Source organism: Mesorhizobium sp. M2D.F.Ca.ET.226.01.1.1, from assembly GCF_004022705.2.
GTDB lineage: Bacteria > Pseudomonadota > Alphaproteobacteria > Rhizobiales > Rhizobiaceae > Mesorhizobium.
Genome location: NZ_RZOY02000002.1, coordinates 54,497 through 148,659, shown reverse-complemented (window position 1 = coordinate 148,659; position 94,163 = coordinate 54,497). Strand labels below are relative to the sequence as shown.

The window sequence follows — 94,163 nt, the reverse complement described above, 5'->3', positions numbered from 1 at the left end:
TGACGCGGGGTGGAGCAGCCCGGTAGCTCGTCAGGCTCATAACCTGAAGGTCACAGGTTCAAATCCTGTCCCCGCAACCAAACAAAACAGCCCGCCTCGCGCGGGCTCTTTTGTTTTTTGCTCCAAGCGCCGGCGATCTTAACCGCCATCAGCATACCCAAGCAGGCGAAACCGACGCCGCCGGACACAAAACAGCCCGCTCAACGCAGGCCGTTCCGCTCATCGCAGGCCGTTTTGCGTTTATGACGACTCTCCTGGGAAACCAATCGCGGAAACCAACCCGCTGCCGGCTTGCGTTTCGGTCCACCTGCTCCCAGAAAGCCAACGCAGCAGATGATGGAGAGAAAAATGCGGCAAGCGCTGATCGTATGGGGCGGCTGGGAAGGGCACGAGCCCGAAGCCGGGTCGCGCGCCGTCAAGGCGATGCTCGAGGAGGAGGGCTTCGCCGTGCGCGTCGAAAACACGACCGCGGCGTTCGCCGATCCGGCTATCGACGATCTCAGCCTGATCGTGCCGATCTACACCATGTCCAAGATTGGCAAGGAAGAGGTGGCCAACCTGACCAGGGCGGTCGAGAACGGCGTCGGCCTCGGCGGCTACCATGGCGGCATGGGCGACGCGTTTCGCGAATCGCCCGAATACCAGTTCATGTGCGGCGGGCAATGGGTCGCGCATCCGGGCAACATCATCGACTACCGTGTAAACGTGACGCGGCGAGACGACCCGATCATGCAGGGCATCGAGGATTTCCCCTACCGCTCCGAGCAGTATTACATGCATGTCGACCCTTCGAACGAAGTGCTGGCGACGACAACATTCTCCGGCGAACATGCGCCATGGATCGACGGCGTCGTCATGCCGGTGGTGTGGAAGCGACGGCACGGCAAAGGGCGGGTGTTCTATTCGTCGCTCGGGCACGTGGCGTCGGAATTCCAGGTGCCGCAGATGCGAACCATCCTGCGCCGTGGCCTGGCGTGGGCGGCGCGTTGAGCGATCGGCTTGAAGCTGGTTGAACGCTCCGGTATTCGACCCCAGACGCTCAGCCCGCGCCTCGCCTTTGTATCTGCGCTCGCCCGTCTGATCAGGCTTGTTACACCTCGTCGAAGCGGCTTCCCTCCTTGGAAGAATCGCGCGACAGCGCGCGTTCTTCCTCGTCGTCGGGCAGGGCTTCATCACTCTCCTGATAGGCATTGTCATCGTCTTCCTCCGGCAAGACGCCTTCGGTCTCGCCGGGTCCGGCTTGTCGTTCTCAGTCGTCACACTGTCGGGAAGCACCTTGCTGCCCTCGAAGGAATCCCAATCCTGCTGTTCGAGCTCCGGGGCTTCTGTCTCTTCCTTGATTCGTTGTTTGTTGCGCGGGGCCATTAACGGTCTCCTGTTTACAGCTTCCTCCATCGAGCAACCGACCGCAGGATCAATTGTTCCCGATGCTGCGGTCTTCGATCGCCGCGGATAGCCCGCCCATGGGTCCCGACAGGGAACGGCGAGGCGTGCTGCGATTTATTGTGCGGAACCGGGAATCCCCATGCCTCGCAAGCTCGATCTCAGAAGCGGCACCCCTGTCTGGTCGGTCTATCGTTCGCCGTCAGTCCCCGTGGAACGGCTTACCCGGGATGTTAAGGCCGACATCCTGATCGTCGGCATGGGCATCAGCGGGGCGATGATGGCTAAAGCACTGACCCGCGACGGCCATTCGGTTGTCTGCATCGACAGGCGCGGACCGCTGAAGGGGTCGACCGCGGCGACCACGGCGCTGGTTCAGTTCGAAATCGACCAGCCTCTGACGAGATTGTCCAGGATCATCGGCGCTGATGCCGCGCAGCAGGCCTGGCGCCGGTCGCGCCTGGCGCTGTTCAATTTGCGCTGGCGCGCCGCGGCCATTCTCAGCCATGACAATCTGGCGCTCGACCCGCGCAAACTCACCTCCGGGCTGCTGCACGCGGCGTTGAAACGCAAGGCGCGTTTCTATGCGCCGGCGGAGGCGACGGCGATAGAGGCCAACCGCCAGAGCGTGACGGTTGCGACCCGGAACGGGCCGACGATCATGGCAAAGCACCCTGCTTCTGGCGACTGGATACGAACTGCTCGATGCCGTTCCCGCGGTCAGCCACCGCGTCATCTCGACATGGGCGATCGCGACGCGCCCGCAGCCACACAAGATCTGGCCGCGTGCGGCGATGATCTGGGAGGCGTCCAATCCTTACCTTTATATGCGCGCGACCGCGGATGCACGCGTGATCTGCGGCGGCGAGGATGAGGACTTCATCGACGAGGAGCGTCGCGATGCGTTGATGGCGAAAAAGACCAGGCGCCTGGAGGAGAAGCTGGGGCGCGTTTTCCCGCAGCTCCACACGGAGGCCGCATTTGCCTGGAGCGGCTCGTTCGGGGCAACCAGTACCGGGCTGCCGACCATCGGTAGTGTGCCCGGTCATGCCCGCATCCATGCTGTGGTGGGCTACGGCGGCAACGGCATAACTTACTCTCAAATTGCGTCCGAGATCGTCTCGGCTGCGATAACCGGGCAAAGGACGCGGACGCGGAGCTCTTCTCCTTAAAGGCGTGACGGCCAACGGGCGTTTCCCAACCAAAAAGCTCAGGGCTACCCGATCTGCTCGAAGGTGCATTGTCTGGGCGCCTTGTCCGGCCGCCAACGCAGGAGCTTGGTGCCGTGCCGGAAGCGGTCGCCGGTGACATGGTCGAAGCGGACTTCGACGACCAGTTCCGGGCGCAACGGCTCCCATTCCCCGCTGCGTTCTGTGCTCCATCGGCTTGGACCGCCCGGCGCCTTGCCGGTGAAGCCCGGCACACCGCGCAACGCCTCGAGCTTTTTGGTGAGCACGGCGCGCTCGTCGTTGGCGATGGTCGAGGTGAAGCCGACATGATCGAGCAGGCCTTGGCCATCATAGAGGCCGAGCAGCAGCGAACCGACTTGCCGTTTGCCGTTGAGATAACGAAAACCGCCGACGACGCAATCGGCCGTGCGCAGGCGTTTAACCTTCACCATCACCCGCTCGCCTCGCTGGTAGGGCTCGTCGAGCCGCTTTGCGACAACACCGTCGGTCGAACCATGGCCGGCGCCTTGCAGCCATTTGTTGGCACTGGCGAAACTCGTGGTGCGCGGCGAAAGCCGCAGCGAGGCGTTGCCGGACCGGGCAACGAACTCTTCCAACAAAGGGCGCCGCTCAGACAGGGGAAGCTCAAGCATGAGCCTGCCGCCTGGCGCCACCAGCATATCAAAGAGAATCAGCTGCCCCGGCGTCTCCATGCTCAGCTTTCGGATGCGGCTCTCGGCCGGATGAAGCCGCATCTGCAGCGCATCGAAGGAAGCGCGGCCGGCGATCTCGATCACGATCTCGCCGTCGACGACGAAATCCCGGGCTTTCAGACCCTGCAGCAAAGCGGTCAATTCCGGGAAGTAGCGGCCGAGCGGCTTGCTCGATTTGGCGCGCAGGTCGACAGCCTGTTTGCCTTTGAAGGCGAGGCAGCGAAAGCCATCCCATTTCGGTTCGTACTGCCAAGCCCCATCGTTGCGCGGCAACGCCTCTGCGGTGCGCGCTTCCATCGGCGGCGTGTCCAAAGGCAGCGGGAAGCCATGTTCGTCGCGAGCGTAAATGCCGGGATATTCCATCTGCACTGAACGCCGAAGTGCGCATTCAGTTTCGGGTGGCGATGAAATGCGTGGGGCCCAACGGCGGAGAGTTCGGGAGCCTAAACGCTCTCGAGATAGGTCTCGATCTCGAAGTCGCTGACATTGAGCGCGAAAGTGTTCAGCTCCTGGCGCTTACAGGCGACGAAGGCGTCGCGCAGCATGTTCGGGAAGATCTCGGCGACACGCGGGCCGGCCTCGAAGGCGGCGATCGCCGAGGCCCAGTCCGGCGGCAGCTTGGCGAGCGCCAGCCCCTGGCCTTCGCCGCCGGTCGGCTCGCCTGGCGAGAGCTGGCGCTCGATGCCGATCAGCGCCGCGCCGAGAATCGCCGCCAGCACGAGATAGGGATTGGCGTCGGCGCCGGAGACGCGATGCTCGATGCGGCGCGCGGAGGACGGACCGCCCGGAATCCGAATCGCCACCATGCGATTTTCGTAGCCCCAGGCGACGGCGGTCGGCGCATAGGATCTCGGCCGCAGCCGGCGGTAGGAATTGAAATGCGGCGCGAACACCAGCGTGCTTTGCGCCATCGCGGCAAGCAGGCCGCCGACGGCATGGCGCATGGTGTCGGAACCCTGGTCCGAGTTGTCGTCGAAGATGTTGCGGCTGTCCTTGTCGAGAACGGAGAAATGCACGTGGAAACCGTTGCCTGCGCGCTCGCCATAGGGCTTGGCCATGAAGCAGGCGGCGAAGCCATGCTTGCGGGCTATGCCCTTTACGGTGCGCTTGAACAGCACCGCGTCATCCGCGGCGCGCAAGGCGTCCGGCACATGGTTGAGGTTGATCTCGAACTGGCCGACGCCGTTCTCGGCAATCGCGGTGTCGACCGGAATGTCCTGCATGCGGCAGGCTTCATAGATATCGTGGATGAAGGCCTCGAAATCGTCGACCTCGTCGATCGAGAGCGCCGCGTCGGAATCGAGGCGCCTGCCGGTGACCGGCGAGACGGGGCCAACGGGCCGCTGCGAGGTCGGGTCGACGAGGTAGAATTCGAGCTCGGTCGCGGTGACGGGCGTCAGGCCAAGCGCCGCGTAGCGATCGAGGATGCGGGCCAGCGCGCGGCGCGGGTCGCCGAGATAGGGCGCGCCGCTGTCGTCCGCCAGCCAGAGCGGCAGAAGCGCCGTGGGATGCGCCGTCCAGTTGACGGGCAGTATGCCGCGCCCGGTCCAGTGGCAAAGCCCGTCGGCGTCACCAGTCGAGAACACCTGGGCGTTGCCTTCGATGTCCTCGCCCCAGATGTCGAGGCCGATAGCCGAATAGGGCATACGCAGCTTGCCTTCGAGCGCCTTGCGCGCCTGTTCGACCGGAATGCGCTTGCCGCGCATGATGCCGTTCAGGTCGCACACCGCGGCCCTGAGGCTCTGGATATCCTTCCTGCTTTCAAGCCAATTCAAAACGTCCGCAATTGCATCGCTCAATTTCCAGCCCCTGTTTTTGAGGTGCTGTAGCCTTTGTCGGCTACGATATCCAATTTTCAGCTTATGAGTTCATGAAGGCTGCTCCGGCTCGCGCCGAATGGCTTTCCTTCATTTTTTCAAGTCACTAGCTGGGATATCGGGCGGCATTTCTGGTCCGTTTTCTGCGATCTGCGATCGCAACATAGCGGCCCGACCGACGAAAGCCAAGCTGGAATCGGCACGCTTCGCTCCAGCCCGTCAGGGGCGCAATTCCGGAAACTTCACCTGGCCGAGGATGTGCTTGGCGCCCTCGTCTATGTCGCGCACGATCGCCGCCCGCGCCCGCTCGCCATCGCCAGCCTCGATCGCCGCGACGACCTCCTCGTGGTAATCGATGCCGAGAATGCCGGCGAGATCGTCCTCGAACCCGATGCGCAGGTTGCGCAGGAACGGACCGACCTGCATCCACACCGTCTCGATCAGGAAGATCATCTGCTCGTTGCCGCAATGACGGTAGACCCCGAACTTGAAGTCGTGGTTCTTGCGCAGATAGTTTTCGATATCGCCGCTGCGCGCAGCCTGGGTGAGCTCGGCGCAATGGCGGCGGATGGCGCGCAAATTGTTGCCGTTGATCAGTTTGGTCGCAAGCTCGGTCGCCGTGCCTTCCAGGACCGTGCGCAGCGCGGTCAATTGCGCAAAGCGCTCGGCGGAGATCAGCGGCACCTCGACGCTGCCATTCGGCATCGGGCTCAGCGCCCTCAGCGCCTGCAGCCGCGTGAAGGCGCTGCGTACCGGCATGTCGCTGGTGCCGAGCTCCTTGGCGAGCTTGCGCGAGGTCAGCTTCTGGCCGGGCTGCAACTGACCCGACATCAGGGCCCGCACAAGCTCCAGATAGACTTTCTCATGCAGTGGAACGGTAGCGACAGAGGTCAGTCCGATTCGCGATTTGTCGGCCATTGGCTTTGCGTTACTTCGTCATTCTGAACGCTGATTCGTCGCTCTATCCGCCGGGGATAGTTTCCGATGGCGTTGGTGCGCACGATAGACGGTTAGCGCGCGCCGCCGCAAGGAGCGTCCGTCCCCAGAGGCGTCATTGGGACTGCGGCTTATCGAACCCCGATGCCCGCCAAAAGGCCGCCGTCTATTCGGTAGTCCGAACCGGTGCAGAAGCTTGCCTTGGACGAGCACAGGAACGCGATCAGTTCCGCCACTTCCTCCGGCTCGCCGATGCGGCCGAGCGGATGCGCTTCGCCAAAGCGTTTGAAGGCGGCTTCGACATCCGCATTGGGATCGTCGGCGCGGGCGGCGCGTTCGAGAATCGGGGTGCGGACGGATCCCGGGCTGACGGAGTTCACGCGAATGCCCTTTCGGGCATAGTCGAGCGCCAGCGAGCGTGTCAGCGTATGGATTGCGCCCTTGGTGGTGGCGTAGGCGGCGACATTCTCCTGGCAGGCGATCCCCTGCACGGAGGCAACGTTGACGATGGCGCCGCCGCCGCGCTTGATCATTTCGGGTATGCCGAAACGGGCGGTGAGATAGATCGACCCGACATTGACGGACATCGTTCGGTTCCAGGTCTCGAAATCCGTCGTCGTGGCCGTGCCGTAGGGATGTACGGCGGCCGAATTGACGATGATGTCGAGCCCCCCGAATTTCGCGACGCCGGCGGCGATCGCCTTCTCCACCTGGTCGGGCACGGCAACATCCGTGGCGAGCACGAGCGCGGCCGCACCCGCGCGAGTGAGCTCGGCCTGCAGCATCGCATTGGCGGCCTGATCGATGCCGAGCGCGATGATCGCGGCGCCGCCCTCGGCAAGACGACGCGCGGTTGCCTCGGCGATGCCGGTCGTCCCCGTCACCAGGGCGACCTTGCCGTCGAAATCGTTCATGGACAAAACTCCTGCAATGATGGACGAAAGCGCGTGTCGGTGGTTCGCTGCAAGGCGCCGAAATCACCTGATTTGACGTTTATTGTCATCCGACAATAGGGTCGATCGCAACCACGCTGAAGCGCTCGCGCTTTACGTCTTTGTTTCGATGCATGGCGGCCATTTCAGAACCGAGATGTATTGAAATGCAAGCTTTGAGAGGCAGTCATGGAACAATGCTGGCGCTGGTACGGCCCGAACGACCCGGTCACGCTCGACCACATCAAACAGGCCGGCGCGACAGGCATCGTGACGGCGCTACACAACATCTATGACGGCAGCGCCTGGCCGCTCGACGCCATTCTTGAACGAAAGCGCATCATCGAGGCGGCGGACCTGACATGGTCGGTGGTGGAAAGCATTCCCGTCCACAATTCGATCAAGACCGGAACGCCCGAGCGGGAACGTTACGCCGGCTGGTACAGGGACACGATCCGGGCGCTGGCCAAGGCCGGCATCTCGACCATCTGCTACAATTTCATGCCGGTGGTTGACTGGACCCGCACCGATCTGAAGTACCGGCTGCCGACCACCGGCTACGCATTGCGCTTCGATGCTCTCGATTTCGCCGCCTATGACGTCTTCGTACTGAAGCGGCCGAATGCCGAGGCGAGCTACAGTCCGGTGCGGTTGCAGGAAGCGGAAGCGCGGCTCAGGACCTTGAGTGGCGAAGACATCGATAGGATCGAGCGCAACCTGATCGCCGGCCTGCCAGCCACCGAGCGCACCTATAATCGCGAGACGATGCGCGATGCGCTCGCGGACTATGCCGCGATCGGCCCGGCCGAGCTGCGCGCCAACCTCGCCTGGTTCCTGAAGGAGATCGTCCCGGCAGCCGAGGAAGTCGGCTCGCGCATGTGCATCCATCCCGACGATCCGCCCTTCTCGCTGTACGGTTTGCCGCGTGTGGTTTCCACGGCGGACGACGCGCGTTTCATCCTGGAGACGGTCGACAGCCCGTCCAACGGGCTGACCTTCTGCACCGGCTCCTATGGCGTGCGCGCCGACAACGACCTGGTCGCGATGATCGAGGAGTTCGGTTCCCGAATTCATTTCGCGCATCTGCGCAACGTGACGCGCGAGGCGGATGGCTCGTTCTACGAGGCCGAGCATCTGGAAGGCTCTACCGACATGGCCGAAGTCATCCTGGCGCTGATGAAGGAAGAGGCGCGGCGGCGCAAGCAAGGGCGCTCCGACTGGCGCATCCCGATGCGGCCTGACCATGGCCATCTGCTTGCCGACGATATCGGCAAGACCAAGATCAATCCCGGCTATTCGCTGATCGGCCGGCTCAAGGGTCTTGCCGAGTTGCGCGGCATCATGCGCGCCGTGGAGCGGTTCGAGCTGGCCTGAGGCGGACGCGTTTGGCATGTTGGGCCGACCCGGCGAGGTCGGCGCTTGACTGGGCCGCCGCTCAGTTGGAGGGAGCGCTCTCCAATTGTCGTTGAACCCCGCTCGCTCGGGTAACATAGCTGCGCCAGCCGCCATAGGCCGAGATGTCCGTCGCCGCCGCCAGGCCGGCGGTCTCGGCCAGGAAACCCTTCGCCGAGGTGCCGTCGTCGAGCTCGATGGTGCCGATCCCGAGCGGCGGCGGGATCGCCGCGACGAAACGGCCAAAGGCGTCCGCGCAAAGGCGCCAGACCTCGATCTCGATGGCGGAGCCGCCGGGGCCGACCCGCACGAGCCCGGGCTTGGGCGGGGTCTGGCCGGCGAGCTCATAGAGCTTGTAGGAAGGGGCCGTTCGCGCCGACCTGCTGAAGCTTGCGCCGGCTTCCTTCAATTGGCCGTTGAGCGGCATTCCCGAAAGATGCGCGCCGACCACCACCAGCTCGATCGTGCCATCCTCGGCCGACGCGCCGACAGGCCGCGCGCTCGACTGCCGCCATCCGGTCGAGCCGAGAGTAAGGCCGCTGGCGGCATGGAGATCGCGTGCCACCGCCGCGACGAGGGCGTCCCGCCCGGCGGCCGCCAGCAGGGTGACGCTCATCGGCAGGCCATCGTCGCGCGTGCCTGTCGGCACGGCGATGCCGCACATATCGAGCAGATTGACGAAATTGGTGTAGGTGCCGAGGCGGCTGTTGGTGACGATCGGATCGGCAAGCACGGCATCGACCGTGTAGTGAGTCGGCGCGGTCGGCACGCAGAAGAGGTCGACGGAAGCGATGACCGGGGCAAGCCGCGCCTTGTAGGCCTGCAAGGCATAGAACCCGCGGAAGGCGTCGGCGGCCGACAGGTTTCTGGCGCCGCCGATGATCTTGCGCGTCACCGGATGAAGGGAAGCTTCATTCGCCTCGAAGAAATCGCGGATTGCCGCGTAGCGCTCCGCCACCCAGGCGCCTTCGTAGAGCAGATCGGCTGTGGCATAGAAATCGCCGAACGGTATCTCGACAAGCCTGGCGCCGAGCGCCTCCAACGCGGCGAGGGCAGCCTCGAAGCCGGCCTGCATCGAGGCGTCGCCGAAGAATTTCAGATCGGCCTTTGACGGGATGCCGACTTTCAGCACCGGCGGTCGGGCAGCGAGATGCTGGACGGCGATGTCGCGCGAATAGGGATCGGCGGTATCGTGCGCGGCTGCGACCGAGAACACGGCATAGGCGTCGTCGACGGTCAGCGCGAAGACCGAGACGCAGTCCAGCGTCCGGCAGGCCGGAACGACGCCCGTCGTGGACAGGGCGCCGACCGTCGGCTTCAGCCCGACGATGTTGTTGAGGCCGGCCGGGATGCGCCCCGAACCGGCGGTGTCGGTGCCAAGCGCGAAGGAGACGATGCCCAGCGCCGTCGCCACCGCGGAGCCGGAAGAGGAACCGCCGGGCACGAGTTTTGGATCGATCGCATTTCTTGGGATCGGCCAGGGCGTGCGCACGCCGACCAGGCCGGTGGCGAACTGGTCGAGATTGGTCTTGCCGACGACAAAAGCACCCGCGGCCTTGAGCCTCGCCACGACCGTCGCGTCCTTGTCCGGCGTATAGGCATATTCCGCGCAGGCCGCCGTGGTCGGCATGCCGACGACATCAATATTGTCCTTGACGGCGAAGGGGATGCCCCAGAGCGGCTTAGCCACGGGATCGAACGACCCGAGTGCCTCGGCCTCGCCCAGCAACTCCGCACTCGTCGCAAGGTGGATGAAGATCCCCGGATCGTCCGCTGCCTCGATGCGGGCAAGGATCGCATCAATCACCTCGGCGATACCAAGCCCGCTTTGGTAGGCCGCGTGCAGGCTGGCGATGTCGAAGCGGATGTCGTTCATTTCGTCTCCCCCAGTATGATCACCGGCAGGTCCCATTGGATCAGCACGACGCAACCCTCCTTCGTCCACACCGAATGCTCGGTGCCGACCGGGTTGAGGATCACGCTGCCCGCCGGATAGTCGCCGTTCTCGTCGCTCTGCGTGCCTTCCAGCACGACGATGGTCTCCAGCCCGGCATGGCGGTGGCGCGGCACGCCGGCACCCGGCTGATATTTGAGCAGCGCGACCGATGGTTCGACCGGACCGCCCTTGAGCAGCCAGTGCACGGTGACCCCGTCGCGGAAAGGCTCGAACACCAGATCGCGCCAGCCGCCGTCGACGAGGCCGGCAAAGGCAAGATTAGGCATTCGCAATCCCTTCGAGCACCTGGTCGGTGGTCGCCGTCCAGCCGACGATCGCGCCTTGCGCCCTGATCATGGCGAGCGCGGCCGCCTTAAACTCGGGAAAGTAGCTTTCCGTCGCGTCCTCGGCGACGAGGCATTCGTAGCCGCGGTCGTTGGCCTCGCGCATCGTCGTCTGCACGCACACCTCGGTCGTCACGCCGGCAAAGACGAGCTGCCGGGCGCCGAGCCGCTTGAGGTCGTCGCCGAGGCCGGTCGCGTAAAAGGCGCCCTTGCCGGGCTTCTCGATGACGATCTCGCCGGGCAAGGGAGCCAGTTCCTCGACGATCGCGGTGCCGGGCTCGCCGGCGATCAGGACGCGGCCCATGGGGCCGACATCACCGATGCGGATCGACGGGTTGCCGCGATCGCGTTTGGCGGGGGGCAGGTCCGAAAGGTCGGGCCTGTGGCACTCCATGGTATGGATCACCGGCAGGCCGGCGGCGCGAAAGCCCTCGATGAGCCGCTTCACCGTCGGCACGATCGCCGTGACCCGGCTGACGTCATTGCCAAGGCTGGCGCCGAAGCCGCCGGTTTCTGCAAAGTCGCGCTGCATGTCGATGACGATGAGCGCTGTCGTTTGGGGCTTGAACGCAAAGGCGAAAGGCTGCGCTGCAATTTCAGCCATCAGTGATGCCCCGCCATATGCTCGCCGATGGTCTGCACGCTGGCCTGCGCGATCGGCGTCTCGTAGACGAGCGCGCCATCGGACATGACGAGAATGCGATCGGATAGCTCCAGCAGCTCGTCGAGGTCTTCGGACATCAGGAGCACCGCGGCGCCGGCGTTGCGCGCCTTCATGATGCGAGCCCGGATTTCGGCGACCGCGGAGAAGTCGAGGCCGAAGCAGGGGTTGGAGACGATCAGCAGGTCAACCTCGCCGGTGAGCTCGCGGGCGAGCACGGCGCGCTGCACATTGCCGCCCGACAGCGAGGCGATCGGCGACGACAGCGATGCCGTCTTGACCTTGAACTGCTCGACCAGGCGGGCGCTGAAAGCCTTGATGGCGCCGGCGCTGATCCAACTCACCGGCTTGCCGTTGCCGTCCACGTCGAAGGTGCGGAAGGCGATGTTCTCGGCGACCGTCATCCTTGGCGCGCAGGCATTCTTCAGCGGCTCCTCCGGGATCAGGCGGACATTCAACGCGCGCGCCTCGGCGCGCGTCGCCGCATAGGTGGCGCCGCGAACCATGACCTCGCCACCGTTGCGCGGGCGCTGTCCGGCCAGAACTTCCAGGAACTCCTTCTGGCCGTTGCCGGAGATGCCGGCGATGCCGACGATCTCGCCGGAGCGCACGCCGAGATCGGCAATGTCGATCGACTTCAGCCCGGTGCGGTCTGGCGCCTTCAGCGCCTTCACCTTGAGCACGATCTCGGCGTCCGGCTTCGGTTCGGCGCGGCTGTCGAGCGCCGCGATCGGCTGGTCACCGATCATCATCGCCGCCATCTCCCTGCGGGAAAGGTCGGAGACTTTGCCGGTTCCGGTGAGCCTGCCCTTGCGCAGCACGGTAATGTCGTCGGCGAATGCCGTGACCTCGTGGAACTTGTGCGAGATCATCAGCACGGTGAGGTCGCCGGCCTTGGTCATGCCACGCACCAGGCCAAGCACTTCCTGCGCCTCGCCCGGGGTGAGCACGGATGTCGGTTCGTCCAGCACCAGGAAATTGCGACCGAGATAAAGCTGCTTGATGATCTCCAGCTTCTGTTTCTCGCCGGCGGCGAGTTCCGCCACTTTGACGTCGAGCGGCACTTTGAACGGCATGCCGCTCATGAAGGCGGCAAGCTCGCCGCGTTCCTTGCGCCAGTCGATGACGCCGGGCACTCTCTCGCGCGAGATGACGAGGTTCTCGGCGCCCGTCAGCGAAGGCACGAGCGTGAAATGCTGATAGACCATGCCGAGGCCGAGCGCCGAGGCATCCCTGGGGCTGGCGATCGTCACCTGGCGTCCATCGACCAATATGTCGCCGGATGTCGGGTGGTAGAAACCCATCATGCATTTGACCAGCGTCGACTTGCCGGCGCCGTTCTCGCCGAGCAAGGCATGGAAGGAGCCTGCCGGCACCTTGATGGAGACATCGTCCAGCGCCGTGAAGGCGCCGAAGCGCATGGTCATGCCGATGGTCTCGACGCCGATCGCCTTGCTATGCGTACCACTCATCGCCGCTTCCTCACGGCAACTGCGCGACGAGCGCGGCCGAATTCGAGACCGCGCCAAACACGCCGCCCTGCATCTTGATCATCTTGATCGCCGCCAGATGGTTGCCGTAGTCGGTCGCCCCGCAGCAATCCTCCAGCGTCACGCATTCGAAGCCGCGGTCGTTGGCCTCGCGCATGGTGGTGTGCACGCAGACATCGGTGGTGATGCCGGTCAGCACGATGTTTTCGATGCCGCGCTGGTTGAGGATCAGCTCCAGATCGGTGGCGCAGAACGAACCCTTGCCGGGCTTGTCGATGATTGGCTCACCCTCGGCCGGATAAAGATCGGGGATGATGTCCCAGCCCGGCTCGCCGCGCACCAGGATGCGCCCGCACGGACCTGGATCGCCGATGCCGGCATTGATGCGGCGCGAGCGCCAGCGCTTGTTGGCGGGCAGGTCGGCGAGGTCGGGGCGATGGCCCTCGCGGGTGTGGATGATGGTGTAGCCCTTGGCTCGCATGGCCGAGAGGACCGACTTGATCGGCTCGATCGGCGCGCGGACCAGCGACAGGTCGTAGCCCATATGGTCGACATAGCCGCCCGGCCCGCAGAAGTCGGTCTGCATGTCGATGATGATCAGCGCCGTGTTGTCCGGTCGCAGATCGCCATTGTAGGGCCAGGGATACGGATCGGCGTCTATGTAGCGCTGGGTGATCTCGGCTCTTGCGTTCATGGCGAAAACTCCGGTCTCGCGAGCGGTTCGTGGTGCGCGGTCATTTGGTGATCGACAGTTCGCCGGGCGCGCCGGCAAGCGTGCGGCTCGGCGACGAGGTGGCGATCATGATGACGAGGGTGAGAATGTAAGGCGCGGCGTAGAACAGGTAGTAGCCTTGCGTGACGCCCACCGACTGCAGCGCCGGGCCGAGAGCGCCGGCGCCGCCGAACAGGAGCGCTGCGGCAAAGCAGCCGAGCGGATTCCAGCGCGCGAAGATGACCAGCGCCACCGCCATCAGCCCCTGGCCGGACGAGATGCGTTCGGTCCAACTGCCGGGATAGTAAAGCGACAGGTAGGCGCCGCCGATGCCGGCCAGCGCTCCGCCGACGCCGGTGGCCAGCAGCCGCACGGTGTTGGGGTTGAGGCCCATGGCGCGCGCCGCATCGGCGCTGTCACCGACCACGCGCACGATGAGACCGATGCGGGTGTTGCGGAAGGCCCACCAGAGGAAGACGGCAAGCGCGGCACCGATCAGGAACAGCACGTTGACGTTGAGCGCCGCCTGCACCTGCGGGATGTCGGACCAGGCGCCGAAGGGGATCGCCGGCAGGTCGGGCGCCGAAGGCTGGATGAAGGGCTTGCCGAAGAAGAAGGCGAGGCCGGTGCCGAACAGCATCAGGGCAATGCCGATGGCGATGTCGTTGACCTTCGGGAACTTGCAGATCCAGCCGTGGAAGAGGCCGAAGCAGAGACCGGCGAGCGCCGCGGCCAGAAGGCCGAGCCATGGCGAGCCGGTCATGACAGCCACCGCGTAGGCGCTCATGGCGCCGAACACCAGCGTGCCTTCGAGGCCGAGATTGATGCGGCCGGAACGCTCGGTGATAGCTTCGCCGAGCGAGACGAAGATGAAGGGTGTGGAGACGCGGATGGCGCCGCCGAGCATGGCGAGCGGCACGCCCCACAGGCCGATGTCGGTCGTTTCCATCAGGTGCTCCGTTGCCACAGGTCCGGGTTGAAGAGCTTGAAGCGGCCGTAGAAGGTCTCGCTGAACAGGATGACGATGAAGAGCATGCCTTGCAGCACCAGCACGGTTGCGTCGGGCAGGTCCATGCGGCGCTGGATCAGGCCGCCGGACGCGTCGATGCCGCCAAGCAGGATGGCAACGGGAATGATGGCGAGCGGGTTGTGGCGGGCGAGGAAGGCGACGAGGATGCCGGTATAGCCATAGCCCGCGGCAAGCGAGCCGTTGGCGCTGCCCTGCACGGCCGCGACCTCCAGCATGCCGGCAAGGCCGGCGAAGCCACCCGCCAGCGCGGTGAAGCCGACGATCAACGGACCGACGGCAAGGCCCTGCACCTGTGCGGCCCTGACATTGCCGCCAGCGATGCGCGCAGCAAAACCCCAGCGGGTCTTCTCTATCAGCAGCCAGGAGAACACGCAGGCGAGGATGCCGACGACCAGGCCCCAATGCACTTCCATGCCCGGTATGTTGCCGATGCGGTAGATGTCGGCCAGCGGCTGGGTCGAGGGTTTGTTCAGCGAGGCCGGGTCACGCAGCGGCCCTTCCACCAGATGGTTCATCAGGGCGATGGCGATGTAGGCCATCAGCAGGCTGGAGATGGTCTCGTTGACAGCTCGGTAATGGCGGAGCGCGCCGACGACACCTATCCAGATGCCGCCGGCGGCTGCGCCCCCCACGCCCATGAGAAGGATAACGAGAAAAGACGGCGCGCCGTTCAGCGCCACGCCGATGGCTGCCGCGGCGACGCCGCCGAGCACAATGGCCCCTTCGCCGCCGATCACGACCAGGCCAAGGCGCGCGGGCAGCGCCACGCAGAGCGCCGCAAGCAGGAGCGGCGCGCCGCGCGACAGGGAGTTCTGGATCGAGAACCAGGAGCCGAAGCCGCCCCGCCACATCGTCTCATAGAGCTGCACCGGCGACTTGCCGACAGCCAGGATGAACAGGCTGAACAGCACCATGCCGACGACCAGCGCCGCGAGCGGAATGACGAAGGCCTCCGCCCGCCTGGCGATCCATTCGAGCGCCGCCCGGTATCCCCTGGCATCGAGGATGGACCGCAGGTCCGGGCTGCTCACAGTGTCCGCCATATCCCCGTCTCCCCTCGGCTCGCGCCTGACTTAGGCCGTTGAGCCGACGACGCCCTCGACGAGATAGTCCATGCTTTCGAGTTCGATGGCGGTCTCGACGAAGGCCTGGCCTTCGGTCGCGACGACGGCGCCCTTGTTGCTCTTCAATGGTCCCTTGATGACGGAGAAGCCGCCCTTCATCATTTCGGCCAGCGTGGCGTCGAACTGCTTGCGCGCGGCTTCGCCCACGGCGGGGCCGAGCGGGCTCATCTTGACGAAGCCGTCGGCCAGTCCGCCGCGCGTGAAATTGGGCAGCGGCTTGCCGGCGACGAGGTCGTCGACGAACATCTTGTAGACCTTGGCCCAGTTCCACTCCGCGCCGGTCAGGTATTTTTCCGGCGCCAGCGGGCTCTGGTTGGCGTGGTAGCCGCAGATGAAGGCGCCGCGTCCGGCTGCGGTCTCGACCACCACCTTGGGACTGTCGACATGGCAGGTGACGACGTCGGCACCCTGGTCGATCAGCGCATTGGTGGCCTCGGCCTCCTTCACCGCCAGCGACCACTCGCCGGTGAAGATCACCTGGCAGGTGATCGCCGGATCGACCGAGCGCGCGCCGAGCAGGAAGGAATTGATATTGAGCAGAACCTGCGGGATCGGCTTGGCGGCAACGAAGCCGAGCTTCTTCGACTTGGTGGTGTGGCCGGCGACGACGCCGTTGAGGTACTGGCCCATGCCGATATAGCCGAAATAGGAGCCGGCATTCATCGGGTGCTTGTCCTTGTTCCACATGCCGCCGCAATGGCGGAACTGCACGTCGGGGAACTTGGCGCACATGGCGAGCATATGCGGATCGAAATAACCGAAGGAGGTCGGGAAGATCAGCGAGGCGCCGTCGAGATTGATCATCGATTCCATCGTCTTCTGGACGTCGACCGTCTCGGGGACGTTCTCTTCCTCGACGATGGAGATGCCTTCGATGCCCTTCAGCGAGGCCGCGCCTTCGGCATGCGCCTGGTTGTAACCATAATCGTCCTTCGGTCCGACATAGATGAAGCCGACGGTCGCGGCGGCGGCGCGCGCGGCGCGGATCGGAAAGGCCGCCGGGGCCAGACCGAGCGCCGCCCCGGCGGCGGAGGTCTTGAGCAGATCGCGGCGGCTAAGCATGAATTTCCCGGTCATATCGAATGCTCCCCTTTCTTGGACCCTGGCGGGCCGGTTAACATGATGTCAAGAAAGTGCATGCAATCACTGTGCCAGTTCCAAGGCGATGTTTTCCGTAATAAAATCAATAGACGGTCTTAGAAGGCTTGCATAAAGGCAAGGCAAGTGCATGCACTTTATGCCTGAAAAATGATCAGTTTGACAGAGAGGTCAAAATCTAGGCATACAGGGGTGCAGCCTGAGTCGAAATCGGCCTGTGAGCCGTCCAGGCCGCAGGTCCGGATACAAGAAACTGGACGGAGGAGACGTGTCGGGAAGGCGCTTGGTCAGGTCGGGCACGACCGTGGATCAGATGGTGAGGGCGATCGCGGACCGCATCGTCACCGGCTATCTGCGTCCCGGCGAAAAGCTCGACGAGGGCTCGCTCGCCGCCCGCTTCGACGTCTCGCGCACGCCGGTACGGGAGGCGCTCGGCCAGTTGAGCGCCATGGGGCTGGTCGAAAGGCGGCCCAATAGGGGGGCTATCGTCGCCGTGATCACGCAGGAACATCTCGCCTCGATGTTCGAGAGCATGGCCGAGCTGGAGGCGATCTGCGCGCGCTTCTCGGCCGAGCGCATGACCGGCGCAGAGCGCCGTTCGCTGGAGCTGGAACATCAGGCGTCGGCGCGCCTGGTGCAGCTCGGCGCCGAGGAGGACTACGAGTATTTCAACACCGACTTTCACAGCAGGCTTTATCGCGGAGCCCACAACGCGCATATCCATGATCTGACCGTGACGACCCGCAGCCGGCTGGCGCCGTTCCGGCGCGCGCAGTTCATGCTGCCAGGCCGGCTGGCCAAATCCTGGCAGGAGCATGACGTGATCGTCACCGCTATCATGCGCGGCGACGGCGCGGCCGCGGGCAAGGCGGCCCGGGACCACGTGTCGATCGTCAGCGAGGCGAGCGCGGTGTTTGCGGCCGCGGACCCGATGGAGTCGAGGCTCAGCCGATCCGTGCGTCGATGATCTCGACGAAGCGGGCGAAGAGGCCGGCCTGCGATTTGATCTTGAGCTTGCGGTAGATGTTGCGGCGGTGGACCTTGACGGTTCCAGGCACGATCCTGAGCGCCCGGGCGATCGATTCCGTTGAATGGCCCTGAAGCACGAGGTCGACCACCTGCTTTTCACGCGAGGTCAGCGACAGGCTCTTCCAGATATGCGCGCGGTCGAGCTCGTTGGGCATGGCGACTGTTTCGTCCGATGGCCGGACAGCGGCTTCGTCGGCAGGCAAAGCAGGCCAGCGCTGCTTGCAGAAACCGATCACCGCCGGCGCCATGTCGCGCAGCAGCCGGGCATCCGCCGTTCCGAAGGGACCGGTGGCGCGCAGCCGCATCAGCGACAGCACCAGCGCGTCGTTGCCGGCTAAAGGCACAAAGAAGCCGACCTCTTCGGCCAGCCGGGTCTGGCTGTAGTAGGAGCGGTAGTATTCGCTGGCATAGAAGCGGTCGGGCGCCAGCTCGCGCATGCGCCAGAAGCCTTCCTTGCGCTCGACCGCGGCATGGTGGAACGGGTCGAGCAGATAGGGCCCTTCCTGATAGAGCGCGACGAAGATGTGGCTCTCCGCCGGCGAGAAGGTTTCGAACAGCAAGGGCGGCCGCGTGGCACCGCGATAGCCGAAGATCACGCAGTGATCGAAACGGACATGCCCGCGCAGCCAGCTGACGATCGCCTTGCCGAAATGGTCGCCTGCCGCTTCTCGCGACGCGGCGATCACGGCGGCCAAGGCGTTGTAGTCGTCACTGCGGGAGGCGGCCAATCCCATACCCCTCTAAACGATAAAATCAGCTAAATATACCACCCGCGAGGTATATACTAGCCGGTATTGGCTCTGCTAGCGTCACGATATTGCCTCATGCTGTCGCTGGAGCCCGTGGCTTGACTGCTGTGCCCGATATCGAATTTCGCGCGGTCACCAAGCGCTATGGCGCGGTCACCGCGGTGAGCGGCATCGACCTTGCCATCCCGCCTTCGGCCTTCGTCGCTTTGCTTGGCCCCTCCGGCTGCGGCAAGACGACGTGCCTGCGCATGATCGGCGGCTTCGAGCAGCCGAGCGAGGGCCAGGTGCTGATCCGCGGCCGGGACATGGCCGGGACGCCGCCTTACCGGCGCCCGGTCAACATGGTGTTCCAGCAATATGCGCTGTTCCCACATCTCAATGTCGAGGAGAACATCTCCTACGGCCTGCGTCAGGCAAGGCCGCGGCTGTCGTCGCGCGAGATCAGCCAGAGGGCAGGCGAGGCGCTTTCCATGGTGCAGCTCGCAGGCTATGGCCGCCGCAAGATCCACGAGCTTTCCGGCGGCCAGCAGCAGCGCGTGGCGCTCGCCCGCGCTCTGGTCAACAAGCCGGCGGTGCTCTTGCTCGACGAGCCGCTGGCGGCGCTCGACAAGAAGCTGCGCACCGACATGCAGATCGAGCTGCAGAATTTGCAGCGCGAAATCGGCATCACCTTCGTGCTGGTCACCCACGATCAGGAGGAGGCGCTGTCGATGAGCGACTTCGTCTGCGTCATGAATGGCGGCCGCGTCGTCCAGCTCGGGCAGCCAAGCGAAATCTATGACGAGCCGGCCGACCTGTTCGTCGCGGATTTCGTCGGCAAGACCAATCTCGTCAGCGGCAAGGTGGCAGGTCTCTCCGGCGATCTCGTCGACATCGCGCTCGCCGACGGCACCGTCATTTCGGCGCGCAAGCGGGTGCCGCTCAGCCGCGGCGAGGCGGTATCCGTCAGCCTGCGGCCGGAATCGCTCAGCCTCTCCGCATCCGGAGGCGGCAGCCTGAAAGGCACCGTGCGCAACCGGATCTTCCTGGGCTCGACGGCGGAATATGCGATCGAGGTCCAGGGCATCGGGTCACTGCTCGCCAAGGCCGACCATGTGATTGGCCAGGGCAATCTCTTCAAGCCGGGCGAACCCGTCGCCATCGGCTTTGCCGCCGGAGCGCCGCTGGCGTTTCCGCACGCCAAGAACAACGGGACCAACCAGAGGGAAAATCAAAATGCCGAAATCCTATCGTGACGGACTGCCGATAAGCCCAGATAAATTCGTCGACCAGTTGATGCGCCTGAAGCGCGGCTCGATCAGCCGGCGTGACTTCCTCGGCCTCACCGGTCTCGGCGTCGCCACCGCGGTGATGGCGCGCGAGCTGGGCATCATGCCGACGCCGGCCTTCGCCGCCGAGAATCTCGGCGACCGCATGTCGATCGCCACCTGGCCGAACTATCACGACCCGCAGACCTTCGAGAACTTCAAGGCCGACACGGGTGTGGCCGTCGAGGTCAATGTCTTCGGCTCGAACGAGGAGATGCTGGCCAAGCTGCAGGCCGGTGGTTCGGGCTGGAGCCTGTTCGTGCCGACCAACTACACCATCTCGACCTACAAGAAGCTCGGCATCATCGAAGCGCTCGACATGGCCAAGCTCGGCAATTTCGACGGCACCAAGGAAGACGCCCGCTTCACCGCCGAAGGCACGATCGATGGCACGATCTACGCCGTGCCGAAGAACTGGGGCACGACCGGCTTTGCCGTCAACACCAAGAAGCTCTCCAAGCCGATGACGAGCTGGAAGGAGTTCTGGGATACGGCGATGGCCGAGGGCGACGGCCGCACCATGGTGCATGACTACCAGCTGACGACGATCGGCAATGCGCTGAAATATTACGGCTATTCGTTCAACTCGCTGAAGCAGGACGAACTCGCCAAGGCCGAGGAACTGCTGCTCAAGGTCAAGCCGCATCTGTTCGCGGTGTCGAGCGACTATCAGCCCGGAATGCGCGCCGGAGATGCCTGGATGACGATGTGCTGGACCAATGACGGCGCGCAACTCCATCGCGACATTCCCGAGATCGCATATGTGCTCGGCAAGGAAGGGGGCGAGATCTGGACCGACTTCTACGCCATTCCGAAGGATGCGCCAAACAAGCCGGCCGGCTATGCGCTGCTCAACTATCTGATGAACCCGAAAGTGGCGGTGAAGGAGCATCTGGCCAATGGCGCGCCCTCGACTGACGCGCGCGTCAACGCGCTGCTGCCGAAAGAGGTGCTCGACAACCCGATCCTCTATCCGGCCGCCGACCTGTTGAAGCCGCTCGAGTTCGGCGCTGCCGCGACGCTGACCGATCCGGGTCGCGCAGAGCTGATGGCGCGCTTTAAGTCGGCTTGAGCAAGACCGGCCACAAAACCTCTCAAGACAATGCGACCGGCGGACGAAAGTCCGCCGGCTCCCAACCGGCTTTCCCGATGCGCGGCAGTCTCCTTCGCAAAAACCTCATGACGGCGCTGCTGCTGGCTCCGGCGACGCTGTGGCTGGTCGTGTTCCTGGTGCTGCCCTTCATCGCCATCGCCATTTTCAGCGTCGGCGAGCGGGCGCCGGAGGGCGGCTATCAGGCCGCGCTGACTTTCGCGCAATACGCCAACCTGCCGGCCCGTGCGACCGCCTTCTGGAACACGATGGTGCTGGCGCCGATCGGCGCGCTCGCCTGCCTACTCGTCGCCTATCCGGTCGCCTACTACCTGGCGCTGCGCGCGCCGCAGCGTTGGCGGCTGATCCTGCTCGCGCTGATAGTCATTCCGTTCTGGACCAGCCTTCTGATGCGCACCTATGCCTGGATGTACATCCTCGGCGGGCGCGGCATCCCGGCCCTGCTCGTCTATGTCGGCATCGAGGATCTGAGGCTGATCAACACGCCGGGCGCGGTGCTGCTCGGCATTGTCTACGGCTACCTGCCGCTGATGATCCTGCCGATCTATGTCAGCCTGGAACGGCTCGACCGGCGCCTGCTGGAAGCCTCCGCCGATCTCGGCGCGACGCCCGTGTCCACCTTCCTCGGCGTGACGCTCAGGCTGTCGCTGCCAGGCGTCATGACCGGCTTCTCGCTGGTGATGATACTTTTGCTCGGCGAATACCTGATCCCGACGCTGCTCGGCGGCGGCAAGGTGTTCTTCATCGGCAACGCGCTGGTCGACCTTTTCCTGCAATCGCGCAACTGGCCGTTCGGATCGGCCATCGCCATCACGCTGGTTCTGGTGTCGGTGGTGGTGCTGATCGTCGCCAACCGCATCTCGACCCGGCTTTCGGGTGCGCGCCGGGTGGACCTGATCTGATGCGCGCCTTCGTCGTTGCCGTCTTTGCCTTCCTCTACCTGCCGATCGCGCTGGTCGTGCTGTTCTCGTTCAATGCCGGCCACCATGCCAGCGAGTTCACCGGCTTCTCGGTGCAATGGTATGGCAAGGCGCTGTCCAATCCGTTCCTGGTCGAGGCGCTGAAGAACAGCCTGTTCATCGCCACGACGAGCGCGCTGCTCGCGGCTTTCTGCGGCACGGCCGCGGCGCTCGGGCTGCAGCGTGTCGGCGCGCGCACACGGGCGCTCTTCGACGCGCTTCTGGGCGCCGCGATTGTGGTGCCGGGCGTCGTCATCGGCATCTCGACGCTGGTGGCGCTGGTGCAGCTCTTCGCCGTCGTCAATCCGTTTCTCGCCTCGCTGTGGCCGACCGACCAGCCGCCGAAGCTTTCGCTGGGCTACGGCTCGATCATCGCCGCACACGGCCTGTTTTCCATGGCGCTGGTGACGATGATCGTCGGCACGCGGCTCGCGAGCCTCGATCGCAACCTGGTCGAGGCTTCGAGCGATCTCTACGCCACGCCGCTGACGACTTTCCGCTCGATCGTGCTGCCGCAGATCATGCCGGCGGTGATCGCCGGCTTCCTGCTCGCCTTCACCTTCTCCTTCGACGATTTCATCATCGCCTTCTTCGTCGCCGGCGCGCAGACGACGCTGCCGATCTATGTGTTCGCCTCGATCCGGCGCGGCGTGACGCCGGAGATCAATGCCGTCGCGACGATCGTGCTCTGCGCCTCGGTCCTGCTCGTGCTGCTCGCGCAATGGCAGCTTGGCCGGCGAAAGCCATCGCCTTGAAAGACCCAAACATGATCTTGAAAGACCGTATCGCCGTTGTCACGGGCGCCGGATCGGGCATCGGCCGCGCCGGCGCCATGATCATGGCCAGGGAAGGCGCGGTCGTGGTCATCGCCGACCGCGATCCGGCGGCCGGTGAGGCGACCGCCTCCGACATTCGTGAGGCCGGCGGCCGCGCCGAGGCGATCGCCACCGATGTCAGCGACGATACGGCCGTGGAAGGCCTGATCGGGGGAACGCTCGGCAGACATGGCCGGATTGACATCCTGCACAGCCATGCCGGCATCCAGGTCGGCGGCACGCTGACGGAAGTCGGCACCGACGGCATGGACGCCTCATGGCGGATCAACGTGCGGGCGCAGTTCCTGGCGGCGAAGACCGTCATGCCGGCGATGATCGCCCAAGGCGGCGGGGTCATCCTCAACACGGCGTCGAATTCCGGCGTCTTCTACGATCGCGAGATGATCGCTTATGCCACCTCCAAGCACGCCGTGGTGGCGATGACCCGGCAGATGTCGCTCGACTATGCAAAGCACAATGTGCGGATCAACGCGCTTTGCCCGGGCTGGGTCGACACGCCGTTCAACGAACCCTTCATCGCGCAGATGGGCGGGCGCGATGCGATCGAGAATTATGTCCGCACCAAGATCCCGATGGGGCGCTGGGCAAGCGCGGAGGAGATCGCGGAGGCCATCCTGTTCCTGGTCTCAGACCGCTCGTCCTTCATGACGGGACAGGCGCTGGTGGTGGATGGCGGTGAAAGCATCGGCTGATCTGGTCCAGCGAAGCGGACTTGCGTCGGCGCCTATCATCGGTCAAATCATAGTCTCACTTTGACAGGATCAGTCATGCAAGCCGCAAAACAGCAATACCGCGCCAGGCTTTTTGTTGCCTGCGGTATTTCTTTTGCGCGTGCGGGGCATCACTGATCATGCGCTGCTGCCGCCACGAGAACCTGCAGCGCGCGGAGGAGACCAAGGTGGGCTCGCATGTTGTTCGCGACGGCTGGACCGAAGGGGTGCACGGCGTTCCGCATCCGGCCTTGCGGCCGGCCATCAGGCGGGCGTCCGTCCTCGGATAACGCAGCTTAGATAACGCCCCACCCGGAACGGACATGCCCGCCGAAGCGATTTCTCCTTCGTACGGACATGACCAATGCCTGACAATCTGAACACCCTATTCCCCGGCGCGGACACGCAAAGCTGGCTGGAGACGCACGCGATCAAGGAAGTCGAATGCTTCGTGCCCGACGTCAACGGCGTGCTACGCGGCAAGACCTTGCCGAGGGCGAAATTCCTCAAGTCGCTCGACGACCGCGCGCTCTATCTGCCGAGCAGCGCCTTCCTGGTCGCAATCGACGGCCGCTATTCCGGCTCCATCGACGAGGGTTTTGCCTATTCCGACCCGGACATGCGCATGGTGCCGGACGTTTCCAGCCTTTGCCTTGCGCCCGGCAGCACCGGCAGAGCCTATGTTGTCGCCGACACGTTCCACATGGATGACCGGCCGTGGATGGCTTCGCCGCGGCATGTGCTGAAAGCCGTGCTCGACCTTTATGCGCAGCGCGGCTGGCGCGCGGTGATGGCGCCGGAGCTCGAATTCTATCTCACGGCCCCCAACCCCGACCCGGACCGGCCACTGACCGCGCCGGTGGGTCGCAACGGCCGGCCGGAAAGCGTGCAGCATCCTTACGACATGCAGGCGCTGGAGGAATTTGAACCGGTCATCCAGCGCATCTATGCGCATGCGGCGGCAGCAGGCCTGCCGCTCGAGACGCTGATCCATGAATCCGGCACGGCGCAGCTCGAAATCAACTTCCTGCATGGCGATCCGCTGGCGCTCGCCGACAAGGTGCTGCTGTTCAAGCGCCTGGCGCGGCAGGCGGCGCAAGCGAACGGCATGCACGCCACCTTCATGGCCAAGCCGATCGCCGCGCAGGCCGGCAGCTCGATGCATCTGCACATGTCTATCGTCGACCGGAAGGGCGAGCCCTTGTTTGCAGGCGAGGACGGCGAGGACAGCGCGATGTTCACGCATTTCATCGGCGGCCTGCAGAAATACGTCCCCGAAATCATGCCGCTGTTTGCGCCCAACGTGAATTCGTACCGGCGCATCCGGCCGAACCACAGCGCGCCGGCCAACATCGAATGGTCGCACGACAACCGTTCCTGCGGCCTGCGCGTGCCGATGGGCGGACGCGCCGCGCGGCGCATCGAGAACCGGTTGCCGGGGGCGGACGCCAATCCCTATCTCGCCATGGCCGGCTCGTTGATCGCCGGCTATCTCGGCATCGAGGAGAAACTCGCGCGCTCGGCCGAAGCCACCGGCAATGCCTATAAGAGCAAGAGCACGCTGCCGAAAACCATGGAGGAGGCGCTCGACCGCTTTGCCGTTTGCGAGCCCGTGAAGGCGCTGCTTGGCGAGGATTTCTTCCAGACTTATCTGCGCGTGAAGAGCGTCGAGCTAGACTTGTTCCAGAGCGTCGTGACGTCCTGGGAACGCGACCATCTGCTGCTCAAGGTGTGACCATGGCTTCGCGTTCAACAGGTTTCAATTCCGGTCTCGATATCGGCAAGTCCTACTATGTGGCCACGGCCGCTCCTGCGCCGGACCATCCCGCACTTGCCGGCGATGTCGAGGCAGATCTGGTGGTGGTGGGCGGCGGCTGTACAGGCCTGTCGGCGGCGCTGCATGCAGCCGAGCGCGGTCTTAAAGTGGTGCTGCTCGAAGGTGGCAAGATCGGCTGGGGCGCCTCCGGACGCAACGGCGGCCAGATGATCCCGGGCCTGCGCAAAGGCGCCAGGGGCCTGGTCAAAAGCTTCGGACCGGAACGGGCGAAGGCTCTCTTCGACCTGGCCTTCGAGGCGCGCGGGCTGGTGCTCGACATTATCGAGCGCCACGGCATCGAATGCGACTTGCGCCTGACCGGCCATCTGGTCGGCGCCGTCAACAACTCCGACATGCGCGACTTCGAGGACGAAGCCGAATGCCTGGCCAAGGTGATGAAGTTCAGCGATGTCGAGATCCTCTCGGCGGCTGAGGCCCGGCAGAAGGTGGACACGCCCTATCAGGGCGCGGTGTTCGAGCCGCTCGGCGGTCACATGCATCCGCTGAACTATACGCTGGGGCTGGCGCGCGCGGCAGCCGGCGCAGGCGTCGTCATCCATGAGAATTCGGTCGCCGTCCGGCTGGAGCGCGAGCCTTCCATTCGGGTATTCACCGACAAGGGCTCGGTCCGCGCCAGGCATGTGGTGCTGGCCGGCGATGCGCTGCTCAAGGGTCTCGAGCCGCGCGTCAACAGCCGCATCATGCCGGTCGGCAATTATATCGTCGCCACCGAGCCGTTGGGCGAGCGCAATGTCATCCCGGCGAATGTCGCCGTCTCGGATACGTTGTTCGTCGTCAACTACTACCGCATGTCGGCGGACGGCCGCCTGTTGTTCGGCGGTGGCGAGCGCTACACGCCGTCGCCGCCGGCCGACATTGCCGGCTTCGTGCGGCCGCATATGGAAAAAACCTTTCCGCAACTCAAGGGCTGCCGCATCGACCACGCCTGGGGCGGGCTGGTGTCGGTGACGACGTCGCGCCTGCCGCATGTCGGGCACTATGGCGAGGTCTATTTCGCGCATGGCTATTCCGGCAAGGGCGTCATCCTGTCGACGCTGTCGGGCAAGCTCTTGGCGGAAGCGATCACAGGCGACGCCTCGCGGCTCGACCTGTTCTCGACGCTGACGCCGCTGCCGTTCCCGGGCGGCACGGCACTGCGCGGCCCGCTCTATGTGCTCGGCATGCTGTGGTATGCGATGCGCGACCGGCTGCGGCACTAGGGGTCTGCTGATATTCAGGTGAGGCTGGCCTGCAAATGGCGATCTCCTGCGCTTCCGGTTCTCACCTGAATCCCAACAGACCCCGGGCTGGCTTTCCTGCCCCCGGCGTGGCTAATGTTTGGCGGCGCCGGGGCCGAGTCTTCGGTGTTGCAGCTAGGGAAGGGCGATGAACATCGAGCCGGGCCGACTGACGAAGAAGGAGCGACATGAGCTGATCCTGTCGGAGGTGCGGCGCTCGGCATCGATCCGCATCTCGAAGCTGGCGCGCCGCATCGGCGTCGCCGGCGAGACCATCCGCCGCGATCTGATCGAGCTCGGCGAGGCGGGGCTCATCAACCGCACCTATGGCGGCGCCACCATTTCGCTGGTGACGTCGGAACCGGTGATTGCCGAACGCGGCCTCACCATGGTCGAGGAGCGGGCCCGCGTCGGGCGTGGCGCGGCCGGGCTGATCGAGAAAGGCTCGATCGTGATGATCGATGGCGGGTCGACCACCTATGAGGTGGCGCGCAGCCTCTCGCAGCACGGCCGGGATCTGACGATCATTACCAACTCCATCGGCGTCGCCTCGGTGGCCGGCGCCAATCCCGGCTTCCGCGTCATCCTTTGTCCCGGCACCTATGACAGCCGCGAGGCGGCAGTGCTCGGCGAGGACACGGTGGAGTTCGTACGCCGCTACAATGCCGACGTCGCCATCATCGGCGCCTCGGCGCTGAACGCCGAAGGGCCGAGCGACATGATCTCGGGCGCGGCGGCGGTGAAGCGGGCAATGATGAGGCGGTCATTGTCGACGATGCTGGTCGTTACCAACGACAAATTCGGCCGCAGCGGCCTGGAGCGCGTCTGCGCGCTAAGCGAGATTTCCGATGTCGTCACAGACAGCGCGCCGGCAGCCGAACTGCGCGCCGCGATCGACGAGGCAGGCGGCGAGCTGCACGTCTTTGCCGAATAGGTAACCGACTAAGCGTCGCGATTGGTCAGCGCGATGTGGCAGCAGCCGGGGCCATGACCCGGCGTCCAGGTGGTGTTGGCGAAACGCACGCCGGTGGCCTCGAACAGGCCGCGGTCGAAGGCGCCGGCGATGCGGCAGAGCGTGGCGAGTTTCTCCTCGCCGACACCGGCCTCGACCCAGGCGTCCTTCAGCGGGCAGCGCTTCACCTTGAAGGCGATCTGGTCCGGCCCGCGATCGACGTCGGTCGGATACATGCGGCCGCCGTCCGGGCTGACGGAGAGGAACGCTTCGCCGATCGCCGGCGCGTCGTTGGGGCCGAAATCGGCAAAAGCAGCCGCGGCGACTTCCTGGCCGCGTTTTTCGATCGTGCGCACCATCACTGCTTCGGCCTTTTCGGCGCCGAGCTCGGCGGTCAGCTCGTCGAGGAACAGGCGGTACAGATCGGCGCGGTTGCGGAAAGCGGAGTCGAGCTCGCGCGACAGTTTCTCGGCTCTGGCTGCTTCGGGATCGGTCATGATGCTTCCTGATTTTGTTGTTTGACCATGATGTTGTCCGCAAATCGGTTGCCACTTTGCGGGATCATGGCCGGTTCCTGTTCAATCTCGGTGCCGCGTCGACAAGGGCCTTGCCGATCGCCGACTGCGGATTGGCGATGACGGCGCGGGCATCGCCGCTCTCGGCGATCCGGCCGGCATCGAGGATGACGACGCGATGGGCGACGGCGCTAATGACGCCGAGGTCATGCGAAATGAACAGATAGGCGATGCGTTCCTGCCTTTGCAGGTCGAGCAGCAATTCCAGGATCTGCCCGCGCACCGAGACATCGAGCGCCGAAACCGCTTCGTCGAGCACGATCAGCGACGGTTTTGTTGCGATGGCGCGGGCGATCGCCACGCGCTGGCGCTGGCCGCCGGAAATCTCGTGGATGGCGCGGGTAGCGAGACTCGCATCAAGGCCGACGCGTTCCAGCAATGCCGCGATCCGACGCGGGCGCTCCGCACGGGAAGCGATGTTATGGATGCGCAAGGGATCGTCCAGCACGCGCGCCACGGTCGCGCGCGGATTGAAGGCGGCGAGCGGATCCTGGAACACCATCTGCAGGCGGGCGCGGCGGGCGCGTAGCGCGGCGCCCGACAGCGCGAGGAAGTCACCGCCTTCGAAGTCGATGCGGCCAGCATCGGGCTCGATCAGCCGCAGCACCAGCCTTGCGATCGTGGATTTGCCGCTGCCGGAGGGGCCGGCGAGCGCCAGCGTCTCCGCCGGGTTGATTTCGAAGGATAGGTCATCGACCGCCGCGAACGGCTTGCTGCCGCGATGGTAGCGCTTGGCGAGATTGGAGACGGCAAGCAGGCTCATGCCGAAGCACCTTGCCCGTTTGGCAAAGGCTTCGCGTCGAGGCCGAGATGAGCGTCGAGCAGGGAGCGCGTATAGGCATGGCGCGGCGCCTCGAGGATCTGATCGGTCTGGCCAAGCTCGACCAGCTCGCCGTGGCGCAGCACCGCGATGCGATCGGCAAGCGAAGCTGCGAGCGCGATGTCGTGGCTGATGAAGAGCAGCGTCATGCCATCCTCGGCCACCAACCGGCGGATCAGCGAAACGATCTCGGCCTGAACGATGGTGTCGAGCGCGCTGGTCGCTTCGTCGGCGATCAGGAGTTTTGGTGCGGCCGCGATGGCTGCCGCGATGGCGACGCGCTGCTTCTGTCCACCGGAGAGCTGGTGCGGGTAGGCATGCAGGATGGTGTCGGGGTTGGGGAGGCGGACGCGTTCGAGGAGTGTTTTGGCTTTGGCGTAGGCGGCTTTCCAGCCGAGCCCGAGATGAGTGCGGGCGACCTCGGCAATCTGCTTGCCGACCGGCATCACCGGGTCGAGGCTGGAGGAGGGGTCCTGAAAGACGAAGCCGATGTCGCGGCCGAGGCGGGGGTGGCTTGTGGCAAGCGCGGACGGTTGGCGATCCTTCGCCTTGGCACCAGCGCCTGCCGGCAGGAACCAATCCATGCGCCCGCCAATCTCGGCACCCCCCGCCAACAACCCCGCGATCGCCAGCGCCAGCGTGCTCTTGCCCGAACCGCTTTCGCCGATGATCGCCAGGCGCTCTCCTGCGAAAACCTCCAGGCTGACACTTTTCAGCGCCGGCACCGCCACGCCGTCGCGCCGATAGGTAACCTTGAGATCGCGGATCGAAAGCAGCGCCGTCACGACAGGCTCCTGCGTACGGCAGTGCTCTCCACCACGCCTTCCCCGGCGAGATAGACGCCGAGCACCGTCAGCACGAGCGACACCCCAGGAATGATCGACAGGAACGGGGCTGTGCGTAGCACCGTTCGTCCTTCGGCGATCATGCCGCCCCAGGTGACGCGGTTGGGGTCGCCGAGGCCGAGGAAGGACAGTGCTGCTTCGGTCAGGATCGCCGCCGCGACGATCACCGATGACAGTGCCAGCACTGGTGGCAGGGCGTTAGGCAGCACCTCACGAAAGGCGATCTCCAGCGGATGCATGCCGATCACCCGGGCGCCGGCGACATAGTCGCGTTCGCGGATCGAGAGGACTTCCGCGCGCGCCACCCGCGCGGGTCCGGTCCAGGCGCCGAGCGCGATCGCGGCGACGACGACCCCCAGCGAGGGACCGACAATGCTGACGAAAGCGAGCGCGAGAAGAAAACTCGGCACGGTCTGGAAGGCGTCAGTGATGCGCATCAGCACTTCGTCGACCAAGCCCCCTGCGAAGCCGGCTAAAGTGCCGATGACCGCGCCTATAAGGAGGGCGGCGGCCGCGGCCGCCAGCCCGACCGCCAGCGAGGTGCGGGCGCCGTGGAAAAGTTCGGCCAGCACGTCGCGGCCGAGCCGGTCGGTACCGAGCGGCAGCGACCAGTCATGGAATGGCGGCAGCAGCGCTGGGCCGGCGATGGCCTGCGGGTCGCCCGAGAAGAGCAGCGGCGCGGCCAGTGCCATTGCGATAAGCAAGGCGAGGATAAGCGCGCCGGCGATCGCTTCAGGTGTGCGGAAGAAACGATGCAAGCGGTTCATGCGCTCGCCTCACTTGCGCCGACGCGCGGATCGAGAAAGGCGTAGGCGAGGTCGACCGCAAGATTGATGACGATGACGAGGACGGCGCTGACCAGGATGATGCCAAGCAGCAGCGGCGTGTCTCGTCCGGCGACGGCTTCCTGCGCCAGCCGGCCGAGTCCGGGCACGGCAAAGACGCTTTCGATGACGACGCTGCCGCCCAGCATCTGCGCCGATTGCAGACCGAGCATGGTAACCAGAGGCAGAAGCGCGTTGCGGGCGACATGGGCGAGCACGATGCGGCGGCGCGGCAGGCCCCTGGTGCGGGCGGCAAGCACGAAATCCTGCCGCCAGGCTTCAGTCATGCCGGCGCGCATCATGCGCAGATAGAGCGCGAGATAGATGAAGCCGAGCGCCGAGACCGGCAATACGAGATGGGTGGCGATATCGGTGGCCTGTGCCAGTCCGGTTTTGCCGGAGGCGATGGTCTCGATGCCGCCGATCGGCACCCAGCGCAAATCGACGGCAAAGACGACGATCAGCACAAGGCCGAGCCAGAAGCCGGGCACGGCATAGAGCGCCAGCGAGCCGATCGACAGGAAGCGGTCGCGGAAGCTGCCGGGCCTTGCGCCGGCATAGATGCCGAGCGCCGAGCCGAGGCCGAAGGAAAGCGCGGTGGCGCTGCCCATCAGGATCAGCGTGGTCGGCAGGCGTTCGAGGATGACATCGCGGATCGGCCGCGAGAAGGTGACCGACTGGCCGAGGTCGAGATGCAGCAGCGCCCAGAGGTAATTGGCGAGGCGGGTCAGTTCGGATTGGTCGAGGCCCCAGCGGTGGCGCAGCAACTCGATCATGCCGGCATCGCCGCCGGTCGAGACGATGTAGGCATCGACCGCATCGCCGGGGGCAGCTTCGAGCAGGAGGAAGCTTCCGATGACGACGATGAGCAGCACGAAGACGCTGCCGACGAGACGACGGCACAGGAGGCGGAGGGCGCGGGTCATGGCGAAAGGACGCTGCTCGCAATCCTCGGAGGTCGCGCTCTACGGCGCCCCCCTCTGTCCTGCCGGACATCTCTCCCACAAAGGGGGAGATCAGCTGTCATTGCTCCTTTCGCTAATCTCCAACGTGGTAGAGAGGTGCGGGGCGCGGAAGCTGCCAATCTCCCCCCTTGTGAGGGAGATGTCCGGCAGGACAGAGGGGGGCGCGAAGGAACTCTCATTCTCGAAGCTGAACACCCCGGCCGCCGATCCGCAAGTGCGCCATCAACCCGCCAAATAAGTGTCCGCCCAGTTCGACACCGCCCAGCGCGGGTTGTTGGCGATGTTGCCGACGGTATCGCGAGCGACGCTGATAAAACTCCATTCGGCGACGTTGATCAGCGGCAGGTCGGCGGCGACCTTTTTCTGGAACTCCTTGTAGAGCTCGGTTCTAGCCGACGTGTCGAGCGTCTCGGATGCCTTGGCGATCAGCGCGTCGAGGTCGGCGTTCTTGTAGCCGCCCTGGTTGGAGAAGGGCACGCCGTCGGGAATGCCGCTCTGCACCAGGATGGTGGTCGAGATCGCCGGGTCGCCGCGGAACACCGGCGGGCCGACGGCGAGGTCGAAGGCATGGTCGGTGTAGACTGCCTTGATGTGCGCCGCCGAGTCGTTGTTGACGATTTCGGCGTCGATGCCGATCGCCGCCAGCGCCTGGCGCAGATAATCGCCGAACTGCTTTGTCTCGTTGAAATAGGGCGCCGGCAAAAGCTTCAGCGCGAAGCGCTTGCCGTCGTCCGCCCGCTTGTAGCCGGCTTCATCGAGAAGCGCATTGGCCTTGGCGACGTCGAAGGCGTAGGTCGGCACGTCGGCGGTGTAGAATTGCGGATCGTTCTTCGGCACCGGACCGGTCGCGGTGGCGGCGTAGCCGAGGAAGACCGTCTTGACGACGAAGTCCTTGTCGATGGCATGGGCGATCGCCTGCCGCACTTTCAGATCGGCCAGTTCCTTGCGGCGGTGGTTGATCTCGACGACGAGCTGGTAGGTCAGCCCCTCATAGCCCTTGGTGACGACCTTCAGGCCGGGCACCTTGGAGATGCGGTCGAGGTCGGCGAGCGGCACGGCGGAGAAAGCGGCGAGCTGGATCTCTTCGGCTTCGAGTGCCGCTGCGGCCGACGTGCGGTCCGGCAGCACCTGGTAGACGATCTCGTCGAGATAGGGCTTATCCTTCCCCCAATAGGCGTCGTTCCGGGCCAGCCGGTAATATTGCCCGGCCTTGTATTCCGCGAATTTGAACGGGCCGGTGCCGACCGGCGCGTTGTTGGCCGGGTTGTCCTCGATCTTGCCCACCTCATAAAGGTGTTTCGGCACGACGCTCGACAGCGCCGGCAGCGCATTGCGGATCAGCTGGAACGGCGTCGGCTTGGCGAATTTGAAGATTGCGGTCAGTTCGTCCGGCGTGTCGACGGCAGCAAGGTCCTTGAACACGGTTCGGCCGAGATTCTGCAGCGGCTTCCAGATCTGCAGCGCCGAGAAGGCGACATCGGCGGAGGTGAAGGGCTTGCCGTCATGCCATTTGACGCCGTCGCGCAATTTGAAGGTCACCGACAATCCATCCGGCGCACCTTCCCAGGAAAGCGCCAGGCGCGGCTCGAGCCCGTCCTTGCCGTCGAAGGAGGCTTCGGCCAAGGTCTCGACGATCTTGCTCGAAATGAAGAACACGCCATTGGAGGCGACGATCGCAGGGTTGAGGTTGCGCGGCTCGGAATCGGCGGCGACGGTCAGCCGGCCGCCCTTCTTCGGCGTCTGCGCAAAGCCAATGGTCGGCAGCGCGGTCGAGGCCAGAAGCAGCGCCGAGCCAGCCAGCAGGCCGCGGCGTGAAATCGTGAATTCGGACATTGCTCAAACTCCCCTCTTCGCGCCGTGGCAGGCGCGGCAATGCGGTGATTATGGCTCTTGGCAAACGTTTCGCCAGAGACGGATTTGGCGCATCATGGCTTGGCTTTGAAATTTCCGTCCGCTGGACCAGCTAGCCGAAAGAAGCTCCTGTGTTCCTATCTGGCAGGACCAGATTGGCGAAGATGGATCAAGATCGAAATGAGGAAACGCCTTTGGCGCGAAAGTGATCATTTCTGGCTGGACCAGAGCAGCAAAGGTGATGCAGATTTGGCCAACAACCATAAATCGTGACGTTCGGACGCTCCTGCGGCCGAGGAAAATAGGGAGAGGCAGATGAACATCGCTCCGGGCAAGACCGAGGTCAGCAGCGTTCCGTTCGACCAGGCGCGGGTGGACCGGCTGATGGAAGAGGCCGGCATCGACGTGCTCTTCGCCACCTCCAAGCACAACACGCAATATCTGCTGGGCGGCTACAAGTTCATCTTTTTTGCCGCCATGGATGCTATCGGCCACAGCCGCTATCTGCCCATCGTTCTCTATGAGAAAGGCGGGCCGGAACATGCCGCCTATATCGGCAACAAGATGGAAGGCGGCGAGCATCAGAACCGTCCGTTCTGGACGCCGACCTTGCATGCCGCCTGCTGGGGCACGCTCGACGCCGCCAATCTCGCGGTCGAGCATCTACGCAAGATCGGCAAGGAAGCTGCCCGTATCGGCATCGAACCCGGTTTCCTGCCGTCGGACGCCTATACGCTGATCCGCAAGGCGCTGCCGGACGCCAAGCTGATCGATGCGACCGGTATGCTTGAGAGCATGCGCGCCATCAAGACCGAGGCGGAGCTGGAACAGCTGCGCATCGCTTCCGAGCTGATTACCGACTCCATGCTGGCGACCATTCAATGGGCGGGCGAGGGCACGACCAAGACCGACATCATCGAACAGCTCAGGCGCGAGGAGACCAATCGCGGCGCGCATTTCGAATATTGCCTGCTGACGCTGGGCTCCAGCCACAACCGCGCCGCCTCGAGCCAGGCCTGGAAGAAGGGCGAGGTGCTGTCGATCGATTCCGGCGGCAATTATCACGGCTATATCGGCGACCTTTGCCGAATGGGCGTGCTCGGCGAGCCCGATGCCGAGCTGGAGGATCTTTTGGCCGAAGTTGAAGCGGTGCAGCAGGCGGCCTTTTCCAAGGTCAAGGCCGGCACGCTGGGCGGCGACATGATCGCGCATGCGGAGGGCGTGCTGAAGGCCTCCAAGGTCGCGACCTATACGGATTTCTTTGCCCACGGCATGGGGCTGATCACGCATGAGGCGCCGTTCCTGATGACCAACCATCCGGTCGCCTATGAGGGCACCTATGCGGCAAAGCCGCTGGAGAAAAACATGGTGCTTTCGGTCGAGACAACCATGCTTCACCCGACGCGCGGCTTCATCAAGCTGGAGGATACCGTCGCGGTGACGGATAGCGGCTACGTGATGTTCGGCGATCGCGGGCGCGGCTGGAACAGGGGTGGGACGGCAGCTTAGCCTCGACGGCGCTCCCCCTCACGCGGATTGCCAGCCGAATCGCGAATGGCAATTCGGGGCAATCCGACCTCTCCCCTCGGGGAGAAGGTGGCCGCGAAGCGGCCGGATGAGGGGGCTGCGACGCTGAAGATTATTTGCCCAGCGGCAGCAGCCTGAAATCCGGCAGCTCCCGCAGCGCCAGCTCGGGCCCCGCGGGCGAATAGACGACGAAAAGCTGCATCGGCTGGTCGCCGGTGTTGAGCGTCGAATGAAAGCGGCTTTCCGGCACGTAGATGGTGCAGCCGGGGCCGACCTTCGCCACCACCGGATTGCCCTTCTCGTCCTCGACCATCTGCTCGCCATTGCCGGAGATGACGAAGATGATCTCCTCGGCGCCCGGATGGTTGTGGCGGGTATGGCCCTGGCCGGGCGGCAGGTCGACGACGCCACCGGAAAAGCGTTCGGCGCCGTTCACTTCCGGCGCGACAGTAAGCGACAATTTTCCCCAGTCGAAGCCGAAGGCGCTGACATCCTTCGGGTAGACGAAAACCTTCCTCTTGTCGGCCATCTCTCATCCCTTCTTTTTCTTCGGCGTTGTCTTCTGGTCGTGAAGCGCGACCGCCTTGAAATCCGCCGTCTGCCTGGCGATTGCCGCTTCGGCCGGCAGCCGTTCCATCGAGCTTGCGCCGTAGAAGCCGTGCAGGCCCTTGCAGCGGTCGAGGATGTAGCGGGCATCGTCCGGCATCGAGATCGGCCCGCCATGGCAGAGCAGGATGACATCCTTGCGCACCGACCTGGCGGCATTGGCGATGGCGCCGATCTCGATGACGCAGTCGTCGAGCGACTTGGCCGAGGTGGCGCCGATCGAGCCGCCCGTGGTCACGCCCATATGGGCGACGACGATGTCGGCGCCGGCCTTGGTCATGGCGCGCGCTTCCTCCGGATTGAAGACGTAGGGCGTCGTCAGAAGATCGAGCTTGTGCGCCTCTGCGATCATGTCGACCTCGAGCCCAAAACCCATACCGGTCTCCTCGAAGCTTCGGCGCATTGTGCCGTCGAACAGGCCGACGGTGGGGAAGTTCTGCACGCCGGAAAAGCCCATCGTCTTCAGCTCGGCCAGAAGCAGCGGCATGATGACGAAGGGGTCGGTGCCGTTGACGCCGGCCAGCACCGGCGTCTTCCTCACCACCGGCAGCACCTCATAGGCCATTTCCTTGACGATTTCGTTGGCGTTGCCGTAGGCGAGCAGGCCGGCGGCCGAGCCGCGTCCGGCCATGCGGTAGCGACCGGAATTGTAGATGATGATCAGGTCAATGCCGCCGGCTTCCTCGGCCTTGGCCGACAGGCCGGTGCCGGCGCCGCCGCCGACGATCGGCACGCCGTCGGCGATCATCTTGCGGAATTTTTCCAGGATCTTTTTGCGCGGAATGGCGGCCATGCCTTTTTGTCTCACTTGCTGGCGATGTCGAGGAAAGCCTCGGCGGCGGCCGTGGCGAAGGCGGGATCGTTGATGTGCAGCGGCAGCCGCGCCACGGTGCGATTGCTGGTTGGTTTGATCGTGCGCTCGATGGCTTCGAACAGCGCTTGGTCGGCCTCAGCGTCGAAGAAGGCGCCGCCTTCGATGTCAAGCGCCGAGACGCCTTTTTCCGGGATCAGGAAGCGGACCGGGCCGTCGCATCGGGCGAGGCGGCCGCCGATCCATTCGCCGATCCGGCGGCATTCGTCGGCCGTGGTGCGCATCAGCGTGACATTGGGATTGTGCTCGTAGAACAACCGTCCGCGGTAGCGCTCCGGGATTGTGAGAGGCGCCCAGAAGTTCACCATGTCGAGCGCGCCCACCGAGCCGACGTAAGGCAGTTTTGTACGTGCGATGGCGCCGAACCGATCTTCCGTCGCCGGCAGCACGCCGCCGAACAGAAGATCGCAGACCTCGGTCGTGGTGATGTCGAGGACGCCGGCAAGCAGGCCTGAATCGGCGAGCTTCTCCATCGAGCGGCCGCCGGTGCCGGTGGCATGGAAGACCATGCAGTCATAGTCGGCGCGCAATCGCTCGACGATCGCCGTCACGCATGGCGTGGTGACGCCGAACATGGTCAGCCCAAGCGCCGGCTTGCCGGCTGCTGCCGAGGTCGGCTTTGCCGCCATGCCGGCGATCGCCTGGGCGGCATTGTGCAGTACCGCGCGGGAGAGCCTGTTCAGTCCCGCCATGTCGGTTACAGACGGCATCATGATGATGTCGGAGACGTCGACGTAAGGCGCGGTGTCGCCGGAGGCCAGCGTCGAGACCATGAGCTTCGGCAGGCCGAGCGGCAGCGCGCGCATGCCGGCGGTGACGATCGAGGTGCCGCCGCCGCCGCCGATGCCGATCACGCCGGCGATATCCTCGCGCGACTGGATGAAATTGGTGAAGGCGGCGCCCATACCGGCAACGGCGGCGCCGCGGTCATCGATGCCCAGAACCGCGCCGGCTCCCTTGGCATGATGCGCGGCGACCTCGCTGGCCGGGATATCCACCGGGACGGTCGCGCCGCGCGTACCGATATCGACGCGGACGACCGCGCCGCCGGCAGCAGTGACGGCATCGGCCAGAAAGGCGAGTTCCTCACCTTTGGTGTCGGCGGTGCCGACCACATAGATGCGCTTCATGCGCGTTTCCCCGTCGTCGGGCATGGTCGGCTTTACCGCCGCCTGCCTTTTTTGCCCCACCGTAAAACTCCTCGGCAAAAGCCTCTTCGCTGGTGGGACCCCAATCGCCCGGCGTTGCGCCATTGCAAATTTTTGAGACCCGCGTATCGTATTGATATGGATGTCTCACGTCAACAATCCGCCGCCAGCGATGAGGCCGCCCAGGCGCCGGCCGCCGAGAAGGGGCCGCGCGCCCGCACCAGACGACTGATGTTGGAAACCGCGACAAGGCTGATGCAGTCCGGCATGACGCCCTCGGTCAGCGAGGTTGCGGAGGCGGCGGGGGTGTCGCGCGCGACCGCCTACCGCTATTTCCCGAGCCAAGCGGCGCTGGTGCAGGCCGTGGTCGATGAAGGGCTCGGCCCGATCCTCACCTGGAAGTCCACGTCCAACGATGCCGAACGGCGCGTGGCGGATCTGTTTGCCACCGCGATGCCGCGCATCGAGGCCTTCGAGGCGACGTTCAAGGCGGCGCTGAAGCTGTCGCTGGATCAATGGGCGCGTCGGCAGGCGGGCACGCTCGGATCGGAGCCCGCCTTCACGCGCGGCCATCGCGTCGACCTGCTGAAGGATGCGATCGCGCCGCTCAAGGGCCGCTTGAAGCCGCGCCAGTTCAGGCGCCTGGCGCAGGCGCTGTCGCTGGTGTTCGGCGTCGAGGTGGTCACGGTGCTGAAGGATATTTGGGGGTTGGACAGCGCCGAGATGATGTCGGTGGCGCAATGGGCGGCGGGGGCGCTGGTTCAAGCCGCGATGGCGGAATCGGGGGGCTGAATCGGTGGGAACGCCGGCATCGCCAAATACGGCAACCGCTTAAATCTGGTTCGACCAGATTGCGGAGACAATTTTGGATGTTAAATGTGGTGAGCCGCCCATAACAAGGGTCGCGTGTATCATAGAGTAGGGAAAACGAAGAAAAACAGGCAGATATCGTAACGTTTGGCTTGTCTGACTGTTGCCGGCGCCTCAAGAAAGCGCTTGACGCCATGCTCGAATTGGTAATACCAGATCGGGACCGATAGAGCGGATCGAAAGTGAAGGCTGCGATCTATTTCCGGCAGGGGCGAGGAGGCCTGGAACCGGAGAGGCGCCATCACAGGAGGAACTACCAGGGCCGGCTTCCTTGCCGGCTCGCATCACACGGTGGAATGCGCACAAGGGAGGAAAACTATGCGCAAGATAGTGACCAGCGTGATTGCTGGTATCGGGCTGGCGCTTGCCTGCGGGACATCTGTCCGCGCGCAGGACAAGGAACTCACCATCTTCTGGGCGGAATGGGATCCGGCGAACTATCTGCAGGAACTCGTCAATGACTACACGGCCGAGACGGGCGTGAAGGTCACAGTGCAGACGACGCCATGGCCCGATTTCCAGACCAAGGCGTTTACCGAATTCAACGCGCACGGCGACGCCTACGACATGGTGGTCGGCGACTCGCAATGGCTGGGCGCCGGTTCGACGCAAGGCCACTATGTCGACCTGACCGACTTCTTCAATCAGCACAAGCTGGGCGACGTGATGGCGCCCGCGACCATCAAATATTATGCCGAATATCCCGGCGGTTCCGGCAAGTACTGGGCGATCCCGCTGGAAGGCGACGCGATCGGCTGGTCCTACCGCAAGGACTGGTTCGAGGACCCGAAGGAGAAGGAAGCGTTCAAGGCGAAGTACGGCTACGATCTGGCCGTGCCGACGACCTATGCGCAGCTGCGCGACATAGCCGAGTTCTTCCACCGTCCGGACCAGAAGCGTTACGGTGTCGCCATCTACACCGACAATTCCTATGACGCGATGGCGATGGGCGTCGAAAGCGCCATCTTCAGCTATGGCGGCGATCTCGGCGACTACGCCACCTACAAGGTCGACGGCATTACCAATTCGAAGCAGGCCGCCGCCGGCCTCGACATGTACAAGGAACTCTACAAGTTCACGCCTCCCGGCTGGGGCAAGACCTTCTTCGTGGAAGACAACCAGGCGATCACCGGCGGCCTCGCCGCGATGAGCATGAACTTCTTCGCCTTCTTCCCGCCGCTGGTGAACAAGGCCACCAACCCTTACGCCGACGTGACTGGCTTCTTCGCCAATCCGGCCGGTCCGGACGGCAAGCGCTTTGCCGCTCTCGGCGGCCAGGGAATCTCGGTCGTCTCGTATTCGAAGAATAAGGACGAGGCGATGAAGTTCCTGGAGTGGTTCATCAAGGACGAGACCCAGAAGAAATGGGCCGAACTCGGCGGCTACACCTGCAGCCAGGCCGTGCTGAAGTCGGACGCCTTCCAGAAAGCGACGCCCTACAACAAGGCGTTCTACGACACGATGTTCATGGTCAAGGACTTCTGGGCAACGCCTGAATACGCCGAAGTGCTCGATCAGCTGAACCAGAACATCTATCCGTTCGTGGTCGGCGGCAAGGGCACGGCCCAGGAGGCGCTCGACAAGACCGCCGCCGACTGGAAGGCGACCTTCACCAAGTACAATCGCTACAAGTAAGCATCACGGTCAGAATGCCGGAGGAGGGTTTCCCCTCCGGCATTCCTGTTTTCAGGGAGACATTCGTTGGCTTCGGTAGCCCTCACCAATCTTGATCCGGCCTCCAGGGCCGCCGCGCGCGGCTGGTCGGATCTGACCATCCGCAACCTGTTTATCATCCCGACGCTGGTCTTTCTGATCGTCTTCAACATTTTTCCGCTGATCTATTCGCTCGGCTATTCCTTCACCAATTTCGCCGCCAACCGCGCGGAGCCCTGGCAGTTCGTCGGCTTGCAGAATTATCGCGAGCTGCTGAGCGACGACCACATCTGGTCGAACTTCGTCATCACGGCGAAATACGTCATCGTTTCCGTGGCCGGGCAGATGATCGTCGGCTTCGGCCTTGCGCTGCTGCTCAACCGCAGCTTTCCGATGAAGGGCCTGATCACCACGCTTCTGCTCCTGCCGATGATGATGTCGGCGGCAGTCGTTGGCCTGTTCTGGCAGCTGCTCTACAGCCCGTCATGGGGCCCGATCAACTACGTCCTCGGCCTTGGCGACTTCGCCTGGCTCTCCAATCCCGACAGCGCGCTCTACGCGGTCGCGATCACCGACATCTGGATGTGGTCGCCCTTCGTTATGCTGTTGTCGCTCGCCGGCCTGTCGGCGGTGCCGCAGCATCTCTACGAGGCCGCCGCGATCGACCGCGCCGGATGGTGGTACACCTTCACCCGCATCACCTTGCCGCTGGTCTCGCCGATCCTTCTGATCGCGCTGATCTTCCGTACCATGGAAGCCTTCAAGACCTTCGACATCGCCTACACGATGACGACGCAGCCGACCGCCGAGTTGATCGCGATCCGGCTCTACAAGCAGGCCTTCCAGCAGTGGGACACGGGCAAGTCCTGCGCGCTTGCCTACATCGTGCTGATCATGGTGCTGGCCATCACCAACCTCTACGTGAAGTATCTCAACAAGGTGAAGGAGCGCTGACATGGCCGCCGTCCGCACTTCTTCCGAGGTCGCCTTCAACCGCATCGCCATTGCCGCGGTGCTGATCGCGACGCTGATCTTCCTGGCGCCGATCTACTGGATCGCCTCCACCGCCTTCAAGCCGAAGGAGCTCGCCGTCAGCGTGCCGCCCACCGTGCTGTTCGAACCGGAGGTGACGCCGTTCGTGCGGCTCTTCACCAAGCGCGTGCAGATGCAGAAGACCGTCGATCCGCAAGCCTATGAGGCCGCGCCCTGGTGGGAAAAGCGCATCTATGACGGCGGCGAGCGGGTGCTGAAAGTCGGCAAGGACGTGCAGCTTTCGCAATATCCCGACCGGTTCATGAACAGCCTGATCGTGGCCGTGATCAGCACGGTGCTTGCGGTCGGCATGGGAACCTTCACCGCCTATGGCTTCTCGCGCTTCAAGATTGCCGGCGAGGCGGATCTTTTGTTCTTCATCCTGTCGACGCGCATGCTGCCGCCGGTGGTGGTCGCCATCCCGATGTTCCTGATGTACCGGATGGTCGGCCTCAACGACTCGCATATCGGGCTGATCATCCTCTACGTCGCCTTCAACCTGTCCTTCTCGGTCTGGCTGATGAAAGGCTTCATGGACGAGATCCCGAAGGAATATGAGGAGGCGGCGCTCGTCGACGGCTATACGCGCATGCAGGCCTTCTTCAAGATCGTGCTGCCGGAAGCGGCGACCGGCATCGCCGCCACCGCCGTGTTCTGCTTCATCACCGCCTGGAACGAATACGCCTTCGCGCTGATCATGACCAACCGGCGCGCGCAGACGGCGCCGCCCTTCATCCCGTCGCAGATCGGCTCCGGCCTGCCGGACTGGACCACGATCGCGGCGGGCACTTTCCTGTTCCTGCTGCCGGTGGCGATCTTCACTTTCCTGCTGCGCAATCATCTGCTTCGCGGCGTGACGTTCGGAGCGATCCGCAAATGAATTTTCGCGCCATCAACGAGAAGTACCTGTTGCCGGCCTCGCAAATCCTCATGGTGCTGGGCATCGTCGCGCTTTGTCAGCCATGGAGCCTCAACCTGCATTCCTACGGCGTGACGATCATCCTGGCCGGGCTGATCGGCTTCAACATCACGTCGAAGATCGCGCCGGAGCGCGCAGAAGAAACCGGCGCCGCGGCGCATGAGGGAGCCCGGCAGTGACGCAGATCGAACTTCGCGGCATCGAGAAATTCTTCGGCGCCGTCCAGGTCATTCACAATTTGAACCTCGCCATCGCCGACAACGAGTTCATCGTGCTGCTCGGACAGTCTGGCTGCGGCAAGACCACGACGCTGCGCGCGATAGCCGGGCTGGAGACGATCGACAAGGGCGACGTCCTGATCGATGGCAAGGCGGTGCAGCACCTTAAGGCCGCCGATCGCGACATCGCCATGGTGTTCCAATCCTTCTCGCTCTACCCGCATATGACGGTGTTCGAGAACGTTGCCTTTCCGCTGCGCGCCACGCGCATGAGCAGCGGCGAGGTCGACAAGTCCGTGCGCGAGGTCGCAAGGGTCCTGCGCATCACAGACCTGCTCGACAAGAGGCCGTCGGCGCTTTCGGGCGGCGATATGCAGCGGGTGGCGATCGGCCGCGCGCTGGTGCGGCGGCCGAAGGCTATGCTGATGGACGAGCCGATCGGCGCGCTGGACGCCAAGCTGCGCGAGGAAATGCGCGCCGAGATCAAGCGCCTGCACGTCAAGCAGGGGTCGACGACGATCTATGTCACCCACGACCAGATCGAGGCGATGAGCCTCGCCGACCGCATCGTCATCATGCATGAAGGGTTCATCCAGCAGGTCGGCACGCCGGACGAGGTCTATTCGCATCCGGCTAATTTGTTCGTGGCGCAATTCGTCGGCAGCCCGGTGATGAACATCGCCGAGGCCAGCGTCGCGGATCAGGCCGGCGCCGCCTCGGTCAGGGTCGGCGACGCGCCGGCGGGCTTCGAGTTCCCGGGCCAGCTTTTGCCCAAGCTCAACGGGCATTCCAACGGTGGCTTGACGCTCGGCATTCGCCCGGAGGGCGTGCTCGTCCGGCACGATGCTGCGCCCGGCTACATTCCGGTCGAGGCGAACATCATCGAGCCGCTCGGATCCTTCGACATCGTCGACCTCAAGGTCGGCTCCACGATGCTGCGCGCGCGCACCAAGGCCGGCTATGTTTCTGGTCCCGGCGAGAAGGTCCATGTCCGCATCGATCCCGAGCAGGCGCATTTCTTCGACACGGCAAGCGGCAAGTCACTCGGAGTAAGGCTGTAATGGCCCATATCGAACTCAAGAATATCACCAAGAAGTTCGGCAGCCACACCGCGCTGACCGGCCTCAATCTCGACATTGCCGACGGCGAGTTCTTCGTGCTGCTCGGCGAAACCGGCGCCGGCAAGACGACGGCTTTGCGATTGATCGCAGGGCTCGAAAAGCCGACCGAGGGGCAGGTCTTCATCGACGGCGTCGATGTCGCCGGCTGGGGCGCGGCGGAGCGCGACGTCGCGCTGGTGCTGCAGCAATATTCGCTCTATCCGCGCTATACGGTGCGCGAGAACCTCGAATTCCCGCTGAAGCCGAAGATCCGCCGGCTGCCGGACGCCGAGATCAAGGATCGTGTCGCGCGCGCTGCCCGCACGCTCAGGATCGAACATCTGCTCGACCGCAAGACCGACCGGCTTTCCGGCGGCGAGATGCAGCGCGTTTCGATCGGCCGCGCCATCGTGCGCAAGCCGCGCGTGTTCCTGATGGACGAGCCGCTATCGGCGCTCGACGCCAAGCTGCGCGAGGCGCTGCGCACGGAGCTGAAGAACCTGCAGATGCAGCTCGGCACCACGTTCCTGTTCGTCACCCATGACCAGATCGAGGCGATGTCGATGGGCGACAAGGTCGGCGTGCTCAACCATGGCCGCATCGTCCAGACCGGCACGCCGCAGGAAATCTACAACAATCCGCGCGACACCTATGTCGCGAGCTTCGTCGGCTCGCCGCCGATGAACCTCATCGACGGCAGACTGGTCGAAAACCGCGCGGTGATGGCGCCGATGAATTTCGAACTGCCGCTCACAATTGGGACCGCGACTTTCGGGGGGACCAGGACGAGCGGTGCGACCGACGGTCGCCCGCTCGTCTTCGGCATCCGTCCGGAGGACGTCTATCTGGAAAGCGGCGCGCCGGTCGAGGCGCAGGTCCACGATGTCGAGAACCACGGCGTCGAGAAGATCGTCACGCTCAGGGTCGGCGACACGATGCTGCGGGCCACCGTGCCGGCGCGAACCGCCGTCGCCATCGAGCAGCCGGTGCGCTTCGCCTGGAACCCCGACAAGGTGGTTATGTTCGACAAGGGTAGCGGGGTCAGCCTGCGGCACGCCGGATAGTGCAGCGTCCGGCCTTTCCGGCTGTTTGCGTCGGCCTACGGAGCTGGTGGCTTTCCTGATGGGACCGAAGCAGGCCGCCGAGTAGCCCGTCGCCCTCTCAAACATTGGCCCGGCGGCTCTCAGGAACGCCGCGCCGATGTCTTGCAATGGCCTGCCGATTCGACCGGCTACCGATAGAGCAATTCCAGGAAGAGTGCGTAGCGGTTTGCGTCCGAAATTGCGTAAAGACAAAGCGTCAGGCCGAGCGGCCGTCGAACTCGAAGACCTCGATGGCAGCGAGGTCGACACCGTCGAGGCAGTTGATGTTGACATAGGCGGAACGTTCGCTGCCCTGGCCGACATCTTCGGCAAACGGATGGATGCCGCAGGTGCGGCAGAAGCGATGCGCGATTTGCGCCTTGCCGAAGGTGTAGCGGCCGAGATCGTCGCCCCAGGCGACCAGATTGAGCTTCTCATGCGGCACGGCCCACAGCAGCGCGCCTTTGCGCCTGCAGATCGAGCAGTTGCAGCGTACGGCCATGCCGAACTCGCCCTGGACCTCGAACGCCACCTTGCCGCAGTGGCAGCTGCCTTTGTACAGCATCAGCATCTTCCTGTCGCTGGCAGGGTGCAAAGGCACGCCTGCCGGGTTATCTCTTCGCCGGCCCAAATCAGGCCGTGCCTAAAGACGTTGCAACTTTGCAGGGCTCGACATCGAAAATGCAATCCGTCCGCGACCGTCTTGAAAACATCCTGTCACGTCTTGCCAATCGCGCGGCCGACGAGAAGGTCTACACGAAGCTCTATGCCGAGGCGGCGCGGGCGGCGGCCGACGCGTCGGATGCCCGCCGCAAGGCCGGTGTGAGCCTCGGACCGCTCGACGGGCGTATCGTCTCGATCAAGGACCTGTTCGATGTCGTCGGCGAGCCGACGGCGGCCGGGTCGCTGATCCATGCAGGCGCCGCACCGGCGAGGCGGGATGCGGTGATCGTGCAGAGGCTGCGCCAGGCGGGCGCGGTCATCCTCGGCAAGACCAACATGACCGAATTCGCCTTCACCGCAATCGGCGACAATCCGCATTACGGCACGCCGGGCAATGCCGCCGACGCCAGCCTGATTCCGGGCGGCTCATCGTCGGGAGCGGGCGTTGGGGTCGGCGAGAGCACGAGCGACATCTCCATCGGTTCGGACACCGGCGGCTCGGTGCGCATCCCCGCCTCGCTCAACGGCGTCTTCGGCTTCAAGCCGACGGCGAGGCGCGTGCCTTTGAGGGGCGCCTTTCCGCTCTCGATGACGCTGGATTCGATCGGTCCGCTTGCCCGCAGCGTTGCCGACTGCGCGATCGCCGATGCGATCATGGCGGGGGAAGAGCCGGCGGCGCTTCAACCAGTCCCGCTCGCGACCTTGCGCATCGGCATTCCGCGTGGCGTGCTGTTCGGCGAGACGCAAGGCGAGGTCGCGGAAGCTTTCGAGGCCTGCATCGACAGGATCGGGCAGGCTGGCGCCCGCGCCGCCGATTTGCCGATCGACGATCTCATCGCCGAGATGCGCGCGGCGACCAAACGCGGCACGATCGCGTCCATGGAAGGCGCCGAAGTGCATGCCGACTGGCTGGCGAACGGCGCCTCGGTGCCGGTCGATCCGCATGTCACCGGGCCGTTGTCGCGCGCGCTCAGCGTTCCCGCCTCGGCCTATATCCGCACGATCCGCCGTCGCGGCGACCTTGTGGCGGCGATGGCGGAACGGCTGGAAGCGATCGACGTGTTGGCCTTGCCGACCGTGCCGATGGTCGCGCCGTCGATCGCGGCCATGGCCGGCGACGAAGCGTTGCGTGACTGGACCGAAGGGCTGCTCTTGCGCAACACGCAGGTCGCCAACCAATTCGACCTCTGCGCGATCTCGCTGCCGATGCCGGGCACCAAACTGCCGGCCGGCTTGATGCTGGTGGGCAGGCACGGAAAAGATCGGCGGTTGCTGGCGATTGCAGCGGCAGTAGAGGTTTTGCTGCGACCCTGAGATCGAGCTGCGAGCCTCAGTGCGCTGAGCAGTGCCCGCGCTCGCTGTCCTTCGCCGCCCGCTCAATGCCGGTCGCTACCAGCGTCGGCAGGTGGTATTGCTTGCCATTGAAGCTGTGCGGCCGGTTCTCGATCGTGCCGGCGACGACAAGCTTGCCGGCATAAAGCTTGTCCTCCAGGTCGAGAGCCTTGTCCTGCTGCGGCAGGCCGTCAGTGTCGACCGACACACCCTTGATGATCTTCCCTGAGGCCAAGTCGAGCGCGCTGGTCGAAGGACAGGGCGCCATCACGCAGCGCAGGCCGTTGTCGCACGGCACGTAGCTGCCCTGCGCGTCGGCGCGGGCCGCGGCCGCGGATAGACAGCAAATGGCGATGAGGTGGAGTTTCGCGACGCTCTTACGCATTTACAGGAGGGTCGTCGTCAAATCCGGGAAAATTGAGGCGAGCGTCAGCCGGCTGGAAAGCGTCGCCGGTAGTGCTCGATGACGTCCGGATTGCGCAGGTTGACCGGTAGCTTGCCGGCGAGCACCAGCAGTGCCTCGCCGGCGGCGCCGACACCCATGCGCATCATCGATTCCTCGGTGATGCCGGCCATGTGCGGGGTGACGATGACGTTGTCGAAGCCGAAATAGGGATGGTTTGACGGCAGCGGCTGCGTGGAAAAGACGTCGAGCGCGGCACCGCCGATGCGGCCCTTTTGCAGAGCTTCGATCAGCGCGTCGTCGTCGACCACCGGACCGCGCGAGACATTGATCAGCAGCGCATTGGGCTTCATGCGGGCGATGCGCTCGCGGCTGATCAGGCCGCGCGTTTCCTCCGTCAAAGGGCAGCAGAGCACGATGATGTCGCTCTGCTCGACGAGCGCGTCAATCGACAGGAAGCCGACGCGCTCGGGCGCCGGGCGCAGGCTGCGCGTCGTCGCCACGACATTGAGGTCGAAGCCATGGGCGGCGATATGGCCGACGGCCTGGCCGACCGCGCCGAGGCCGACGATGCCGATGGTCTTGCCGGCAAGCTCGCTGGTCGAATTGGCATGTTCGCGCCCGGCGAGCCAGCCCTTGGCGCGCAGGTCGCGGTCCATCACGCGGAAGCGCCGCAGCAAGGCGAGCGCGGTGAACATCACATGCTCGGCGACCGACCGGGCGTTGACCGCGGGCACGTTGGCAACCAACACGCCGGCGGCGGTCGCCGCCTCGACCGGGATCATGTCCAGCCCGGCGCCGTGGCGGATCGCGGCGCGCAAATTCGTCGCGCCGGCAAACAGCTCCGGCGGCAGCGGCGCGCGCACGATGACGATATCGGCGTCGCGGGCCTCGCTGGTCAGCGTCTTGGGATCGAGCGCGGAAGCGATTGCGAGCCGCCCGGCACCGGCCAGCATGGCCGTGGCGCGAGGATGCAGCGGATGCGTCGACAGGATCTTGCGCATGGGGATTCCATTTCCGCATTTGTGCGCGCCAAGCTAAACGCTTGGCCGCAAAATGCTCAACGGCATTTCTCCGTTTCATGGAAACGGCGAACTGCCCTGTCTCTTTGTTTCGCGCAATTCCGGGCGGAAATCCGTTTCACACTTTTCCTGCAAAATGCTCACGCCTTCTCGAGCGCCGAGGCCTTCGTCTCCGGCCCGTGGCCCTCGATGATCCCCTTCCAGTAGCTCTCGGCGCCCTGCAAATGGGCGTTCATCAAGGCCTGGGCGAGATTGCCGTCGCGGCGCAGCAGCGCCTCGTAGATCTGGATATGCTCGGTATGCGAGCGAACGCTGCGTTCTGGATCGTTGAAATAGATCGGCAGGCGCTGCTCGCCCATCAGGTAATAGACGCTGCAGATATTGTGAAAGACGCTGTTCTTGGTCGCGCGCACGATCTCGAGGTGGAACTCACGGTCTTCCTTGGCAAGGCCTTCGCCGGCGGCGATGCGCTCCTCCGAGGCTTTCAGGATCTCGCGCAGGCGTTCGAAATTTTCCTCCGTGGCGCGCGAGCAGGCAAGCTCGGCAGCCTTGATCTCATGGATCTTGCGCAGCTCGACCGTTTCGTAAATCTGCACCGGATCGAGCGGCAGGCCGGCGCGGGCGAAAAGCGCCAGCGCCTCCACGCTCGCCTGCTTGGTGTCGATATAGATGCCAGACTTGGCGCGACGCTCGACGATGCGCATGGCCTCGAGGATGGCAAGCGCCTCGCGGATCTGGCCGCGGCTGACGCCGAAATGCTCAGCCAACTCGCGCTCGGACGGGGTGCGGCCGGACTCCTTGTCCGAGTTGGAGAACAGATAGGCGGCAAGTTCCGCGAGAAGGTTCTTTTCTTTCATCGTCAAATACGTTGCGCGTGCGCCTCCAGGAACCGCTCGGAGATGGTGAATCCCAATCCAGGCTTTTCAGGGATCGCTATCATACCGTCCTTCGCTTCGACAGTCTCCTCGATAAGGTCATGGATCATCGGGTTGGCGCCGAGCGAATACTCGATGATGAAGCTGGCGGGCGAGGCGGCACAGACATGCAGCCCTGCAAAGAAGCAGGGCGCGCCGGCCCACAGATGCGGCGCGAAGCGCAGGTTGAAGGCGCTGGCTAAGGTGCCGATCTTCAGCGCCTCGCTGATGCCGCCGCAGAAGGCGGGATCCGGCTGGAAGATGTCGGCCGATTTCAGCACCGCCAGGTCGCGGAAGGCGTAGCGCGTCGCCTCGCTTTCGCCGGTGGCGATCGGCGTCGAGCCCGAGGCGCGCACTTCGGCCATGCCCCGCTTGTCGTCGGCGATCACCGGTTCCTCGAACCAGGCAAGGTCGAGATCGGCTGTGAGCGTGATGAAGCGCTTGGCCTCGGCGACGGTGTAGGTGCCGTGCGCGTCGACCATCAGGTCGACGTCCGGACCGATCGCCTGCCTTGCGGCGCGCACGCGCGCGGCCGAAAGATGCGGGGCGCCGTCCATGGCGCCGACGCGCATCTTCAGCGCCTTGAAGCCGCCCTTGGCGATGTAGGATTTCAACTGCTCGCCGATGGACTCGGCGGAGGCCCAGCCGCCCGAGGCGTAGGCCCGCATCCGCTCGACCTTGCGGCCGCCGAGCAGCCGCCACACCGGCTGCCCAAGCGACTTGCCAAGAATGTCCCAGAGCGCGATGTCGACGGCGCTGATCGCCGCCACGCTCATGCCGCGCCGCGCCAGCTGCGGCATGGCATGGCCGGCATGCGCGGCCGTCTCATGCCGCACGCCGTTGTAAAGCATTTCCCAGATGACGCCGATGTCGGCCGGGTCGCGGCCGATCAGTTGCGGGGCGATCTCGTGGTTGAGCATATGGACGAGCGCGCCGTAGCTGCCGGCGCTGCCGGCGGCGTTCTTGCCTTCGCCCCAGCCGACCAGGCCGTCATCGGTCTCGATGCGCAATATGGCGGCGTCGAACGTCGTCACCTGTCCGAAGTCGCTGCGATGCTGCTTCGCGACTTCTATGGGGACACGGACCCACCAGGCCTGGACGCTTTTGATGCGCATGTTTTCCCTTCGGCCCCTCCGCCCGCCGAGCGGCAGGGACAGGTTTCAGTCGGAGGCCTACTTGATCAGCGGCAGCAGCGTCTCGGCGGTGATGCGCATCTGGTCGGTGTAGAATTTCTCCGTCAGCACGCTGGAGCCGTGGTCCTGGATGAATTTGAGCTGCTCGGGCGAGATGTCGACCGGATTGCGCTCGACCATCTCCGGATAGGGCGCGGCGGGCGTGCGGTCGACAGGGGCGACGAACTCGTTGGTCAGCGCGCCGTCATAGCCGATATCCTTCAGCGTGCGCACGATCTTTGGCCAGTCGATCTGGCCAAGGCCGGCGGCGAAGCGGTTGTTGTCGGCGACATGGAAGTCGTAGAGGCGCTTCCCCACCTGACGGATCGCGTCATAGACGTTAAATTCCTCCATGTGGATGTGGTAGGCGTCGAGGCAGACGCCGCATTCGGGGCTCACCGCATCGGCGAGCGCGAGCGCCTGGGCGCCGCGATTGAAGAGATAGGTCTCGAACCGGTTGAGCGGTTCGACGGCGATCCTGACGCCGACCTTCTTGGCATGGGTGAAGCATTCGCGCGTGGCGTCGACCACCCAGCCCCATTCCTCCGCCTCCGTGCCGTCCGGCACGACCTTGCCGACGGTGGCAGGCACCAGCGTGATGATCTCGCCGTCGAGCTCGCTCACCATGGTGAGCACGTCCTTGACGTATTGGACCGAGCGCTCGCGCTGGCCCTGGTTCTTGGCGGCGAGGTTGCGTTCGCCGAGCATCAGCGTCACCGAACCCCAGCAGCGGATGCCGTGCTCCTTCAGGAGCGCGCGCGTCTCCTTGGTCTTGTACTGTTCGGGCTCGCCGGAAATCTCGATCGACTCGTAGCCGAATTTCTTGATGCGCTTCAGCGTCACCTCGAGCGGCTCCGCCCGCATCCAATTGTGCGTCGAAAGATGCATGGTCTATCCTCCCCGGAATTCGCCTGTCACATTCGCCTGCGGCGCGCCCGATCGAGGCGGCCGCATGTTCCTCCCTCAAGTCGTTGCCAGCATTTCCTCCAAACTGGTTCGACCAATTGGGTCTATCATGACCTCTACAGCAAATTTTAATATACGGCAAGGAGCGGGCGGGTGAAGCTCTTCCATCCGATCAATGCCATGATTTTACGAGCTAATTTTGCCCCTTCGACAGCAAGGTCGGCGCCTATCCGAGGTTTTCAGGCGCTTGACCGAATTATGAGATTTGGTAATACCAGAATGGCATGGCGCCAGGATATCTGTAAGATTGGCCAAACTGGCTGGTCCTCACTCCAATCGGCGCTATGCTTGGTCGCGAAAACGAGAGAGGGAGGATGCCGATGCCAACGACGATGAAGGGGCCTGGCCTGTTTCTGGCGCAGTTCGCGGGGGACGCCGCGCCGTTCAATTCACTGGCCTCGATCACCAAATGGGCGGCCGGGCTCGGCTACAAGGGCGTGCAGATCCCGACCTGGGACGCACGCCTGTTCGACCTCAAGAAGGCGGCGTCGTCGAAGGCCTATTGCGACGAGGTGAAAGGCATCTGCGCCGATGCCGGCGTGGAGATCACGGAACTGTCGACGCACCTGCAGGGGCAATTGGTGGCGGTGCATCCGGCCTATGATGCGCAGATGGACGGCTTCGCGCCGCCATCGGTGCACAACAACCCCAAGGCGCGGCAGAAATGGGCCGTCGAACAGATGGAGTTCGGCGCCAAGGCATCGCGCAATCTCGGGCTCAACGCCTCGGTGTCGTTCACCGGTTCGCTGGCTTTCCCTTACCTCTATCCCTTCCCGCAGCGGCCGGCCGGGCTGATCGAGGAAGCCTTTGGCGAACTCGGCAAGCGCTGGAAGCCGATCCTCGATGTCTATGAGGACAATGGCGTCGATGTCGGCTACGAGATCCACCCTTCCGAGGATGTGTTCGACGGCGCGACCTTCGAGATGTTCTTGGACGCCGTCGGTGGCCACAAGCGCTGTAATATCAACTACGACCCGTCGCATTTCCTGCTGCAGCAGCTCGACTATCTCGAGTTCATCGACATCTACCATGAGCGGATCAAGGCGTTCCACGTCAAGGATGCCGAGTTCAACCCGACCGGACGCCAGGGTGTCTATTCCGGTTATCAGGGCTGGGTGAACCGGGCCGGCCGCTTCCGCTCGCTGGGCGACGGGCAGGTTGATTTCAGCGGCATCTTCTCAAAACTCACCCAGTACAATTACGATTCCTGGGCAGTGCTGGAATGGGAATGCTGCCTCAAGCATCCCGAGGACGGCGCCGCCGAAGGCGCGCCTTTCATCCAGCACCACATCATCCGGGTGACGGAGAAGGCCTTCGACGATTTCGCCGCCGGCACGACCGACAAGAAGCTGCTGCGCGCGATGATGGGGATTTGACGCGATTACCCTCTCCTCGAGGGGAGGGTGGCCCGAAGGGCCGGGTGGGGTCGGTTCATGCCGGGCTCCACGCCGGGCACCCGATCCGCTGCGCGGATCGACCTCCCCTCAAGGGGAGGTGACAAACAAGAGGAGAGGACGAAAAAATGGTCGGCGCATCGAAGTCGGAAACGGGAGGCGGTCCGATCCGCTACGGCATGGTCGGCGGCGGGCAGGGCGCCTTCATCGGCGCGGTGCACCGCATCGCGGCGCGCATGGACAACGACTTCGTGCTGGTGGCCGGCGCACTGTCGTCGAACCCGGAACGGGCGAAGGCTTCCGCCGAGGAACTTGGCCTCGATCCGTCACGCAGCTACGGCTCCTATGCCGAGATGGCCAAGGCCGAAGCCAAGCGTCCGGACGGCATCGAGGCGGTGGCGATCGTCACGCCCAACAACGTGCATGTGCCGGCGGCCAAGGCCTTCCTCGAGGCCGGCATCCACGTCATCTGCGACAAGCCGCTGGCGACCTCGCTGGCGGAAGCGAAGAAGCTCGCGGCTCTCGTCGAGAAAAGCGGCAAGGTGTTCGTGCTCACCCACAACTACACTGCCTATCCGATGATCAGGCAGGCGCGCGAGATGGTGGCCAAGGGCCAGCTCGGCGACATCCGCATCGTGCAGTCGGAATATCCGCAGGACTGGCTGACCGAGGACCTCGCCGCCACCGGCCAGAAGCAGGCCTCGTGGCGCTCGGACCCCAAGCAGGCAGGCGCGGGCGGCGCACTGGGCGACATCGGCACGCATGCCTACAACCTCGCCCGTTTCGTCTCGGGGCTGGAGCTGGATTCGCTCTCGGCTGATCTCGACGCCTTCGTGCCGGGCCGCCAGCTCGACGACAATGTCAACGTCATGCTGCGCTTCAAGCCGGTCGGCAACAAGCATCCGGCCAAGGGCATAATCTGGGCAAGCCAGGTGGCGCCCGGCCACGAAAACGGGCTGAAGCTGCGCATCTATGGCTCGAAGGGCGGGCTGGAATGGGTGCAGGCCGATCCGAACTATCTCTGGTACACGCCCTTCGGCCAGCCGAAGCAGCTTCTGACGCGCGCCGGCGCCGGCGCGAGGCCGGTCGCGGCGCGTGTGACCCGTGTGCCGTCCGGCCATCCGGAAGGCTATCTCGAAGGTTTTGCCAACATCTACCAGGAAGCCGCCCGCGCCATCCGCGCGGCGCGCAGGAAAGGCGGCAAGCCGGCTAAGGATGTGATTTTCCCGACGATCGAGGACGGCGTCGAAGGCATGGCCTTCATCGAAGCCTGCGTGAAGTCTTCGAAGAAAAATGGGGCGTGGACCAAACTTTAGGGGTCGTGCGCGTCGTCTGAGGGGAGTCCCCCTCACCCGGATTGCCAGCCGAATTGCGAAAAGCAATTCGGGGCAATCCGACCTCTCCCCGAGGGGAGAGGAGGCGGCCGGCGCCGACGACAACCTCTTCTCCCCACCTGGGAGAAGGTGGCCGCGAAGCGGCCGGATGAGGGGGAGTGTGGCCCGCCAACGCAAATAGCTGGCCGCAAGCGGGGGAGGGGCGTCGATGAAAATCGGCATGTGCATGTTCTTGTGGACCACCAGCGTCTCGAAAAAACACGAGGCGCTGCTGAAGGACATCAAGGCGACCGGCTTCGACGGCGTCGAGATACCGGTCTTTGCCGGCGCGCCTGACGACTACAAGAGGCTCGGCGAAATGCTCGACCGCATCGGGTTGGAGCGCACCGCGGTCACGGCCATGGGCGATCCGGCGATGAACCTGATCTCGCCGGATGCCGCGACGCGCAAGGCCGGCATCGACTACATGAAATGGGCGATCGACTGCAGCGGAGCCCTTGGCGCCAACACGTTGAGCGGGCCGCTGCATTCGACGCTCGGCGCCTTTTCCGGCCGCGGGCCGACGGCGGCCGAGAAGAAACGCTCGGTCGCCTCGCAGCGCGCTATCGGCGACCATGCCGGCAAGAAGGGCGTGACCATCGGGCTCGAAGCGCTCAACCGCTTCGAATGCTATCTGCTCAACACCATGGCCGACCTGTCAGAGCATATCGACGCGATCGACCGGCCGTACATCAAGGCGATGTATGACACGTTCCACGCCAATATCGAGGAGGCGGATCCGATCGGCGCCTATACGAAGCATCGTCGTAACATCGTCCATATTCACATTTCGGAGAACGACCGCGGCGTGCCAGGGCGCGGCAACATTCCGTGGAAGGAGACTTTTTCCGCCATTCGCCGGAGCGGTTACGACGACTGGCTGACGATCGAATCCTTCGGACGTTCGCTCAAGGATCTCGCTGCGGCGACGAAGGTTTGGAGGGATTTCTCGGAGAGCCCGGAGGCGGTTTATCGCGAGGGGTACAAGCATATCAGGGATGGGTGGAAGAGGGCGGCTTAGGATTCGCCTGCCGGTGAGCGTCGGCGTTCCTTCACACCCCCCTCTGTCCTGCCGGACATCTCCCCCGCAAGGGGGGAGATCAGCACTCGAGGCGCACCGCCCATCCTGCGACGTTGGAAGTTGGCTAAGGTCGAGATGACGGCCAATCTCCCCCCTTGCGGGGGAGATGTCCGGTAGGAAGAGGGGGTGCTGTCCCGCCGACCTCTCGTAAGAGGGCAGCAGTCCTACCCCCGCTCAGCCTGCAGCCGGTTGTAATCATGCAGCGTGCGGCTGAGCCTTCGGCGCAGGAAGTTCGAGATGTTGTCGAAGACAAAGACGACGAGCAGCGTCAAGAGCACCATGTAGAAGACGTTGGCCCAGTTCGAATTGGTGCGCATCGCTTCCCACAGTTTCAGGCCGATGCCGCCGGCGCCGACAGCGCCGATGATGGTGGCACCGCGCGTGTTCGATTCCCACTGATACAGCGTCTGGCTGATGAAGATCGGCACCACTTCCGGCAGCACACCGTAGCGCTGCACCAAAATGCCGTTGGCGCCCGTCGAGAGCACGCCTTCGCGCGCCTTGTCGTCGATGTTTTCCAGCGCCTCGGAATAGGTTTTGCCCAATGTGCCGATCTCGGTGAAGAAGATCGCCGCACTTCCCGCCAGCGGCCCGGGGCCGAAGGCGCGGGTGAAGAACAGCGCCCAGATCAGCATGTCGACCGAGCGCATGAAATCGAAGAAGCGCTTCAGCACCTGACTGAGCAGCCCGCTCGGCGTGATGTTGCGGGCGGCGAAAAAGGCAAGCGGGAAGGCGACGATGCCGCCGAGCAGCGTGCCGAGAAACGCCATGACGATCGTCTGCAGCAGCTTCGTCCAGACATCGCCGTGCTGCCACTGCGCGTTGTTCCAGATGTTGTCGGCGGCCAAGGCAAGGTTCGACGTGCCGGGCTGGAGCTCCGGCCCGGAGACGATCAGTGACATCACCTCGCCGGCCGGTTTGCCGAAGAAGGGCGAGCGGGTGTCGAAGACGAAATTGGCCCAGCCGAGGAAGCGCTTGCGCACCTTGACGCGGTCGACCGTGACGCGCACTTCGCCCGCAAAACCCATCTTGGCGACGATCTCGTCGTCATGGACGGTCACCCAGTCGGGCGCAGGGCCGGTCACCACCGGCTTGCCGCCGGTCAGCCTTATCGGCACGGTCACGCCATTGGCCGTGAGCGTGGCCTTCGTCTTGTCGAAGGTGACGAATTTTGCGTCACCGTCGATCTGGACCGTGTAGGTGCCGTCGGGGTTCTTGATCACCCAATCCGGGTTGGGGTTTTCGCCAAGTGCGGAAAAACGCGGATATTTCGGGGTGATCTCAGGCTGATCGAGCCGGAATTCCGGCTGCAGGTCGTAGCTGATCCATTGCGACAGGAAGAGCGGCAGGCGCTCCCAATGCGACTCGCGCAGCACCTGCGGCAGGCTGAAGAACCACAAGGCATAGCCAAGATAGAGCACCGTGCCGGCGACCAGCAGCAGCGGCCAGAAGCGCTTGTAGGCCGGCCGCTGAAAGATGTGCGGATGGCGTTTCTCGATCGCGCTGATTTCGTCTGCGGTAATCGTCGACATATCAAGCGCTCATCAGGAAAGCCTGCTCGCCGACGAGCTTGCGGCGCAGCCAGGCGGAGAACTGGTCGACGAGGAAGATGGTGATGAAGAGCAGGAGCACCAGCGCCAGGGTCTTGGCGCCGAAGCCGCGCGAGATGGCGAGCTTCAGCTCCTCGCCGATGCCGCCGCCGCCGACTGCGCCCATGATGGTCGAGATGCGCACGTTGATCTCGATCCTGAGCAGCGTATAGGACATGAAATTGGGCAGCACCTGCGGCAGGTCGGCGAAGCGCACGCGCTCGAACCAATTGGCGCCGACCGCGCGCAGGCCCTCCTCCGGCCGCATGTCGATGTTCTCGTTGATCTCGTAGAACAGCTTGCCCAGCGCGCCGATCGAATGCAGGCCGATGGCGATGATGGCGGCGACCGGGCCGATCGAAACGATGGCCGCGAACAGGCCGGCAATGACGATCTCCGGGAAGGCGCGCAGCAGTTCCATGAAGCGCTTGACGATGAGCCGCAGGATCGGGCTTGGCGTCAGGTTGCGCGCGGCGATAAAGGAGAACGGAACGGCGAAGACGAAGCCGATGAAGGTCGAGACCAGCGCCACGTTCACCGTGGTCAGCATCAGCTCGAAATATTCGGGGATGTAGAAGCCGCCCCAGACATAGACGCGGCCGAGCGGGAAGTTGAATTCCTGCGTGCCCTTGTCGCTGGGCGACGCGATGTCGAACAGCGCGCGCCAGACGTCGTTCCAGTCCTTCGGGATCAGCCAACTCAGGAAATCGAGGATATGCGGCAGCCGGTCGAAGAAATGGCCGGCATTGGCCTCGTCGGCGAACCACATGGTGGCGCACATGGCGACAAGCAGCAGGCCGACGCCAAGCGCGGTGTAGAAGCGGCGAACCGATGTTTGGCGCCGCCAGGCATCGGCCTGCTGGCGGGTGGCGTCGGAATGAAGTGTCGCTGATGTCATGATCGGAGCATGCAAAAAGGGCGGTGCTGGAGGTACACCGCCCTTTCTGATCTTGCCTTTAGCCGCCGATGGCAGCTTTGCGGGCTTCGACGATGACGCTGTAGAAGTCCGGCTTCACCGGGACGTAGCCGGTGAAATCACCGCCCTCGACGCCTTCGAAGCAGGCCTTGTCCTTCTTCGGCAGCTCGGTGAAGAAAGCGGCCAGCTTGGCGGTCATGTCGGGGCCGATCGCGGTGCGCACGACCAGCGGGCCGTTCGGGATCAGGCCCGAGCGCCAGACCTCGACGAAATCGTTCGGATCGACGGCGCCCTTGGCGACTTCCTTGTGGAAGGTGCCGGAGGTGTAGCCGTTCTTGAAGTCGCCGATGCCCGAGGAATCGTCCACGGCAACGTCGACCTTGCCGTCGCGCACGGCCAGCACGTTGTTCTCATGGCCGCCATTGAACTGGGTCGAGGCGAAATAAGTCTCGTTGGAAGCGCCGGTGTCCTTCGGAATCTGGGTCAGCGGGATCAGATAGCCTGAGGTCGAGTCCGGATCGGCATAGCCGAGCTTCTTGCCCTTGGCCGACTTGATGTCGGTGATGCCGGAGGTCTTCAGCGCCAGGCCAACCGAATAATAGCCCGTCGAGCCGTCGGTTTGCTGGGTGGTCAGGATCGGAGTGACGGCCTTCGGGTCCTTCAGATAGACGCTGGCGTAGCCGGACGCGCCGAGCTCGGCGAAGTCGAGCGTGCCGCCGAGCAGGCCCTGGATCACGCCGTCATAGTCGGCGGCCGGGAACAGCGACACCTTGTCGAAGCCGAATTCGGCCTTCAGATGGTCGGCGAGGCACTGGTAGTTGCGCAGACGGTCGGTCTCGTTCTCACCGCCAAGGATGCCGACGCGGAATTCCTTGATATCAGCGGCGTGCGCGGCGCTTGCGGCCATGGCGAGCAGCGAAACCGCCCCAAAAACCATCTTCCTGAACATTTTGATCTCTCTCCTGTTGTTCCGGCTGCGCGCCGGTGGCGTTCTGATTTTTCAAGTCTTGCCTTTGACGCTGGCGGGCGATCCGGGTTGCTCTCGATATCCACGATTGCCCGGCCGCCTGGAGCCGGGTGGCGGATTCAGTAGCCAGGAAAGGCTGGTTCGAGCGGTCCGGCGGATGCGGTGATCTTCGGCTTGATGGTCACGCTGGTCGACGTGATGGCCTCGGAGATTTCTGCGCCGCTGGCGTCGGCGCCATAGACGGTGCGCACGGCGTCGCGGTCGAGATCTTCCGGTCCACCGTCGAAGACGACCTTGCCGGCGGCCATGCCGATGATGCGGGTGCAGTAGGCGCGGGCGGTATCCAGCGTGTGCAGATTGGTGACGACGGTGATGCCTTCGCGCAAATTGATGTCGCGCAGCGAGTCCATCACGACCTTGGCGTTGAGCGGATCGAGCGAGGCGATCGGCTCGTCGGCCAGAAGCACCTTCGGCTGCTGCATCATGGCGCGGGCGATCGCGACACGCTGCTGCTGGCCGCCGGACAGCGTGCCGGCCGGCTGCAGCGCGGTGCGGGCGATGTCGAGGCGCTCGAGCGCGGCCACCGCCTCGGCGCATTCGGTGCGCGTGAACATGCCGAGCAGATTGGAAAGCGTAGAGCGATGGTTGAGGCGGCCGAGCAGGACATTGGTCAAAACGTCGAGGCGCGGCACGAGGTTGAACTGCTGGAAGATCATGGCGCAATCGCGCTGCCAGCGGCGCAGCGGCGAACCCTGCAGGCTGGAGACCTCGGCGCCGTCAAAGAAAATCGACCCCTGGCTGGGATCGATGAGACGATTGATCATGCGCAGCAGCGTCGACTTGCCGGCGCCGGAACGGCCGATGATGCCGACCATCTGACCGCGCGGGATCGAGACGTTGATGTCGCTGACGGCGGTGTTCTTGCCAAATCGTCGGGTTACGCCGCGGATTTCGAGCGTGGCCGATGATCCTGACATACCAAATACTCCAGTCCGTCGCCGTTTGAAGGTCTGTTAACCTTGGCTAGCGCAGGCGCATGAAGCTGAGGTGTCGGATTGATGTCAGTTTTGTTACCGCCCACAGGCGCAATACCCGATTATGCCAGCCGTCCAAAATCGCTGCGAGCTGCGGGGTCAGGTCGGAGGCCAGGCTTTGGCGGCAGGCCGCAGTCATCCTAAGACGAGCAGTTCCTCGAAATGCTTCATATCCTTGAAGCTGCAGAAGGCCGGCGGCCTGAGCTCGATCACTGGAGCCTCGCGCTCCAGGAATGACAGGCAGTCGTCGAACAGATCCTGCCACGCAGCCGCGCGTTCGTCGGCGAGACGGCGGATCTGGTAGGCGAAAGTGATGTGGAACACATAGGTATCGTGGTCCAGATGGCGGTAGCCGAACGGCACGGACAGCGCATCGCGCCAGGCTTTCAGGATTTGGCGATCTTCTTCGGCGGCGCCGGCGACAGTCAGGCCTGTCGGCACGACTTCGACAATCTTGACCTTGAAGGGACCGTGGCCCTCGAAGCCTTGCAGGCGTTCGAGGTAGAGGCGGGTCATGTCGTCGACGCCGGTGTCGAGAGGCACGTCCGAAGGCCAGTAAGGAAGGCGGCGGCGATATTCGATGATGCCCTGCAACAGGGTCATGTGCAGGCTGGAAATCGGCGTGAAGGCGAGGCGATCCGCATCCGGCATGGCGCGCATGCGCTCACGCACCTCGACGATCGCTGCTTGCGAAGGGGAGTCGTCGACCAGATGGCAGACGACGGTGTTGCCCGGTTCGAGCAGGAAGTTGCCGGCCGTGTCGTAACGTGTGCCAAGGTGGGCGGGCGGCATCGGATTGGTGCTCTCGAAGAATCCGGCGAGCGAGGGTCTGATTGTGTCGAGCATGGCGATCTCCCGGGGAAGAAAGCCTCCTGTCCGAGTCCTATGTCAGATATATGAAAGGAGGCCGCTCAACCGCCATGCTTTTCGAGAAACGCCTCGGCCGAGAGCTCGCGAAAATCATCGAGCGCGGTGCGCAGCCTTGCATGGTCCCAATCCCACCAGGCAAGCGCCTGGTAGCGCTCGGCGGTGCGACGGTCGAAGCGCTCGCGGATCGGTTTCGCCGGCACGCCGCCGACGATGGTGTAGGGCGCGACGTCCTTCGACACAACCGCGCCTGCGCCGACCGCCGCGCCATCCCCGACGGTCACGCCGGGCAGGATGGTCGAGCCATGGCCAAGCCAGGTGTCATGGCCGATGGTGACGCGCTTGGCGCGGCGCTCGGCGAAAAACTCGCTCTCATGCTCGGCATCGTCCCAATAGTCGGAGGCGCGATAGGTGAAGTGATGCAGCGTCGGCCGCCAGGTCGGATGATTGGTGGCGTTGATGCGCACGCTTGCCGCGATGTTGGAGAATTTTCGAATGGTCGCGCACCAGACGGCGCAGTCCTGCATCATGTAGGAGTAGTCGCCGAGCTCGGATTCGGCGACACGGCTGCGCTCGGCGATCTCGGTCCAGCGGCCGAGGGTCGAGTTTTCGACCTGCGCCGTCGGATGGATCAGCGGCGTCTCCGAAAGTTTCTTGCTCATGCGGCGATCTTTCCGGCGGCGAAGGCGGTGACGTCGATGACGCGATCGGCGACCGCATCGCGCACATCGAGGTCATGGAAGATGCCGAGCAAGGCAACGCCCGCCGCCTTCTTGGCGGAGATGAGCTCGACCACGACATCGCGGTTCCTGGCGTCGAGCGAGGCGGTCGGCTCGTCGAGCAAAAGGATCGGATGCTCGGTGATGAAGCCGCGCGCGATGTTGACGCGCTGCTGCTCGCCGCCGGAGAAGGTCGCCGGCGGCAGCGCCCAGAGTTTTTCGGGCAGATTGAGCTGCGCAAGCAAGGCGCGCGCTTTCTTACGTGCCGCCTCCCTGTCCTTGCCGCGTTCGACCAGCGGCTCGGCGACGACGTCGAGCGCCGAGACGCGCGGCACGGTGCGCAGGAATTGGCTGACATAACCGATCGTGTGGCGGCGCACGGAAAGCACGGTGCGCGGGCTGGCTGTGGCGAGGTCGATCAACCCGCCCCCATGCTGGACGATGATCTGGCCTTCATCGACGGCATAGTTGCCGTAGAGCATCTTCAGGATCGAGCTCTTTCCCGCGCCGGACGGGCCGCCGAGCACGGCGCATTCGCCGGCGCGAATCGCGAAGGAAACACCCGCCACCACCGGCAGCCTGACGCCGTCGCGCAGATGCATGGTGAAGCTTTTGGCGACATCGGAAACGACAAGAGGAGTGGCCATCATCAGAGTCCTTCGTTTTGCCGCATGATCTGGTCCGAAAACCGGCTTCCACTTTTGAGGATCATGCGGCTAGACCTGCAAAATCGAAGACACGAGCAACTGCGTATACGGCGCGCGCGGATCGTCGAGCACGCGGTCGGTGAGGCCGCTTTCGACGACGCGGCCATCCTTCATCACCATCATGCGCTGCGACAAAAGTCGCGCCACCGCGAGGTCGTGGGTGACGACAATCGCCGCCAGTCCGAGATCGGTGACCAGTCCGCGCAACAGGTCGAGCAGGCGCGCCTGCACGGAGACGTCGAGGCCGCCGGTCGGCTCGTCCATGAAGACGAGCCGCGGTCCGGTCACCAGGTTGCGAGCGATCTGCAGGCGCTGGCGCATGCCGCCGGAGAAGGCGCGCGGCTCGTCGTCTATGCGGTCCTCGTCGATCTCGACGCGCGACAGCCAGTCGACGGCCGTGGCGCGGATCCTGCCGTAGTGGCGGTCGCCGACAGCCATCAGCCGCTCGCCGACATTGGCTCCGGCCGACACCGTCATACGCAGCCCGTCCGCCGGGTTCTGGTGGACGAACCCCCAGTCGGTGCGCATCAGGAAGCGGCGCTCGGCCTCGCTCATGCGGTAGAGCTCGCGCCACTGGCCATCGCGCATACGGTAGCTGGCAGTGCCGGAGGAGGGCAGCAGGCGGGTCGACAGGCAGTTGAGCAGCGTCGTCTTACCGGAACCGGACTCGCCGACGACCGCCAACACCTCGCCCGGCCAGAGATCGAAGGTGACGTTCTCGCAGCCGACGCGCGAGCCGTAGAATTTGGACAGCGCTGAAACGCGCAGCAGCGGTTCGTCGGTCATTTCGCCTCCTTACCCTCCCCCTTGTGGGGAGGGTCGGCGCGCAGCGCCGGGGTGGGGGTTGAAAGAGAAGATTGGCCGATCCCCCCACCCGCGCCTTCGGCCCGACCTCCCCACGAGGGGGAGGTAGAATCGGCGCGCCGCTTTTCGCAATGGTCGGTGTCGGAGCAGACGAACATGTGGCCGCCACGGTCGTCGAGGATGACCTCGTCGAGATAGACGTTTTCGGCGCCGCAGAGCGCGCAGGGCTGGTCGAAGGCCTGCACCTCGAAGGGATGGTCCTCGAAGTCGAGGCTGACGACGTCGGTGAAAGGCGGCACCGCGTAGATGCGCTTCTCGCGGCCGGCGCCGAACAGCTGCAAGGCCGGCGAGCGATGCATCTTCGGATTGTCGAATTTCGGCGTCGGTGACGGGTCCATCACGTAACGGCCCTCGACCTTGACCGGATAGGCGTAAGTGGTGGCGATGCGGCCGTGCTTTGCGATGTCCTCGTAGAGCTTCACATGCATCAGGCCATATTCCTCCAGCGCATGCATCTTGCGCGTTTCGGTCTCGCGCGGTTCGAGGAAGCGCAGCGGTTCGGGGATCGGCACCTGGAAGACCAGCACCTGCCCAGCGTTGAGCGGATGTTCCGGGATGCGGTGGCGGGTCTGGATGATCGTCGCCTTCGCGGTCTCGGTGGTGACCTCGACCCTGGCGACCTTCTTGAAGAAGGCGCGGATCGAGACGGCGTTGGTGGTGTCGTCGGCGCCCTGGTCGATGACTTTCAGCACGTCGTCCGGACCGATGATCGAGGCGGTGACCTGGACGCCGCCGGTGCCCCAGCCATAGGGCATCGGCATCTCGCGCGAGGCGAACGGCACCTGGTAGCCGGGAATGGCGATGCCCTTCAGGATGGCGCGGCGGATCATCCGCTTGGTCTGCTCGTCGAGATAGGCGAAGTTGTAGGTGGCGATGTCGGTCATGGTGATACCATCCGCTTCGTGCTATCGAATTGAATTGCAAGGCGTGGAAACCGGACCGGATCGAAATGAATTCTGCCGGATGGATGCACCTCGGGATCGTGTTGCTGGCTTTCGTCGGCGCGGTCGTCATTTTTCTTCGGCGCACGATTTTTCCGACGCCAAGGCAAGGTACCCACAATTCCGAAAGTTGGTACGGCGGCGGTGGTGGCTACGAGGGCCACAGTGGACACGATGGCGGTGGGCACGCCGGTCACGGTGGCGGAGACAGCTAAGCTCATTGCCCGACCTCCAGTGAGAATTGCCGAGCGCCGCTGTCGACCTCACGCGCATCGAAGACGCCGGTCAAGATGTCGCTCATGCGGTCGAGGTCGCGCACGACGAAGGTCATGTGGGAGAGGCCCTGGATCATTCCGCGGCCTCCCTCTTCTCCTCGGCCTTGTCTTCATTTTCCCTCGCCTCGTATTCGGCGCGCATGCGGCGGACCAAGCCGAGCTCGGCCTGGAAGTCGACATAGTGCGGCAGCTTCAAATGCTCGACGAAGCCGGTCGCCTGCACATTGTCGGAATGGGAGATAACGAATTCCTGGTCCTGCGCCGCGGCGACAACATCCTCGCCGAGCTCGGTGGCGCGCAGCGCCCTGTCGCAGAGCGCCATGGCCATCGCCTTGCGCTCGCTCTGGCCGAAGACCAGGCCGTAGCCGCGCGTGAACTGCGGCGGCGCCTTGGCCGAGCCCTTGAACTGGTTGACCATCTGGCATTCGGTGACGCGGATCGAGCCCAGCGGCACGGCGAAGGGCAGCTCCGGCACGTCGAGCTCCAGCTCGACCTCGCCGATGCGGATCTCGCCGACGAAGGGATGGTTGCGGGCGTAGCCGCGCTGCGTCGAATAGCCGAGCGCGAGCAGAAAACCCTCGTCGCCGCGCGACAGCGCCTGCAGGCGGATGTCGCGCGCCATCGGGAATTGCAGCGGCTCGCGGGTGATGTCGCCCGGCACATGGTCGAGCGGCATCTCGCCGTCGGCCTCGATCAGGCCTTCATGGGCGAGGATCGCCGAAACGCGTGGCATGGCCTCCGGCTCGGCCGGACGCTGCGCCGGCCTCTCGACCTCGGCGCCGGCGGCGAGCTCCGGATCGAGCAAGCGGTGGGTGTAGTCGAAGGTTGGGCCGAGCACCTGGCCGCCGGGCAGATCCTTGTAGGTGGCCGAGATACGACGCTCGACCTGCATCGCGCCGGTATCGACCGGATTGGTGTAGCCGAAGCGCGGCAGCGTGGTGCGGTAGGCGCGCACCAGGAAGATCGCCTCGATCATGTCGCCGCGCGCCTGCACGACGGCTAACGCGGCAAGCTCGCGATCGTAGAGCGAGCCTTCGCTCATCACCCGGTCGACGCCGAGCGCCAGCTGCTCGACGATCTGGTCGAGGCGCAGCGCCGGCACCGAGCGGTAGCCGCGGCGGCGATCGGCCAGCAGGCGGTGCGCATTGGCAATGGCGGCTTCGCCGCCTTTCACCGCGACATACATGTCATGCCTCCATCGTCTTGATGCGGGTGGTGCGCGGCAGGCAGGCGAGGCTGCCGGGTGCGGCCAGGATGATGTCGACGCCGCGCGGGAAACGCTGGTTGTTCTGCTTCCACTGCTCGACGAAATGGCGCGGCATGCCTGGAGGCGCGATCATCGACGTCTTTTCGATACCCGGGCCCTCAAGCAGCAGCGACGAGCCCGAAGCGAGGTCGTCGACAAGGAGGATCAGCGTCGTCGAGCGGTCGGGATATTCCTGCGTGCCTTGCGCAAAACCGTCGAGCGCGGCCATCTCCTTCGGATTGGCGATCAGCGCGAAATGCGCGTCGGCCGGCGTGTTGGCCATGGGCGCGCCGGTGTGGAAGCCGAGCCAGGCCTTGACCGAAACTTCCGCCTGCAGCGGCGGGTCGAGCCAGACCGGCGTGTCGTTGTCGCAGAGCGAAAGCGCCACGGCGGCGGCGGTCGCCGACAGCGGCGCCGGCGGGCGGGCGAACTGCGGGAGGTCCTGGACGGTGCCGGGGCGCGCCATCGCATCCATGATGGCGCGGAACACGGCCTGGGCGTTGAAGACCGGCTCGGGGAAGCCGCCGTCGATCGATTGCGTGGCGATGTTCATCAGTCCTCTCCGCGCACCATGGTGAAGAAATCCACTTTCGTGGCCGCCGTCTCGACGCGCCGCGTCTCGCGCGCCGCATCGAGCGCCGCGCGCAGCGGCGCGACCAGTTTTGCCTCGACCGTTTCGCGGTGCGCCGGGTCCTGCCAGAGCGCGTCGGCGATCGCCGCGAGCCTTGCCTTGGCTTTGTCACGGCCGAGCGCATAGGAATGGCCGACCTGGCCCGAGGGCAGCCGCACCGTGGCGCGGGTGACCGTCGCCTCGCCGACATTGAACGGCGCGCCGCCGCCACCGATCCGCCCGCGCACCGTCACCAGGCCGGTCTCGGGGCCGCGCAAAAGCTCGGCCTCCGAAGGCAGGCCCGCTTCGTTCCACAGGCGGGCGATCTCATCGGCTGCGGCATGCGCCAGCGTCGCCATGACGGCCTTTCGCCCGGCCTGCTCGCGCGCTTCCTGTCCTCGCATGGCATCGCTCCTTGCACGCGTAAAATTTGTCTATTGATATAGACAACTATACAAATTATACGTATCTCGTAACGGGAGTCCATGACGGGTGGATGACAACCCGGGAAAATGCTTGGGGGCGATGGGTGACCGGACTGGCGAGCAGCATCGAAAGGCGTAACGGCGTGTCGCTGTGGCGGCAGATCGCCGACCGGATCCTGCAGGCGATTGCCAATGGCGATTTCGCGGAGAATGCGGCGCTGCCGCCGGAGATCGCGCTGGCCGAGCGCTACGGGGTCAACCGCCATACGGTGCGCAGCGCCATTGCGGCACTTGTGCAGGAAGGCGTGCTGAAGGCCGAGCAAGGGCGCGGCACCTTCGTCTTGTCGCGCAAGCGGCTGTCCTATCCGATCGGCGCGCGCACGCGTTTCTCAGCCGGGCTGCAAGGACAGACGACCGAACGGCATATCGCGCTGTTGTCATCATCGACGGAGCCGGCCAGCCGGCGCATCGCCGACGCGCTGGGCATCGCCAAGGGCGCGGCCGTCATCCGCCTGGAGACGCGCGGCGAGGCCGATGGTCATGCGGTGTCACGCGCCACGACCTGGTTCGACGCCAAGCGCTTCGCCGGCATTGAGGCCGCCATGGCGGAAACGGGATCGATCACCACCTCACTGAAGCGCTTCGGCATCAACGATTATCTCAGGCAGTCGACCGTGCTGTCGGCACGCCACGCCGATGCCGACGATCTGGCCGCGCTCGATCTGCAGCCCGGCGCCATCGTGCTGGTCACCGTCGCGGTCAATGTCACGCTCGACGGTGAGCCGATCCAGTTCGCGGAATCGCGATTTCCGGCAGAGCGGGTGGAGCTGAAGCTGTCGGCCGGCGATTAACCCCACCATCATCACCCCAGTGCGATAACCTCGGGGGTCGTCATCCATGGGCGGAGCGACGCGAAGCGGAGCGCAGACCCGAAGATCCATTCCGTTACCTTGATCGTAGTGAGCAGCGGAGCAGAATTCTGGATCGCCGCAACGCGTCGACGTCACGGAATGGATCGTCGGGTCTGCACTGCGTCGCTACGCTCCTTGCTCAGCCCGTGGATGACGAAGTGACAGGCGCTGCGGCCAATCACCAAGGCTGCGATTTGCCAGGAAAGGCAGCCTGCAGATCTCGAACCGGGCTTTCCTAACCCACCTCGATCACCGCCTTGATCAGCCCCGACTTCTCATGCGCCCATCTGGGGAGGTCACGCGGCGTTTCGGCGAGCGTCGTGCGATGGGTGACGAGCTTGTTCAACGGCACCGCGCCGTTGCGGATCGAGGCCGCGACATGGTCGAAATCGGCCCTCAGCGCGTTGCGGCTGCCGACCAGCGTCATCTCGCGCTTGTGGAATTCGGGGTCGGAGAAGGCGATGTCGTCCTTGACGACGCTGACCAGCACCAGCGTCCCGCCATGCGCGACATGGGCGAAGGCCGACTGCACGGACTTTGTATTGCCGGTCGCGTCGAACACAAGGTCGAAACCTTCGCCGGCGGTTGCCTGCCGCACCAGATCGGCGGCCGTTGCCTTCGAACCGTCCAGCGCGGCAAAGCCGAGTTCTTTCTCGGCGAAGCCGAGGCGCTCGCTGCTCATGTCGAGCAGGCTGACGTCCAGTCCGGCAATGCGCGCGAAGATCGCCGTGCCGAGCCCGATCGGTCCGGCGCCGATGACCAGCGTGCGCTGGCCGGGGAGCCCAAGCGATCTGCGCACGGCATGCGCGCCGATCGCCAGGAATTCCACCGCCGCGGCGTCGGCCAATGACAGGCCGTTCGTCGGATAGAGATTTTGCGCCGGCACCAGGATCTCGTCGCACATGGCGCCGTCGCGATGGACGCCGAGCACCTCGATCTTCACGCAGCAATTCGGTTTGCCGTGACGGCAGGCGATGCATTTGCCGCAGGCGAGGTAGGGGTTGATGATGACCGGCTCGCCGACGCCAAGGTCGACGCCGTCACCCTTTTCGACGATCGTGCCCGCGACCTCGTGGCCCATGATGCGCGGATAGGCGAGGAACGGGTGCTTGCCTTCGAAGATGTGGTAGTCGGTGCCGCAGATGCCGACATGGCTGACGGCGACGCGCGCCCAGCCGGATGGAGGCGCGCCGGGGTCGGCGCGGTCTTCGAGGACAAGGTCGCCGGGCGAGCGGCAAACGACGGCTTTCATAGGCAATTCCAGTATTCAAAAAGGCGCCGGTCCCTCGGTTGAGCGGACCGGCGTCAGGTCAGGGAGGATTCACTTGCCGCGACGGCGCAGGCCGTCGAAGTAGACGATGACGATGATCAGCAGGCCGGTGATGATGCGCTGCCAGAAGGCATTGACGTTGAGCAGGTTGGCGCCGTTGTTGATGGTGGCGAGGATGAAGGCGCCGAGCAACGGCCCGTGCACCGAGCCCACCGCGCCGAACAGCGAGGTGCCGCCGATCACCGACGAGGCGATCGCTTGCAGTTCCCAGCCCTCGGCCTGTGTCGGGTTGCCGATGCCGATGCGTGAGGCAAGCAGTACGCCGACAAAGGCCGCGCACAGGCCGGATAGCGTATAGGCCATATAGATGGTGCGCTGCACGTTGACGCCGGACAGGCGCGAGGCCTCGGCATTGGAGCCGACCGAGAACAGGTAGCGGCCCCAGCGGCTGTGATGCAGGAAGATATAGGCCGGGATTCCGACCAGGATCACCATCCAGAACAGGTTGGGGACGCCGACGAAGGAATTGCGCGAGAATTCCTGGAAGGCGTCGTTGTTGATCGAGATCGAATTGCCGTTGGTCATCAACAGGCCGATGCCGCGCAGCGACGTCAGCGTGGCCAGCGTGATGATGAAGGGCGGCAGGCCCATCTTGACGATGCCGAAACCGTGGAACAGGCCGATGGCGACGCCGACCAGCAGCGTGATCAGGATGGCGGCGAAAACCGGCACGCCGGCATTGATCAGCAAGGCCGCGATGACGGTGGAGAAGCCGACCACCGCGCCGACAGAAAGATCGATGCCGCCGGTGATGATGACGAAGGTCTGGCCAACCGCCAGGATGGCGATCATCGATCCCTGGCGCAAAAGGTTCGAGATGTTGTTGGCCGAGGCGAAGCTCGATGTCGCCACGGACAGGATGACCCACAGCAGAACCAGCAGCGCCAGCAGCGTCAGCCCGAACAGGGCGTTGTAATTTCGCTTCGGCTTTTCGGCGGGAATCGCCTCGGTGCTCATGTCTGTCCTCCCTGTTTTTCTTGTTTCTCGGCGAGCGCCTGCGTGAGGATTTCCTCGTGATCGGCGGTGCGGAACCCATGCGTGGCGACCAGCTTGCCGCGCCGGAACACATGCAGCGTGTCGGCAAGCTCGTAGACTTCCGGCAGATAGGAGGAGATCAGGATGATGCCGGCGCCCTTCGACAGCAGCGTCGAGAACAGGCGGTAGATCTCGGCCTTGGTGCCGACATCGACACCGACCGTCGGCTCGTCGAAGATGAACAGCTTGGCGCCATGCGCCAGCCATTTGCCGATGACGATCTTCTGCTGGTTGCCGCCGGACAGGCTGGAGGCGAGTGCGTTGCGCGTCGGCGTCTTGATCCTGAGGTCGGCGATCTGGCGGTCGGCCTCGGCCTTCTCCTTCGTGCCGGAGATCAGCATGTTGCTGGAGATGCGCTTGTAGATCGGCAGGTTGAGGTTCATGCCGACCGGCAGATTGAGGCACAGGCCCTGGTCGCGGCGACTTTCCGGCGCCAGCGCCATGCCGAGCCGGATCGCGTCGTGCTCGGAGTTGACCTGCACCTCCTCGCCTTGCCAGAAGATCTGGCCGGCCGATTTCCTGTGGCGGCCGTAAAGCGTGGTGACGAACTCGCTGCGGCCGGCGCCGATCAGGCCGTAAAGGCCGACGATCTCGCCGGCGCGCACGGTCAACGAGATATTCTCAAAACCTTTGCCGGAGAGGCTCCTCGTCTCAACGATCGTGGCGCCGGGGTTGAAATGTTCCTTGTGGTAGATCTGCTCGATCGAGCGGTTGATCATCAGCTTGACCAGCTCGGGCTCGTTGGTCTCGGCGATGTTGCGGGTGCCGACCAAAGTGCCGTCGCGCAGCACGGAGACGCGGTCGGCAAGCTCGAACACCTCCTCCATGCGATGGCTGATATAGATGATGGTGACGCCTTCGCCCTTCAGCCTTCGGATCAGCTTGAACAGCTGGTCGGCCTCCTTGCGGGTGAGGTAGGCGGTCGGTTCGTCGAAGATCAGGAATTTGGTGCCGCGCACGGTGGCGCGGGCGGCGGCGATCAGCTGCTGCTGGCCGATTGTGAGGTCGCCCAGCACGACATGCGCCGGCAGGTCGAAGCCGAGGTCGTTGATGATCTTCTGCGCGTCCTTGACCATGGCCCGCTGCTGCAGGAGGCCGAAGCGGGATTCCTCCTCGCCGAGGAACATATTGGCGGCGACGGTGAGATGGCGGCACAGCACCACCTCCTGGTGAACGGCGTTGATGCCGAGCGCCATCGCCTCGTGCGGGGTCGCTAAAGCCACGGGCTGGCCTTCCCAGATGACCTCGCCCGAGGTGCGAGGCATGACGCCGGTCAGAAGCTTGATGAGGGTGGATTTGCCGGCGCCGTTCTCGCCGACGATGGCATGGATCTCACCTGCCTTGAAGGCAAGGTGCACGGGCTTCAGCGCATGCGTGCCGGGATAGCGCTTTTCCAGCCCGTTGAGTTCGAGGATCGTCCTGCCCGGCTGCAGCGTGGGGGCCGGGTGCAGTTCCTGCGCCGTCGACGTCATGACAATCCTCCCAGTTTGGTCTCAACCATTGGGTATGCGGCGATGCGTCTTCAGGTGCGCATCTTAATTGGCAAGGTAAGGCAAGTTCAGGCAATTCCGAACGGAAAAACGCCAGGCACTTTTCCTGGAATCGCTCGGGCCGTCGAATTTCCAAGCCGTCCCCACCCAGGGGATGTTTCCGGGGCGCCAGGGCCCCGGAAACGACTGTCGTGAAGATCTTACTTGAGCTTCGGGTTGAGCAGCGCGTCGATCTTCGGATCCTTCATGTTCGCCTTGGTGACGAGGTTCGCGCCGGTATCGACATTGGCTTCGACCTTCTCCCCCTTCGAGGCGGCGAGTGCAGTCTTGATGCCGTCATAGCCCATCCGGTAGGGATCCTGGACGACGAGGCCGGAGATGACGCCGTCGTTGAGGAATTTGATCAGCTTCTCGTCGCTGTCGAAGCCGATGAGCGCCACCTTGCCGGCAAGGTTGTTCTCGGCGATCGCCTGGCCGACGCCCTGCGCCATGATCAGGTTGGAGGCGAAGATGCCCTTCAGGTCGGGATTGGCGGTGATCAGGTCGGTCGCGATGTTGAGGCCGGTGGTGGCCTGGCCATCGGCGTATTTGTCGGCGATGAGCTCGAGGCCCGGATACTTGGCCTTGATCTGTTCGATGAAGCCTTGCTTGCGCTGCTCGAGCGAGCCGGCGCCGGGAAGTGCGGTGATCAGCGCGACCTTGCCTTCGACCTTGCCGCCATTGGCGGCGCCGATCGCGGCGGCCAGACCGTCAGCGGCGACGCGGCCACCCTGGACGTTGTCGGTGGTCAGGAAGGAAGTGAAGGCCTTGGAGTCGGCGCCGGAGTCGATGCCGATGACCTTGACCTTGGAAGCCGCCTCGTCGATGGGCTTGCCGAGCGCCTTGAACTCGGTCGGCGAGATGACGACTGCCGCCGGGTTGCTGGCAACGGCGTTCTCGAGAATCGAGATCTGGCCGTTGACGTCGGTTTCAGCCTGGGCGCCGAGCTCCGGCACGTTGATGCCGAGATCCTTGCCGGCCTTGCGGGCGCCGGCCAGAACGATCTGCCAGTAGAAGGACGTGGTGTCCTTGACGATGATCGGAATGGTCACGTCGGCCGCCGAAGCCGGTGCGGTATGCAGCGCGCCGGCGAGCATCGACGCGGCGGCAAGGGCCACGAAAGCGCGGCGGTTGAGAAGGCTGGTCACGAATTTCATTGGGTTCCTCCCTAAGTCGCCTGGTGAAGGTTCGGAAGCTCCATCTGGATAGGCGCGGCCCAAACAGAACTTTATCAATAAAAAACAGATGCCGTTTTTTGATAGTGCATCGTCATGGTCGATGCAAGCGGTCTCTAATGCCTTTTGCGTGATGCTGGGCGGGATTTGTTCGGCTCTGCCGGCTCCTCCCGGGCAGCACACGGATGCTTCCGTTCCTCCTTCTCGTGATGGAACATTGATTTCATGTCTCTGTCAATATGGAATATTCATTCCATATTGACATCGCAGGATCGTGAGCCCGATTTCCTCCCGTCAGCGGTGCTTCTGCCGCGATAAGTGCGTGCGGGCTAAAGCGTCGCGCCGAGATGCCAGGGCACGAACTCGTTGTCGCCATAGCCGAACGCCTCGCTCTTGGTCTTGCGGCCGGACGCCGTCTCGATGATCAACTCAAAGAGCTCGCGGCCCATGCCGGCGATGGTCTTCTCGCCCGAGGCGATGACGCCGCAATTGACGTCCATGTCCTCTTCCATCTGGTGGAACATGGTCGAGTTGGTGGCGACCTTGATCGACGGCGTCGGGCGGCAGCCGAAGCAGGAACCGCGGCCGGTGGTGAAGACGATGACATTGGCGCCGCCCGCCACCTGGCCGGTGGCCGAGACCGGGTCGTAGCCGGGCGTGTCCATGAACACCAGGCCGCTGCCGGAGACCTTCTCGGCGTAGCCGAAGACGCCGTTAAGCGGCGTTTGGCCGCCCTTGGCGACTGCGCCCAGCGATTTCTCCAGGATCGTGGTCAATCCGCCGCGCTTGTTGCCGGGCGAGGGGTTGTTGTCGATCGAGGCGCCGTGCTTGGCGGTATGGTCCTCCCACCACTTCACAAAGCCGTCGAGCTTGGCGGCGATCTCGGGCGAGGCGGCGCGATAGGCGAGCAGATGCTCGGCGCCGTAGATCTCGGTCGTCTCCGACAGGATGCCGATGCCGCCGACACCGGCAAGGATGTCGACAGCTGCGCCCAACGCCGGGTTGGCGGTGATGCCCGACATGCCGTCCGAGCCGCCGCATTGCAGGCCGACGACGATCTCCGAGACCGGGATCGGCTCGCGCTGCAAGTGGCCGACTTCCTCGGCAATCTCAGTGAGCACGCCCATCGCCTTCTCGACCGATTTACGCGAGCCGCCGGCCTCTTGGATGTTGAAATGGCGTTTTCCCGCCGCGACGCCCTTCTGGCCGTAGAGGGTGAGCTGGTTAACCTCGCAGCCCAGCCCGACCATCATCACGCCGCCGAAATTCGGATGGCGAGCATAGCCCGCGAGCGTGCGGTGCAGCACCATCATGCCGTCGCCGGTGCCGCTCATGCCGCAGCCCTGGCCGTGCACGATCGGTACGAAGCCGTCGATGCCGGGATATTTCGGCAGCAGCGTGCGGTTGGCCTCGTCGGCGATGGCGTGGCAGACGGTCGACGAGCAATTGACGCTGGCGATGATGCCGATGAAGTTGCGCGTGCCGGCGCGCCTGTCGGCGCGGCGATAGCCCATGAAAGTGCGCTTGCGGTCGGCCTCGGTGGCGTGCTCGGCCTCGCTCGGCGGCACCACCGGCAGGCGGCCGCTCTCGAACACCAGATTGTGCGAATGGACATGCTCGCCGGCCGCGATGTCCTGCGTGGCGCGGCCGATCGCCTGGGCGTATTTCACCACCGCTTCGCCTGCCGCGATCGGCTTGATCGCAACCTTGTGGCCGGGCTCGATCACGGCAGTCGCGGCGGCACCGCCCGGCAGGGGAGCGCCGATCTCAAGCCGGCCATTGGCGACGGCGACGTTGTCGGAAGGGGAAAGGAGGATGGTGTTGGCGATGGTCACGAGCGGCTGTCCTGGGTGATCCTGGGGAGCGGGCGGATTGACTTGCGCCCTTTTAAAGGTAATGTCTTTTATCGGGAAAAAACATTTTTGCGTCAATTGTTTTTTCGTCGCGGGCGGCGCGTGTCATGAAGGAGCACGCGCGCGTCTTTAGCAAGCCGCTGAAAACTTTTCGAGTTTTCGGATGCTTGCGCTAGGAACGCAACATAATTGCGCCTCAAGCCGGCCGTCGCAAGCGCCGGCGAGGCAACGGGGCAGGAAATGTCAAAGAGCAACAACGTCTACAAGGACGCCTTCAACCGCTGTCTGCGGCTGCTCGACGAATCCAGAAGCCTGCCATCCGAGCCTGAGCTCGGCACGCTGCTCGGCGTCAGCCGCACCACGGTGCGCAGCATTCTTACGCGCATGGAAGAGACCGGGCTGATCGACTGGAACAAGCGCAACAAGACGGTGCTGCGGGCGCCGAAGGCAGAAGATTTCTTCCCCGAGGAAGAGACCGACTCGCTGGCCGAGATCATCGAGCGCTCCTTCATGCGCCGGCTGCTCGCCGGGGGCGCCGAAGCCGGCATGCAGATCAACGAGCTGGAATTGGCGCGCGAGATCGGCGTCGGCACCACCAGCGTGCGCGAATTCCTGATCCGCTTCTCGCGCTTCGGACTGATCGAGAAGCGGCGCAACAGCCATTGGGTGCTGAAGGGCTTTACGCGCGCCTTCGCGCTGGAGCTGACCGAGATCCGCGAGATGTTCGAGCTGCGCTCGGCCGCGGCTTTCGCGGCGCTGCCGCAAGACAGCGCGGTCTGGGCCGATCTCGATCGGCTGGAGGCCGAGCATCGCAAGCTCGCCAGCGAAATCGCCACGCGCTTCAACGAGTTCTCCGAGCTCGACGAGCGCTTCCACCGCCTGATCCACCGGGCGTCGCACAACCGCTTCATCGTCGACTTCTATGACGTGATCGCGATGATCTTCCACTACCACTACCAGTGGAACAAGGCGGAGGAGCGCCAGCGCAACGAAGTCGCGATCCAGGAGCATCTCGCCTATATCGCGGCGCTGAAGTCGCGCGATCCCGCCAAGGTGGACGCCGCCTGCCGCAAGCACCTGAAGTCGGCGCGCCAGACGCTGCTGACTTCGATTCCTGAAGGACGACAGGCGCAGCCGGCTTAACCAGCGCCCATCGCGCCGCGTTGCCGCAGCGCGGTTTTGCCGATTTTCCGGCCGCATCCCGCGTGCTACGGTCGACGCGTTTCTGAGAGAGGCTTTGCGTTGGATATCCGGCTGAGACGATGGAGCATGCCGGCCGCGTTCGTCGCGGCGCTGCTTTTGTTGCTCCAGTCTTCGCTTGGGGCCTTCGCCCTCGGCGCGCCTTCGCAGCTCGATGCCTTCGGCAATGTCATCTGCACCCATGAGGGGGCCGTAAAGCTACCTGGCGGCGATCCGGACCAGCAGCATATGCCGGCCTGCTGCTCGTTCGGCTGCAACATGGTGTCGGCGGCGCATCTGCTGCCGCCGGAAGCGGGCGCGGTGGCCGGAACCCGGGTTTTCGAAACCGTCGCCTTCCAGCTTCCGGCCTTCCAGCACCAGGATTTCGTCCGCGACCGTTCGCCGGCCAATCCGCGCGCTCCGCCGGCAATGGACTGATCCGCGGAACCTTCCGCCACATTGTTCATCTTTACGATCAGACCGCTCGCGACCGCATGCCGGCGCGATCTCATGGAGCAACCATGTTCAATCTTCTTTCCAAGGCGCAGGCCTTCGCCCTCCGCAGCGCGCCGACGTTCCACCTCCAGCAGCGCGTCGAACTTGCCGTGCTTGCGCTCCTTCTCCTCTTCGCATGCGTTCCAGCCGCCATCGCGCATGAGTTCAAGGTCGGCGACCTCGAGATCGAGCATCCCTGGTCGCGGGCGACGCCGCCCGGCGCCAAGGTGGCCGGCGGCTACTTCACCGTGGTCAACAAGGGCAGCACGCCGGACCGGCTGCTGTCGATTACCTCCGACATCTCCGACAAGGCCGAACTGCATGCGATGGGAGTCAAGGATGGCGTCATGACCATGCGGCCGGTCGAAGGCGGGCTGGAGATCCCGGCCGGCGGCAAGGTCGCGCTCAAGCCGGGTGCCTACCATTTGATGTTCACCGGCCTGAAGCGACAGCCGAAGCAGGGCGAGAAATTCCCGGCGACGCTGACCTTCGAGAAGGCCGGCAGCGTCAAAGTCGAGTTCCTCGTCGAAGGCATGGGCGAGACCGGCGACATGGACATGGATCACGCCGAGTAATCCGCCGATTCGAAATCAGAGGGACAATCCATGAAGAAGTATCTTTTGGCGGCGGGCGCGCTTTGCGTGCTTGGGACCAATGCGGCGCTCGCCCATATCACGCTCGAAACGCAGGAAGCGCCTGTCGGCTCGACCTACAAGGCGGTGCTGCGCGTGCCGCATGGCTGCGAGGGCAAGGCGACGAGCGCCGTGCGCGTGCAGATCCCGGAAGGGGTGATTTCAGTGAAGCCGATGCCCAAGCCCGGCTGGACGCTGCAGACCAAGAAGGGCAAATACCAGAAATCCTACCAGCTCTATGGCGAGACGCTGACCACCGGCGTCAAGGAAGTGGATTGGAGCGGCGGCAACTTGCCGGACGAGTTCTACGACGAGTTCGTCTTCCGCGCCTCGCTGGCGGCCGATCTGCCGGCCGGCCAGATGCTTTATTTCCCGGTGGTGCAGGAATGCGGTGACGCCACCGATCGCTGGATCGAGATTCCGGCGGCCGGCCAGGATGAGGACGCCTTGGAAACGCCTGCGCCCGTCATCAAATTGCTGCCGAAGAAATGATCTCTGTTGGCGCGCTCCATCGGGGCGCGCCATCATTTCCAGTCACGACGAGATGAACGCAGCACAGCTCTCTACGACGATCCGCATGCATACCCGCCCGCTTGCCTGGCTGGTCGCGGCGCTCATGGCGATGGCGGTGTTGGCGATGCCCGGCCGCGCCTCGGCGCATGCGGCGCTGGTCGCGACCGACCCGGCCGACGGCGCCGTGCTGGCGCAAAGCCCGGCGCAGTTTTCGCTGACCTTCAGCGAACCCGTCTCGCCGCTGGTGCTCACGCTCGTGCGCCCCGACGGCTCGCAGCTGGCGCTGACATCTTTCCGGCTCAACGACCAGACGGTCGAGATCGACAATCCCGAGGTGCTCAAATCCGGCACGCATGTGCTAAGCTGGCGGGTGGTGTCGGTCGACGGTCATCCGGTCGGCGGTTCGGCGCTGTTTTCCATCGGCGCGCCAAGCGCGGCACCGGTCGCGGGCGAAGCCGTCGATTGGACGTTGCGCGCGGTGATCTGGGCAGCCAAGCTGCTCCTTTACGCCGGCCTCTTTCTCGGCGTCGGCGGCGCGGTCGCGCTCGCTTGGCTGGCCAAGGACCGGCGCTGCGGCCAAAGCTTTGTTGCCGCGGCACTGCTTTTCGGCCTCGTCGCGGCACCCGTGTCGCTCGGCCTGCAAGGGCTGGATGGGCTTGGCGCGCCGCTCGCGCGCTTCGCGGCACCGGCCGTGTGGAAGACCGCGCTGGAGACGAGCTTCGTCTGGACCGCGCTGGTCGGCCTGATCGCGCTTGGTCTCGCTTTGCTGTCGCTTGCCGGGCCATCGGGTCTTCGCAAGCTGGCCGCGAGCGCGGCGTTGCTCGGTGTCGGCGGCGCTCTTGCCGCCAGCGGCCACGCCAGTGCCGCCGAACCGCAATGGCTGACGCGGCCGCTCGTGTTCCTGCACGGCACCGCAATCGCCTTCTGGGCGGGCGCGCTGGCGCCGCTCGGCCTCGCGTTGCGATACCAGCCCGAGGAGGCGAAAGCATTTCTTCGCCGGTTTTCGCGAACGATCCTGCCCGTGGTGGCGATCCTGGCGGCGAGCGGCATCGTGCTGGCGATCATCCAAGTGCAGGAACCGGCAGCGTTGATCAACACGTCCTATGGTCGCCTGCTGCTCTTGAAGCTCGGTCTGCTGCTTTTCCTTTTCACGCTTGCCGCGATCAATCGCTGGACGCTGACGGCGCCCGCCGAGGCGGGTGACACCGAAGTGCAGCGGCGGCTTGTGCGCTCGATCGGCATCGAGATGCTGATCGCGCTCGCCATCTTCGGCGTCGCCGCCGGCTGGCGCTTTACCCCGCCGCCGCGCGCTCTGGCGATCGCCGCCGCGCAGCCGGTGTCGATCCACATCCACACGCTGAAGGCGATGGCCGATCTCAGCATCACACCCGGACATGCCGGCGAGGTAGAGGCCTCAATGGTGATCATGACCGGCGATTTCGGCCCGTTGGACGCCAAGGCGGTAACGCTGGTGCTGTCGAAGCCGGATTCCGGCATCGAGCCGATCAAGCGGCCGGCGACGAAACCCGGCGACGGCACTTGGCGTGTCGACAATCTCGTCATTCCAATTCCTGGCCGCTGGAATGCACGGCTTGATATTCTCGTTTCGGATTTTGAGATGGTGAACATCGAAGCGCCGATCGACATCCGGGCTGACGTGCTGATATTCAGGTGAGGCCGGCCTGCAAATGGCGATCTCCTCCGCTTCCGGTGCTCACGTACTTCAAGTACGCTCCGCTCCGGTTCTCGGAAATCACCATTTTCGACTCGGCCTGACCTGAATCTCAGCACGTCCCTTCGGCGTTACAACCCGGCGAGGCGGTTGACGGCGTCGCCAAGGCCCGTCATTCATCTTGCGAAACAGTGGGCATCGCCCGAAACGCGACCATAACAAGCATCCGAAAGCAGGGAAGAAACGATGGAAAAAGCCGAAATCGGCCTGATCGGCCTTGGCACGATGGGCTCCAACCTGGCGCTCAACATCGCCGAGCACGGGCACCGCATCGCCGTTTTCAACCGCACGCCGGCGCGCACCGACGCGTTTGTCGAGAGCGCTGGTCCGCTGAAGGACATGGTCGTGCCCTGCTACAGCCTGGAGGGGCTTGCCGCGGCGATCCGGCCGCCACGGCCGATCATCATCATGGTGCTGGCCGGCAAGCCGGTCGACGAGCAGATGGCGGCGTTGCGCGGCGTGCTCTCCGGCAACGATATCGTCATCGATGCCGGCAACGCCAATTTCCGCGACACGATGCGCCGCTTCTCGGAACTGTCCGGCTCGGGCCTGACCTTCATCGGCATGGGCGTGTCGGGCGGCGAGGAGGGCGCGCGCCACGGGCCATCGATCATGGTCGGCGGCACCGAAGAGTCGTGGAAGCGCGTCGAGAAGGTGCTGACGGCGATCTCGGCCAAGTTCAAGAACGAACCCTGCGCCGCCTGGCTCGGCACCGACGGCGCCGGTCATTTCGTAAAAACCATCCACAACGGCATCGAATATGCCGACATGCAGATGATCGCCGAGATCTACGGCATACTGCGCGACGGGCTCGGCATGACGCCGAAGGAGATCGGCACGGTCTTCGAGGAATGGAACAAGGGCCGGCTCAACTCCTACCTGATCGAGATCACCGCCAAAGTGCTCGCCGCCGACGATCCCAAGACCGGCAAGCCGGTGGTCGACATCATCCTCGACCGCGCCGGACAGAAGGGCACCGGCAAATGGTCGGTGATCGAGGCGCAGCAGCTCGGCATTCCGGCGACGGCCATCGAAGCCGCGGTCGCGGCGCGCGTGTTGTCCTCGATCAAGGACGAGCGGCAGGCGGCGGAAAAGGCCTATGGCAATATCGGCGTCGAGAATATCTCCGGCGATAAGGCCGCGCTGCTCAAGGATCTGGAGCTGGCGCTGTTCGCCGGAAAGATCGCGGCTTACGCGCAGGGCTTTGCGGTGATGAGCGGCGCATCCAAGGAGTTCAACTGGAACCTGCCGATGCCGACCATCGCCAAGATCTGGCGCGCCGGCTGCATCATCCGCTCGCAAATGCTGGACACGATGGCCGAAGCGTTCGGCTCTGGCGGCGCTTCCACCAATCTTCTGATGGCGCCGGCCTTCATCGCCATGATGAAGGAAGCGCATCCGTCGCTTCGGCGTATCGTGGCAAGGGCGTCCGAGGCCGGCTCGCCGGTGCCTGCGCTGTCCTCGGCGCTCGCCTATTTCGACAGCTACCGCCAGGGACGCGGCACGTCGAACCTCATCCAGGCGCAGCGCGACTTCTTCGGCGCGCATGGGTTCGAGCGCATCGGCGAAGAGGGCGCCTTCCATGGCCCATGGGGGAGTGGGGCCGGACACTAACCGCGATAGGATAAAACCTCACTCGGCTTGCTCAGCGACTGCAGCGAGCCGGGTTCCTTGCCTGCAATCCAGCCAAGCACGGCACGGGCCAACTCGGAGCCGGCCAGGCGGAAATCCTCGTTAACGACGAGCAGCTCCCGCCGAAACAGGTGCAGCACCTCTGAGGACTGTTTCGACACCACGTCGACATCGCGGCCGAGCTTCAGGCCGGCATCCTCGATACCGGCGACGACGGCGAGCGTTGCTGCGGCGGCGCTGCTGATGATGCCGTCCGGGCGGTCGTCTCGGCGCATGAGCTGGGCGGTGCGCATCCTGATCTGCTCGATCGTATGGTCGATCGAGACGGTATTGAACGGCACCTCTGAGGCGCCGACCTCGCTCAGCGCATCGGCAAAGCCGTTCACCGTATAGCGGAAATAGGTGAGGCCGACCGGCGGCGTCACCAAAGCAAGCCGGTTGCGGCCCTTGGCGGCCAGCGCGCTGACGGCTTCGCCGGCAAAGGCGTAGTTATCGAAGTCGTGATAGGGATGCACCAGCCCCATGTCGGTGCGGCCATGCGTGGCGAAGGGAATGCCGCGCTCCAGCATGTAGCGCGCCCGCGGATCATTGGGCTGCGTGCGCGATATGATGACGCCGTCGGCGGAGCCCGTCTCGACCAGATAGCGCACCGGGTCCAGCGGATCCTGCGAGCGCGAATAGGGCGTGACGATCAGATGATAGGGCGTGTCGGCGATCACTTCGGTGACGCCGTAGATGATGTCCGAAACGAAGCTCATCAACTCGTGCTCGGTGTTCAGCACGAGCGAGATGACGTTGGTCTTGCCGGTCCTCAAGCGCACGCCGGCGCGGTTCGGGCGATAGCCGATCTGCTTGGCGACAAGCTGTACGCGCCGCCTGGTCTCGGCGCCGATCTCGGGTGCGTCCTTCAGGGCGCGCGACACGGTCGTCACGCCAAGCCCGGTCATGAAGGCAAGCGTCTTCAGCGTCGGCCGTTCCTTGCCCGACGCGTCGTCGTCCTTCTTCGTTATCCGTCTATCCATTCGTCCCGCCCGTCAGGCGCATAGCAGCCGCGGCGCTGGCCGGCAATCGTGCGATGTTGACTTTTGCGCGACATTCAGCCCGCGGTCAGCCCAATATACTGAAACGTTACAGATTGCCAATATTCGTGACTGCCCGGGAAATTCGCAACGCGTGCGTTCTGGGCGTGCAGTTCAGGCGAAAAGCCGCGAGAATCCCAGAGAAATATCGGTCCTAGGCCAATTTGGGCGCCAATCGGCGGCTTGGACGCCGGATTAGAAGCCTCTAAAGGAATATTTTGTTCGCCTCTCGAAAAAATTTCGCTCGGCATTGAGACGGGGGGTTGCCTAGGTCCATCATTTGCCGTATCGAAAATCTGTAACGTTTCAGATTCTGGGAGGAAGCCGAAATGCGATACAAAATCCTGACCGCCGCCTTTGCCGCGACGGTCGCACTCAATTTCGCCGGTCCGGCGGCCGCAACCGACCTCGAGGTCACCCATTGGTGGACTTCCGGCGGCGAGGCGGCGGCGGTGGCGGAGCTTGCCAAGGCATTCGACGCGACGGGCAATCACTGGGTCGACGGCGCCATCGCCGGCTCCGGCGGCACGGCGCGGCCGATTATGATCAGCCGCATCACCGGTGGCGACCCGATGGGCGCCACCCAGTTCAATCACGGCCGCCAGGCCGAGGAACTCGTCCAGGCCGGGCTGATGCGCGACCTCACCGACATCGCCACCAAGGACAAGTGGACGGAGATCGTGCGGCCGAAGAGCCTGCTCGACAGCTGCACCATCGGCGGCAAGATCTATTGCGTTCCGGTCAACATCCATTCCTGGCAGTGGCTGTGGCTGTCGAACGAGGCCTTCAAGAAGGCCGGCGTGCCGACGCCGAAGAACTGGAATGAATTCGTGGCCGCCGCCCCGGCGCTGGAGAAGGCCGGCATCATCCCGCTTGCGGTCGGCGGTCAGCCCTGGCAGGCATCGGGTGCTTTCGACGTGCTGCTGGCTGCGGTCGGCGGCACCGACGCCTTCCTCAAGGTGTACAAGGACAAGGACGCCAAATTCGCCGGCGGCCCCGAGATCGCCAAGGTGTTCAAGGCGGCGGACGACGCCCGCAAGATGGCCAAGAACACCAATGTGCAGGACTGGAATCAGGCCACCAACCTGGTCATCACCGGCAAGGCCGGCGGTCAGATCATGGGCGACTGGGCGCAGGGCGAGTTCCAGGTCGCCGGCAAGACCGCCGGCAAGGACTATACCTGCCTGCCCGGCCTCGGCCTGAACGAGGTGATCGCCACGGGCGGCGATGCCTTCTATTTCCCGCTGCTCAAGGACGAAGCGAAATCCAAGGCGCAGGAAGTGCTGGCCGAAACGCTGCTCGATCCCAAGACCCAGGTCGCCTTCAACCTCAAGAAGGGCTCGCTGCCGGTGCGCGGCGACGTCGACCTCAATGCGGCGAACGACTGCATGAAGAAGGGCCTTGCCATCCTCGCCAAGGGCGCCGTCATCCCGTGGACGGACCAGCTGCTCTCGCAGGACAGCCAGAAGCAGAAGGAGGACCTGTTCTCCGAGTTCTTCGCCAAGCCCGACATGACGCTCGATGAGGCGCAGAAGCGCTTCGCCGAGATCATCGCTTCGGCCGATTGATCGACGGCGCCCCCGCCAACTCCCGACCCCAGCCTATCCGGGGCCGGGAGCCTGACGTCTCATTGTCCGGCTGCCTTAGATGAGCAACAACGAACGCCCCAACCAGCTTTTCCGCAACCTGAACGCCAAGATCGCGTCGATCCCGATGATCCTGACGGCTCTGGTGGTGTTCGTCGGTGGCACGGCCTGGACGGTGCTCTACTCCTTCACCAACTCGAAGCTTCTGCCGCGCCTCAACTTCGTCGGGCTCGACCAGTATCACCGGCTCTGGGCGACATCGCGCTGGCTGGTCTCGATCGAGAACCTTTTGATCTATGGCGCGATTTCGCTGGTGTTCTCGCTCGTCATCGGCTTCGTGCTTGCGGCGCTTCTCGACCAGAAGATCCGTTTCGAGGACACGTTCCGCACCATCTTCCTCTATCCCTTCGCGCTGTCCTTCATCGTCACCGGGCTGGTCTGGCAATGGCTGCTCAATCCGGATTTCGGCGTGCAGCGCGTCGTGCGCGATCTCGGCTGGACGAGCTTCAGCTTCGACCCGCTCTACAATTCCAGCATCGTCATCTACGGCATTTCGATCGCGGCGCTCTGGCAAGGCACCGGGCTCATCATGTGCCTGATGCTGGCCGGCCTGCGCGGCATCGACGAGGACATCTGGAAGGCCGCCCGGGTGGACGGCATACCGATGTGGAAGACGTATCTCTTCATCGTCATCCCGATGATGCGGCCGGTCTTCATCACCACGCTGGTCATCATCGCCGCCGGCATCGTCAAGGTCTATGACCTCGTCGTGGCGCAGACCAGCGGGGGTCCCGGCATCGCGTCCGAAGTGCCGGCGAAATATGTCTATGACTACATGTTCTTCGCCCAGAATCTCGGCCAGGGTTTCGCCGCCTCGACCATGATGCTGTTGTCGGTGGTGATCGTCATCGTGCCCTGGGCCTATCTCGAATTCGGAGGCCGCAAGCGTGGTTGACATCGCCTCCCTGTCCCCCGGGGCGCAAGCGCTGCGCCGCGACGCCGCCGGCCCGAGCGGGCCTAAACCGCGGCACGTATTCTCGCGCCGCAATATCTTCCTCTACGGCACGCTGATCCTCGCGGCGCTCTATTACCTTTTGCCGCTCTATGTGATGATCGTGACGTCGCTGAAGGGCATGCCGGAAATCCGCCTCGGCAACATCTTCTCGCCGCCGGTGGAAATCACCTTCGAGCCCTGGGTGAAGGCGTGGGCGACGGCCTGCACCGGTCTCAATTGCGACGGGCTCTCGCGCGGCTTCTGGAATTCGGTGCGCATCACCGTGCCGTCGGTGATCCTGTCGATCGCGATCGCCTCGGTGAACGGCTATGCCCTGGCCAACTGGCGCTTCAAGGGCGCCGACACCTTCTTCATCATCCTGATCGTCGGCGCCTTCATTCCCTATCAGGTGATGATCTACCCCATCGTCATAATCCTGCGTGAAATCGGCATCTACGGCTCGCTGACCGGCCTGGTGATCGTGCATTCGATCTTCGGCATGCCGATCCTGACGCTGCTCTTCCGCAACTATTTCACCTCGATGCCGGAGGAATTGTTCCGCGCCGCGCGCGTCGACGGCGCCGGCTTCTGGGGCATTTATCTGCGCATCATGCTGCCGATGTCGCTGCCGATCTTCGTCGTCGCCATCATCTTGCAGGTGACCGGCATCTGGAACGACTTCCTGTTCGGCGTCGTCTACACGCGTCCCGACACCTATCCGATGACGGTACAGCTCAACAACATCGTCAACTCGGTGCAGGGCGTGAAGGAATACAACGTCAACATGGCCGCCACCATCCTCACCGGCCTTGTTCCGCTCATTGTCTATTTTGTTTCCGGCAAGCTCTTCGTGCGCGGCATCGCCGCCGGCGCGGTGAAAGGATGATGATGGCAGCCGACATCGCCAACCCCAGCGTTTCGATCCAGGATCTGTCGCTCAATTTCGGTGCCGTCTCGGTGCTGCAGACGCTCAATCTGGATGTCGCCGAGGGCGAGTTCATCGTGCTGCTCGGACCGTCCGGCTGCGGCAAGTCGACCTTGCTCAACTGCATCGCCGGCCTGCTCGACATTTCGGACGGCCGCATCTTCATCAAGGGCAAGAACGTCACCTGGGAAGAGCCGAAGGATCGCGGCATCGGCATGGTGTTCCAGTCCTACGCGCTCTATCCACAAATGACGGTGGAGCGGAATCTCTCCTTCGGCCTGCGCGTCGCAGGCGTGCCGAAGGACGAGATCGCCAAACGCATCGCGCGCGCCGCCGAGATCTTGCAGATCGAGCCGCTGCTGCAGAGGAAGCCCTCGGCGCTCTCGGGCGGCCAGCGCCAGCGCGTGGCGATCGGGCGGGCGCTGGTGCGCGACGTCGATGTCTTCCTGTTCGACGAGCCGCTCTCCAATCTCGACGCCAAGCTGCGCTCGGAACTGCGCGTCGAGATCAAGCTTTTGCACCGCCGCTTGCAGAACACGATGATCTACGTCACCCACGACCAGATCGAGGCGATGACGCTGGCCGATCGCATCGCCGTCATGAGAGGCGGGGTCATCCAGCAGCTCGATGCGCCGCAAACGATCTACAACCGGCCAGTCAACCGCTTCGTCGCCGGCTTCCTCGGTTCGCCGGCAATGAATTTCCTCAAGGGCGAGTTGGAGGCGGGCGCCGCCCCCGTCTTCAAAGCGAACGGCGTGTCGGTGCCGCTCGGCCGCTACCGATTCGACGGCGACGGTGGCCGGGTCGCCAAGCCCTGTATCTTCGGCATCCGGCCTGAGCACATCGCCTTCGGCGACGCCGCCGGGGCCATGCCGTTCACCGCCGAGTCGACGGTCGAGATCGTCGATCCGATGGGATCCGACACGCTTGTGTGGACCAAGCTCGGCGGCCAGATCATCTCCTTCCGCGTCGAAGCGGATAAGACGCTGCGCAACGGCGATGCGATCCGCATCGGCTTCGATCCGGCGCGCGCCTCGCTGTTCGACGCGCAAACCGACAATCGCCTCTAACTCCAAAAAAATCCCCCAAGCAGAACGGACAGGACATATGAACTGGTCATTCCAACTCTACAGCGCCCGCAATTTCCAGCCATGGGGCGGCGTGGTGAAGATGCTCGGCGAGCTCGGCTACAAGCAAGTCGAGGGCTTCGGCGGCGTCTATGACGACCCCAAAGCGTTCCGCGCCGAGCTCGACGAGAACGGACTTGCGATGCCGACCGGGCATTTCTCGATCGACGCGCTGGAAAATGATTTCGACGGTGTGCGCAAAATCGCCGATGCGTTGGGCATCACGCTGCTGATCTGCCCCTATCTGATGCCCGATCAGCGTCCGAGCGACGCCGCCGGCTGGCGCGGCTTCGGCGAACGTCTCGCCAAGGTGGGCGCGACGGCGAAGAAGGCCGGCTACGGCTTTGCCTGGCACAACCATGATTTCGAGTTCAAGGCGCTTGCGGACGGCACGCTGCCGCAAGATCACATCCTGTCCGCCGCACCCGATATCGGCTGGGAGATGGACGTCGCCTGGGTGGTGCGCGGCGGCGCCGATCCGCTGCCCTGGATCGAAAAACACGGCAAGCGCATCGTCGCCGTCCACGTCAAGGACATAGCCAAGCCCGGCGAGGGGCTGGATGAGGACGGCTGGTCCGATGTCGGCCACGGCACGATCGACTGGGCGGGCCTGTTCAAGACGTTGCGCGCCAAGAGCGCGGCGCAGTATTTCATCATGGAACAAGACAACCCCAACGACATCGAGCGTTATGCCCGGCGCTCGATCGCGGCAGCCAAGAGCTGGCAGGAGTAATCGAAATGGCAGACAAGCTTGGCGTCGGCGTCATCGGCTGCGGCAACATATCGAAGGCGTATTTCTCACTGGCGCCGCTGTTCCGCGGCATCAAGATGCGGGCCTGCGCGGATATCAACATGGAGGTCGCCAAGGCGCGGGCGAAGGAGTTCAAGCTCCGTGCCGAGACCGTCGACGACCTTCTCAAGGACGACGAGATCGACATCATCGTCAATCTGACGATCCCGGCGGTGCACTATGAAGTCTCGAAAGCAGTGCTCGACGCCGGCAAGCACGTCTATTCGGAAAAACCGTTCGTGCTGTCGATCGAGGAAGGGCTCGATCTCAAGAAACGGGCCGAGAAGAAGGGCCTGCGCATCGGTTCGGCGCCGGACACTTTCCTCGGCGGCGCGCACCAGCTGGCGCGCGACCTCATCGACAGCGGCAAGCTCGGCGCCATCACCAGCGGCACATGCCACGTGATGGGCCACGGCATGGAGCATTGGCACCCCAATCCGGACTTCTTCTTCCAGCCGGGCGCCGGTCCGGTGCTGGACATCGGCCCTTACTACGTCACCAACCTGATCCAGCTGATCGGGCCGGTGAAGCAGGTGGCGGCCTTCGCGACGACGCCGGCCAAGGAGCGGACGATCTCGTCGAAGCCGCGCGCGGGCGAGAAGATCCCGGTGAACACGCCGACCACCATCCATGCGTTGCTCGAATTCGTGAATGGCGCGGTGATCACGCTCAACACCTCCTGGGATGTCTGGAGCCATGGCCACGCGCCGATGGAACTCTATGGCGAGTTGGGCACCGTCTTCGTGCCGGATCCGAATTTCTTCGGCGGCGAGGTGCGCTTCACTGACGCGGCCAAGCCGGTGAAGAAGCTGCCGAAATGGAACCATCCGTTCGGCGTGCCGAACGAGATGCACGGCCAGGGCATGATGGCCAACTACCGCACCGCCGGGCTTGCCGACATGGCGATCGCGATCGCCGAAGGAAGGCCGCACCGCTGCTCGATGGAGCTGGCCCTGCACGCCGTCGATGTGATGACCGGCATCCTGCGTTCCGGCGAAACCGGCAAATACGTTGCCATGCAGACGAGCTGCGAGCGGCCGGCCGCGCTCGGCGTCAAGGACGCGAAGGCGCTGCTGGCGAAGAAAAACTAGGTGGCAACCCCTCTCCCCGTTTCGGCGGGGAGAGGGTAAGGGTAGGGGCAAGCATCGATTCAATTCTGTTCAGCGGCGGTTGCCGTGCTGCCCCAATCCCGAGGTTTCCTATGCCCTATGTCGCCGCCGAAAACCGCTACGAGAAGATGATCTATAACCGCTGCGGGCGGTCCGGCCTGAAGCTGCCGGCGATCTCGCTCGGGCTCTGGCACAATTTCGGCAACGATACGCCGCACAGGACCAAGCAGGCGATCGTGCGCAAGGCCTTCGACCTCGGCATCACGCATTTCGATCTCGCCAACAATTATGGTCCGCCGCCCGGCTCGGCCGAGACGGCGTTCGGCGAGATCCTGCGCACCGATTTCGCCGCCTACCGCGACGAGATGATCATCTCGACCAAGGCAGGCTACGAGATGTGGGGTGGCCCCTATGGCGAATGGGGCAGCCGTAAATATGTGCTGGCAAGCCTCGACCAGAGCCTCAAGCGGATGGGGCTCGATTATGTCGACATCTTCTATTCACACCGCTTCGACCCGGAAACGCCGCTGGAAGAAACGATGGGCGCGCTCGACCACGCCGTCCGCTCGGGCAAGGCGCTTTACGCAGGCATCTCGTCCTACAATTCGCAGCGCACGCGCGAGGCGGCCGATATATTGAAGCGGCTCGGCACGCCCTGCCTCATCCACCAGCCGAGCTATTCGATGCTCAATCGCTGGGTCGAGGAGGATGGGCTGCTCGATACGCTGGAGGGGTTGGGCATCGGCTCGATCGTGTTCTCGCCGCTGGCGCAGGGCATGCTGACCGACAAATATCTGGGCGGCATTCCCGAGGGCAGCCGCGCCAGCCAGGGCAAATCGCTGAGGCCGGCTTTCATCAACGACAAGTCGATCGCCAACATCAAGGCGCTCAACGCCATTGCTAGCCGCCGCGGCCAGACCCTGGCGCAGATGGCGCTGGCCTGGGTGCTGCGCAAGGGCCGCGTGACGACGGCGCTGATCGGCGCCAGCCGGCCGGAACAGGTCGAGGATTGCGTCGGCGCGCTCAAGGCGCTCGACTTCAGCGATGCGGAGCTCGCGGAAATCGATACCTACGCGCGCGAATCCGACATCAACCTTTGGGCGGCTTCGGCCGAACGCAAGGGGCCGCCGCGCAAGTAGCAATTGATCGTGGCGAGCCTTCGCCGCGCAGTGTGCGCCAGGCGGGACGCGCTGCGGAAACAGTGGCAAAAACGCTCATTCGTCGCTATCTCAGGGGAATTGAAGCCGTTCGCATGCGAAATCCCGTGCGAACGTCGATCGGGCGAACAAGATGACGGCAAGAGATGCGCTGACCAAGAACCAGCTCTGCGTGCTCGAGAAGCTCGAGGCGTCCAGCGGGCCGCTCAGCGCCTACACGCTGCTCGACCAGCTGCGCGAGCGTGGTTTTCGTGCGCCGCTGCAGGTTTACCGGGCGCTCGATACGCTGGTGAAGTCGGGCTTCGTGCATAGGCTCGAAAGCCTCAACTCCTTCGTCGCCTGCGCCGAGCCGCACGACCACAGCCATTCGATGACGGCCTTCGCCATCTGCGACAATTGCGGCCAGGTGACCGAGATGTCCGATCACGATGTCGATCATCGGCTGGACGAATGGGTGCGCTCGACGGGATTCGCGGCCAAGAAGGCGGTGATCGAGTTTCGCGGCGTGTGCGCGAAGTGCAGAGCGGAAGCGGCTTAGCTCTACACCATTTAGCCCTATTGATGCCGGCGCGAAGCCCCCCTCTCTGTCCTGCAGGACAGAGAAGGCGCGACGGATCGTGATGCCTCTCGGCATGCCGCTTAGTGCGCCTCGTCCCAATTATCCGCCGCCCGGGCATCGACATGCAGCGGCACCGACATCGAGACGGCCGGCATCGGCGCGTTTTCCATCACCTTGCGCACCACCGGAATGGTCGCTTCGACTTCGGCTTCCACCGTCTCGAAGATCAGCTCATCATGCACCTGCAAGAGCATGCGGGCCGAGAGCTTTGCCTTATCCAACGCCTCCTCCATATGCACCATGGCGCGGCGGATGATGTCGGCGGCGGTGCCCTGGAGCCTCGCATTGATCGAGGCGCGCTCGTTGAAGGCGCGGATCGACGGGTTGGAGGATCGTATCTCCGGATAATGGATGCGGCGGCCGAAGATGGTCTCGACGAAGCCGTTTTCCCGCGCGTAGGCCTTGGTTTCCTCGATATAGTCGCGGATGCCCGGGAAGCGCTCGAAATAGCGCTTGATATAAGCGCTGGCCTCGTCGCGCGGGATCGACAGCTGGTTGGCGAGGCCGAAGGCCGAGATGCCGTAGATGATGCCGAAATTGATCGCCTTGGCGCGCCGGCGCACCTCCGAAGGCATGCCTTCGACCGGCACGTTGAACATTTCCGACGCGGTGATGGCATGGATGTCGGCGCCGTCGGCGAAAGCCTGCTTGAGCTGCGGGATCTCGGCGACATGGGCAAGCACGCGCAACTCGATCTGGCTGTAGTCGGCCGAGACCAGCTTGTGGCCTTTTTCGGCGATGAAGGCGGTCCTGATCTTGCGGCCCTCGGCGGTGCGCACCGGGATGTTCTGCAGATTGGGATCGGAAGACGACAGCCGCCCGGTCGTAGTCGCGGCGAGCGCGTATGACGTATGGACGCGATTGGTGCCGGGGTTGATGAAGCCGGGCAGCGCGTCAGTATAGGTCGATTTCAGCTTGGTCAGCTGGCGCCAGTCGACGATCTTGCGCGGCAGTTCATGGCCTTCGGCGGCGAGGTCCTCGAGCAACTGCGCCGAAGTCGACCATTGGCCGGTCTTGGTCTTGGAGCCGCCCGGCAGACCCATCTTGCCGAACAATATGTCGCCGAGCTGTTTCGGCGAGCCGATGTTGATGCGCTCACCGACGATCCCGTAAATCTCCTCCTCGGCGCGTGCCGCGCCTTGCGCCAACTCGCCAGACAGTCTGGAGAGGATCTGGCGGTCGACCGAGATGCCGCGCTGCTCCATGCGGGCAAGCACGGGCACCAGCGGCCGTTCCAGCCGCTCGTAGACGGAAACCAGTCCCTTGGCGGCGAGCCTCGGCTTCAGCACCTGCCAGAGCTGCAGTGCAATATCGGCCTGTTCGGCGGCGTATTTCGTCGCGCGCTCGATGTCGACCTGGTCGAAGCCGATGGCGCTCTTGCCTGAGCCGGCGAGTTCCTTTTTGACCGCCGGCGCGTGGCCAAGCCATTTTTCCGACAGCGAGGCGAGATCGTGGCCGCCTGAGGTGCCGGCGTCGAGCACGTAGGAGATCAGCATCGTATCGTCAAACGGCCCGACCTCGATGCCGTGCCGGCTCATCACGACGATGTCGTATTTCATGTCCTGCACGATTTTCAGGACCGAACGGTCCTCGAGCAGTGGCTTGAGCAGCGCCAGCGCCTCGCGGACCGGGACCTGGTTCGCCAGCAAGCCGCCGCCAAGCAGGTCGCCATTGCCGCTCGTATGGGCTAGCGGCACATAGGCCGCGCGGCCGGGCGCGATCGCGATCGAAACGCCGATGAGGTCGGCTTGCATCGGGTCCGACGAGGTGGTCTCGGCGTCGACAGCCAGCACGCCGGCTTCGCGGGCTTCGGCAATCCAGGCCTTGAGCGTCGCCGTATCCCGAATGGCGGTATAGGCCGAAAGGTCGATCTTGCGCGCTGTCGCCTGCTCCAGCCGCAGCGCCGAGAGCAGGGAAGGGGTATCGCCCTGAGGCGGCGCGTCCTCACCCCTGACCGCCGGCGCGGCAGGCTTGGCCGAGCCGTTTGCCGCGGGTGCTGGCTGTCGCGGCGGCGCGCCGGCGCCGACATCGGGGCCATGCGCGGTATCGGCGCGCTCGACGATGACGGCGGAAGCCTGGACGTCGCCGATCTCGGTCGCGGTCGCCTCGGCGACGCGTCGCGTCAGCGTGGTGAACTCCATCGTCTTCAGGAAGCCGATCAGCTTCGGGCCGTCGGGCGCATGCAGCACAAGGTCGTCTAGGCTTTCCTTCAACGGCACGTCGTTCTTCAGCGTCACCAATTCGCGCGAGATCCGCGCCTTGTCGGCATTGGCGATGATGGTCTCGCGACGCTTGTCCTGCTTGATCTCGGAAGCACGCGCCAGCAACCCGTCAAGGTCGCCGAACTGTTCCAGCAACTGCGCCGCGGTCTTCGGGCCGATGCCCGGCACGCCGGGCACGTTGTCGACCGAGTCGCCGGTGAGCGCCTGCAGGTCGATCATCTTTTCCGGCGGCACGCCCCATTTCTCGATCACCTCGGGAATGCCGATCTGGCGGTCCTTCATCGGGTCGTACATGCCGACCGTGGGACCGACCAACTGCATCAAATCCTTGTCGGAGGAGACGATGGTGGTGTCGGCGCCGACCTCGCAGGCGAGCCGGCAATAGGTGGCGATGATGTCGTCGGCTTCGAAACCTTCCATCTCGATGCAGGGCAGGTTGAAGGCCACGGTCGCCTGGCGGATCAGGCCGAATTGCGGGATCAGGTCTTCCGGCGGCGCCGAGCGGTTCGCCTTATATTCAGGGTAGAGATCGCTGCGGAAGGTTTTGGAGGAATAGTCGAAGATGACGGCGAAATGGGTCGGCGCGATGCCCACGCTGGTGTTGCGGGCGTCCTGCATCAGCTTCCACACCATGTTGCAGAAGCCGAGCACCGCGCTGGTCGGCAGGCCGTCGGATTTGCGGTTAAGCGGCGGCAGCGCGTGATAGGCGCGAAAAATGTAGCCGGAGCCGTCGACGAGGAAGAGGTGATCGCCTTTTTTCATGGCGGCAGGGATAGCGCGGCCAGCCTTCGCGGTCCATGCCAAAGGCGGAGGAACCCGCCGGTTCGGGCAACACCCCTGACACATCCTGTCCGGCAAAGCGCGTCGCGCTGAAACGGATTCAGGCGACGCGCTTTGGGTCTTTTTGTTCGTGCATGTCGTTTTCCCAAAACCGCTGCACACTTTTGGGCGACAGGCACGGAAATCCGCCGCTCACGGGCATGTTACAAAAGTGTAATTCTCGTGCCCTTGAATCGCCATGTTCGGAGACCCAAATAGACGTCATCGGCAGTTTTCGCCGAAGTCCGGAGCAAGGCCCGTCCCCCGCCTATTCCGGGCAAACTGCGGCAGCCTATCCCCCCTCTCCGGGCTGCCGCAACGTTTCGAGTAGAGACCGCCGTGGTTCCCCCTCCACCACGGCGGTCTTTTTTTGCCTTCCGGCAAGGCAATCGAGCTTGGTCCAACGATCTCGGCTTTTCGTTTCCGGTCCTGACCTTTAGGGTCGGCCGCAAAATCGAAAGGCGCCATAATGTCCAGAATCTCTCCCGTCCTCGACCGTCTCGACCAGAATCTCGACCAGAGCCTGGAGCGGCTGTTCGGTCTGCTGGGCATTAAGTCGATCTCCACCGATCCGGCCTTCGCCGCCGACTGCCGCAAAGGCGCCGAATGGCTGGTCGCCGAGCTCAAGCTGATCGGCTTTGACGCAAGCGTGCGCGACACACCCGGACATCCGATGGTGGTGGCGCATCACGAGGGACCGGCAGGCGCGCCGCATGTTTTGTTCTACGGCCATTACGACGTGCAGCCGGTCGACCCGATCGAGCTGTGGGAAACCGATCCGTTCGCGCCGTCGATCAAGGAGATCGAGCCAGGCCGCAAGGTGATCACCGGCCGCGGCTCGGCCGACGACAAGGGACAACTGATGACCTTTGTCGAGGCCTGCCGGGCCTGGAAGCAGGTGCATGGCAATCTGCCTTGCCGCGTCACCATCCTGTTCGAAGGCGAGGAGGAATCAGGCTCGCCGTCGCTCAAGCCGTTCCTGGAAGCAAACGCAGCCGAGCTGAAAGCCGACTTCGCGCTGGTCTGCGACACCAGCATGTGGAACCGTGAGACGCCGTCGATCTGCGTGTCGCTGCGCGGCATGGTCGGCGAGGAGGTCACCGTCAAGGCGGCTAACCGCGACCTGCATTCGGGCCTCTATGGCGGGCCGGCCGCCAATCCGATCCGCATCCTGGCCAAGGTGCTGGCCGACGTGCATGACGAGAATGGCCGCGTCACCATTCCGGGCTTCTATGACGGCGTCGAGGAGACACCCAGCCAAGTGCTGAAATCGTGGGAAGGCCTCGGCGAGACAGCCGAGACCTTCCTCGGACCGGTCGGCCTTTCCATCCCGGCCGGCGAAAAGGGCCGCTCGGTGCTCGAACTCACCTGGGCGCGGCCGACCGCGGAATTCAACGGCATCATCGGCGGCTATACCGGCAAGGGCTTCAAGATGGTGATCGCGGCGGAAGCGTCGGCGAAAGTGTCGTTCCGGCTCGTCCACAAGCAGGACCCTAAGAAGATCCGCGCCGCCTTCCAGGCCTTCGTGCGCGAGCGCATCCCGGCCGACTGTTCGGTTGAGTTCCATCCGCATGGCGGCTCGCCCGCGATCCAGCTTTCCTACGACTCGCCATTCCTGGCCAAGGCCAAGGACGCGCTGTCCGATGAATGGGAGAAGCAGGCCGTCACCACCGGCGGCGGCGGCTCGATCCCCGTGGTCGGCGACTTCCAGACCTATCTCGGCATGGAATCGCTGCTGGTCGGCTTCGGGCTGGATGACGACCGCATCCATTCGCCGAACGAGAAATACGAGCTGACCTCCTTCCACAAGGGGCAGCGATCCTGGGCGCGCATTCTCGACGCGCTGACCCGGTGAACAAGTTTTCACGCTGGGCGCGAAATTCAACTTTT

General features: G+C 64.3%; 86 protein-coding genes, 1 tRNA gene and 4 pseudogenes. 41 read left to right on the top strand and 50 right to left on the bottom strand.

The window, feature by feature from the left end:
* The first annotated feature begins 3 nt into the window (after positions 1–3).
* Positions 4–80 (top strand) — tRNA-Met (locus tag EN869_RS04490).
* Between the two features lie 268 nt (positions 81–348).
* A complete protein-coding gene (locus tag EN869_RS04485; protein ID WP_127225121.1) occupies positions 349–990 on the top strand; it encodes a ThuA domain-containing protein in 642 nt (213 codons plus the stop codon).
* 100 nt (positions 991–1,090) lie between these two features.
* Here the strand turns inward: EN869_RS04485 and EN869_RS04480 are convergent.
* Positions 1,091–1,365: pseudogene (locus tag EN869_RS04480) on the bottom strand (hypothetical protein).
* A gap of 160 nt (positions 1,366–1,525) precedes the next feature.
* On the opposite strand from EN869_RS04480, the pseudogene EN869_RS04475 reads away from it, so the two are divergent.
* A pseudogene (locus EN869_RS04475) lies at positions 1,526–2,563 on the top strand (FAD-binding oxidoreductase).
* A gap of 36 nt (positions 2,564–2,599) precedes the next feature.
* On the opposite strand, the gene EN869_RS04470 reads toward EN869_RS04475, so the two are convergent.
* From EN869_RS04470 to EN869_RS04455, 4 genes are all read right to left on the bottom strand, one after another.
* Positions 2,600–3,628: an ATP-dependent DNA ligase gene (locus EN869_RS04470; RefSeq protein ID WP_127225120.1), complete on the bottom strand. Its 1,029-nt coding sequence runs from the start codon at positions 3,626–3,628 to the stop codon at positions 2,600–2,602.
* Positions 3,629–3,708: 80 nt separating this feature from the next.
* On the bottom strand, positions 3,709–5,064 hold the full coding sequence (locus EN869_RS04465; RefSeq protein ID WP_127225119.1) for a glutamine synthetase family protein: 1,356 nt from the start codon (positions 5,062–5,064) through the stop codon (positions 3,709–3,711).
* Positions 5,065–5,301: 237 nt separating this feature from the next.
* Positions 5,302–6,000, bottom strand: coding sequence for a GntR family transcriptional regulator (locus tag EN869_RS04460; RefSeq protein ID WP_127225118.1), 699 nt, complete (start codon positions 5,998–6,000; stop codon positions 5,302–5,304).
* A gap of 149 nt (positions 6,001–6,149) precedes the next feature.
* Positions 6,150–6,932, bottom strand: a complete 783-nt coding sequence (locus tag EN869_RS04455; protein WP_127225117.1) for a glucose 1-dehydrogenase — start codon at positions 6,930–6,932, stop codon at positions 6,150–6,152.
* A gap of 207 nt (positions 6,933–7,139) precedes the next feature.
* Between EN869_RS04455 and uxuA the strand changes: the two genes are divergently transcribed.
* Positions 7,140–8,324 carry a mannonate dehydratase gene (gene uxuA, locus EN869_RS04450; RefSeq protein ID WP_127225116.1) on the top strand — a complete coding sequence of 395 codons (1,185 nt, stop codon included), beginning with the start codon at positions 7,140–7,142 and terminating at the stop codon, positions 8,322–8,324.
* 61 nt (positions 8,325–8,385) lie between these two features.
* Here uxuA and atzF read toward each other — a convergent pair whose 3' ends face one another.
* From atzF to EN869_RS04410, 8 genes are read right to left on the bottom strand one after another with little or no spacing between them, the layout of a single operon-like run.
* Complete coding sequence (gene atzF, locus EN869_RS04445; protein WP_127225115.1) at positions 8,386–10,218, bottom strand: allophanate hydrolase; 1,833 nt, start codon at positions 10,216–10,218, stop codon at positions 8,386–8,388.
* Positions 10,215–10,565, bottom strand: a complete 351-nt coding sequence (locus tag EN869_RS04440) for a cupin domain-containing protein (RefSeq protein WP_127225114.1) — start codon at positions 10,563–10,565, stop codon at positions 10,215–10,217. The genes atzF and EN869_RS04440 overlap by 4 nt, the downstream gene beginning before the upstream one ends.
* Positions 10,558–11,226: an isochorismatase family cysteine hydrolase gene (locus EN869_RS04435; protein ID WP_127225113.1), complete on the bottom strand. Its 669-nt coding sequence runs from the start codon at positions 11,224–11,226 to the stop codon at positions 10,558–10,560. The genes EN869_RS04440 and EN869_RS04435 overlap by 8 nt, the downstream gene beginning before the upstream one ends.
* Positions 11,226–12,755, bottom strand: coding sequence for an ABC transporter ATP-binding protein (locus EN869_RS04430; protein ID WP_127225112.1), 1,530 nt, complete (start codon positions 12,753–12,755; stop codon positions 11,226–11,228). Before EN869_RS04430 ends, EN869_RS04435 begins: the two co-directional genes overlap by 1 nt.
* Before the next feature lie 10 nt (positions 12,756–12,765).
* Complete coding sequence (locus EN869_RS04425) at positions 12,766–13,467, bottom strand: isochorismatase family cysteine hydrolase (protein WP_127225111.1); 702 nt, start codon at positions 13,465–13,467, stop codon at positions 12,766–12,768.
* Between the two features lie 40 nt (positions 13,468–13,507).
* Complete coding sequence (locus EN869_RS04420) at positions 13,508–14,434, bottom strand: ABC transporter permease (RefSeq protein WP_127225110.1); 927 nt, start codon at positions 14,432–14,434, stop codon at positions 13,508–13,510.
* Complete coding sequence (locus EN869_RS04415) at positions 14,434–15,558, bottom strand: ABC transporter permease (RefSeq protein WP_127225109.1); 1,125 nt, start codon at positions 15,556–15,558, stop codon at positions 14,434–14,436. The genes EN869_RS04420 and EN869_RS04415 overlap by 1 nt, the downstream gene beginning before the upstream one ends.
* Before the next feature lie 30 nt (positions 15,559–15,588).
* Positions 15,589–16,716 (bottom strand): BMP family ABC transporter substrate-binding protein, encoded by a 1,128-nt coding sequence (locus tag EN869_RS04410; protein ID WP_127225108.1) that lies wholly within the window; start codon positions 16,714–16,716, stop codon positions 15,589–15,591.
* A gap of 334 nt (positions 16,717–17,050) precedes the next feature.
* On the opposite strand from EN869_RS04410, the gene EN869_RS04405 reads away from it, so the two are divergent.
* On the top strand, positions 17,051–17,704 hold the full coding sequence (locus EN869_RS04405; RefSeq protein ID WP_245489381.1) for a GntR family transcriptional regulator: 654 nt from the start codon (positions 17,051–17,053) through the stop codon (positions 17,702–17,704).
* On the opposite strand, the gene EN869_RS04400 is transcribed toward EN869_RS04405, so the two are convergent.
* Entirely contained in the window at positions 17,682–18,494 is an 813-nt protein-coding gene (locus EN869_RS04400; RefSeq protein WP_245489361.1) for a helix-turn-helix transcriptional regulator, read from the bottom strand. The two genes, EN869_RS04405 and EN869_RS04400, sit on opposite strands and share 23 nt — an antisense overlap.
* A 119-nt stretch (positions 18,495–18,613) precedes the next feature.
* Between EN869_RS04400 and EN869_RS04395 the strand changes: the two genes are divergently transcribed.
* The 8 genes from EN869_RS04395 to EN869_RS04360 all read left to right on the top strand — a co-directional run bounded on the left by EN869_RS04395 (position 18,614) and on the right by EN869_RS04360 (position 27,426).
* Complete coding sequence (locus EN869_RS04395) at positions 18,614–19,750, top strand: ABC transporter ATP-binding protein (RefSeq protein WP_127225106.1); 1,137 nt, start codon at positions 18,614–18,616, stop codon at positions 19,748–19,750.
* Complete coding sequence (locus tag EN869_RS04390; protein WP_127225105.1) at positions 19,731–20,894, top strand: spermidine/putrescine ABC transporter substrate-binding protein; 1,164 nt, start codon at positions 19,731–19,733, stop codon at positions 20,892–20,894. The genes EN869_RS04395 and EN869_RS04390 overlap by 20 nt, the downstream gene beginning before the upstream one ends.
* Positions 20,895–20,971: 77 nt before the next feature.
* Positions 20,972–21,835 (top strand): ABC transporter permease, encoded by an 864-nt coding sequence (locus tag EN869_RS04385; RefSeq protein WP_127225104.1) that lies wholly within the window; start codon positions 20,972–20,974, stop codon positions 21,833–21,835.
* A complete protein-coding gene (locus tag EN869_RS04380) occupies positions 21,835–22,647 on the top strand; it encodes an ABC transporter permease (protein ID WP_127225103.1) in 813 nt (270 codons plus the stop codon). The genes EN869_RS04385 and EN869_RS04380 overlap by 1 nt, the downstream gene beginning before the upstream one ends.
* A gap of 11 nt (positions 22,648–22,658) precedes the next feature.
* Positions 22,659–23,420 carry a glucose 1-dehydrogenase gene (locus EN869_RS04375; protein WP_127225102.1) on the top strand — a complete coding sequence of 254 codons (762 nt, stop codon included), beginning with the start codon at positions 22,659–22,661 and terminating at the stop codon, positions 23,418–23,420.
* Positions 23,421–23,802: 382 nt separating this feature from the next.
* Positions 23,803–25,173 (top strand): glutamine synthetase family protein, encoded by a 1,371-nt coding sequence (locus tag EN869_RS04370; RefSeq protein ID WP_127225101.1) that lies wholly within the window; start codon positions 23,803–23,805, stop codon positions 25,171–25,173.
* Between the two features lie 2 nt (positions 25,174–25,175).
* Complete coding sequence (locus EN869_RS04365; RefSeq protein WP_127225100.1) at positions 25,176–26,474, top strand: FAD-binding oxidoreductase; 1,299 nt, start codon at positions 25,176–25,178, stop codon at positions 26,472–26,474.
* Between the two features lie 166 nt (positions 26,475–26,640).
* The gene (locus EN869_RS04360) at positions 26,641–27,426 is read left to right on the top strand and encodes a DeoR/GlpR family DNA-binding transcription regulator (RefSeq protein WP_245489360.1); all 786 of its coding nucleotides are present in this window, start codon (positions 26,641–26,643) and stop codon (positions 27,424–27,426) included.
* A gap of 8 nt (positions 27,427–27,434) precedes the next feature.
* On the opposite strand, the gene EN869_RS04355 is transcribed toward EN869_RS04360, so the two are convergent.
* The 6 genes from EN869_RS04355 to EN869_RS04330 all read right to left on the bottom strand — a co-directional run bounded on the left by EN869_RS04355 (position 27,435) and on the right by EN869_RS04330 (position 33,306).
* The gene (locus EN869_RS04355) at positions 27,435–27,941 is read right to left on the bottom strand and encodes an L-2-amino-thiazoline-4-carboxylic acid hydrolase (RefSeq protein WP_127225099.1); all 507 of its coding nucleotides are present in this window, start codon (positions 27,939–27,941) and stop codon (positions 27,435–27,437) included.
* Positions 27,942–28,005: 64 nt separating this feature from the next.
* Positions 28,006–28,782: an ATP-binding cassette domain-containing protein gene (locus EN869_RS04350; protein WP_127225098.1), complete on the bottom strand. Its 777-nt coding sequence runs from the start codon at positions 28,780–28,782 to the stop codon at positions 28,006–28,008.
* Positions 28,779–29,624 (bottom strand): ABC transporter ATP-binding protein, encoded by an 846-nt coding sequence (locus EN869_RS04345; RefSeq protein ID WP_167506943.1) that lies wholly within the window; start codon positions 29,622–29,624, stop codon positions 28,779–28,781. Before EN869_RS04345 ends, EN869_RS04350 begins: the two co-directional genes overlap by 4 nt.
* Positions 29,621–30,451 carry an ABC transporter permease gene (locus EN869_RS04340; RefSeq protein ID WP_127225097.1) on the bottom strand — a complete coding sequence of 277 codons (831 nt, stop codon included), beginning with the start codon at positions 30,449–30,451 and terminating at the stop codon, positions 29,621–29,623. The genes EN869_RS04345 and EN869_RS04340 overlap by 4 nt, the downstream gene beginning before the upstream one ends.
* Positions 30,448–31,434: an ABC transporter permease gene (locus tag EN869_RS04335; RefSeq protein WP_127225096.1), complete on the bottom strand. Its 987-nt coding sequence runs from the start codon at positions 31,432–31,434 to the stop codon at positions 30,448–30,450. The genes EN869_RS04340 and EN869_RS04335 overlap by 4 nt, the downstream gene beginning before the upstream one ends.
* 261 nt (positions 31,435–31,695) lie before the next feature.
* The gene (locus EN869_RS04330; RefSeq protein ID WP_127225095.1) at positions 31,696–33,306 is read right to left on the bottom strand and encodes an ABC transporter substrate-binding protein; all 1,611 of its coding nucleotides are present in this window, start codon (positions 33,304–33,306) and stop codon (positions 31,696–31,698) included.
* A 333-nt stretch (positions 33,307–33,639) separates the two neighbouring features.
* Between EN869_RS04330 and EN869_RS04325 the strand changes: the two genes are divergently transcribed.
* Positions 33,640–34,833 carry a Xaa-Pro peptidase family protein gene (locus tag EN869_RS04325; RefSeq protein WP_127225094.1) on the top strand — a complete coding sequence of 398 codons (1,194 nt, stop codon included), beginning with the start codon at positions 33,640–33,642 and terminating at the stop codon, positions 34,831–34,833.
* A gap of 130 nt (positions 34,834–34,963) precedes the next feature.
* On the opposite strand, the gene EN869_RS04320 is transcribed toward EN869_RS04325, so the two are convergent.
* The 3 genes from EN869_RS04320 to EN869_RS04310 are packed head-to-tail and all read right to left on the bottom strand — an operon-like array spanning position 34,964 to position 37,458.
* On the bottom strand, positions 34,964–35,380 hold the full coding sequence (locus EN869_RS04320) for a cupin domain-containing protein (RefSeq protein WP_127225093.1): 417 nt from the start codon (positions 35,378–35,380) through the stop codon (positions 34,964–34,966).
* 3 nt (positions 35,381–35,383) lie between these two features.
* Complete coding sequence (locus EN869_RS04315) at positions 35,384–36,250, bottom strand: phosphoenolpyruvate hydrolase family protein (RefSeq protein ID WP_127225092.1); 867 nt, start codon at positions 36,248–36,250, stop codon at positions 35,384–35,386.
* A gap of 11 nt (positions 36,251–36,261) precedes the next feature.
* Positions 36,262–37,458, bottom strand: coding sequence for a Tm-1-like ATP-binding domain-containing protein (locus EN869_RS04310; protein ID WP_127225091.1), 1,197 nt, complete (start codon positions 37,456–37,458; stop codon positions 36,262–36,264).
* A 156-nt stretch (positions 37,459–37,614) separates the two neighbouring features.
* Here EN869_RS04310 and EN869_RS04305 point away from each other — a divergent pair, with 156 nt between their 5' ends.
* The 7 genes from EN869_RS04305 to EN869_RS04275 all read left to right on the top strand — a co-directional run bounded on the left by EN869_RS04305 (position 37,615) and on the right by EN869_RS04275 (position 44,332).
* Positions 37,615–38,268 carry a TetR/AcrR family transcriptional regulator gene (locus EN869_RS04305; RefSeq protein WP_127225090.1) on the top strand — a complete coding sequence of 218 codons (654 nt, stop codon included), beginning with the start codon at positions 37,615–37,617 and terminating at the stop codon, positions 38,266–38,268.
* A 396-nt stretch (positions 38,269–38,664) separates the two neighbouring features.
* Positions 38,665–39,981, top strand: coding sequence for an extracellular solute-binding protein (locus tag EN869_RS04300; protein WP_127225089.1), 1,317 nt, complete (start codon positions 38,665–38,667; stop codon positions 39,979–39,981).
* A 66-nt stretch (positions 39,982–40,047) separates the two neighbouring features.
* A complete protein-coding gene (locus EN869_RS04295) occupies positions 40,048–40,953 on the top strand; it encodes a sugar ABC transporter permease (RefSeq protein ID WP_127225088.1) in 906 nt (301 codons plus the stop codon).
* Between the two features lies 1 nt (position 40,954).
* A complete protein-coding gene (locus tag EN869_RS04290; RefSeq protein ID WP_127225087.1) occupies positions 40,955–41,911 on the top strand; it encodes a carbohydrate ABC transporter permease in 957 nt (318 codons plus the stop codon).
* Positions 41,908–42,129, top strand: coding sequence for a hypothetical protein (locus EN869_RS04285; RefSeq protein ID WP_127225086.1), 222 nt, complete (start codon positions 41,908–41,910; stop codon positions 42,127–42,129). Before EN869_RS04290 ends, EN869_RS04285 begins: the two co-directional genes overlap by 4 nt.
* Positions 42,126–43,229 (top strand): ABC transporter ATP-binding protein, encoded by a 1,104-nt coding sequence (locus EN869_RS04280; protein WP_127225085.1) that lies wholly within the window; start codon positions 42,126–42,128, stop codon positions 43,227–43,229. Before EN869_RS04285 ends, EN869_RS04280 begins: the two co-directional genes overlap by 4 nt.
* Positions 43,229–44,332, top strand: a complete 1,104-nt coding sequence (locus EN869_RS04275) for an ABC transporter ATP-binding protein (RefSeq protein ID WP_127225084.1) — start codon at positions 43,229–43,231, stop codon at positions 44,330–44,332. The genes EN869_RS04280 and EN869_RS04275 overlap by 1 nt, the downstream gene beginning before the upstream one ends.
* 235 nt (positions 44,333–44,567) lie before the next feature.
* On the opposite strand, the gene EN869_RS04270 is transcribed toward EN869_RS04275, so the two are convergent.
* Positions 44,568–44,915 (bottom strand): GFA family protein, encoded by a 348-nt coding sequence (locus EN869_RS04270; RefSeq protein ID WP_127225083.1) that lies wholly within the window; start codon positions 44,913–44,915, stop codon positions 44,568–44,570.
* Between the two features lie 116 nt (positions 44,916–45,031).
* Between EN869_RS04270 and EN869_RS04265 the strand changes: the two genes are divergently transcribed.
* Complete coding sequence (locus tag EN869_RS04265; RefSeq protein WP_127225082.1) at positions 45,032–46,327, top strand: amidase; 1,296 nt, start codon at positions 45,032–45,034, stop codon at positions 46,325–46,327.
* Between the two features lie 16 nt (positions 46,328–46,343).
* On the opposite strand, the gene EN869_RS04260 is transcribed toward EN869_RS04265, so the two are convergent.
* From EN869_RS04260 to EN869_RS04240, 5 genes are all read right to left on the bottom strand, one after another.
* A complete protein-coding gene (locus tag EN869_RS04260; protein WP_127225081.1) occupies positions 46,344–46,730 on the bottom strand; it encodes a hypothetical protein in 387 nt (128 codons plus the stop codon).
* A 44-nt stretch (positions 46,731–46,774) separates the two neighbouring features.
* Positions 46,775–47,752 (bottom strand): hydroxyacid dehydrogenase, encoded by a 978-nt coding sequence (locus tag EN869_RS04255; protein WP_127225080.1) that lies wholly within the window; start codon positions 47,750–47,752, stop codon positions 46,775–46,777.
* 158 nt (positions 47,753–47,910) lie between these two features.
* Positions 47,911–48,627: a FadR/GntR family transcriptional regulator gene (locus EN869_RS04250; protein ID WP_127225079.1), complete on the bottom strand. Its 717-nt coding sequence runs from the start codon at positions 48,625–48,627 to the stop codon at positions 47,911–47,913.
* Positions 48,628–48,629: 2 nt separating this feature from the next.
* The gene (locus EN869_RS04245; protein WP_127225078.1) at positions 48,630–49,799 is read right to left on the bottom strand and encodes a mandelate racemase/muconate lactonizing enzyme family protein; all 1,170 of its coding nucleotides are present in this window, start codon (positions 49,797–49,799) and stop codon (positions 48,630–48,632) included.
* 57 nt (positions 49,800–49,856) lie between these two features.
* Positions 49,857–50,744: a sugar phosphate isomerase/epimerase gene (locus EN869_RS04240; protein ID WP_127225077.1), complete on the bottom strand. Its 888-nt coding sequence runs from the start codon at positions 50,742–50,744 to the stop codon at positions 49,857–49,859.
* Positions 50,745–51,142: 398 nt separating this feature from the next.
* Here EN869_RS04240 and EN869_RS04235 point away from each other — a divergent pair, with 398 nt between their 5' ends.
* From EN869_RS04235 to EN869_RS04225, 3 genes are all read left to right on the top strand, one after another.
* Complete coding sequence (locus EN869_RS04235; protein ID WP_127225076.1) at positions 51,143–52,198, top strand: sugar phosphate isomerase/epimerase; 1,056 nt, start codon at positions 51,143–51,145, stop codon at positions 52,196–52,198.
* Between the two features lie 146 nt (positions 52,199–52,344).
* Positions 52,345–53,532: a Gfo/Idh/MocA family oxidoreductase gene (locus EN869_RS04230; protein ID WP_127225075.1), complete on the top strand. Its 1,188-nt coding sequence runs from the start codon at positions 52,345–52,347 to the stop codon at positions 53,530–53,532.
* Between the two features lie 226 nt (positions 53,533–53,758).
* Positions 53,759–54,610: a sugar phosphate isomerase/epimerase gene (locus EN869_RS04225; protein WP_127225074.1), complete on the top strand. Its 852-nt coding sequence runs from the start codon at positions 53,759–53,761 to the stop codon at positions 54,608–54,610.
* A 224-nt stretch (positions 54,611–54,834) separates the two neighbouring features.
* Here EN869_RS04225 and phnE (EN869_RS04215) read toward each other — a convergent pair whose 3' ends face one another.
* The 14 genes and pseudogenes from phnE (EN869_RS04215) to phnG all read right to left on the bottom strand — a co-directional run bounded on the left by phnE (EN869_RS04215) (position 54,835) and on the right by phnG (position 65,809).
* Positions 54,835–56,202 (bottom strand): phosphonate ABC transporter, permease protein PhnE, encoded by a 1,368-nt coding sequence (gene phnE / locus EN869_RS04215; protein ID WP_127225073.1) that lies wholly within the window; start codon positions 56,200–56,202, stop codon positions 54,835–54,837.
* A 1-nt stretch (position 56,203) separates the two neighbouring features.
* Complete coding sequence (gene phnE, locus EN869_RS04210; RefSeq protein WP_127225072.1) at positions 56,204–57,157, bottom strand: phosphonate ABC transporter, permease protein PhnE; 954 nt, start codon at positions 57,155–57,157, stop codon at positions 56,204–56,206.
* A gap of 58 nt (positions 57,158–57,215) precedes the next feature.
* Entirely contained in the window at positions 57,216–58,124 is a 909-nt protein-coding gene (gene phnD / locus EN869_RS04205) for a phosphonate ABC transporter substrate-binding protein (RefSeq protein WP_127225071.1), read from the bottom strand.
* A gap of 137 nt (positions 58,125–58,261) precedes the next feature.
* Positions 58,262–59,119 carry a phosphonate ABC transporter ATP-binding protein gene (gene phnC / locus EN869_RS04200; protein WP_127225070.1) on the bottom strand — a complete coding sequence of 286 codons (858 nt, stop codon included), beginning with the start codon at positions 59,117–59,119 and terminating at the stop codon, positions 58,262–58,264.
* 192 nt (positions 59,120–59,311) lie between these two features.
* Positions 59,312–60,022, bottom strand: a complete 711-nt coding sequence (locus EN869_RS04195; protein WP_127225069.1) for a DUF1868 domain-containing protein — start codon at positions 60,020–60,022, stop codon at positions 59,312–59,314.
* A gap of 65 nt (positions 60,023–60,087) precedes the next feature.
* On the bottom strand, positions 60,088–60,705 hold the full coding sequence (locus EN869_RS04190) for a DapH/DapD/GlmU-related protein (RefSeq protein ID WP_127225068.1): 618 nt from the start codon (positions 60,703–60,705) through the stop codon (positions 60,088–60,090).
* Positions 60,702–61,409: a phosphonate C-P lyase system protein PhnL gene (gene phnL, locus EN869_RS04185; RefSeq protein ID WP_127225067.1), complete on the bottom strand. Its 708-nt coding sequence runs from the start codon at positions 61,407–61,409 to the stop codon at positions 60,702–60,704. Before phnL ends, EN869_RS04190 begins: the two co-directional genes overlap by 4 nt.
* A 69-nt stretch (positions 61,410–61,478) precedes the next feature.
* Complete coding sequence (phnK, locus tag EN869_RS04180; RefSeq protein WP_042640728.1) at positions 61,479–62,255, bottom strand: phosphonate C-P lyase system protein PhnK; 777 nt, start codon at positions 62,253–62,255, stop codon at positions 61,479–61,481.
* Entirely contained in the window at positions 62,252–63,217 is a 966-nt protein-coding gene (locus EN869_RS04175; RefSeq protein ID WP_167506942.1) for an alpha-D-ribose 1-methylphosphonate 5-phosphate C-P-lyase PhnJ, read from the bottom strand. Before EN869_RS04175 ends, phnK begins: the two co-directional genes overlap by 4 nt.
* Positions 63,214–63,495: a hypothetical protein gene (locus EN869_RS04170; protein WP_127225066.1), complete on the bottom strand. Its 282-nt coding sequence runs from the start codon at positions 63,493–63,495 to the stop codon at positions 63,214–63,216. Before EN869_RS04170 ends, EN869_RS04175 begins: the two co-directional genes overlap by 4 nt.
* 11 nt (positions 63,496–63,506) lie before the next feature.
* A pseudogene (locus EN869_RS04165) lies at positions 63,507–63,626 on the bottom strand (FosX/FosE/FosI family fosfomycin resistance thiol transferase); the annotation flags it as partial.
* Positions 63,623–64,735 carry a carbon-phosphorus lyase complex subunit PhnI gene (locus EN869_RS04160; protein WP_127225065.1) on the bottom strand — a complete coding sequence of 371 codons (1,113 nt, stop codon included), beginning with the start codon at positions 64,733–64,735 and terminating at the stop codon, positions 63,623–63,625. The gene EN869_RS04160 and the pseudogene EN869_RS04165, both read right to left, overlap by 4 nt.
* 1 nt (position 64,736) lies before the next feature.
* On the bottom strand, positions 64,737–65,348 hold the full coding sequence (gene phnH, locus EN869_RS04155; RefSeq protein ID WP_127225064.1) for a phosphonate C-P lyase system protein PhnH: 612 nt from the start codon (positions 65,346–65,348) through the stop codon (positions 64,737–64,739).
* On the bottom strand, positions 65,348–65,809 hold the full coding sequence (phnG, locus tag EN869_RS04150; protein WP_127225063.1) for a phosphonate C-P lyase system protein PhnG: 462 nt from the start codon (positions 65,807–65,809) through the stop codon (positions 65,348–65,350). The genes phnH and phnG overlap by 1 nt, the downstream gene beginning before the upstream one ends.
* A gap of 134 nt (positions 65,810–65,943) precedes the next feature.
* Between phnG and phnF the strand changes: the two genes are divergently transcribed.
* Positions 65,944–66,681 carry a phosphonate metabolism transcriptional regulator PhnF gene (gene phnF, locus EN869_RS04145; protein ID WP_245489380.1) on the top strand — a complete coding sequence of 246 codons (738 nt, stop codon included), beginning with the start codon at positions 65,944–65,946 and terminating at the stop codon, positions 66,679–66,681.
* A 295-nt stretch (positions 66,682–66,976) separates the two neighbouring features.
* Here the strand turns inward: phnF and EN869_RS04140 are convergent, their stop codons facing one another.
* The 5 genes from EN869_RS04140 to EN869_RS04120 form a co-directional block, all read right to left on the bottom strand.
* A complete protein-coding gene (locus tag EN869_RS04140; RefSeq protein WP_127225061.1) occupies positions 66,977–67,993 on the bottom strand; it encodes a zinc-binding alcohol dehydrogenase family protein in 1,017 nt (338 codons plus the stop codon).
* A gap of 69 nt (positions 67,994–68,062) precedes the next feature.
* On the bottom strand, positions 68,063–69,028 hold the full coding sequence (locus tag EN869_RS04135; RefSeq protein ID WP_127225060.1) for an ABC transporter permease: 966 nt from the start codon (positions 69,026–69,028) through the stop codon (positions 68,063–68,065).
* Entirely contained in the window at positions 69,025–70,578 is a 1,554-nt protein-coding gene (locus tag EN869_RS04130) for a sugar ABC transporter ATP-binding protein (RefSeq protein WP_127225059.1), read from the bottom strand. Before EN869_RS04130 ends, EN869_RS04135 begins: the two co-directional genes overlap by 4 nt.
* A 218-nt stretch (positions 70,579–70,796) precedes the next feature.
* Complete coding sequence (locus EN869_RS04125) at positions 70,797–71,792, bottom strand: ABC transporter substrate-binding protein (RefSeq protein ID WP_127225058.1); 996 nt, start codon at positions 71,790–71,792, stop codon at positions 70,797–70,799.
* Between the two features lie 347 nt (positions 71,793–72,139).
* The gene (locus EN869_RS04120) at positions 72,140–73,645 is read right to left on the bottom strand and encodes an altronate dehydratase family protein (protein WP_127225057.1); all 1,506 of its coding nucleotides are present in this window, start codon (positions 73,643–73,645) and stop codon (positions 72,140–72,142) included.
* 258 nt (positions 73,646–73,903) lie between these two features.
* Here EN869_RS04120 and EN869_RS04115 point away from each other — a divergent pair, with 258 nt between their 5' ends.
* The 6 genes and pseudogenes from EN869_RS04115 to gndA all read left to right on the top strand — a co-directional run.
* Entirely contained in the window at positions 73,904–74,806 is a 903-nt protein-coding gene (locus tag EN869_RS04115) for a GntR family transcriptional regulator (RefSeq protein ID WP_127225056.1), read from the top strand.
* Positions 74,807–74,932: 126 nt separating this feature from the next.
* Positions 74,933–75,280: a DUF2946 family protein gene (locus tag EN869_RS04110; RefSeq protein ID WP_127225055.1), complete on the top strand. Its 348-nt coding sequence runs from the start codon at positions 74,933–74,935 to the stop codon at positions 75,278–75,280.
* An 83-nt stretch (positions 75,281–75,363) separates the two neighbouring features.
* Positions 75,364–75,912, top strand: coding sequence for a copper chaperone PCu(A)C (locus tag EN869_RS04105; RefSeq protein WP_127225054.1), 549 nt, complete (start codon positions 75,364–75,366; stop codon positions 75,910–75,912).
* A 30-nt stretch (positions 75,913–75,942) separates the two neighbouring features.
* A complete protein-coding gene (locus EN869_RS04100; RefSeq protein ID WP_127225053.1) occupies positions 75,943–76,461 on the top strand; it encodes a YcnI family protein in 519 nt (172 codons plus the stop codon).
* 85 nt (positions 76,462–76,546) lie between these two features.
* The gene (locus tag EN869_RS04095) at positions 76,547–78,157 is read left to right on the top strand and encodes a copper resistance CopC/CopD family protein (RefSeq protein ID WP_245489359.1); all 1,611 of its coding nucleotides are present in this window, start codon (positions 76,547–76,549) and stop codon (positions 78,155–78,157) included.
* A gap of 240 nt (positions 78,158–78,397) precedes the next feature.
* Positions 78,398–79,828: pseudogene (gndA, locus tag EN869_RS04090) on the top strand (NADP-dependent phosphogluconate dehydrogenase); the annotation flags it as partial.
* On the opposite strand, the gene EN869_RS04085 reads toward gndA, so the two are convergent.
* Positions 79,825–80,868 (bottom strand): LacI family transcriptional regulator, encoded by a 1,044-nt coding sequence (locus EN869_RS04085; protein ID WP_127225050.1) that lies wholly within the window; start codon positions 80,866–80,868, stop codon positions 79,825–79,827. The pseudogene gndA and the gene EN869_RS04085 overlap by 4 nt on opposite strands.
* Positions 80,869–81,254: 386 nt before the next feature.
* Here EN869_RS04085 and EN869_RS04080 point away from each other — a divergent pair, with 386 nt between their 5' ends.
* The 8 genes from EN869_RS04080 to EN869_RS04045 all read left to right on the top strand — a co-directional run bounded on the left by EN869_RS04080 (position 81,255) and on the right by EN869_RS04045 (position 89,151).
* Positions 81,255–82,493, top strand: a complete 1,239-nt coding sequence (locus EN869_RS04080) for an ABC transporter substrate-binding protein (RefSeq protein WP_127225049.1) — start codon at positions 81,255–81,257, stop codon at positions 82,491–82,493.
* 79 nt (positions 82,494–82,572) lie between these two features.
* Positions 82,573–83,466 carry a sugar ABC transporter permease gene (locus EN869_RS04075; protein WP_127225048.1) on the top strand — a complete coding sequence of 298 codons (894 nt, stop codon included), beginning with the start codon at positions 82,573–82,575 and terminating at the stop codon, positions 83,464–83,466.
* 31 nt (positions 83,467–83,497) lie between these two features.
* On the top strand, positions 83,498–84,391 hold the full coding sequence (locus tag EN869_RS04070) for a carbohydrate ABC transporter permease (protein WP_245489379.1): 894 nt from the start codon (positions 83,498–83,500) through the stop codon (positions 84,389–84,391).
* Complete coding sequence (locus tag EN869_RS04065) at positions 84,391–85,500, top strand: ABC transporter ATP-binding protein (protein WP_127225046.1); 1,110 nt, start codon at positions 84,391–84,393, stop codon at positions 85,498–85,500. The genes EN869_RS04070 and EN869_RS04065 overlap by 1 nt, the downstream gene beginning before the upstream one ends.
* Before the next feature lie 37 nt (positions 85,501–85,537).
* Complete coding sequence (locus EN869_RS04060) at positions 85,538–86,290, top strand: sugar phosphate isomerase/epimerase (RefSeq protein WP_127225045.1); 753 nt, start codon at positions 85,538–85,540, stop codon at positions 86,288–86,290.
* Between the two features lie 5 nt (positions 86,291–86,295).
* Positions 86,296–87,438 carry a Gfo/Idh/MocA family oxidoreductase gene (locus EN869_RS04055; RefSeq protein ID WP_127225044.1) on the top strand — a complete coding sequence of 381 codons (1,143 nt, stop codon included), beginning with the start codon at positions 86,296–86,298 and terminating at the stop codon, positions 87,436–87,438.
* A 110-nt stretch (positions 87,439–87,548) separates the two neighbouring features.
* Entirely contained in the window at positions 87,549–88,595 is a 1,047-nt protein-coding gene (gene mgrA / locus EN869_RS04050) for an L-glyceraldehyde 3-phosphate reductase (RefSeq protein ID WP_127225043.1), read from the top strand.
* Between the two features lie 151 nt (positions 88,596–88,746).
* On the top strand, positions 88,747–89,151 hold the full coding sequence (locus EN869_RS04045; protein ID WP_041003614.1) for a Fur family transcriptional regulator: 405 nt from the start codon (positions 88,747–88,749) through the stop codon (positions 89,149–89,151).
* Positions 89,152–89,252: 101 nt separating this feature from the next.
* Here the strand turns inward: EN869_RS04045 and polA are convergent, their stop codons facing one another.
* A complete protein-coding gene (gene polA, locus EN869_RS04040; protein ID WP_167506941.1) occupies positions 89,253–92,216 on the bottom strand; it encodes a DNA polymerase I in 2,964 nt (987 codons plus the stop codon).
* 526 nt (positions 92,217–92,742) lie between these two features.
* Here polA and EN869_RS04035 point away from each other — a divergent pair.
* Entirely contained in the window at positions 92,743–94,128 is a 1,386-nt protein-coding gene (locus EN869_RS04035; protein WP_127225041.1) for a M20/M25/M40 family metallo-hydrolase, read from the top strand.
* Positions 94,129–94,163 lie beyond the last annotated feature (35 nt).

Excerpts from the sequence above, each read along its gene's own strand:
- EN869_RS04485 (WP_127225121.1), top strand. The coding sequence starts at position 349 with ATGCGGCAAGCGCTGATCGTATGGGGCGGCTGGGAAGGGCACGAGCCC.
- EN869_RS04470 (WP_127225120.1), bottom strand. The coding sequence starts at position 3,628 with ATGGAATATCCCGGCATTTACGCTCGCGACGAACATGGCTTCCCGCTG.
- EN869_RS04460 (WP_127225118.1), bottom strand. The coding sequence starts at position 6,000 with ATGGCCGACAAATCGCGAATCGGACTGACCTCTGTCGCTACCGTTCCA.
- EN869_RS04455 (WP_127225117.1), bottom strand. The coding sequence starts at position 6,932 with ATGAACGATTTCGACGGCAAGGTCGCCCTGGTGACGGGGACGACCGGC.
- uxuA (WP_127225116.1), top strand. The coding sequence starts at position 7,140 with ATGGAACAATGCTGGCGCTGGTACGGCCCGAACGACCCGGTCACGCTC.
- atzF (WP_127225115.1), bottom strand. The coding sequence starts at position 10,218 with ATGAACGACATCCGCTTCGACATCGCCAGCCTGCACGCGGCCTACCAA.
- EN869_RS04440 (WP_127225114.1), bottom strand. The coding sequence starts at position 10,565 with ATGCCTAATCTTGCCTTTGCCGGCCTCGTCGACGGCGGCTGGCGCGAT.
- EN869_RS04435 (WP_127225113.1), bottom strand. The coding sequence starts at position 11,226 with ATGGCTGAAATTGCAGCGCAGCCTTTCGCCTTTGCGTTCAAGCCCCAA.
- EN869_RS04430 (WP_127225112.1), bottom strand. The coding sequence starts at position 12,755 with ATGAGTGGTACGCATAGCAAGGCGATCGGCGTCGAGACCATCGGCATG.
- EN869_RS04425 (WP_127225111.1), bottom strand. The coding sequence starts at position 13,467 with ATGAACGCAAGAGCCGAGATCACCCAGCGCTACATAGACGCCGATCCG.
- EN869_RS04420 (WP_127225110.1), bottom strand. The coding sequence starts at position 14,434 with ATGGAAACGACCGACATCGGCCTGTGGGGCGTGCCGCTCGCCATGCTC.
- EN869_RS04415 (WP_127225109.1), bottom strand. The coding sequence starts at position 15,558 with ATGGCGGACACTGTGAGCAGCCCGGACCTGCGGTCCATCCTCGATGCC.
- EN869_RS04410 (WP_127225108.1), bottom strand. The coding sequence starts at position 16,716 with ATGACCGGGAAATTCATGCTTAGCCGCCGCGATCTGCTCAAGACCTCC.
- EN869_RS04405 (WP_245489381.1), top strand. The coding sequence starts at position 17,051 with ATGGTGAGGGCGATCGCGGACCGCATCGTCACCGGCTATCTGCGTCCC.
- EN869_RS04390 (WP_127225105.1), top strand. The coding sequence starts at position 19,731 with ATGCCGAAATCCTATCGTGACGGACTGCCGATAAGCCCAGATAAATTC.
- EN869_RS04385 (WP_127225104.1), top strand. The coding sequence starts at position 20,972 with ATGCGCGGCAGTCTCCTTCGCAAAAACCTCATGACGGCGCTGCTGCTG.
- EN869_RS04380 (WP_127225103.1), top strand. The coding sequence starts at position 21,835 with ATGCGCGCCTTCGTCGTTGCCGTCTTTGCCTTCCTCTACCTGCCGATC.
- EN869_RS04375 (WP_127225102.1), top strand. The coding sequence starts at position 22,659 with ATGATCTTGAAAGACCGTATCGCCGTTGTCACGGGCGCCGGATCGGGC.
- EN869_RS04370 (WP_127225101.1), top strand. The coding sequence starts at position 23,803 with ATGCCTGACAATCTGAACACCCTATTCCCCGGCGCGGACACGCAAAGC.
- EN869_RS04365 (WP_127225100.1), top strand. The coding sequence starts at position 25,176 with ATGGCTTCGCGTTCAACAGGTTTCAATTCCGGTCTCGATATCGGCAAG.
- EN869_RS04360 (WP_245489360.1), top strand. The coding sequence starts at position 26,641 with ATGAACATCGAGCCGGGCCGACTGACGAAGAAGGAGCGACATGAGCTG.
- EN869_RS04355 (WP_127225099.1), bottom strand. The coding sequence starts at position 27,941 with ATGACCGATCCCGAAGCAGCCAGAGCCGAGAAACTGTCGCGCGAGCTC.
- EN869_RS04350 (WP_127225098.1), bottom strand. The coding sequence starts at position 28,782 with ATGAGCCTGCTTGCCGTCTCCAATCTCGCCAAGCGCTACCATCGCGGC.
- EN869_RS04340 (WP_127225097.1), bottom strand. The coding sequence starts at position 30,451 with ATGAACCGCTTGCATCGTTTCTTCCGCACACCTGAAGCGATCGCCGGC.
- EN869_RS04335 (WP_127225096.1), bottom strand. The coding sequence starts at position 31,434 with ATGACCCGCGCCCTCCGCCTCCTGTGCCGTCGTCTCGTCGGCAGCGTC.
- EN869_RS04330 (WP_127225095.1), bottom strand. The coding sequence starts at position 33,306 with ATGTCCGAATTCACGATTTCACGCCGCGGCCTGCTGGCTGGCTCGGCG.
- EN869_RS04325 (WP_127225094.1), top strand. The coding sequence starts at position 33,640 with ATGAACATCGCTCCGGGCAAGACCGAGGTCAGCAGCGTTCCGTTCGAC.
- EN869_RS04320 (WP_127225093.1), bottom strand. The coding sequence starts at position 35,380 with ATGGCCGACAAGAGGAAGGTTTTCGTCTACCCGAAGGATGTCAGCGCC.
- EN869_RS04315 (WP_127225092.1), bottom strand. The coding sequence starts at position 36,250 with ATGGCCGCCATTCCGCGCAAAAAGATCCTGGAAAAATTCCGCAAGATG.
- EN869_RS04310 (WP_127225091.1), bottom strand. The coding sequence starts at position 37,458 with ATGAAGCGCATCTATGTGGTCGGCACCGCCGACACCAAAGGTGAGGAA.
- EN869_RS04305 (WP_127225090.1), top strand. The coding sequence starts at position 37,615 with ATGGATGTCTCACGTCAACAATCCGCCGCCAGCGATGAGGCCGCCCAG.
- EN869_RS04300 (WP_127225089.1), top strand. The coding sequence starts at position 38,665 with ATGCGCAAGATAGTGACCAGCGTGATTGCTGGTATCGGGCTGGCGCTT.
- EN869_RS04290 (WP_127225087.1), top strand. The coding sequence starts at position 40,955 with ATGGCCGCCGTCCGCACTTCTTCCGAGGTCGCCTTCAACCGCATCGCC.
- EN869_RS04285 (WP_127225086.1), top strand. The coding sequence starts at position 41,908 with ATGAATTTTCGCGCCATCAACGAGAAGTACCTGTTGCCGGCCTCGCAA.
- EN869_RS04275 (WP_127225084.1), top strand. The coding sequence starts at position 43,229 with ATGGCCCATATCGAACTCAAGAATATCACCAAGAAGTTCGGCAGCCAC.
- EN869_RS04270 (WP_127225083.1), bottom strand. The coding sequence starts at position 44,915 with ATGCTGTACAAAGGCAGCTGCCACTGCGGCAAGGTGGCGTTCGAGGTC.
- EN869_RS04265 (WP_127225082.1), top strand. The coding sequence starts at position 45,032 with ATGCAATCCGTCCGCGACCGTCTTGAAAACATCCTGTCACGTCTTGCC.
- EN869_RS04260 (WP_127225081.1), bottom strand. The coding sequence starts at position 46,730 with ATGCGTAAGAGCGTCGCGAAACTCCACCTCATCGCCATTTGCTGTCTA.
- EN869_RS04255 (WP_127225080.1), bottom strand. The coding sequence starts at position 47,752 with ATGCGCAAGATCCTGTCGACGCATCCGCTGCATCCTCGCGCCACGGCC.
- EN869_RS04250 (WP_127225079.1), bottom strand. The coding sequence starts at position 48,627 with ATGAAAGAAAAGAACCTTCTCGCGGAACTTGCCGCCTATCTGTTCTCC.
- EN869_RS04245 (WP_127225078.1), bottom strand. The coding sequence starts at position 49,799 with ATGCGCATCAAAAGCGTCCAGGCCTGGTGGGTCCGTGTCCCCATAGAA.
- EN869_RS04240 (WP_127225077.1), bottom strand. The coding sequence starts at position 50,744 with ATGCATCTTTCGACGCACAATTGGATGCGGGCGGAGCCGCTCGAGGTG.
- EN869_RS04235 (WP_127225076.1), top strand. The coding sequence starts at position 51,143 with ATGCCAACGACGATGAAGGGGCCTGGCCTGTTTCTGGCGCAGTTCGCG.
- EN869_RS04230 (WP_127225075.1), top strand. The coding sequence starts at position 52,345 with ATGGTCGGCGCATCGAAGTCGGAAACGGGAGGCGGTCCGATCCGCTAC.
- EN869_RS04225 (WP_127225074.1), top strand. The coding sequence starts at position 53,759 with ATGAAAATCGGCATGTGCATGTTCTTGTGGACCACCAGCGTCTCGAAA.
- phnE (WP_127225073.1), bottom strand. The coding sequence starts at position 56,202 with ATGTCGACGATTACCGCAGACGAAATCAGCGCGATCGAGAAACGCCAT.
- phnE (WP_127225072.1), bottom strand. The coding sequence starts at position 57,157 with ATGACATCAGCGACACTTCATTCCGACGCCACCCGCCAGCAGGCCGAT.
- phnD (WP_127225071.1), bottom strand. The coding sequence starts at position 58,124 with ATGTTCAGGAAGATGGTTTTTGGGGCGGTTTCGCTGCTCGCCATGGCC.
- phnC (WP_127225070.1), bottom strand. The coding sequence starts at position 59,119 with ATGTCAGGATCATCGGCCACGCTCGAAATCCGCGGCGTAACCCGACGA.
- EN869_RS04195 (WP_127225069.1), bottom strand. The coding sequence starts at position 60,022 with ATGCTCGACACAATCAGACCCTCGCTCGCCGGATTCTTCGAGAGCACC.
- EN869_RS04190 (WP_127225068.1), bottom strand. The coding sequence starts at position 60,705 with ATGAGCAAGAAACTTTCGGAGACGCCGCTGATCCATCCGACGGCGCAG.
- phnL (WP_127225067.1), bottom strand. The coding sequence starts at position 61,409 with ATGGCCACTCCTCTTGTCGTTTCCGATGTCGCCAAAAGCTTCACCATG.
- phnK (WP_042640728.1), bottom strand. The coding sequence starts at position 62,255 with ATGACCGACGAACCGCTGCTGCGCGTTTCAGCGCTGTCCAAATTCTAC.
- EN869_RS04175 (WP_167506942.1), bottom strand. The coding sequence starts at position 63,217 with ATGACCGACATCGCCACCTACAACTTCGCCTATCTCGACGAGCAGACC.
- EN869_RS04170 (WP_127225066.1), bottom strand. The coding sequence starts at position 63,495 with ATGAGCTTAGCTGTCTCCGCCACCGTGACCGGCGTGCCCACCGCCATC.
- EN869_RS04160 (WP_127225065.1), bottom strand. The coding sequence starts at position 64,735 with ATGTATGTCGCGGTGAAAGGCGGCGAAGCCGCCATTGCCAATGCGCAC.
- phnH (WP_127225064.1), bottom strand. The coding sequence starts at position 65,348 with ATGAACATCGCCACGCAATCGATCGACGGCGGCTTCCCCGAGCCGGTC.
- phnG (WP_127225063.1), bottom strand. The coding sequence starts at position 65,809 with ATGCGAGGACAGGAAGCGCGCGAGCAGGCCGGGCGAAAGGCCGTCATG.
- EN869_RS04140 (WP_127225061.1), bottom strand. The coding sequence starts at position 67,993 with ATGAAAGCCGTCGTTTGCCGCTCGCCCGGCGACCTTGTCCTCGAAGAC.
- EN869_RS04135 (WP_127225060.1), bottom strand. The coding sequence starts at position 69,028 with ATGAGCACCGAGGCGATTCCCGCCGAAAAGCCGAAGCGAAATTACAAC.
- EN869_RS04130 (WP_127225059.1), bottom strand. The coding sequence starts at position 70,578 with ATGACGTCGACGGCGCAGGAACTGCACCCGGCCCCCACGCTGCAGCCG.
- EN869_RS04125 (WP_127225058.1), bottom strand. The coding sequence starts at position 71,792 with ATGAAATTCGTGACCAGCCTTCTCAACCGCCGCGCTTTCGTGGCCCTT.
- EN869_RS04115 (WP_127225056.1), top strand. The coding sequence starts at position 73,904 with ATGTCAAAGAGCAACAACGTCTACAAGGACGCCTTCAACCGCTGTCTG.
- EN869_RS04110 (WP_127225055.1), top strand. The coding sequence starts at position 74,933 with ATGCCGGCCGCGTTCGTCGCGGCGCTGCTTTTGTTGCTCCAGTCTTCG.
- EN869_RS04105 (WP_127225054.1), top strand. The coding sequence starts at position 75,364 with ATGTTCAATCTTCTTTCCAAGGCGCAGGCCTTCGCCCTCCGCAGCGCG.
- EN869_RS04100 (WP_127225053.1), top strand. The coding sequence starts at position 75,943 with ATGAAGAAGTATCTTTTGGCGGCGGGCGCGCTTTGCGTGCTTGGGACC.
- EN869_RS04095 (WP_245489359.1), top strand. The coding sequence starts at position 76,547 with ATGCATACCCGCCCGCTTGCCTGGCTGGTCGCGGCGCTCATGGCGATG.
- EN869_RS04085 (WP_127225050.1), bottom strand. The coding sequence starts at position 80,868 with ATGGATAGACGGATAACGAAGAAGGACGACGACGCGTCGGGCAAGGAA.
- EN869_RS04080 (WP_127225049.1), top strand. The coding sequence starts at position 81,255 with ATGCGATACAAAATCCTGACCGCCGCCTTTGCCGCGACGGTCGCACTC.
- EN869_RS04075 (WP_127225048.1), top strand. The coding sequence starts at position 82,573 with ATGAGCAACAACGAACGCCCCAACCAGCTTTTCCGCAACCTGAACGCC.
- EN869_RS04065 (WP_127225046.1), top strand. The coding sequence starts at position 84,391 with ATGATGGCAGCCGACATCGCCAACCCCAGCGTTTCGATCCAGGATCTG.
- EN869_RS04060 (WP_127225045.1), top strand. The coding sequence starts at position 85,538 with ATGAACTGGTCATTCCAACTCTACAGCGCCCGCAATTTCCAGCCATGG.
- EN869_RS04055 (WP_127225044.1), top strand. The coding sequence starts at position 86,296 with ATGGCAGACAAGCTTGGCGTCGGCGTCATCGGCTGCGGCAACATATCG.
- mgrA (WP_127225043.1), top strand. The coding sequence starts at position 87,549 with ATGCCCTATGTCGCCGCCGAAAACCGCTACGAGAAGATGATCTATAAC.
- EN869_RS04045 (WP_041003614.1), top strand. The coding sequence starts at position 88,747 with ATGACGGCAAGAGATGCGCTGACCAAGAACCAGCTCTGCGTGCTCGAG.
- polA (WP_167506941.1), bottom strand. The coding sequence starts at position 92,216 with ATGAAAAAAGGCGATCACCTCTTCCTCGTCGACGGCTCCGGCTACATT.
- EN869_RS04035 (WP_127225041.1), top strand. The coding sequence starts at position 92,743 with ATGTCCAGAATCTCTCCCGTCCTCGACCGTCTCGACCAGAATCTCGAC.